The organism is Shimia sp. MMG029 (assembly GCF_027947445.1).
Classification (GTDB): Bacteria; Pseudomonadota; Alphaproteobacteria; order Rhodobacterales; family Rhodobacteraceae; genus Shimia.
In genome coordinates, this window is the sequence record NZ_JAQJIM010000010.1 from 1 (window position 1) to 115,343 (window position 115,343).

94 protein-coding genes and 3 pseudogenes (1 of these 97 running past the window's edge) are annotated in these 115,343 nt (G+C 55.3%); 34 read left to right on the plus strand and 63 right to left on the minus strand.

The genetic code is table 11. The features are described 5' to 3' along the window. Positions 1-222: integrase core domain-containing protein (locus tag PJL69_RS18160; protein ID WP_271310939.1), on the plus strand; the 222-nt coding region annotated here is incomplete at its 5' end. Between the two features lie 177 nt (positions 223-399). Here the strand turns inward: PJL69_RS18160 and PJL69_RS18165 are convergent. From PJL69_RS18165 to PJL69_RS18200, 8 genes are all read right to left on the minus strand, one after another. After that, on the minus strand, positions 400-1,212 hold the full coding sequence (locus PJL69_RS18165; RefSeq protein WP_271310940.1) for an ABC transporter ATP-binding protein: 813 nt from the start codon (positions 1,210-1,212) through the stop codon (positions 400-402). After that, positions 1,205-2,260 (minus strand): FecCD family ABC transporter permease, encoded by a 1,056-nt coding sequence (locus PJL69_RS18170; protein WP_271310941.1) that lies wholly within the window; start codon positions 2,258-2,260, stop codon positions 1,205-1,207. The genes PJL69_RS18165 and PJL69_RS18170 overlap by 8 nt, the downstream gene beginning before the upstream one ends. Next, the gene (locus PJL69_RS18175) at positions 2,257-3,249 is read right to left on the minus strand and encodes a FecCD family ABC transporter permease (RefSeq protein ID WP_333781890.1); all 993 of its coding nucleotides are present in this window, start codon (positions 3,247-3,249) and stop codon (positions 2,257-2,259) included. Before PJL69_RS18175 ends, PJL69_RS18170 begins: the two co-directional genes overlap by 4 nt. Further along, positions 3,246-4,202, minus strand: coding sequence for an ABC transporter substrate-binding protein (locus PJL69_RS18180; protein ID WP_271310942.1), 957 nt, complete (start codon positions 4,200-4,202; stop codon positions 3,246-3,248). The genes PJL69_RS18175 and PJL69_RS18180 overlap by 4 nt, the downstream gene beginning before the upstream one ends. Before the next feature lie 9 nt (positions 4,203-4,211). Further along, positions 4,212-5,963 (minus strand): ABC transporter ATP-binding protein, encoded by a 1,752-nt coding sequence (locus tag PJL69_RS18185; RefSeq protein ID WP_271310943.1) that lies wholly within the window; start codon positions 5,961-5,963, stop codon positions 4,212-4,214. Continuing rightward, positions 5,956-7,653: an ABC transporter ATP-binding protein gene (locus PJL69_RS18190; RefSeq protein WP_271310944.1), complete on the minus strand. Its 1,698-nt coding sequence runs from the start codon at positions 7,651-7,653 to the stop codon at positions 5,956-5,958. Before PJL69_RS18190 ends, PJL69_RS18185 begins: the two co-directional genes overlap by 8 nt. A gap of 112 nt (positions 7,654-7,765) precedes the next feature. Continuing rightward, on the minus strand, positions 7,766-9,994 hold the full coding sequence (locus PJL69_RS18195; protein ID WP_271310945.1) for a TonB-dependent receptor: 2,229 nt from the start codon (positions 9,992-9,994) through the stop codon (positions 7,766-7,768). A gap of 254 nt (positions 9,995-10,248) precedes the next feature. Further along, positions 10,249-11,316, minus strand: a complete 1,068-nt coding sequence (locus PJL69_RS18200) for a helix-turn-helix transcriptional regulator (RefSeq protein WP_271310946.1) — start codon at positions 11,314-11,316, stop codon at positions 10,249-10,251. A gap of 116 nt (positions 11,317-11,432) precedes the next feature. On the opposite strand from PJL69_RS18200, the pseudogene PJL69_RS18205 reads away from it, so the two are divergent. From PJL69_RS18205 to PJL69_RS18220, 4 genes and pseudogenes are all read left to right on the plus strand, one after another. Beyond that, a pseudogene (locus tag PJL69_RS18205) lies at positions 11,433-12,026 on the plus strand (tyrosine-type recombinase/integrase); the annotation flags it as partial. Further along, a pseudogene (locus PJL69_RS18210) lies at positions 11,989-12,315 on the plus strand (DDE-type integrase/transposase/recombinase); the annotation flags it as partial. The pseudogenes PJL69_RS18205 and PJL69_RS18210, both read left to right, overlap by 38 nt. A gap of 269 nt (positions 12,316-12,584) precedes the next feature. Beyond that, a complete protein-coding gene (locus PJL69_RS18215; protein WP_271310947.1) occupies positions 12,585-13,622 on the plus strand; it encodes a helix-turn-helix transcriptional regulator in 1,038 nt (345 codons plus the stop codon). Positions 13,623-13,745: 123 nt separating this feature from the next. After that, positions 13,746-16,916 (plus strand): hypothetical protein, encoded by a 3,171-nt coding sequence (locus PJL69_RS18220; RefSeq protein WP_271310948.1) that lies wholly within the window; start codon positions 13,746-13,748, stop codon positions 16,914-16,916. Between the two features lie 473 nt (positions 16,917-17,389). Here PJL69_RS18220 and PJL69_RS18230 read toward each other — a convergent pair whose 3' ends face one another. Further along, positions 17,390-18,469 carry an L-dopachrome tautomerase-related protein gene (locus PJL69_RS18230; protein ID WP_271310949.1) on the minus strand — a complete coding sequence of 360 codons (1,080 nt, stop codon included), beginning with the start codon at positions 18,467-18,469 and terminating at the stop codon, positions 17,390-17,392. 92 nt (positions 18,470-18,561) lie between these two features. Between PJL69_RS18230 and PJL69_RS18235 the strand changes: the two genes are divergently transcribed. Beyond that, positions 18,562-19,440, plus strand: a complete 879-nt coding sequence (locus PJL69_RS18235) for a LysR family transcriptional regulator (protein WP_271310950.1) — start codon at positions 18,562-18,564, stop codon at positions 19,438-19,440. 108 nt (positions 19,441-19,548) lie between these two features. Here PJL69_RS18235 and PJL69_RS18240 read toward each other — a convergent pair whose 3' ends face one another. From PJL69_RS18240 to PJL69_RS18280, 9 genes are all read right to left on the minus strand, one after another. Then, the gene (locus tag PJL69_RS18240; protein ID WP_271310951.1) at positions 19,549-22,062 is read right to left on the minus strand and encodes a Hint domain-containing protein; all 2,514 of its coding nucleotides are present in this window, start codon (positions 22,060-22,062) and stop codon (positions 19,549-19,551) included. A gap of 1,013 nt (positions 22,063-23,075) precedes the next feature. Then, positions 23,076-23,420, minus strand: a complete 345-nt coding sequence (locus tag PJL69_RS18245) for a RidA family protein (RefSeq protein ID WP_271310952.1) — start codon at positions 23,418-23,420, stop codon at positions 23,076-23,078. Positions 23,421-23,432: 12 nt separating this feature from the next. Beyond that, positions 23,433-24,824: an FAD/NAD(P)-dependent oxidoreductase gene (locus PJL69_RS18250; RefSeq protein ID WP_271310953.1), complete on the minus strand. Its 1,392-nt coding sequence runs from the start codon at positions 24,822-24,824 to the stop codon at positions 23,433-23,435. Further along, positions 24,821-25,123: a (2Fe-2S)-binding protein gene (locus PJL69_RS18255; RefSeq protein WP_271310954.1), complete on the minus strand. Its 303-nt coding sequence runs from the start codon at positions 25,121-25,123 to the stop codon at positions 24,821-24,823. Before PJL69_RS18255 ends, PJL69_RS18250 begins: the two co-directional genes overlap by 4 nt. Then, positions 25,116-26,207 (minus strand): NAD(P)/FAD-dependent oxidoreductase, encoded by a 1,092-nt coding sequence (locus tag PJL69_RS18260; protein WP_271310955.1) that lies wholly within the window; start codon positions 26,205-26,207, stop codon positions 25,116-25,118. The genes PJL69_RS18255 and PJL69_RS18260 overlap by 8 nt, the downstream gene beginning before the upstream one ends. Positions 26,208-26,210: 3 nt before the next feature. Next, positions 26,211-27,005: an ABC transporter permease gene (locus PJL69_RS18265; RefSeq protein WP_271310956.1), complete on the minus strand. Its 795-nt coding sequence runs from the start codon at positions 27,003-27,005 to the stop codon at positions 26,211-26,213. A 12-nt stretch (positions 27,006-27,017) separates the two neighbouring features. After that, complete coding sequence (locus PJL69_RS18270) at positions 27,018-27,878, minus strand: ABC transporter permease (protein WP_209100765.1); 861 nt, start codon at positions 27,876-27,878, stop codon at positions 27,018-27,020. Then, positions 27,878-28,921 carry an ABC transporter ATP-binding protein gene (locus PJL69_RS18275; protein WP_271310957.1) on the minus strand — a complete coding sequence of 348 codons (1,044 nt, stop codon included), beginning with the start codon at positions 28,919-28,921 and terminating at the stop codon, positions 27,878-27,880. Before PJL69_RS18275 ends, PJL69_RS18270 begins: the two co-directional genes overlap by 1 nt. Before the next feature lie 76 nt (positions 28,922-28,997). Beyond that, positions 28,998-30,026, minus strand: coding sequence for an ABC transporter substrate-binding protein (locus PJL69_RS18280; RefSeq protein WP_271310958.1), 1,029 nt, complete (start codon positions 30,024-30,026; stop codon positions 28,998-29,000). 114 nt (positions 30,027-30,140) lie between these two features. On the opposite strand from PJL69_RS18280, the gene PJL69_RS18285 reads away from it, so the two are divergent. Then, entirely contained in the window at positions 30,141-31,052 is a 912-nt protein-coding gene (locus PJL69_RS18285; protein ID WP_271310959.1) for a LysR substrate-binding domain-containing protein, read from the plus strand. Between the two features lie 427 nt (positions 31,053-31,479). On the opposite strand, the gene PJL69_RS18290 is transcribed toward PJL69_RS18285, so the two are convergent. The 13 genes from PJL69_RS18290 to PJL69_RS18350 all read right to left on the minus strand — a co-directional run bounded on the left by PJL69_RS18290 (position 31,480) and on the right by PJL69_RS18350 (position 44,489). After that, on the minus strand, positions 31,480-32,175 hold the full coding sequence (locus PJL69_RS18290) for an RraA family protein (protein WP_271310960.1): 696 nt from the start codon (positions 32,173-32,175) through the stop codon (positions 31,480-31,482). Further along, positions 32,172-32,867: an alpha/beta fold hydrolase gene (locus PJL69_RS18295; RefSeq protein ID WP_271310961.1), complete on the minus strand. Its 696-nt coding sequence runs from the start codon at positions 32,865-32,867 to the stop codon at positions 32,172-32,174. The genes PJL69_RS18290 and PJL69_RS18295 overlap by 4 nt, the downstream gene beginning before the upstream one ends. 162 nt (positions 32,868-33,029) lie before the next feature. Then, positions 33,030-33,989, minus strand: coding sequence for a cupin (locus PJL69_RS18300; protein ID WP_271310962.1), 960 nt, complete (start codon positions 33,987-33,989; stop codon positions 33,030-33,032). A gap of 165 nt (positions 33,990-34,154) precedes the next feature. After that, positions 34,155-35,144, minus strand: coding sequence for a nuclear transport factor 2 family protein (locus PJL69_RS18305; protein ID WP_271310963.1), 990 nt, complete (start codon positions 35,142-35,144; stop codon positions 34,155-34,157). After that, entirely contained in the window at positions 35,144-36,190 is a 1,047-nt protein-coding gene (locus PJL69_RS18310) for a LacI family DNA-binding transcriptional regulator (RefSeq protein WP_271311031.1), read from the minus strand. Before PJL69_RS18310 ends, PJL69_RS18305 begins: the two co-directional genes overlap by 1 nt. After that, complete coding sequence (locus PJL69_RS18315; protein WP_271310964.1) at positions 36,187-36,951, minus strand: SDR family NAD(P)-dependent oxidoreductase; 765 nt, start codon at positions 36,949-36,951, stop codon at positions 36,187-36,189. Before PJL69_RS18315 ends, PJL69_RS18310 begins: the two co-directional genes overlap by 4 nt. Next, positions 36,951-38,000, minus strand: a complete 1,050-nt coding sequence (locus PJL69_RS18320; RefSeq protein WP_271310965.1) for an ester cyclase — start codon at positions 37,998-38,000, stop codon at positions 36,951-36,953. Before PJL69_RS18320 ends, PJL69_RS18315 begins: the two co-directional genes overlap by 1 nt. 63 nt (positions 38,001-38,063) lie before the next feature. Further along, complete coding sequence (gene hisD, locus PJL69_RS18325) at positions 38,064-39,395, minus strand: histidinol dehydrogenase (protein WP_271310966.1); 1,332 nt, start codon at positions 39,393-39,395, stop codon at positions 38,064-38,066. A 78-nt stretch (positions 39,396-39,473) separates the two neighbouring features. After that, positions 39,474-40,007, minus strand: a complete 534-nt coding sequence (locus PJL69_RS18330) for an ester cyclase (protein WP_271310967.1) — start codon at positions 40,005-40,007, stop codon at positions 39,474-39,476. Positions 40,008-40,134: 127 nt separating this feature from the next. Then, entirely contained in the window at positions 40,135-41,019 is an 885-nt protein-coding gene (locus PJL69_RS18335) for a carbohydrate ABC transporter permease (protein WP_271310968.1), read from the minus strand. Further along, positions 41,019-42,047: a carbohydrate ABC transporter permease gene (locus PJL69_RS18340; protein WP_271310969.1), complete on the minus strand. Its 1,029-nt coding sequence runs from the start codon at positions 42,045-42,047 to the stop codon at positions 41,019-41,021. The genes PJL69_RS18335 and PJL69_RS18340 overlap by 1 nt, the downstream gene beginning before the upstream one ends. 78 nt (positions 42,048-42,125) lie before the next feature. Continuing rightward, a complete protein-coding gene (locus PJL69_RS18345) occupies positions 42,126-43,361 on the minus strand; it encodes an ABC transporter substrate-binding protein (protein ID WP_271310970.1) in 1,236 nt (411 codons plus the stop codon). 78 nt (positions 43,362-43,439) lie between these two features. Beyond that, the gene (locus tag PJL69_RS18350) at positions 43,440-44,489 is read right to left on the minus strand and encodes an ABC transporter ATP-binding protein (RefSeq protein ID WP_271310971.1); all 1,050 of its coding nucleotides are present in this window, start codon (positions 44,487-44,489) and stop codon (positions 43,440-43,442) included. A 184-nt stretch (positions 44,490-44,673) separates the two neighbouring features. On the opposite strand from PJL69_RS18350, the gene PJL69_RS18355 reads away from it, so the two are divergent. Further along, entirely contained in the window at positions 44,674-45,696 is a 1,023-nt protein-coding gene (locus PJL69_RS18355; RefSeq protein ID WP_271310972.1) for a nuclear transport factor 2 family protein, read from the plus strand. A 262-nt stretch (positions 45,697-45,958) separates the two neighbouring features. Continuing rightward, on the plus strand, positions 45,959-46,408 hold the full coding sequence (locus tag PJL69_RS18360; protein WP_271310973.1) for a hypothetical protein: 450 nt from the start codon (positions 45,959-45,961) through the stop codon (positions 46,406-46,408). A 62-nt stretch (positions 46,409-46,470) separates the two neighbouring features. Here the strand turns inward: PJL69_RS18360 and PJL69_RS18365 are convergent, their stop codons facing one another. Further along, positions 46,471-46,875: a hypothetical protein gene (locus PJL69_RS18365; RefSeq protein ID WP_271310974.1), complete on the minus strand. Its 405-nt coding sequence runs from the start codon at positions 46,873-46,875 to the stop codon at positions 46,471-46,473. A 139-nt stretch (positions 46,876-47,014) separates the two neighbouring features. On the opposite strand from PJL69_RS18365, the gene PJL69_RS18370 reads away from it, so the two are divergent. Continuing rightward, positions 47,015-47,620 carry a nicotinate-nucleotide adenylyltransferase gene (locus PJL69_RS18370; RefSeq protein WP_271310975.1) on the plus strand — a complete coding sequence of 202 codons (606 nt, stop codon included), beginning with the start codon at positions 47,015-47,017 and terminating at the stop codon, positions 47,618-47,620. Positions 47,621-47,804: 184 nt separating this feature from the next. Next, positions 47,805-49,640, plus strand: coding sequence for a methyl-accepting chemotaxis protein (locus tag PJL69_RS18375; RefSeq protein ID WP_271310976.1), 1,836 nt, complete (start codon positions 47,805-47,807; stop codon positions 49,638-49,640). Positions 49,641-49,708: 68 nt separating this feature from the next. Here the strand turns inward: PJL69_RS18375 and PJL69_RS18380 are convergent, their stop codons facing one another. Both PJL69_RS18380 and PJL69_RS18385 read right to left on the minus strand, forming a co-directional pair. Then, positions 49,709-50,533: a family 16 glycosylhydrolase gene (locus PJL69_RS18380; protein WP_271310977.1), complete on the minus strand. Its 825-nt coding sequence runs from the start codon at positions 50,531-50,533 to the stop codon at positions 49,709-49,711. A gap of 385 nt (positions 50,534-50,918) precedes the next feature. Continuing rightward, complete coding sequence (locus PJL69_RS18385) at positions 50,919-51,443, minus strand: OmpA family protein (RefSeq protein ID WP_271310978.1); 525 nt, start codon at positions 51,441-51,443, stop codon at positions 50,919-50,921. 155 nt (positions 51,444-51,598) lie between these two features. On the opposite strand from PJL69_RS18385, the gene PJL69_RS18390 reads away from it, so the two are divergent. The 5 genes from PJL69_RS18390 to PJL69_RS18410 all read left to right on the plus strand — a co-directional run bounded on the left by PJL69_RS18390 (position 51,599) and on the right by PJL69_RS18410 (position 58,276). Then, entirely contained in the window at positions 51,599-52,738 is a 1,140-nt protein-coding gene (locus tag PJL69_RS18390; RefSeq protein WP_271310979.1) for an acyltransferase, read from the plus strand. A 14-nt stretch (positions 52,739-52,752) separates the two neighbouring features. Then, positions 52,753-54,246, plus strand: a complete 1,494-nt coding sequence (locus tag PJL69_RS18395) for a sugar phosphate nucleotidyltransferase (RefSeq protein WP_271310980.1) — start codon at positions 52,753-52,755, stop codon at positions 54,244-54,246. A gap of 2 nt (positions 54,247-54,248) precedes the next feature. After that, the gene (locus PJL69_RS18400; RefSeq protein WP_271310981.1) at positions 54,249-55,058 is read left to right on the plus strand and encodes a hypothetical protein; all 810 of its coding nucleotides are present in this window, start codon (positions 54,249-54,251) and stop codon (positions 55,056-55,058) included. A 61-nt stretch (positions 55,059-55,119) separates the two neighbouring features. Beyond that, positions 55,120-56,985: a glycosyltransferase family 2 protein gene (locus PJL69_RS18405; RefSeq protein WP_271310982.1), complete on the plus strand. Its 1,866-nt coding sequence runs from the start codon at positions 55,120-55,122 to the stop codon at positions 56,983-56,985. After that, entirely contained in the window at positions 56,960-58,276 is a 1,317-nt protein-coding gene (locus PJL69_RS18410; RefSeq protein WP_271310983.1) for a DUF3131 domain-containing protein, read from the plus strand. Before PJL69_RS18405 ends, PJL69_RS18410 begins: the two co-directional genes overlap by 26 nt. Positions 58,277-58,525: 249 nt before the next feature. Here PJL69_RS18410 and PJL69_RS18415 read toward each other — a convergent pair whose 3' ends face one another. Both PJL69_RS18415 and PJL69_RS18420 read right to left on the minus strand, forming a co-directional pair. Next, positions 58,526-59,401 (minus strand): hypothetical protein, encoded by an 876-nt coding sequence (locus tag PJL69_RS18415; protein WP_271310984.1) that lies wholly within the window; start codon positions 59,399-59,401, stop codon positions 58,526-58,528. 367 nt (positions 59,402-59,768) lie between these two features. Further along, positions 59,769-61,751 (minus strand): ATP-binding cassette domain-containing protein, encoded by a 1,983-nt coding sequence (locus PJL69_RS18420; RefSeq protein ID WP_271310985.1) that lies wholly within the window; start codon positions 61,749-61,751, stop codon positions 59,769-59,771. Between the two features lie 317 nt (positions 61,752-62,068). Between PJL69_RS18420 and PJL69_RS18425 the strand changes: the two genes are divergently transcribed. The 5 genes from PJL69_RS18425 to modC all read left to right on the plus strand — a co-directional run bounded on the left by PJL69_RS18425 (position 62,069) and on the right by modC (position 67,976). Next, positions 62,069-63,616, plus strand: coding sequence for a DUF3131 domain-containing protein (locus tag PJL69_RS18425; RefSeq protein ID WP_271310986.1), 1,548 nt, complete (start codon positions 62,069-62,071; stop codon positions 63,614-63,616). Continuing rightward, complete coding sequence (locus PJL69_RS18430) at positions 63,616-65,238, plus strand: hypothetical protein (protein ID WP_271310987.1); 1,623 nt, start codon at positions 63,616-63,618, stop codon at positions 65,236-65,238. The genes PJL69_RS18425 and PJL69_RS18430 overlap by 1 nt, the downstream gene beginning before the upstream one ends. 271 nt (positions 65,239-65,509) lie before the next feature. Further along, the gene (gene modA, locus PJL69_RS18435; RefSeq protein WP_271310988.1) at positions 65,510-66,202 is read left to right on the plus strand and encodes a molybdate ABC transporter substrate-binding protein; all 693 of its coding nucleotides are present in this window, start codon (positions 65,510-65,512) and stop codon (positions 66,200-66,202) included. Continuing rightward, on the plus strand, positions 66,199-66,894 hold the full coding sequence (gene modB, locus PJL69_RS18440; RefSeq protein WP_271310989.1) for a molybdate ABC transporter permease subunit: 696 nt from the start codon (positions 66,199-66,201) through the stop codon (positions 66,892-66,894). Before modA ends, modB begins: the two co-directional genes overlap by 4 nt. Continuing rightward, a complete protein-coding gene (gene modC, locus PJL69_RS18445; protein ID WP_271310990.1) occupies positions 66,891-67,976 on the plus strand; it encodes a molybdenum ABC transporter ATP-binding protein in 1,086 nt (361 codons plus the stop codon). Before modB ends, modC begins: the two co-directional genes overlap by 4 nt. Positions 67,977-68,291: 315 nt before the next feature. Here modC and PJL69_RS18450 read toward each other — a convergent pair whose 3' ends face one another. From PJL69_RS18450 to PJL69_RS18475, 6 genes are all read right to left on the minus strand, one after another. Further along, on the minus strand, positions 68,292-69,026 hold the full coding sequence (locus PJL69_RS18450) for an SDR family NAD(P)-dependent oxidoreductase (RefSeq protein ID WP_271310991.1): 735 nt from the start codon (positions 69,024-69,026) through the stop codon (positions 68,292-68,294). Then, positions 69,023-69,757 (minus strand): SDR family NAD(P)-dependent oxidoreductase, encoded by a 735-nt coding sequence (locus tag PJL69_RS18455; protein ID WP_271310992.1) that lies wholly within the window; start codon positions 69,755-69,757, stop codon positions 69,023-69,025. The genes PJL69_RS18450 and PJL69_RS18455 overlap by 4 nt, the downstream gene beginning before the upstream one ends. Before the next feature lie 8 nt (positions 69,758-69,765). Continuing rightward, complete coding sequence (locus PJL69_RS18460; protein ID WP_271310993.1) at positions 69,766-70,887, minus strand: mandelate racemase/muconate lactonizing enzyme family protein; 1,122 nt, start codon at positions 70,885-70,887, stop codon at positions 69,766-69,768. Continuing rightward, complete coding sequence (locus PJL69_RS18465) at positions 70,884-71,435, minus strand: TetR/AcrR family transcriptional regulator (protein ID WP_271310994.1); 552 nt, start codon at positions 71,433-71,435, stop codon at positions 70,884-70,886. The genes PJL69_RS18460 and PJL69_RS18465 overlap by 4 nt, the downstream gene beginning before the upstream one ends. Before the next feature lie 205 nt (positions 71,436-71,640). Next, positions 71,641-72,792, minus strand: a complete 1,152-nt coding sequence (locus PJL69_RS18470; protein ID WP_271310995.1) for a lytic murein transglycosylase — start codon at positions 72,790-72,792, stop codon at positions 71,641-71,643. Between the two features lie 144 nt (positions 72,793-72,936). After that, positions 72,937-74,343 carry a multicopper oxidase family protein gene (locus PJL69_RS18475; protein ID WP_271310996.1) on the minus strand — a complete coding sequence of 469 codons (1,407 nt, stop codon included), beginning with the start codon at positions 74,341-74,343 and terminating at the stop codon, positions 72,937-72,939. 714 nt (positions 74,344-75,057) lie between these two features. On the opposite strand from PJL69_RS18475, the gene PJL69_RS18480 reads away from it, so the two are divergent. From PJL69_RS18480 to PJL69_RS18490, 3 genes are all read left to right on the plus strand, one after another. Next, on the plus strand, positions 75,058-75,726 hold the full coding sequence (locus tag PJL69_RS18480; RefSeq protein ID WP_271310997.1) for a peptidylprolyl isomerase: 669 nt from the start codon (positions 75,058-75,060) through the stop codon (positions 75,724-75,726). Positions 75,727-75,881: 155 nt separating this feature from the next. Further along, positions 75,882-76,727 (plus strand): HupE/UreJ family protein, encoded by an 846-nt coding sequence (locus tag PJL69_RS18485; RefSeq protein ID WP_271310998.1) that lies wholly within the window; start codon positions 75,882-75,884, stop codon positions 76,725-76,727. A 117-nt stretch (positions 76,728-76,844) separates the two neighbouring features. After that, positions 76,845-78,401 (plus strand): trimethylamine methyltransferase family protein, encoded by a 1,557-nt coding sequence (locus PJL69_RS18490; RefSeq protein ID WP_271310999.1) that lies wholly within the window; start codon positions 76,845-76,847, stop codon positions 78,399-78,401. A 172-nt stretch (positions 78,402-78,573) separates the two neighbouring features. On the opposite strand, the gene PJL69_RS18495 is transcribed toward PJL69_RS18490, so the two are convergent. The 4 genes from PJL69_RS18495 to PJL69_RS18510 are packed head-to-tail and all read right to left on the minus strand — an operon-like array spanning position 78,574 to position 83,030. After that, complete coding sequence (locus PJL69_RS18495) at positions 78,574-79,914, minus strand: NAD(P)/FAD-dependent oxidoreductase (RefSeq protein WP_271311000.1); 1,341 nt, start codon at positions 79,912-79,914, stop codon at positions 78,574-78,576. Continuing rightward, positions 79,911-81,404 carry an aldehyde dehydrogenase gene (locus tag PJL69_RS18500; protein ID WP_271311001.1) on the minus strand — a complete coding sequence of 498 codons (1,494 nt, stop codon included), beginning with the start codon at positions 81,402-81,404 and terminating at the stop codon, positions 79,911-79,913. The genes PJL69_RS18495 and PJL69_RS18500 overlap by 4 nt, the downstream gene beginning before the upstream one ends. After that, positions 81,401-82,312 (minus strand): dihydrodipicolinate synthase family protein, encoded by a 912-nt coding sequence (locus PJL69_RS18505; RefSeq protein ID WP_271311002.1) that lies wholly within the window; start codon positions 82,310-82,312, stop codon positions 81,401-81,403. Before PJL69_RS18505 ends, PJL69_RS18500 begins: the two co-directional genes overlap by 4 nt. Before the next feature lie 10 nt (positions 82,313-82,322). Further along, positions 82,323-83,030 (minus strand): GntR family transcriptional regulator, encoded by a 708-nt coding sequence (locus tag PJL69_RS18510; RefSeq protein ID WP_271311003.1) that lies wholly within the window; start codon positions 83,028-83,030, stop codon positions 82,323-82,325. A 478-nt stretch (positions 83,031-83,508) separates the two neighbouring features. Here PJL69_RS18510 and PJL69_RS18515 point away from each other — a divergent pair, with 478 nt between their 5' ends. The 5 genes from PJL69_RS18515 (at position 83,509) to PJL69_RS18535 (ending at position 90,036) form a co-directional block, all read left to right on the plus strand. Continuing rightward, positions 83,509-84,159 (plus strand): GlxA family transcriptional regulator, encoded by a 651-nt coding sequence (locus PJL69_RS18515; protein WP_333781891.1) that lies wholly within the window; start codon positions 83,509-83,511, stop codon positions 84,157-84,159. 437 nt (positions 84,160-84,596) lie between these two features. Next, positions 84,597-86,204: an ABC transporter substrate-binding protein gene (locus PJL69_RS18520; RefSeq protein ID WP_271311005.1), complete on the plus strand. Its 1,608-nt coding sequence runs from the start codon at positions 84,597-84,599 to the stop codon at positions 86,202-86,204. A gap of 144 nt (positions 86,205-86,348) precedes the next feature. Then, positions 86,349-87,305: an ABC transporter permease gene (locus tag PJL69_RS18525; RefSeq protein ID WP_271311006.1), complete on the plus strand. Its 957-nt coding sequence runs from the start codon at positions 86,349-86,351 to the stop codon at positions 87,303-87,305. Positions 87,306-87,316: 11 nt separating this feature from the next. Next, positions 87,317-88,378 (plus strand): ABC transporter permease, encoded by a 1,062-nt coding sequence (locus tag PJL69_RS18530; RefSeq protein ID WP_271311007.1) that lies wholly within the window; start codon positions 87,317-87,319, stop codon positions 88,376-88,378. 5 nt (positions 88,379-88,383) lie between these two features. After that, positions 88,384-90,036 (plus strand): ABC transporter ATP-binding protein, encoded by a 1,653-nt coding sequence (locus PJL69_RS18535; protein WP_271311008.1) that lies wholly within the window; start codon positions 88,384-88,386, stop codon positions 90,034-90,036. A gap of 90 nt (positions 90,037-90,126) precedes the next feature. Here PJL69_RS18535 and PJL69_RS18540 read toward each other — a convergent pair whose 3' ends face one another. Then, on the minus strand, positions 90,127-90,249 hold the full coding sequence (locus tag PJL69_RS18540) for a hypothetical protein (protein WP_271311009.1): 123 nt from the start codon (positions 90,247-90,249) through the stop codon (positions 90,127-90,129). Positions 90,250-90,648: 399 nt separating this feature from the next. Here PJL69_RS18540 and dddP point away from each other — a divergent pair, with 399 nt between their 5' ends. Next, positions 90,649-91,983, plus strand: coding sequence for a dimethylsulfonioproprionate lyase DddP (gene dddP, locus PJL69_RS18545; RefSeq protein WP_271311010.1), 1,335 nt, complete (start codon positions 90,649-90,651; stop codon positions 91,981-91,983). 172 nt (positions 91,984-92,155) lie between these two features. On the opposite strand, the gene PJL69_RS18550 is transcribed toward dddP, so the two are convergent. After that, the gene (locus PJL69_RS18550) at positions 92,156-93,148 is read right to left on the minus strand and encodes a sterol desaturase family protein (RefSeq protein ID WP_271311011.1); all 993 of its coding nucleotides are present in this window, start codon (positions 93,146-93,148) and stop codon (positions 92,156-92,158) included. 44 nt (positions 93,149-93,192) lie between these two features. Beyond that, positions 93,193-94,593 (minus strand): DUF4856 domain-containing protein, encoded by a 1,401-nt coding sequence (locus PJL69_RS18555; RefSeq protein ID WP_209099581.1) that lies wholly within the window; start codon positions 94,591-94,593, stop codon positions 93,193-93,195. A 707-nt stretch (positions 94,594-95,300) separates the two neighbouring features. Here PJL69_RS18555 and PJL69_RS18560 point away from each other — a divergent pair. Beyond that, positions 95,301-97,178 carry a TonB-dependent receptor plug domain-containing protein gene (locus PJL69_RS18560; protein ID WP_271311012.1) on the plus strand — a complete coding sequence of 626 codons (1,878 nt, stop codon included), beginning with the start codon at positions 95,301-95,303 and terminating at the stop codon, positions 97,176-97,178. A 49-nt stretch (positions 97,179-97,227) separates the two neighbouring features. Here PJL69_RS18560 and PJL69_RS18565 read toward each other — a convergent pair whose 3' ends face one another. From PJL69_RS18565 to PJL69_RS18600, 8 genes are all read right to left on the minus strand, one after another. Beyond that, the gene (locus tag PJL69_RS18565; protein ID WP_271311013.1) at positions 97,228-97,734 is read right to left on the minus strand and encodes a MarR family winged helix-turn-helix transcriptional regulator; all 507 of its coding nucleotides are present in this window, start codon (positions 97,732-97,734) and stop codon (positions 97,228-97,230) included. Between the two features lie 177 nt (positions 97,735-97,911). Further along, the gene (locus PJL69_RS18570) at positions 97,912-98,913 is read right to left on the minus strand and encodes an energy transducer TonB (protein ID WP_271311014.1); all 1,002 of its coding nucleotides are present in this window, start codon (positions 98,911-98,913) and stop codon (positions 97,912-97,914) included. After that, complete coding sequence (locus tag PJL69_RS18575; protein WP_271311015.1) at positions 98,910-99,296, minus strand: ExbD/TolR family protein; 387 nt, start codon at positions 99,294-99,296, stop codon at positions 98,910-98,912. Before PJL69_RS18575 ends, PJL69_RS18570 begins: the two co-directional genes overlap by 4 nt. A gap of 6 nt (positions 99,297-99,302) precedes the next feature. Next, on the minus strand, positions 99,303-99,680 hold the full coding sequence (locus tag PJL69_RS18580; RefSeq protein ID WP_271311016.1) for an ExbD/TolR family protein: 378 nt from the start codon (positions 99,678-99,680) through the stop codon (positions 99,303-99,305). Between the two features lie 15 nt (positions 99,681-99,695). After that, positions 99,696-100,547: a MotA/TolQ/ExbB proton channel family protein gene (locus tag PJL69_RS18585; RefSeq protein WP_271311017.1), complete on the minus strand. Its 852-nt coding sequence runs from the start codon at positions 100,545-100,547 to the stop codon at positions 99,696-99,698. Between the two features lie 639 nt (positions 100,548-101,186). Continuing rightward, entirely contained in the window at positions 101,187-103,373 is a 2,187-nt protein-coding gene (locus PJL69_RS18590) for a xanthine dehydrogenase family protein molybdopterin-binding subunit (RefSeq protein WP_271311018.1), read from the minus strand. A 4-nt stretch (positions 103,374-103,377) separates the two neighbouring features. Next, complete coding sequence (locus tag PJL69_RS18595) at positions 103,378-103,842, minus strand: (2Fe-2S)-binding protein (RefSeq protein ID WP_271311019.1); 465 nt, start codon at positions 103,840-103,842, stop codon at positions 103,378-103,380. A gap of 29 nt (positions 103,843-103,871) precedes the next feature. Beyond that, positions 103,872-104,717 carry an SDR family NAD(P)-dependent oxidoreductase gene (locus PJL69_RS18600; protein ID WP_271311020.1) on the minus strand — a complete coding sequence of 282 codons (846 nt, stop codon included), beginning with the start codon at positions 104,715-104,717 and terminating at the stop codon, positions 103,872-103,874. Between the two features lie 220 nt (positions 104,718-104,937). Here PJL69_RS18600 and PJL69_RS18605 point away from each other — a divergent pair, with 220 nt between their 5' ends. Then, the gene (locus PJL69_RS18605; RefSeq protein ID WP_271311021.1) at positions 104,938-105,828 is read left to right on the plus strand and encodes an AraC family transcriptional regulator; all 891 of its coding nucleotides are present in this window, start codon (positions 104,938-104,940) and stop codon (positions 105,826-105,828) included. 123 nt (positions 105,829-105,951) lie between these two features. Here PJL69_RS18605 and PJL69_RS18610 read toward each other — a convergent pair whose 3' ends face one another. The 6 genes and pseudogenes from PJL69_RS18610 to PJL69_RS18635 form a co-directional block, all read right to left on the minus strand. After that, complete coding sequence (locus tag PJL69_RS18610) at positions 105,952-108,291, minus strand: ankyrin repeat domain-containing protein (protein WP_271311022.1); 2,340 nt, start codon at positions 108,289-108,291, stop codon at positions 105,952-105,954. A 223-nt stretch (positions 108,292-108,514) separates the two neighbouring features. After that, positions 108,515-109,417 (minus strand): SGNH/GDSL hydrolase family protein, encoded by a 903-nt coding sequence (locus PJL69_RS18615; RefSeq protein ID WP_271311023.1) that lies wholly within the window; start codon positions 109,415-109,417, stop codon positions 108,515-108,517. 6 nt (positions 109,418-109,423) lie between these two features. Then, positions 109,424-110,233: an SGNH/GDSL hydrolase family protein gene (locus PJL69_RS18620; RefSeq protein ID WP_271311024.1), complete on the minus strand. Its 810-nt coding sequence runs from the start codon at positions 110,231-110,233 to the stop codon at positions 109,424-109,426. A 117-nt stretch (positions 110,234-110,350) separates the two neighbouring features. Then, positions 110,351-110,561: pseudogene (locus PJL69_RS18625) on the minus strand (DDE-type integrase/transposase/recombinase); the annotation flags it as partial. A gap of 192 nt (positions 110,562-110,753) precedes the next feature. Then, a complete protein-coding gene (locus PJL69_RS18630) occupies positions 110,754-111,383 on the minus strand; it encodes a glutathione S-transferase family protein (RefSeq protein WP_271311025.1) in 630 nt (209 codons plus the stop codon). Between the two features lie 78 nt (positions 111,384-111,461). Further along, complete coding sequence (locus PJL69_RS18635) at positions 111,462-113,900, minus strand: ATP-dependent helicase (protein ID WP_271311026.1); 2,439 nt, start codon at positions 113,898-113,900, stop codon at positions 111,462-111,464. Between the two features lie 125 nt (positions 113,901-114,025). Between PJL69_RS18635 and PJL69_RS18640 the strand changes: the two genes are divergently transcribed. Both PJL69_RS18640 and PJL69_RS18645 read left to right on the plus strand, forming a co-directional pair. Then, complete coding sequence (locus PJL69_RS18640) at positions 114,026-115,156, plus strand: alpha-hydroxy acid oxidase (protein WP_271311032.1); 1,131 nt, start codon at positions 114,026-114,028, stop codon at positions 115,154-115,156. Positions 115,157-115,332: 176 nt separating this feature from the next. After that, positions 115,333-115,343, plus strand: the 5' portion of a protein-coding gene (locus PJL69_RS18645) for a pyruvate carboxylase (RefSeq protein WP_271311027.1). Its footprint extends 3,430 nt past the window's final position; 11 of the gene's 3,441 nt are visible here — the first part of the coding sequence; the start codon lies at positions 115,333-115,335; the stop codon falls past the right edge of the window.

Sequence of the window (115,343 nt, forward strand, 5' to 3'; positions counted from 1 at the left end):
GCGCTGGGAAAGCCGACACAGAACGCATTCATCGAAAGCTTCAACGGCAAGCTACGCGACGAATGCCTCAACGAAACGCTCTTCGTTTCACCGGCCGAAGTTCGGGAAGTGCTGGAAGCATGGCAGGAGGAGTACAACACCCACAGACCCCACTCGGTGCTCGGAAACCTGACACCGAGGGAATTTGCAGAGAAAATGAACATGGACAAACTGGCCGCGTAACGACATCAAACAAAATCCAAGGACTCTCCCTGAACTGGAGGAAACTCTGGCCTCAGGTCAATACCGATAACCTTACCAATATACGCAATTAGTGGATCAGTTCCACGAAATGCGCTGATGTGTCGAATAAGTTTCAGGATTCTTCGCAGCAGTGGAATTGCAATGGCTTGCGCTGCGTTAAGATGCGGCGCTGCGGGGATTGGAACCTAGGTTTATCCGGCCCTCTGGCACACAATAGGGGCGCATGTCTGTTGGGTCTGACAGCAGTGACACACGTGCACCATAAAGTGCATATACCAGTTCCGGTGTCACCACTTCGGCAGGGTGCCCTTGGGCGATGATCCTGCGATCTTTGAGCGCGACGATGTGATCCGCAAACCAGATGGCGTGATTTATATCGTGCAAAACCATGGCAATGCCCAACCCGCGTTGATCTCTGAGATCGCACAAGAGCGTGAGGATTTCCTGTTGATGCCCCATATCGAGATAGGACGTGGGCTCATCAAGCAATAACAACCGCGGCTGCTGGGCGAGGGCCAGCGCAATCCAGACTCTCTGTCGCTCTCCACCAGAAAGCGCATCAAAACGGCGATCTGCAAAGTTGCTCAATCCGGTCTGTTCCAGAGCATCTTGTACCACCCGGCGATCTTCTGCTGTTTCGGAACCGCCAAACAGTCCTTTGCGTGCGAACAAACCGTGGATGACCAATTGCGCGATGGTCAGCCCCTCCGGTCCTGTTGGGGATTGGGTCATGACTGCAATCTTGCGCGCAATCTCTCGACGGGACAGCTTGTTGATCGGGCTGCCTGACAGGTGAACACTCCCTTTGCTGGGGGTTTCCAGACCAGCAAGTGTGCGGAGCAGGGTTGATTTGCCACACCCATTTGCACCTATCAAAACACAGATTTCACCTTCTTTAAGATGTAGATCGATACCGCTCAAAATATCGCGGCGACCATAGCCGATAGACAATCCACGGGCTTCAAGCATTGTTGTTTCTCCTGTGCAGGTGCCAGATCAGAAGTGCAAGAACAGGGGCGCCTATGAGGCTGGTCATCATCCCTACAGGCACCTCGAGCGGTGGCGCAAGACAGCGTCCCATAACATCTGCGCCGCAGACCAGAATGGCGCCGATTAATCCACATCCCCAAAGTGTTGAGGCAACATCTGCCCCCATGATGCGGCGTGTGATGTGAGGCACGATGAGCCCGACAAATCCGACGGTGCCGGCCACTGCAACAGCATTGGCCGCCAAGCCAGCTGCCACCGCCAAAAGCAATAAAGAAACCTGCGCGGGCGCCACACCGAGAGCCGTGGCGCTGTCTGGATCAAAGCGTAAAATCGACAGATGACGACGCATCACCCAGATAATCATCAGGCCCAAAAGGCCCCATGGTAGCGTGGGCAATATGTTGTCAAAGCTGCGCCCATAAAGAGAGCCGGCCAGCCAAAGAATAGCGAGCTCTGTTTGAGACTCGGAGACGCTTAGAACCAAGGCCATAACAATCGCATTCAATACAGCAGATACAATGACGCCTGTCAGGATCAATCGCACTGGCGAAAAGTTGCGCCACTGCGTGAGCCCGCCACTTAACAACAAAACGAGTGCCGTTGCTGCCAATGCACCAAAAAGCGCAATGATCGGTACGGCCGTCATGGGGATATGAGAGCTATAGCGCGAAACTGTGTTGTCGGGACTAAAGAACAGGGCTGCGGACATGGCACCAACAACTGCCAAACCTGCGCCACCTGAGACACCAAAAAGGGTAGGGTCTGCCAGTGGATTGCGCAGAACCGTTTGGAAGACTAAGCCCGCGCATCCAAGGTAGATACCGATAACGATTGCTGCCATTGTGCGCGGCGCCCGATAGTTCATCAGGATCGCGGCGTCGCTGCTTTTTGTGCCATTCGCCACATCAATCAAAGCCGTCCAGCTTAGATCGATTGCGCCATATCGCAAAGAAGCCAGAGCTATCAAAGCCAGCACTCCAAACAACCCAAGAGCTTTTTCTGTGGGAAAACGAGGCGTGATTGTCATAGGGCGTTCCGTTGTAGGCGTGGAAGAAGCAACAGGAACACGCCACCGCCAACGACAGAAACCACCACGCCGGCTGGCGCGCGCCCATCAAAGAGAAGGCGAGCAATTGTATCTGCCCAGACCACGAGTGTGGCACCGATCAGGAGAGTAAGCCCAAGCCACATCAGTGTCCGGCTGCGATCTGTCAGGCATATGCGTGCCAAATGGGGAGCCACAAAACCAACAAAGCCGATGGGGCCTGCCACAGCGACGGCGCTGGCGGCCAAGATTACTGAGATAAGCCCAGTTATCACGCGCCAGCGCGCTGCTTTTAGTCCCATGGCGGCGGCCATGTCATCTTCAAATAGGAGTAGGCGCAAAACCGGAGCACTTATGAAGGCGCACAGACCTGCCGCGAGTGCCCAAGGCCAGAACATGACGAACTCAGCCCAGCCGCGGTTTATGAAGCCTCCGATCATCCAGAAATAGAGCGTCTGCATTGAAGCGCGTGCCAAAACCATGACAACGCCGGTTGCGGCAATGAAAAAAACGGATACGGCGACACCTGCGAGGATCAGGCGTCCTGGTCCGTCTGCCTGCCCGGGCTTTCCTGAAATAAGCAACGTTAGAGTGGCGGCCAGAAGCCCCCCGGCAATGCCGCTCAGCATGATGGCCTCCGCCGTTGTCGCCAACCAGGTCAGGGCGAGTGCAACGCCAAAGGCCGCACCGGCTGAGACACCGGTCAATCCAGGGTCGCCAAGCGGGTTGCGGGTGACCACTTGAATGATCGCCCCTGAAAGTGCTAGCGCGGCCCCGACTCCCATTGCGCACAAGACACGCGGCAGGCGCAACGCGCGAACCGCAAATGCTGGGTTGGAGCCATCATCCTGCCAGAGGAAGCGCAACGCTTGACTCATGCTTGTATCATGCGCGCCCCACGCCAGGCTTAGCGCTGCACCCAGTCCCAACAGGCCGAGCAACATTGGGATCAGGACAGCGCCCCGTGTCATTTATTGAACACCACAGGAACGGCGCGGGCCGTTTCTGGCAATTCTGGTGCGTCAAACACATCTGGATAGATCAAATGCCCCGCCTCACGCAGAACCATTTCGCGAGCGATGGGACCGGAGGGTTGAGAGTACTGGTATCCGATGCTGTAGAACGTACCGTTTTTGTAAGCTGTCATACGTTCGTAGGCCGGATTGTATTTTGGCTGACCACCATGAGAAATGAACATGAGGATCACATCGGGATCATGGGCGAGCAGATCCTCAGTTTCTAGAATGGTAAACCCGGTGTCAGGGCTGTCACCTTCGGGCAGTTTTCCCAGCGGGTTAGTCGCACCGGTTGCGGCGATGATGTCTGTGGCCGTCAGTCCATTTTGGTATCCAAAAAGCGTATCTTGATACGACCAGATCAACATCACCTCTCGCGCTTCCTCAGGCGCGCGAGAGGCATAGTCTGCCATCAATGCTGTGAAATCAGCGTTCAGTTTTTCCACGTCTTCAGCTGCACCAAGAGCGTTCCCCAGCGATTGGACGGCCTCCATAGCATCGTTAAGTCGGTAAGAATCGTAGGTCAGGAAAGTGCTGACAGGTTCGATCTGATCAGCATAAGGCGCGTTGTAGGACGTCATACCCACCGTGAGGTGAATGTCAGAACTAGCAAGAAGTTCCAGATTTGGAGATGTAATATCTCCCAGGTCCAAGGCTCCTGACACGGTTTCACCGAGATAGACAGGCATTTGGCCTTCATAGGTTGTCACGCCTGCAACGGGTTGTCCCAGTTTCACCAGAAGATCAGCGGCGGGCACCCAAAGTGCAGCCACGCGATTTGGTTTCTCGGTCAGAGTTACCTCTGCACCGCGACCGTCGGTGACTGTCAATGGGTAATTGTCTGCGAAGGACGGTGACGCAAAGCACAAAATTGCTGGAAAGACGGTTAGGGAGAGACGTGAAAGCATAGTGTGTCCTCAGGGTGTGCGCCAATTGGCGGCTTTGGTTTTGCGATCAATCATTTTGGCGTAGAGGCCGCCCTTGGCTATCAGGCGATCATGGTTGCCGCGTTCGGCAATGCTGCCCTGGTCCAACACCAGGATTTGATCTGCCGCACGAATGGTTGTCAGTTTGTGAGCGACAATGATCAGTGTTTTTTCAGAGACGAGTGCGGCTAAGGCACGTTGAATTGCCAGATCGTTGCTAGGGTCTAGCGCGGCGGTCGCCTCATCCAAGAGGATGATCGGGGCGTCTTTGAGAATGGCACGCGCAATCGAAACACGCTGCTGTTCTCCTCCAGAGAGATGTGCGCCACCTTCACCGACTTCTGTGTCATAGCCTTGGGGCAGGTTCGAAATGAAATCATGAGCTTGTGCTTTGCGGGCTGCTGACTCGATCTGAACTTGTGTTGCGCCTTCACGACCTGCGGCGATGTTGTCTCGGATGGTGCCTCCAAACAGATAGACATCCTGAAACACCATGCTGACCAGATCGCGGTGCTTGTCTGATGGGATGTGGCGCACATCTGCGCCACCGATTGACAGAATGCCTTCGGTGACATCCCAAAACCGTGCGACCAAGTTAAGAATGGTCGATTTTCCAGAGCCGGATGGGCCAACAATGGCTGTCATGCTGCGCGGCGGGGCGGTGAAGCTGATCTCTTTCAGAACGGGGGCGTCTGGCGCATAGGCAAACCCCACCTTTTCTAAGGTGATTGCGCTGTCGCTTGGGTCATGTGTGGGCGTCAAGACTGGTAATGGTTTTGCCAAGAGCACGTCTTCTAGTCGATCCAAAGACGCTTCTGCGATGCGAATACGCTCAACAACCGATACAAGTCCGATCAAAGGCCCGTAGACGGAAAACATCAACACCAGGGCAATGGTCAGATCTGCCTCAGGTGTTGCAGACAAGCGTAAGCCTGCAACAGCGACGAGCAGCGGCATGCCGAGCATAATCACAGCAGCAAAGCTGAGCATGGGCACCACCAAAGTCACAACCATTTGGATGGAGACAGCGCGAAACTTGTCCAAGCCAGCGCGGAAACGGCTTTGGCCTTCTGCAACTTGATTATAGCTGCGGATCACGTCGATGCCCTGCATGTACTCGACCATCACACCACCGGCTTCGGCCTGAACAGTTTGTCTTTGTAGACCAAAGTTGCCAAAGCGATGTCGCAGATAAATTGAGACTGGGATGGCGGTGCAGATGCTGGCGAACATGGCCAGCCCAAGAACCCAGTCACGGGCCCCCATGAAGATCAGCGCCATAAAGGGCAAGGACAGGGCTTGAATAACCTTGGCGAGACCATCCGACAAAAAGCCCTCGATCATTGCAATATCGGCTGTCAGTAGGGTCAGGCTGTCACCTTTGTGCCGTGACAAGTGAAACCCCATTGGCAAGCGGGCCAGATGCGCCAAAAGTTCCAACCGCAGATGCTTGCCGATTTGGAACGAGGCATCCCAGGCGCGCGACACCGACAGGAAGGAAAAGATCAGTTGCCCCGCCAAAGAAATTGCCATCAATGCGGAGATCTGAGCGGCCCATTTTGTTGTCATCTCATCGCCTGAGATCAGTCCGGTCACCACCCAAATCGCAGTAGCATAGGCCAGCCCAAGTGCGAAGGACTGCGCGAAGCGGAAACTGATTGCCAGTGCGAGAGGGCGGCGCAAGTCGCCAGCCAGTTTCCAAACTCTCAGCAGGGTGGAAATTTCTGGTGTTTTGTCAGACATCGTGTCCTCCGGCACTCAGACGCATGGCGTTTGCATCCGTATAGTCGCGCCACATCTGCGCATAGAGTCCCTGACGCGCGAGGAGGGTATCGTGCGTGCCCTGCTCAACGATGCGGCCGTGGTTCAGCACAATGATCTGATCGGCATGAACGATTGTATGAAGTCGATGCGCAATGACGATCAACGTTTTGCCGCGGCTTAGCGTGCTTATTGCGGCTTGAATCTCGGTTTCATTGTCAGGGTCAGTAAAGGCGGTGGCTTCGTCCAATATGACAATTGGCGCGTCTTTCAGCATGGCACGAGCGATGGAGAGGCGCTGGCGCTCCCCCCCCGACAGCAACTGTTTTCCCTGACCGATCACTGTGTCGTATCCCTCAGGCAGAGCAGAAATAAATCCGTCAGCTTGGGCCGCTTGGGCTGCGGTACGTACTTGCGCATCACTGGCGAGCGGATTGCCGAACCGAATGTTTGCAGCAATCGTATCTGTGAAAAGAAACGGGTTTTGGAAGACCATTGACGTGTCGCTCATCAAGCGCGACAGAGCAATGTCTTGGGTGTTTTGGTCGCCAATTTCTATGCGGCCACTGTCTATCTCCAGCAAGCGAGGAACGATGCGCGCCAGTGTGCTTTTGCCTGAGCCGGAAGGGCCCACCAGCGCTGTGGTCTGTCCTTCTTTGGCTTCCATTGCGATTTGGTGGAGCACTTTATGTTCGCCGTAGGATGCTTCTACGTTTTCAAATGTGACGCTATGATTTTTCAGAGGGGTGTCATTGCGGCTGTCAAATTGCGGTTCTTGAGCCAGCAAACGCTGGGCGGTCACGGCGGTGATTGAGATTTGGGCGAAGTGGTGGAAGAGATCGAATAACCGCATCAGAGGTGTCGAGTAATTTGCCCCAAGGATCACAAAGAAGAGCAAGGTGGTCAGGTCGATCTGACCTGCCTGCATCAACCAGACGCCAACCGTTAATATTACGGTAATGTTGGCCAGGATTAGCGCGTAGAACGTGCCCCCCATAGGCACATAGGCGCGCCCCATTGCGCTTTGCATATCTGCAAGTTGAACCACTGTGCGGCTTATGCTTGCCTGACTGTCCAACGTGGCGTTGAACATTTTGACCACTGGCAGCCCTGCCATGAATTCCGCCATTGCTGCGTTCATAGCCAAGCTTGTTTTTTGCACGTCTTCGATCGAGCTGTAAGACTGGCGGATCGCAAGCCCCATGCAGACAAATGCAATTGGTGTCAAAATGACGGAAGCCAAAGCCATGCGCCAATCGACATAGAACAGCCATCCGCTCATTATCAGCCAAGTTATAAAGGCGCTGGAGCCTTCTGGAATGGCATGGGCGATCATCAATTCGAGCTTCTCAGGCTCAGTGATGATGGTTTGTTTGGCTTCACCGCTGGTCATGCCGCCAGCTTTTTCCATCGTAAGGCAAGCCAATTGCCGCGCGAGTTTCATCCGCAGCGCATGAATCAGGTTGAAGGCGATGATATGTGACTGTCGCGTTGCGAGGCCGAAACAAAAATAGGCCGTTGATATGGCAAGCGCCATGACCCCAGCCATGAGCAAAAAAGATGTTGTGGTCTGCTGGCCTTCGGCCAGCAGTGAAACTAAGCGAGATACGGCCCAGATTGGTACCATCTCAGCAAGAACAGAGACCGTTGCCAGCGCAATAGATCCCAACATCCTGGTGCGTTCCGGCCCAAGAGAGCCGGAAACGAGGGAGAGACTGTCAAGAAGTCCTGATCTCGGTGCAGATTCGGTTTGATCCGGAGCCCGCTGTGAGGCGTTGCGCATGTTACCAGACACTCTTGAATGTGAGACCGACGCGGCGTCCGGGAGCTCCAACACCATAGTCAGTACCCCCGAACAGGAAGTAGTTGTCCAGATAGTCGTCATCCAGCAGGTTGGTGGCCCATAGGCTTACTTCCCACCAGTCGCCACGCACGCCGATGGAGGCGTCTACCAGATGGGTGTCTGGCTGGCGGTAAGCCCCAACCGGATCAAAGGTATAGCTGCTGCGATAGGTGTAGGCTCCATTTGCTGTCAGGGTCATGCCGTTTGCCAGCGGACGTTCCCAATCTAGAGACAGGCCTGCAGAGTGTTTTGGAGATAGCGGTACGTCGTTTCCGGAATAATCAACAGTTTGCGTGCTGCCGCTTCCGGCAGAAAAGTACGAATAGACAAAATCGTCATAGCTGGCATCCAGGTAGCCATAGCTCGCACCAAAGGACAGATCCTGTGTTAGATCGGTGCGGAAGGTGACTTCGACACCTTGTGACGTGGCTGAGGATGCGTTCGCTGTGACCCTCTGGAAATCTGAGATGAAAACATTGGCATGCTGATCTTCCCAATCGGTGTGGAAGACGTTCAGCTCAAGCCAGCCCAGATCATTGAACACGGGGGTTTTCAGGCCGACTTCATATGTGGTGGAGGTTTCCGGATCAAAGGTGTTGACGCTGCCATCGGCGTTGAAGAACTGTGAAATGCCACCAGACTTAAACCCTGAAGCTATCCGACCATAAAGCAACCCACCATTGCGCAGGCGATAGTCAATGCTCGCCTCCGGGCTGAAGTTGTTAAAGCTGACATCCGCGTTGCCTTGCATTGGCGGCCCAAAGAAGAATGTACCCGACGGGCTGGCGACAGCGACGTTGCCTTTCTTGTTTTCATAGGTGTAGCGCCCACCGACGGTCAGGCTAAGATCAGCGGTGGCCTGATAGGTGAAATTACCGAAGGCTGCGAATGTGTCACCGCTACGGTTTAGCAAGTTGCGGCTGGTCTGGTCTGCGGAGATGCCTGCCAAGTCATAGAATTGATAGCCATCGTAGTCTTCGTGCATGAAGAAGAGACCCGCATTCCAGCTCAACTCTCCGGCGGAAAGATCGCCTTGATTGTTGGAGCTCAGGCGGAATTCCTGTGTGAACTGACTTTGATCCTGAACTTGACCTTGTTGCAGAGGGAACGCGCCAACGCTTGGGTCATACGGGCCTGCAGTGAAATCGCCATCCAGCAGCATATCTTCTTCAAAGCCGCGATAGGCGCTGATGGAGCTGAAGGTGGCGAAATCGAAGTCATGATCGATCCGCAGCATCGCGCCATACCGCTTGTCATCGCGGTGCGCTGGGTTGTCGAGGTCAGATTTGTGTTCGAGTGCCAGCGGCACAGGGGCCCAGCCCCCGCGGCTATCATTGTCAGTTTTCTCTGCGTCGAGCGTGAATTTCAGCTCTGTACGATCCGTCACCTGGCCCAGCAACGTGAAGCGGCCCGAACTCGCTTTCAGGCCAAGATCATCTTCATCGGTGGCTAGGTTTGTGATGCCATCAGGCTGTTGCGTCAGGCTGAGGAACGTCCGGCTCAACCACCGGCCGTCTTCGGTGAGTGGTGCGTCAAACCCTCCACGCAAGCGGAAGTAACCATCTGATCCAATGGAAACTTCTGTTTCTCCGCCAAAGACGTCGCCGGGTTCGCGGCTCACCAGATTGACCGCGCCTCCGATGGTATTACGCCCGTAAAGCGTGCCTTGGCTACCGCGCACCACTTCAACCCGCTCCAGATCGTCAAGGAATTGTGGTGCCGCATCAGGATTGCCAAGGTAGACATCGTCAGCAAACAACCCGACACCCGCCTCTGATCCAATCCCCTGTACAGACTGTGAGCCAACGCCACGAATGACAAATGAGGTGCCGCTGGCTTCGAAGGCTTGAACATTCGGTGCAAGCTTGGCGATGTCTCTGAGGTTATCAATACCACCAGTGCCCAGTTTATCGTCTGTCGCGACGCTAACAGGAACCGGCGCATCCGCTAGTCGCTCTTCGACGCGGCGTGCGGAGATGACGATCTCGCCGATGTAAGTGAAATCACCGTCATCTAGAGTTTCGGTGGCATCGGCTGCAACGACCTGTTGACTTAACGAATCTTGCGCGAATGTAGGCACTGCGGATGCCAAGAGAAGCAGCGCTGTTGTTTGCCACAGGTGGCGATAAAACGCTGAAGTGTTGGAAAGAGATTTAAAGTGAAGTGTCATTGCGGCACCCATCCCATAGTCGTCTGCGCAACGACCTCAACAAGACGCGAGTGGGCATCAGTCAAGGTCACAGCATTGAGGAAAAGAGCAACGTAAACATGTGGCGCTGCCCGAATGGGAGCTGTTTAGCAGCGGGGCTCATACCTCGCGACAGATGCGGGTTTTGCAAAACAGGATTTGGCTTTTGCGATCCCTCCATTTGTTGATTTTCAAATGCCTGAGCCAATATTGGGCCGACGTTTTGCCTAGTGCCGTCAATTTGGCTGGATGAGGCGGTCTTGCACCGGGCTGTTACCAAAGTAGCGTTTGTAAGCGGTGGAGAAGTTTGCCGGGCTGTTATAGCCCACACGATAAGATATTTCTGAAATCGACAAATGCCCATCGCGTACCAAGACGTGCGCTGATTGCATGCGGGTGCGCAGCACGTAATCAAAAATGGTGGTGCCAAACGCCTTTCTGAACTGACGTTGCAACGTGCTTTCATTGCTCCCGAGCTTTTGGGCCAAAGACACGATGGACGTGAAATCCTCTGGGGCATCATCAATCATCGCCTTTGCTTCATAGGCAATCAATTGGCGCTCGCCGGAATGAATTTCGACCGGGTGATCTTGGGGGGGGAACTGCTCTGCCAGGCTGAACAGGGAGGCCATTATCAGGCTTTCCATGTAGATCACGGCCGTGGTGCCGCGATAAGGATTGTTGAGCAGACGCAACAAGTTATCTCGAATACCCTGTGCTTGTGGCAGTACCTGCATTTGCAGGCCGTTTTGAAAGTGCCGATGCAGTCCACCCAAATGGTTGTTTGGATCATCCTGAGCCGCGCGTTCAAAAAAGTGCGCGCCGATCAGGAAAGACGCCATCCTGATGCGATCCTGCGTTGTGGGCTGATCCAGATATTGGGAGCGCTCGGAGTTGACAATAATCCGCGGGGTTCCGTCGGCTGGTAGGCTGACATCAAGGCCATCAATACGAGTGTGCCACGCGCCGCTGAACAACGCACCGACCCACAAAGATGATGGCAGCGTTCCGCGGGTTTGAAACAGGGTGTCGAATACCATGTCACAAGAGAAAAAGTGAATATCTTTCGCCACTTCAAGGGAGGTGTATTGCCCAGTGAGCACGGCATTCGGCGGGCCAGGCAGTGCTTTGCTCTGGCCCTTGATAACACGTGAATTGGGGGCGGCGGCTGCGAGGGCTTCGGCCAATCGGATGACAGTTGGTTTATCCAAACCAATCTGAAAATCTTTGAAGTTCTCGGATATGCCCACGACGTTTCCCCAAGTTTGAAATGGTTTGTGTGCGTGGGCGATTGCCTGCGTCATCAATCTGCTTGACGGTGCGGACCATATCCCAAGCGAAACGTTGCATCAAGGATCTGGCCGGGCGATGTGTGTTGAGGGCTTTGTCAGGTTGGCGAAGCGAAAGGAACGTTGCTCCCATGACACAGGAGAAGATGAGCCCGCCGTGTGCGCGGATGATCGAGGACGTGCGTATTCGCGGGATGGCGGAGACATCGCAGAAGGCGCATATCAGGGCGCTGAGGGAGTTCACGGCGTTTTGGGGCCGTTCATCTGACTCTGCAACGCCGGACGAGCTGCGCGCGTATCAGCTTCACATGCCCGACAGAGAGGTTACGCCGTCAGTCTATAACTCTCGGATCACGGCGCTTCGGTTCCTTTTCGGCATGACCTGTAAGCGCGAGGACATGAAGAAGTTCATGCCGTTCCGCACCGAGCCTCGGAAGCTACCGATTGTGCTGAGCTTCGAAGAGGTCTCGGCCATTTTGTCCGCAGCCCCGGGACCGGATCTCAAGTACCGGGCGGCGCTCGGCATTGGGTACGGCGCGGGGGTGCGGGCGTCTGAGGCAACAAACCTCAAGGTGCGGGATATCGACAGTGATCGAATGCTGATTCATGTCGAGCGCTGCAAGGGCGGCAAAGATTGCGATGTCATGTTGTCGCCATCCTTGCTGGAGCTTTTGCGGGACTACTGGCGCGATCCGAGCGTTGAACATGGCCATAGCTTTCCGGGCGCCGCCCAAAGGCTGCATTCATCATACGGATCGCGGATCGCAATATTGTTCACACGACTATCAGAAGTTTCTGCGCCAGCATTGCTTCAAGGTGTCGATGAGTGGCAAGGGCAATTGCTACGACAATGCTGCCGTTGAAACGTTCTTCAAAACCATCAAGGCCAAGCTGATTTGGCGCAGGTCATGGAAAACGCGGAGACGAGCTGAAGTGGCGATCTTTGAATACATCAATGGCTTCTACAATCCGCGTCGACGGCACTCGGCATTGGGCTGGAAACCCGTCCACTGAAAAAGCTTCTTGGCCTTTGAAGCTCAAGCCGCATAAACGAGCACTTGGGGCAGAATAGAAACGGCATAGGGCCAACACCCATTCGACACACCAGTGGATTTCGTTCCTCTCGCTCCGAAACATCGCTTACACGCTCGCCAAATTTCCGCTTGAAGACTGGCCAAATTCGGACGTTTGATGCAAACAACAGTCAGTATTGGCCACCAGCTGCGCACAATACGCCAGCCTCAAGATGCCTTTTGCGGCCTTATATTGGGAACCAGGTCTTTATGGCAGATATTGATCCAGCCGACGTCATCCCCAATCACTGGGTGCGGTCTATTCTAGACCTGCCGCACTTACAGGACTATCGACAAGATGCTCTGGCCGCGGCAAGGCTGCGCGAAGATCATTTGACCGAAAGCGGCGAACCCATTCCGCGGGGATCAGAAGCCGCAATTCTAAAGATCTTGGCAGAGCGTCTCGGCACCCCTTGGGCGGGCGCTGAATTGGGTATGGCGATTGATCCACGCAACACCTCATTGCTGACCTATATTCTGTTTAATTCAAACACGTTGTTGCAAGCAATCCACCATGTACAGCACTTCACCCCGGTTACGCGCCCCAAAGCGCGTATCGAACTGCGCCAGACGACGGACCATATTGATCTCATCATCGATGGCGTTGGCGCAACGCTTCTGCTCGAAACTCATCTGGTTGAATTTGCGCTGGCTGCGATGCTGGGTGCGTTTCGCGCCGCAACACACAAAGCAGATCTGGTGACAAAGATCGGCTTGGCCAATCCGCGTCGCTCAGGTCAGGCCGAACTGTCGAAAATCTATGCCTGCCCGGTAACTCTTGGCGCAAAAGAAAACTACATACGTTTCCCAAGCTCGGTTTTGGAAACGCCCATTCGCGGCGCGGATGCACAACTGCTCAGGCACCTGACGAGTTATGGCGAGGTATTGCTCAGCCAAAATGTAGAGGCCCCTCCCACGCTCACGGAATTGATAGAACGTCACCTCCTGCACGGCATGGCGGTCGAGCGGCCTAAGCTCTCTGACCTTGCGCGCAAACTGGGAATGTCTGAACGGACCCTCAACCGGCGTCTGCAAACGGAGGGCCAGAGTTTTAGAAATCTGGTGTCAGAGACACAGATCAAACTGGCGCGCGCATTCCTGAGTGATCCGAACCTCTCATTGGCCGAAATCGCACATATGAGCGGGTTCTCAGATCAAAGCAGTTTTACACAATCTTATCGGCGCAGAACAGGTAATACTCCGAAACAAGACAGAGTTTTGCTCATCAAAAGCAAAGACTTGCGATAATCCGCTGATGGCGTAAATCTTAAAAAGATTGGCAGAACAGAAACAATCAATCCGTGTTTCAGTTTGTTTCTTGCGCGACCTTAAATCGTCGCAAATACACTCAGGAACAAGGACACGTAATCTATGTCAAACGGAACCTTCGACGACTTCTTATCTGCGTTACTGGCGTTTGAGTCTGGTTGGGACAGAGATCGATATGAAACCGGCGTCATTCAGGACTGGCAGCTAGACAGCTGGGCCGGAGGTCCAGTCACAGATTTCTTCCCAGACTATACCAGCTGGGGCGATCTAAGCGACGGTGAATGGGAAGCCATGGCCTATCGCTCTACCAACTCTCTCGGCTTTGTCGGGTTTCAGTTCGGCGAAGCTCTGTTGATTGATCTGGGCTATTACGACGATGATCAATTCTACGGAAACGGCGCATCAACCAACACATGGGATGGAGATTGGACCGGCAAGAACGGGGTAACCTCGCTGGAAGACTTCATGACCAAAGACGCGCAAACTGTCGCCATTCAGGAGGCCTTTGGCCTTAACCTGCAAATCATCCAGAATGGGCTGGAAAACGCAGGACAAAGCTTGGACGATTTTATCGGTCAGACGACAACATACACCGATGGAAGCGGCAGCACAGTCACGGTGGAACTAACCCTGACTGGGATCCTGGCAGCGGCACATTTGCGCGGGGCCTACGGCACACTCAATCTGCTGCAAAGCGGTGCTGTGTCCACAGATGAATACGGTACATCTATTCTGCAATACATCGACCAATTCGGTGGATATGACGCGGCATCCGTCGAAGACATGATCGCTTTCTTTGAAGATCGCAAAACAGGTGACGAAGGGCTCGGCTCTCCAGGCGGATCCCCTGGTAATGACACCGGATCAGGCGGCGACGGTGGCGATAGCGCCGCGACCGGCACAGGCACAGCCGGCGTGGACAAAAACAGCGCCGATGTTGTGCTCACCTGGTCTTACGGTGCGGATACGCAGATCTCAGATTTTGATCCTGCGACAGGCACGATCTTTGTGGATTGGATTTCCGCTGCCGATCTAGAGATCACAGAGACGAACGGCTCCGTCGTTTTCTCTGTGCCGTCAAACCTACAGTCGCTCACCCTTGTTGGGGTGACTTTGTCTGAACTGACGCGAGCCAATTTCACCATTCTGGATGCCACAGCGGCCACTGAAATCCTGAGCATGGTGGGGGGCAGCGATGGCAACTCAAATGATGGCTCAACGGACGGAGTAGACGACAACGACAACAGTGGCGGATCAGACAACTCTTCGGGCGATGGGTCTGATGGCTCAAGTGATGGGGCGGGCAATGGCGATGGCGATGGCGATGGCGATGGCGATGGTGGCAGCTCTGGCCAAGAAGGCAATGGTGATGGTCCCCAAACTCCGACGCCCAGCGGATCAGGCGCCGATTTCGACAATCCAGAAATCACCAAATCCAGTGCCGACGTGGTTGTCACATGGGCTTATGGCTCCAACCTGATCGTCAGCGATTTTGATCCTCAAAGCGACACACTCTTCTTCGACTGGATCGGTGCAGATGCGCTGGACGTGACTGAGGAAAGCGGCTCTGTGGTGATCTCTGTTCCGTCAAATAACCAAACACTGACCCTTCAAGGCGTCACGCTCAGCATGCTGAATGCAGCCAACATCCATGCACTTGACGCCACCGCACGCGATGAATTGGCGTCACTCATCGGCGGAGGTGACACTGGGCAAGACGATGCCCACGGTGGCAGCGGCCATGGCGATGGGACAGGTGACAGCGACGGAGGCGACGGTGGTCACAGCGGTCACACACATATGCACGTTACCATCGGCTATGACACTCCGGCGCAGGTTATCGACGGTTTCATGCCGCGTATGGGAGATGTGATCGAGATATCAGCGAATGTCGCGGCGGCAGATTTTGAAATCTTCGAGGAATCCGGTGACGCGTTGGGACAAACCGTGCGCGTGGCCATCACCCAAGGAGGTATCACAACGCAAACCGTGCTGACCGGGTTCGGTCTTGAAGATCTCACCATCGCCAATTTCTCAGCTGACAATCAAACAGTCCTCAATGAAATTGCCAGCGTGCTTGGCACAGATATTTCGACACCGGAGGGCACAGAAGGCTACACGCTGAGTTATGACGCGGATGGCTCAAATCCTGCTGAAGTCACAGGCAGCACTGATGCAGGCGGGCGCGTTTTCCGTGCTGATAGCAACGCCGACGATATCACCGACTTTGCCCCCTCCGTAGATCAACTCGATTTTGGCGGCACTTCGGTACATGGGATGATTGTGACCAAATCTCTTGCTGGCGAAATCGTCATCGACAGCCCATGGTCCGATGCCGCGCAAATTGTGCAAGGCGTGACGTATCAGGACGTGTCCATCGACAGCTTCGGTATCGTTGGCAACGAACACTTCCGTCAGGACATGGGAGGTGTGATCTCTTGGGAGCAAAACGTGGGCCCACGCGAAGCGGACACAATCTACATTCGCAGCCATGAATATGGTCGTGCAGAAACCATCGAAAATTTCGATCCCGCATCCATGAAGATTAGCTTTCTCTACTTTGGCACACGTGAGCGGCTCAGCGTAGAGGACAGCGACGCTGGTTTGGTTATCTCGTCCCTGCCCAGTGGTCAGAGTTTTACCTTTACCGGTGTAAGCAAAGCAGACCTGATTCCGGGGCTGGTAGAGTTTCACTTCGATCAGGTGATGGAAGACAATCTGGAGACACCATTTGGTTTTGATCAGAATGATGTGACGCTGGTCGATCGTACGGTTCTGTTGACCCCAGCAGCGCCAGCCGGTGCCACAACCGATGGCTACCAAACGCGCGATGGCGATATGACCGGGAGCAGCAACAATCAGGGGAGCACGGACACAGATGGATCTGGTGACAACACCACTCCAGACAGCGGTTCCGACACGGGGTCTTCTGGAACATCCACTGGCTCTGACACAGTTCTAGGCTCCGGTGCTGACACCATCGAAATCGATTGGAACTGGGGGACAAGAACCACGATAGAAGGCTTTGACCCTTCCGAAGACATGTTCGATTTTAATTCTCTAAACGACGATCAGATCGCAATTAGAGAGGTAGATGGTGCATTGGAAATCGAAGTTTTAAACAACGGTGGAAACATCACAACGCTCAGTGGATTGCAGGCCGAAGACCTGACACGCGACAATTTTGCGGCGAGTCCAAACAACCCAATATTGGATGACGCAAGCGAGTTGATGGTGCAACTGAGCGCTCTCGGTTTCGATACACTCGCCTAAATCAAAGTTGAAAGGAGCGGGGTCCGCTCCTTTCATCGCTTTGAGGATCCAAGACAATATGACCGGCGGTGTTGCTTGGGTGATTTTCCATAGCTTCTGAAATGCCAGCGCCAACGAAGACATTGTCGATCACGTGCAAGCGCCGCCGGTTTACCTCAGATCATCGTGCTTAGGGTGTGGCTTTGTGTTCGCTTCAATCGGAGTCTGCGAGAAGTTTGAAAGATGCTGTCGCAGCGCGGGATCGATGTTCTAAGCAAACTTGGGCAAGGCAGCACGATCACTGCGCAGCCCGTGCCTTTCAACGTGTTCGCACTGGTTTCTCCGTTTCTACCCACGGCGCACCAAAGCCAGTGTTTCACGCCGCGGATCACCCTAACCACCTCATCCAAGTGCCATTTAACTGTGGGCTGTGAGCGTGTCGCCTTGATGCAATTCGCAATCTGGTCAACAGCCTGGCGATACATGTTGCGTATCTATCTCCCGTTAACCGCTGCGCCTAGAGCAGGAAAACGCACAATGCGATAGGTGCCAATCGAGGCGTCCTCGCCGCCATTCAGCACTGGAGAGCGGTGCAGCTCGTTTATGGTGGCATAAACGTAGCCATCCACTCCCATTGAGAATCCGTCAGGCCAGGGCAGATCTTCGTCGGACTGAAACAGCACTTCATAAGTGCCATCGGGCTTGGTCACGCCAATGGCGTTGTCGGTCATTGCAGTGATGTAAACATTCCCGGCGGCGTCAACGGTTGAGCCATCCGAGATCACCTTGTCGCCATAGCGCTGAACGCGCGCCTCGAGATCAGGATCGCTGAGTGTTTCGTTCAGCAGGTCTGTCGTCCGAATGCGATACATCGCGCTCCCCGTCATGGGGGCGAAATACACCCACGTGTTTGTTGGATCCACAGAGATTGGGTTGATGCCGATCTTGGCGGGATTGCCGCCCAATAGAACTTCTTTGCCGTCGATGATCATCGGTGTGTCTTCGGCTTTGGTAAACTTGCTACCTTCCAGAACACGCCGAGCGCGACCTGTTCTGAGATCAATTACGATGATCGCGGACTCCACATGGTTTGCTGTATCTGAGATGTAGATCGCCTCATGTTCGCGATCCACAGCGAGGTCATTGAGGAAAGAGAACGGACGCGCAGCAGGCTGACCTACATAGTAGATCGCATGCAGTTCTTCTGTATTTGTGTTCCAGCCAACAACCCGGCCGGTTTGACCTTCGCCTTGGCCGTCGAGCATCCACAAAATCCCCTCACGATCGGCGCGCAAGCCCAAGACACCACGCAAACCATCGCCGTCATCGGTGGGCGCGCGCGCCCAGTCCTCAGTGGGGTAAGCTTTGGTTGATCCATCAGGCATCACCTCTACAACACGCAGTTCGGGCCCATAAAATTCGTGAACTGACATGAACATCCGACCATCTGGCCCAATTGCCAAATTGCCCGGAGGGGTGTGTTTGGGAAACTCCAGATAGGTCTCGAGATTTTCTGCGACGACAGGTGTGGCAAGAACTGCCATCATACTGGCTGCGCCCAACAAATGTTTCATGATTTCTCCTCCATTGCCTGGCTATGGAGTAAATCAATCGAGCCTGTTATATGAATGGGGCAAAACGCGAAACCATCATTTAAGAATTTCGAATGTATTCCATCGAAGATCTGAGAACATTCGTGGCTATTGCAGAAGCACAGGGGGTTACAGCCGGTGCAATGCGCGTGGCGGTATCCCCGGCCACCGCAAGCCACAGATTGTCAAAGCTGGAACGTGCGCTCAAGCTGACATTGTTCCATCGCAACAGCCGTACGATGAAGCTGACTGATGAAGGACAGGTTTTCTTTGATCGCACCCGGTCAATATTGGCAGATTTGGCACAAGCTGAGCGCGACGCTGGAAGCCGTTCTGCACAACTGACAGGTCACCTGCGGGTGACGATGTCCCCTTGGATTTTGTCTCGCTTTGTTTTGCCAGCGCTTCCAGGGTTGCAACGCGAGCACCCGAAAGTGACGTTTGAGTTTCTTGCCGTCGATCGCTTTGTTTCATTGTCTGCAGAAGGTATGGACTGTGCCATTCGTGTCGGCCAACTGACTGACAGCGCATTGGTCGCGAAAAAGCTATCGGACAATGATCGCATCATCTGCGCAGCACCATCGTTTCTGACGCGACACAGCACTCCTAAGAACACTTCCGAGATAGTCGATCTGCCGTGGGCATGTTTACCCTGGCAGACCCGGATTGCATTTTCGGATGCAAAGAAGCGCCGTCGGGACGCAACTGTGCGCGCGAGTGTCTTGGTATCAAACTCAGACACGTTAACCGATGCTGTCGTTGGGGGGATCGGATTGGCGGTAAAATCTCGTTTGGCGATAAAAGATGAGTTGGCTGACGGTCGCTTGGTAGAGGTGGCGCCGGGTTCTCTTTGGAGGCCAGATGCGCCGATATGGTTTGTTTATCCACCAGAGGCCAGATCCGCTAAGAAAACCGAGCTATTTGGGGACTTTGTGACAAGTCTATTTCAGTAAGTGCGCCAGTCGAAGCTCGTCTGAGGCCGAAATCGTTCGCCGCTGGGTTTAGAAACGGTGATAGCGCCGGAATTCGAACCATGTCCGAAATGCTCATTGGTATTGTGCTCAGGCTGCATTGACGAGCAAGGTGTCCCGTTTGTGCGGCTCGCGTTTTACTGCTGCGCTTTTGAGGTGCGCAAAGAGGTCTTTTTTGGATATGAGCTGTCGCGCTCTGGGGCCGTAGCTGCGCTCAACAGGGTGGTCGCAGAGCGCTGGGATTGCGCATTGAAGTTCTGCCAAGCTTTGCGCCGACAGCATTGCTCTGGCCAGCGGGCCGGGATAGAAGCTCTCACTTAGCGCACCATTGCTGTAGACCACTTCCTGCTGTGCGAACAGCATGTGGTAGTAGGTCTCTTTGCGGCGCCCTTGGGCGACGCGGGCTGGCCCCTTTGCCAAGGCGAGATGACGCGCACGCACGAACACTTCGCTTGCCTTGCCGTTTGTGCCCTTCATCACCAAGCAGTGTTGCGGTGAAACAAAAAGCGGGCTGTGATTGCCGATATAGCCCGCGGGCAGTCGAATGGGGCGCAGGTTGGGATGGCGCGCCAGTTGCGTGGCATCCAGATGCGTCGAACCAATCCATTTGATAGGCTGCGCGCCATGGTCCCTTGTCATGACCAGATCCCCCACGCGCAGTGTTTCAATTGGCACCTCTCCGCGCAGTGTTCTAATGCGGGTGCCTTTGGCGAAACATGGAATGCCAATAGAGATTTTTTCGGCAACACTATCCACTTGCGAGGGGGCAACGCCGCGCAGGATCACCGTTTCGCCGTTGGCAAATGTGAGCTTGGCATTGCCATTGCCGTCGTCTGTGACTGTAACGCTTTTGGCTTTTATTGGCCCCCCGAGCTGATCTGACATCTGCGAGACGTCAAGTTGATCATTGGTGAGGCCATCGCCGTCGTCATCGACGGTGTCAAAATCAACAATCACATCATGGCCAGAACCATCCTGAAGGACGAAAGTGTCCGATCCTGAGCCACCGCTGAGTGTGTCGTTACCAACGCCTCCCGTCAGCGTGTCGCTCCCAACGCCCCCTGTCAGCTTATCGTTACCGCCGCGTCCGTCGAGCTTGTCATTCCCGTCGCCATTCGCACCGCCCCCGTGCAAGCTATTGTCTGCGCTGTCGCCGGCGATTGTATCATTGCCAAAAGTGCCGCTGACATTCTCGATGCCGTCGAGTGTGCCATGTCCGCCTGTCTTGAGTGTGTAGCTGCCCGCCTGCAGATCAAAATTTGTCGCGGAGCTGGGCCCTAGGTTTTGCAGGCTAAAGGTGTCATTGCCTGTTCCACCATCGATGCTTTCACCGATGCCAAAACCGCCATAGATGACATCATCTCCTGCGCCGGCGTCAACAGTGTCAGCGTTAAAGGCCCGATCTCCTCCGGCTTCAAATCCTGCGTTGCCATCGAAGGTGTTGATGATGTCGTTGCCATCGCCGCCGTTTAGGGTGTCCCGGCCGTCGCCGCCAATGAGGAGGTCTGCACCCCCACCGCCGTCTATGTGATCGTCGCCGGTACCACCATCCAGCGTGTCATTCCCGGGCGCGGCGTCTACAGACACACTCAGATTATCGATTGCCAGATCTACAGCATCAATTATGCCAACCGAAGCGTCATGAAGTGTTATCTTGTAGTCGACGCCGGCGGACACGAAGCTGAAGCTGTGCGCGCCTGTCGATAGCGTCATCTCGTCGATGATCGTGGTGTTCTCGTCAGAAACATTTAGGCGAATAAAAAGGTGACCGAAGTCCGATTCGCCGATGTCGTATTTTTCGAAACTGATTGTGACTGTTTCTCCCGCTGGGATGCCTGAAATGGTTTGAAACACCTTGCCGCCGTTAAAGCTGCCATTGGTGTTAAAGAGAAGCTGACCATCCACGATTTTGACTTGCGACGAGTCAGATTCGCTGACTTGCCAGCTAGCGGGGTTGTCTGCCGCAGTTGTATTGGAGAAGGTGCCATTTTGAATGTATTCGACGGGGCCGTCTCCTACCAGTTTGTCGTTGCCGGCTCCGCCTTCTATCACATCGTGGCCCGCGCTGCCTACAAGTGTATCTGCGCCTGAACCGCCGAGAACGGAGTCATCTCCTGCGCCAGACTGGATAGAGTCGTCGCCGCCATCACCGTAGACAGTGTCTGCGCCATCGCCAGACAAAACAGTGTCTGCGCCTTCTCCTGCCTGGACCACATCTTGATCGTCAAGAAAAGTGCTGGTTGCGCTGTCAGTTTGATCCCCATGGGCGTCGACATATGACGTGTCGATGTGGTCAGAACCTGCTGTCCCATCTATAGCGTGAGGAGGACCATATTGAACCGATGCATGCGTGATTTCATGCACCATGCTGAAGAAGTTGCTCACCGCATAGATGTTTCCGTCGCTGCCGATATGGTAGTCGACCAAAGCTGACTGATTGGTGATCTCGCTATCACCCGCGTTGATGATAAAATTCCAGTTTACGGTGCCGTCGCCGCCGTGAATGATCCCGATGGAGTCAAAGTCGGCCAATGTCGTGGAAACCTGGTTCCCTGTCGCAAGCACACCTTTGTCATTCAGGGAAACGAGTAGGCCTCGTGTCATGCGCGTTACCTCTAAGTCCTTCGTCTAGAGAGTGCGTAAGGAGCATGGGTAAACAATCAATTGGTTCGCCATCAGGTTGTGCGTTTCTTTGGGAAAAATTTTTCTAAAAACGCGCCTATCTCATTTGGTGCGACAGTGGATCTCACCAAGCTGACAAGAAGGATCCGTGAAAGGTGGTTAGCGCGTTGGCTGTGACGTCATTTAGATGACGAAATAGTGCTAAGGGAGGAACCGTTCTCCGCAGCAGCCTTTGACGAAATACTGAAACACTACAAGCTGAAACTCTCGCTTGAAAGGATTGGATGAGCAGCCGCGCTCTGCGTGAGCCTGTTACGAACACAGTGCCAGTCGAAGCCAATGTCAATTTTTACGCCACTCTTGAAACCGCGGACACCACCGCGTACCGAAGTTAAATCAGACGCTGGCAAGTCTTGGAGCGGGAAACTGGTGTGGCTAAGCGACTAAGGTGCTCTGGAAAAATTTGCTCAAGCCAGTGCACTTTTTAGCCCGCTCATAGCGCTAACTCACCTATCTCGAAATCGGCAGTTTGGACATGAGATAAAGTAATGCGCCTTGCGTCTGTCTTACTATGAAGGGTCAAAGCGAGTAAGGTGACAAAGTCATTGATCACCTTCGAGGCGTATCGGGCTTTGGCGTGATACGCCAAACGTAGCGACAAAATCTTGGGCCAAAAAATGCTGCGGGGAGTGGCGGTTCTGCGTGCCGGGGCGCTCAACAATCGTATACCCAGCAGGCCCAAGCTGAACAAAACGATCAGCGTTCCACCAAAAATTTGCAATGCTGGAAAGGCAGATGCGATGGTGGTGACGGAGCCTGAGGCTCGCAACGTGAGCCTCCTGATCGAAATGCTCGATAATGCCACGAGATGAGTGCGGCTGTGCCCAGTCCCATTACCACCACAGCCAATGCTCCGGCGAATTTGAAGTCCATTTGCCAAGCAATCACAAGCAGGAAAATTGCTCTGGCAATCTCTTTCACAGCAGAATGCGCAATCAGTCGTAGGCTGCGGTGACGATTACTTCAACCTTCAGTTCCGGGCGGGCCAGCTTGGCTTCGCCGCAGGCGCGGGTAGGGGCGTGACCCTCTGGCACCCAGGCGTCCCAGACAGCGTTCATCTCGGCAAAATCTGACATGTCTGCAACCCAGACGATGGCTTGTAGAATCTGCGCACGAGAGGATCCCGCTTCTTTCAAAAGCGTATCGACCCGGCGCAGGCATTCGGCGGTTTGCTCCGCCACGCTGTCGTTGGCATTGCCGACCTGACCGCACAGATAGACGGTGCCGTTATGCTTGACGATCTTACTCATCCGTTGGCCGGTATGCAGGCGTTCGATCATGATGTTGTCCTTTTAAGTTTCTTGGCTGTTGGCGTCATACGCTGCCAACTCTCCCAATGTTACGGGTTTGAGGGGCGCGCGAATACGTAACGCGCCAGTGTCATCCTGGCTTTGTCCGGTTTCCTGAGCCAAAAGCTCCGTTACGGTCAAACCACAAAACCGCCCCTGACAAGGACCCATCCCTGCGCGGCCAAAGGCCTTGGCCTGATTTGGCCCTTTGCAGCCCAGCTTGGCAAAGCGGCGGATGTCTCCGGCGGTAACTTCTTCGCAGCGACAAATGAGTGTGCTGTCCGCTGGTGACAGGCTTTGTGCCGCAGGTGGATAGGCGCGGTCCAGAAACGGGCGTGCGTGCAGCTCGTGTTGCCGCTTCCGCTGCAGCGGTGCCACACCTGCCTGTTGCGTTTGCGGTGTGATTAAACCCAACCGGGATGCGGCGCCAAAAGCGGCAATCTCACCGGAGAGCGCCGCCACTTTCGCGCCCCCAATGCCGGCGCCATCTCCGGCGATGCTGATATTTGGCTCTGAAGAGAGACAAAGCCCATCAACCTGCGGCACAAAACAGCGCTGTGATTGGTCGTAGGCATGTTCTAATCTCAGGGCGCGACTGATCTGTGTATTGGGCACCACGCCATGATGTAGCAGGGCGGTTTTAGTCGTGATCTCATGGGGTTTGCCGCGAGACGTAAACCGTACAGACGTCAAGGCATCCGCGCCTTCAAGTGTTATCTCGCGCGCGGCGGTATAGCGGGGGATGCCTGCTGCCATGATTTTCGTCAAAAGGCCTGCGCCCTTTGCCAGATAGCGCCAGCCGCGCAGCGCGCCCGGCAAATCATGGCGGGCGGCCCACATGTCACTGCGGCTTTGGGTTTCGACCATGGCGCGTGGCTTGCGTCCGGCTGCGATCATCTGGGCTGCCAGCAGATAGAGCAGAGGGCCCGAGCCGATCAGCACCGGGTCGCGTGCCACAAGAGCACCGGATTTCAACAAGATTTGTGCGGCGCCGGCGGTCATCACGCCCGGGAGAGTCCAGCCGGGCAGCGGCATAGGGCGTTCGGTTGCGCCTGTAGCCAGTATCAGATGCCTTGCACGGATCTGTGCGGGCTGGCAACCTTTTGAATAGGTCACAAGCCCATCACTGCTCACATCCCAGACAGTCGCGCCAGCGCAGTGGACGGCGCCACTTTTCCGCAAGGCTTGCGTTAGGCTGCGTCCGTGGCTGTAGTCTGGGCCGAGAATACGGTGTTGCGTTGCGCTGGCATGATCTACATTGCGATAGATCTGACCGCCAGGGCTGGGCTGTTCGTCCAACACCACAACCGACGCCCCCAGCTGCGTGGCCCGCGCGGCTGCAGCCATTCCGGCGGGGCCCGCCCCCAGAATGGCAATGTCAAATGCGACCGTCATGCTTTGTCCTCGTTTTCTGTCAGACGGGGTTGCACGCGGCAAACCTGCAAACCCTCCTCAATCGGTGTCATACAGGCCTGAACCGTGACGCCGTTGATCGAGACAAGGCAATCATAGCACGCCCCCATCAGACAAAAGGGTCCCCGCGCCGCGCCAGAAACAGGTGTTTCGCGAAAGGCCGTGATGCCTGCACCCAACAGGGCCGACGCCACAGTGGCACCGCGCGGCGCAGAAAGCCTGCGGTCTTCGAAGTGGAATTGCACTTGATCTGTGCTCTCTGGCTCAAGGGGATCAAACATTGAACCTGCTTTCACTGAACAAAGAAAGATCGGGCGCAGTATTGCGATCCTGAATCCAGTCCGGCAACAGCCCTGCGTGCGCTGCAGCGAGCGTGATGCCACTGTGACAGGTCACAAAATGCGCGCCTGCGTATTTGGCGGAACGTTGGTAGATAGGCAGCCCATCTGGCGACATAACCCTTAAAGCGGCCCAGCTGCGTACCAATTGCACATGCTCCAGCATTGGAAAAACATCTATCGCGTAGCGCGCCAATTCCTGCAGGGTGGGCAGGTCGGTGGTGTCTGCACCGGTCTCTGCCTTTGAGGCCCCGATTTGAACACCTCCCTCGTTCACCTGCCGGATCCGGCCAGACGGGTATTTCAGGAAGAAAGGCAGCTTCTCTGTGATCAGAACCTGCCCTTGTTGTGGGCGTACAGGGGCTTCAAACCCCAAATCTGCGCCATAATCCGCAGAGCCGAGGCCGGCCGCGAGCACCAAAGCGTCCCCTTCAATGCGTTCCCCGGTCTCGAGTGTGACTGTGTAAGCTCGATCAGCTCCCGCGATTTCCGTGACTTTAGCCCCTGTCTGTAGCCGCCCGCCCATTTGTTGCACCGCTGCTGACAAGGCGCGCAGCAGTAGCAAAGGGTTCACATGCCCGTCCATGGGGGAGTGAATGCCGCCGACTACTTTGGGGCCGATTTCTGGCACAAGCTGCTTGAGGCGGCTGTGTTCCAGTACTTCGAAGGGATAGTCGCCCTTGAAGTGGTCGCGCAAACCTTGCAGATCAGCGGCGTCCTGCTGCAACTCATCTGCATTGGTGAAATACTCCACCCCACCGATTTGGCTGAAGGAGATATCAATGCCCGTGACCTCTTTGAGATCCTGCGCAAATCCCTGCCACAGTTTGGCGGAGCTGCGCGACCATGCGGCGTAGTGCGGGGCCTTGGCGCCTTTGCCCTGGATCCAGACCAATCCAAAGTTCCCGCGCGAGGCCCGCGCATCCGTGTCGCTGCCATCAATGACAATGACACGGGCGCCCTGTTTCAGTAGCCCATAGGCAACCGACATTCCAACAACGCCGCCGCCAATCACTAGCGTTGTCATGGTTTATCCTTTGCCCACAAAGATTTTGTCGAGCCCATAGAGGCGATCCAGAACCAGCATCAGCAGGAAGGTCAGCACGATCAGCACGGTGGAGACCGAGGCAATCAGCGGGTCAATCGTCTGCGCGATGTGGTGATACATACGCACCGGCAGGGTTTGCGTCGCGGGAGAGGCTACAAAGACGCTCATGGTGAGTTCGTCAAAACTGGTGATAAAGGACAGGATCCAGCCGCCTGCCACGCCGGGCAGGATCAACGGCAGAGTGATGCGCCGAAACACCGTGAACTTTGACGCACCCAGTGTCATTGCCGCCTGCTCGGCGTCCTGCGGCAAGCCGGTGGCCGAAGCCAGTGCCAGCCGCAGCGCATAGGGCATGACCAGGACCACATGAGCCGCGGTCAGTCCGGCAAAGCTACCGCCCATACCGATCTTTGAGTAAAACTGCAGAAAGGCCACGCCCAGCACCAGATGCGGGATCATCAGCGGTGAAAGTAGAAAGGCCGAAATCGCGTCACGACCCGGAAATTTGCGCCGAGCAATGGCCAGCGCTGCGGGCACGGCCATGGCAACTGCAATGCTGGCTGACAACAGACCCAACCAGACAGAGACCCAAAAGGCCGAAATGAAGTCGGGGTTGTCAAGGATTGCATAGAACCAGCGCAGCGACAGACCGTCAGTGGGCAGGGACAGGTAGCCTTTGTCGGTGAAAGACACGGCAATCACCATCAACAGGGGGGCCATGATGAACGCGACAAACAGCGCGTGAAAGATCAGGGCAATAGGGCCAAGACGTTGCATGTCGTGTGCTCCTCACTCAAAGACCTTGGCGAAACGGCGTTCCACCAATTTGTTATAGCTGACGATGATCACCACATTTGCCACCAGCAACAGTACCGCAATGGTGGCGCCCAAAGGCCAGTTCAAAGTGCTGAGGTATTCGTCATAGGCTGCTGTGGCCACAACTTTCATCCGGCGGCCACCGATGATGGCTGGTGTGGCAAAAGCGCTGGCGGTCAGGGCGAAAACAATGATCGACCCAGACAGAATACCGGGCATGGCCTGCGGCAGGGTGATCCGACGCAGCACGGTCAACTTAGAGGCCCCAAGGGTCCAAGCCGCGTCCTCAGATTGCGGATCAATCTTTTGCAGCGATGCCCAGACAGAAATCACCATGAATGGCACCAGAACATGTACCAGCGCGATGGTCATGCCGGTGAAGGTGAACATCAGGCTGACAGGCTCATCGCTGAAGCCCAGCCCTTGGGCCACCATGGTTAGAATACCATTGCCGCCAAAGAACAGCGCCCAGCCCAGCGTGCGTACAACGACTGAGATCAGCAGTGGTCCCAGCACCACGAGCAGGAATATGGATTTCCATGGATTTTGCAGGCGTGACAGAACATAGGCTTCTGGTGCACCGATCAGAACACAGATCACTGTGACCAGGGCAGCCAATCCAAAGGTGCGCAGGAAGATCTTGTGAAAGTAGCTGTCGCCCAGCACGTCCGCATAATTCGCCAATGTCCAATCCGGTAACACACCTGCGTTGAAATCATAGGCATGCAGGCTCAACAGAAAGGTCATGATCATCGGCGCGCCAAGCAGGGCGGCAAAGAAGATCACGCCGGGAGCCGTCATGGCCCATGCGGCTTTGTTGGCAGAGCTGGCCATTATGAGGCCTCCGCAAACATAGACAACGCGCCATCCGGCCAGGTCAGTCGAGCGGTTTGTCCGCGAGCAAAGCCTGGCGCACCTGTGTTGGGCTGGGTGATAAACAACTCGCCCATGGCGCCGCGTACACGATAAAGCCAGTTGGCACCGTGGAAAATCGCTGCTTCGACCTGCACTTCATCGCCATCACCTTCAGGGCTGAGCGTGAATTTTTCAGGTCGGATTGAGAGCTGCATTGAGGCCCCGGTTACCATGCCGTGGCCGGGCAGCAGCAGGATGTGTTCGGCAACCTTCACGTGATCTGCGTCAATGATTTCAGCATTGAACAGATTGGTTTTGCCCACAAAGTCGGACACAAATGGGCTGACCGGGCGTTCATAGAGATCTAGCGGCGCTGCGATCTGCTCCATCTCGCCTTCTTTCATCACTACGATGCGGTCAGACATCGAAAGTGCCTCTTCCTGATCATGGGTGACCAAAATGGTGGTGACACCAATTTCCTGCTGCAATAGACGCAGTTCCAAGCGCATGTCCTCACGCAGCTTGGCGTCCAGATTGGACAGTGGCTCATCAAGCAACAGCACAGGCGGTTCGATCACCAGCGCACGTGCCAACGCAACCCTCTGGCGTTGACCACCGGACATTTCCTTTGGAAACCGATGCATGAACTGGCCCAGTTTGACCTGCTCAAGCGCCTTGCGGGCGCGATCCTGCCGTTCCGCTTTCCCGACGCCGCGCATTTCCAAACCAAAGGCGACATTGTCCAGCGCTGACATATGCGGGAACAGCGCATAGGACTGAAACACAATGCCGAGCCCGCGTTTGTTGGGGGGCGTATGTGAAATATCGCGGCCATCCAGAAGGATCTGTCCAGATGTGGGTTCCAGCAAACCGGCAATCATCTGCAAGGTTGTAGTTTTGCCACAGCCCGAGGGACCGAGCAGTGACACGAATTCCCCCTTTTCGATGGAAAGTGTCATATCGCGCACGGCGGTGAAATCGCCAAACTGTTTGTTGAGGTTCTTGAGGCTGAGGAAAGACATCCACGCGGTCCCTAGAGGCTAAGAAAGACGCGGGTTTTCAGCCCCGCGTCTTTGCATTTCATGACATGAGAAGCGTTCAACGCTCGATTTGACGGGTCCATTTCTGGGTCCACGCGCCGCGCTGTTCGTTGACCACGGTGTAGTCAATGTTCACCAGCGTGTCGACACGATCCGGGCCCACAGGCAGAGCACCAATCTGCTCCTCTGTCAGCGCGACATTCTTGTTCACCGGACCCCAGCCTTTTTCGGTTGCAAAATACTTCTGCATTTCAGCAGAGGTGATGAACTTCAGGAAGTCCTGAGACAGCTCCGGTACATCGGAATCCACCACAGGGCAGGCTGCGATCAACAGGTTGACGGCGCCTTCTTTCGGGTAGGCAAACGCGCCCGGGAAGCCGGTATCGGCCAACGATTTCAGACGTCCAGAGCCCCAGACAGACATGGCAATCTCACCGTTTTGAAACAGTTCGGACATTTTGCCGGAAGAAGGCTCATAGACCAGTACGTTGTCGTCGATCTTGTCCTGGAACATCTCAAAGCCAGGTTCGATGTCGGTTTCACCACCGCCATTCAGCTTGGCCGCCATGATCAGCGCGTGCAGGCCATAGCCATTGGTAATCGGCGGAATGGCAACTTTGCCTTTATATTTTGGGTCCGCCAGATCTGCCCAAGAGGTTGGAGCCTCCCAGCCATTTTTTTCAAACATCTCTGCGTTATAAGCCAGACCTGTTGCCACGATGCCAACGCCTACCGCTTTGTTGTCGGGCATGCGGGATGCGTCATAGAGATTGCCAAATGTCGCTTCGTCTACGGTGTCGCAGTACCCGAAGTTGATCGCCTGTGTCATTGGGCCATCATCGATGAAAGCGATGTCGATTTCCTGAGCGCTTTCCTGTGCGCGCAGTTTTGCCAGCGTATCGGTGGAGTTGCCGGGTACATAAACCACCTTGGCACCGGACTTTTCCTGCCAAGCGGGAATGATAACTTCCTTGAACAGAGTCTCGGTTGAGCCACCGTAAGCCGCGAGATACAGGGTTTTATCTTCCGCATGTGCCAGCCCAGCCGAAATGGCCAGCGCACTTGCCGCAATGAGTGTGGAACGCATTTGGTCCTCCCTAGGCGTTTTGATTGCGTCCCTTTTAGCGATGATAAATAACATATTTCAAATTCAAATATTCATGCTATTCATGCCGAAATATTATGAACTATGGAAGGCATCGTGAAACTCAATCATCGTCAGCTTGAGGCCTTTCGCGCCATGATGGAAACAAGCAGCGTCACAGAGGCTGCCCGGCGCATTCATGTCACTCAGCCTGCGGCAAGCCGTCTGCTCTCGGATCTGGAGCATCAAATTGGCTACCCGCTTTTTATCCGTCAGAAGAAACGTCTGACTCCAACCTCAGAGGCTGTCGCGCTCTTTGAAGAGGTGGATCGCTCGTTCATTGGCCTGGCGACCATCGCCGAAGCCGCGCGTGAAATCGGCACCTTCCGGCGGGGGGCCTTGCATATTGCTGGTTTGCCTGCTCTGGCGCTTGAGTTCCTGCCTGATGTGATTTCTGAGTTTTGCGTGGATCGCCCGGATATTTCCGTCGCTTTGCAGATCCATAGCTCTCAGAAAGTGCTGCAATGCATTGCCTCTCAGCAATTCGAACTTGGATTTGCGGAACGCAGTGTATCCCATCCGGCGGTGGCGTCCGAAACTTTGTGCGAAGCGCCGATGGTTGCGGTTTTGCCAATTGGTCACCGGCTTGCGGAGCGCGAGGCTCTTGCACCTAGGGACATGGAGGGGGAGTCGTTCATATCACTGGGGTTGAACTATGCCATTCGCCAACAGATCGATGCCATTTTTAAGGCGGCAAATGTCGAACGTAGATTGCAAGCGGAGACGCAGTTGTCTTTTGCTGCAGGGCATTTGGTTGCGAGCGGCTCCGGAATTTCCATCATTGATCCGATCACGGCGCATTATCTCACGCGCTTGAACCTTGTTGTCGCACGCCCGTTTGAACCATCGGTCAGCTACGCTTACCAGATGTTGTTTCCACGCCATCGTCCGCAATCTCAGATTTGCGAGGCGTTTGCGAAGATCACCAAAGAACGGCTCTATCAGCGTCTCGTGGAAACGACGAGATAGGTAGTTTTTGCGAGCCCTTTGAGTTTGCGGTAAATGGCATTGCCCAGCTATATGCCCAGAACGAGAAAGTGCGTGAGGCTGCGTAATCTGACCGATGGTTTAGAAGCAGAGTTTTGCTAGGTGTTGGCACCTTAATGGTCATTGGGTCGTCACTTTCAAACCGCTGATTACTCGAAGCTTTCGACGGCGAGGTCTCGCATCTCAGGCAGTTTTGCCATGGTGTTGACGAAGGATTACCATGCTCTAATGGAGCAAAGTGGCTTTTTATGGTCCCCAAGGTTCCATTCGGTCAAATTGGCGAGGCAGGGTACCAGAAAGTCGCGAAACTTGCAGTATAGTTGCGCTCGATGAGTGTTTTTTCACAACCAGTGAAAAACCTGCGACGCTACCGCAAGCATTCTGCATCGGCTTTCTAGATCTGTTGTGGCTAGGTGCGGGCCGCTTCAAAGGCCTGCCAGGCCGCCTCAAACTGTTCAAAATCAAAGCCTTCCTTGCGGGCGGGCACCAGAACCAGTTTTTCGGTTTCAAGCAGCTTGACGATGGCGGCTTCCAGCATGGGGACGACATCTTCGGGAATGACCAGTGCGCCGTGGCGGTCGGCGTGGATCAGATCGCCGTCCTGCACCATCATGCCAAAGACCTCAACCGGGGTGCCCACCTCGCGCACGTGCACAAAGGCGTGGCTGGGGCCGATGGACCCTGCCACCACCGGGAAGCCCTCAGGCAGATCTCCAAGGTCGCGCATGACCCCGTTGGTGAGCGCGCCGCAAACACCTAAGCCCTTGTGAACAGTGGTGTTTATCTCTCCCCAAAATGCACCAACGGCGTTGGGGTAGTCGAGATCTTCGACCACGGTGACACGGGGAGAGGGGCCTTCTGACATGTGTTTGTAATAGGCCATGCGGCGGGCGCGGATCACGTCGGGGGCCTCTTGTGAGGGCTCCTGCGCGGCGATTTTGGCGGTGCGTGCATAACCGACCATGGCGCCGTCTTCTGGCGCGGAGCAAAGCATCGTGCCGCGGGTAAATTGGGCAAAGCCCCGTTTGCCTTGCGCAACCTCAATGGCGTTACAGACGGTCGGTGTGTCGACAGATTGCAGAAGTTTGAGCAGGGAAGGGGTCATAGGGTTTCCAACCATGTTGTGAGCGCTGCTGTGGTGGCTTGGGGCTGCTCCAATGTGGGGAGATGGCCCGCATCTGGCAGCACCGTAAGTGTGCTGTTGGGCAGCAGATCGTGCATAAGCTCATGGCGCGCCACAGGGCAGAGGCGATCTTGCTCGCCACATAGTACCAGAGAAGGCGCGCTGTAGGATTTCAGGGTTTCAGTTTGATCCGGGCGATCACGTAAGGCGATGGATTGTTTGATAAAAACGTCACTTCCAAGCGCTTCGGCCATGTCTTCACACAGAGGCTCCAGCGTTGCCGCATCTGATCCTTCGGCCAGATAATTCGGGATCATCTGCTCACGCATCACAGCGCGCATCTGGCCGTTTTGCGCCATCTCCATCTGGGGGCCGCGTTTGGCTTTTACATCGTCCAATTCGGCGAGCGGATTGGTGTCCATCAGAGCCAGACCGGTGATGCGTTCCGGCGCTAAACGGGCCACTTCCATGGCGAGAATGCCGCCCATGCTGAGGCCTGCAAGCGCGAAGCGGGGTGGCGCATTTTGCAACACGTCCTGTGCCAGTTCGGTCATGGCGGCGAAGCCGCCAATGGGCGCAACCGACACCATATGGCGCGCCGAGAGCGCGGCAATTTGTGGGGCAAAAAGCCGGGCGTCACACATCATGCCGGGCAGGAAAACGATGGGTGTCATTGTTGACGGTCCTTCTGAAGCGCGCGGTGAGGGCGGCGCGTTAACCACTTGCGCATCGTGCCAAACCCGCCTGTCTGTATTGCGGAGGTGTCATTTTCGGCATCTCGCGGTTAACTTTTGCGGCTGTTGCGCGGCGACCGTTGCGCCGCGCAGGGACTCTTATTAACCTTTCCACGTCGCCCCGGCGGGATCGTTGGTGGCGGTGATGCGGTAGAGACCCGCCTGGCCGGTCATGGACGGCGCGGCGCTGTAGCTTTCGCCAGGCATGGCCACGGCGGTGTCCCCGGCTGACAGGGTGACCTCCACGTCATCAATCTTGATGCGCCAGTGGCCGCTGGCGGGCATCAGCACCACGGGCTGATCGGTTTTGACCTGCTCAGTTACAGCAGAGCCCCGGGTGAGGAAATCCACCTCAAAGCCGGGCTTGTCTTTGATCATGGCGTCCTCGCCAATCACCTTGGCGGGTTTCTTTGATCCCAGCGCCATCAGATCCCAATAACGGGCGACGTATTTGCCAACCACATCTTCAACCGGCACTTCGGGGTAGGCTTTCAGCTCTTCTTCGGTGAGCAAGGGCATTGCGCGCACATTGTGGGGCAGCTCCTGACCTTTCTTGCTGTCATAGAGCACGCCATTGTCACCCAGCATCAGACCGTGGGCCTGCGCGTCCTCGATCACCTGCGGGGCCCATGTGACGCCGCCGCCCGCATCGTCGCCACCAAGGATCGACATGATCATGCCGTAGTCCTGACCGACGTTTTCAAAGCCGCGGAAGATGCCGGTGGGAATGTTGAAGATGTCGCCTTCTTCGGCGATGAATTCACCGGCGGTGCCATAGCGGCCCCAGAAGAAGCGCCAGCGGCCTTTGGCCACAAAGAAGACTTCGGCGGTGGTGTGGCTGTGCAGGGAGTTGCGGCATTTGGGCGGCTGGCCTGCAGCGCCGATGTTGAAGCCGATCTTGTCGGTGATGTGGACATGCTGATCGGGGGATTCCGACACGCCGCCACCGACGATGGTGAAGTTCTCTTTCTGATCAGAGCCTGGTGTGTGGGCGTCGATGAAAGCGGTTTTGCAGGGTTGCAGCTCGCCGTAGCGGACGATGCGGGATTGGATGGTGCTCATGATGTGTCTCCTTTGGATTGGTTGAAATGTGAGGGGGTTCACATTTCCTGTCCGGGAGGACGGTTGTTCAAACGCCGGGCACGCAAAGAGGCGCGGTGTGCATGAAAGCGCCGCGCCGCTTGTGAGGCGTTGAGATATGAGTTTTGGGCCTGCACCAAACGCGCCTTACAGCTCGCCGGTGTGCAGCAGGATCTGTTTCCAGACGGCGGTTTCGTCAAACAGGGTCCATTCGCGGCGCAGGCGGATGTCGCCGCCAATCAGCTCGCCCCATTCCGCATGGCTGATGCCGAGCACATAGAGATCGGCCCCTGTGGGTGCGCCAAGCGCGCCCCAGCCGTCGTGTTTGCCATGCAGGCTCCAGCGGATCGCGGAGCGGGGCGGCATGTTGGGATCGTCGCGGCCGATCTGGTGGTGAATGGTGAATGTGGCGGACGGCATGGAGGCGCGCAGCGACATCCAGAAACGCTCGACCGGATCAAAGCTGTGGCCAGTGGCGCCACCCGGATACTCCGTTTGCACGGCGCGATCATAATTGCGTTTGATCGCCGCCATGTCGGCATCCATCATGGCGGTCAGCAGGTCGGTGTGGCGCTGGCCCCATTCATTTTCGTTGCCGGTGCCTTTGTAGGGGCCGTCAATGTCATTGGCAGGCGTCAGCGGTTTGACACAGGCCTCTGGCCCGCCTTCACGCGCGATCAGATCGCGGGCAAAGTCTTTAGGGTCCCAGCCCAGCTGGCGCACCACAGCACCGTTGTCGCGCACCAGCCATTCATCGTCGATGGCGTTGTTCTTGGCATGGCAATCGGCCAGAATTCGATAGGTGAGCTTACTGCCGGTGGCCTTGCCAAACATGCCATCGCCCAGATGGGTCGCGGTCGACGTAATGCGGTGGCTGGAGAGCATGCCCTCCTCTGGGGTGCCGGACCAGATCACATCTTCGCCCAGCAGGGTGCGGTCAGGAAATTCTGCGAGCGTTGCCATGGTGGCGCCAATCACGCCTTCATTGCCGCGCGCCACGAAACCGGGCATGCGCACGGCCACATCCGGCGCATAGTATTCATGCAGCGTTGAGAGACCGCGATCTTCCCAAATCTCTTTGGTGATGCCGATGATGTAGTGCGGAAAGTCTGTGAACTTATTGGAAAAGCCGTGCATTATCCTTGTCCTTCTTCTTGGGGCCATTTGACAGGCAGGCGGGCAGAGCTGCGCACGATCAATGGGGCCGTGATGGCGATCTGGCGAGGCGCTGCGGTGGTGGGGTTTTCGATGTGAGCGAGCAAAGCATCTACGGTTTCAGCGACCATCAGATTGGCGCGCTGGCGCATGGTGGTGAGATCATAGGCCCGCCACGCGGCAGGGGGCACATCGTCAAATCCCACTACCGAGACATCCTCTGGGATCTTGAGGTCAAGGCTGTAGCGCAGCTCGTCCATCACAGCGAAAGCCATATGGTCATTGGCGACAAACACCGCGTCGGGGCGGTCTTTGGCGGGCACGTTGAACATGGCATTGGCGGCGGCGCGGGCGTGGTCGGTGTCAAAATCGCCACAGCCGCGGGCAAAGAGGCTTTGGCCTAACTCTTCCAGGCCGGCGCGGAAGCCCGCCTCTCGGTCGGCTTGTGTAGAGGCGCCTTCCCAACCGGCGATATAAGCGATTTTCTGGTGCCCACCAGCAACGAGAAACTGCGCGAGTTCACGCCCGCCAGCGAAATTGTCTGAGGTTACGGAGCTGACACCCTGAGATTTTTCAAACCGGTTGAAATGGACCACTGGCACATTGGCCTGAATGCACTTCTGTGACAGTTTCGAGGACATGGCGACAGAGGCGGTGACAATGCCATCCACTTGATAGTCAAGAATTTCCTGTACCACATCATCAATGGGGCCTGCGGTGTGCGAGGCCATGAAAACCAGCACATGGTAGCCTTTTTCCTGCAGCGCGTTGGACAGGATTTCCAACGTTTCGGGGTAAAAGTAATTGTCCAGATAGGCCACAACGAGGCCAATGATGCGGCTTTTGCCGGAGACCATGGCGCGGGCGAGCACATTTGGGCGGTAGCCTAGCTCCTCAGCCGCCTTGCGTACTTTGTCCACGGTTTTCTGACTCACCGAAGCGCCGGGGGTGAAGACGCGGCTGACTGCGGATTGGCTGACACCAGCACGCTCCGCCACTTGCAGGGATGTGACTTTCTCCGCCATCAGTCTGCCGTCCAGCCGCCGTCAATCAGCATGGACGTGCCCGTCACAAGTGCAGATGCGTCGGTGGCGAGGTAGAGGACAGCGCCCATAATGTCCTCCACTTCACCAATGCGCCCAAGTTTGATTTTCTCTTTGATCCAGGCGGCGCGGTCCGGGTTGTCAAAGGTCGATTGCGTGAGTGGTGTGCGGATGAAGGTTGGGCAGACGGTGTTGATGCGTATTTTGGCCTGCCCCCATTCGATGGCCATGGCTTTGACCATGCCCTCGAGCCCATGTTTGGAGGCGCAATAGACCGCGCGGTCAACACCGCCCACGTGGCCCATTTGACTTGAAATGTGAATGATGGAGCCGGGTTTGCCTGCCGCGATCATCGCTTGGGCAGCATAGGCTGACAGGAAGTATGCAGAGCGCAGGTTGAGGCCCATTGCAGCGTCATAGTCTTCTGGAGTGGTTTCCAGTGCTGGCCCGTGACGTGCGAGACCGGCGGAATTGACCACCACATCAAAGCTGCGCGTGGCCATGATCGGCTCAAGTGCGGACAGATCGCCTTGATCCAGCGACAGGGCCTCTGCGTGCATGCCGGCGTCTTTCATGGCCTCCACAGTGGCTTGCAGTTTCTCGACCCCGCGTGCGGCGCACACCACACGCGCGCCTGCCTCAGCCAACGCCACTGCGCAGCCCTGACCGATGCCGGATGAGGCTCCGGTGACAAGCGCGGTCTTGCCAGCAAGGGAAAAGGACGGGGTGCGGGGCAGTTGGGTCATCAGGTTCTTCCATCAGGTAGTGTCAGGCGCGCAAGGCTGCGCGCTTTGTTGAATTCCCGCAAGCGGGCAAAGACATCAACACCCAACTGTCGGTAGATGTCGAGCAGATCGACAAGCACCCAGTTCTCGCGAATCTTGCCGCCTTCCACGCGCCAGAAATCGAGGCTGCGCAGGCTGATCTTTTTGCCGGAGGGGGCAATCCCCATCCAGCCGTCTGCGCTGAGGCTTTGCATCATATTGGGCCAGCCGGTGACGGCTGCATATTGGCCGTCGCCAAAGAAATGATGGGTGATTTCCTCCTCATGCTGGCCGCGATCGGGCATGGCTTTGAGGAAAGGTATCTGGTGCCAGTTGCGAAAGCCCGCAGTGCCGCGGGCGGTGCCGATGCCCGCCGGGCCATACCAGCTCATGCGGGGATGCCAGAAGCGGTCGAGCTCCATCACACGCGGGTCAGGGTCTTTGGGGTGTTTCACCAAAGCTTCCAGCATGTCGAGGATCAGCTGGCAGCTTTGCGCGCTTTTGTCTGCATCATAGGGTCCCGGCACAATGCCATCACATGTGGCGGGGCCAGGCACACGCCATTCGCGCCCCAGAGAGGGGGCCATGGGCCACACACCGGCCTGCATCATCACCTCGGGGATGTCCCAGATCGCCTGTATCTCCACCACTTTGCCGTCTTCAAACCGGAAAAACTCGTGGTAGCGCATGGCGATCTGATGGCCGGTGGGCGGGATATCAAGCCATGGGGCGGCAAACACCCCAGTGTAGTGACCGCCGCAGCCAACCCAGTCATGTCCGAAAGCATCTGCGCCCGCCATGACAACAAAATCACGCCGTTCCAGATCGGGCACCGCCGCAAAGAGCGGCGCATAGGCGCTTTCATAAAGCGCCTGCGGCCCGATCAGATCCCCAAACGGATGGCAGAGGTGGACCTCCACATCCGGCGCGCAGAGCTGAGCTAGGGCGCCCTGCACCGCAGCCGCCTCAAAATCATAGGTCGCCTCACGAAACGACTTGATCGCTGCCTTATGCTGGGTGTGTCTGTCCATTTTCCTCTTGCTCAAAATATCCCGGGGAGTCTGAGGGGCTGGCCCCTCAGTCCCGACATCACCTCACTCGGCAGCGTCGCGATAAGGCGCGCCAGTGCCATAAGGCACGTTGATGCCGCCATAGCGGCGCACGCGCACGTTGCATTGCTCTGCATGGCCGACAAAGCCTTCGAGCATACAGAGGCGCGAGCCATATTCGCCAATCAGCGTGGCCGCCTCATCTGTGGTGACCTTCTGATAGCTGTGGGTTTTCAAATATTTACCCACCCATAGACCACCGGTATACCGCCCCGCCTTCTTGGTGGGCAGCGTGTGGTTGGTGCCGATCACCTTGTCACCGTTGGAGACATTGGTACGTGCGCCAAGGAACAGCGCGCCATAGCAGGTCATGTTCTCAAGGAACCAATCGTCGCGGTCGGTCATCACCTGTACGTGCTCTGAGGCGATGTCATCCGCCACCTGCAGCATTTCTTCATAGGTGTCACAGACAATCACCTCGCCGTATTCATCCCAGCTCACGCGCGCGGTGTCTGCGGTGGGCAGGATTTGTAGAATACGGTCGATTTCCACAAGGGTCTCTTCGGCCAGCTTCTTGCTGTTGGTCAGCAACACACAAGGACTGTTGTAGCCGTGCTCTGCCTGACCCAGCAGGTCGGTGGCGCAGAGTTCTGCGTCTGCTGCGGTTTCATCTGCAATCACCATGGTTTCGGTTGGACCGGCAAAGAGGTCGATGCCGACGCGGCCAAAGAGCTGGCGTTTGGCTTCGGCCACAAAGGCGTTGCCGGGGCCAACCAGCATATGCACCGGATCAATGGTCTCGGTGCCAATCGCCATGGCGCCAATCGCCTGAATGCCGCCCATCACATAGATCTCATGGGCGCCGCCCAGATGCATGGCAGCGATCACGGCGGCGTTTGGTTTGCCCTGAAACGGCGGGGTGCAGGCGATGATGCGCGGCACACCGGCCACAGAGGCGGTGGCAACAGACATATGCGCCGAGGCCACCATGGGGAATTTGCCGCCGGGCACATAGCAGCCCACGGATTGCACCGGGATGTTTTTATGGCCGAGGATCACGCCCGGCATGGTTTCCACTTCTATGTCCAGCATCGAGTCCCGCTGCGCCTGGGCAAAGTTGCGCACCTGCTCCTGGGCAAATTTGATGTCGGCCAGCTCGCGCTCGGTCAGCGAGGCGATCAGAGCGTCGATTTCCTCCTGACTCAGGCGGAAAGAGGCCGGGGAGTAGTTGTCAAATTTTTCAGACAGCTCCCGCACGGCGGTATCACCACGGGTTTCAATGTCTTTGAGCGTGGCTTCGACCACGGCGCGGGTTTTGGCATCATCTTCGGCGCGTTCCGCTTGGTCTTTGCCGCGTTTCAGATACTCGATGGTCATCTCATTGTCTCCCGCCCCGCAGGTTTAGCGGGGCCTCATTCATAGAGTGGGGCCCCGGACTTGCGCCCGGGACATGGTTTATTGTGCGTCTGGACGGGGGGCTTCTTTTTCGCCGCGGTCATAGGCTTCCCAGCCTTCGCCGTTGAAGATGTCGACCCCCAGCTGTGCGGCCACATGGGCGAAGTCCACATTCACCCAGTTGTCGACAATCTTGCCGTCCACAACTTTCCAGAAATCCATGTAGCGGATTTCGACACGTTTGCCGGTGGGGGCAATACCGAGGAATTCACCGGAGTGTGTGGCTTCCTGACGGCCAAAGGCCGCGGCCCATTCGCCCATGTAAAGGCGCGCCTCATCAATGCAGGTCTTGTCGGAAAACGCCGCCTGGAAGGGGCGCTGCCAGTTGTCCTGAAATTCTTTGAGGCCGGTTTTGGTGCCGCAGCCTTGGTTGCCCATCCAGCGGAAGCCTTGGGTGAAGAATTCGCCGATGTCGTCGATGCGGTGGTCGTTGAGACCATCCACCATGGTTTCGATCACGCGGCGGGTGTCTTCGGTTTTGCTCATATCCGTGTCACGGGTCAGAACGGCTTGTTCGGGGCGGGAGCCTTTCATGGGGCATCTCCTTTAGAAAGATGGGAAGGGGAGGATTGGGGGCGGTGCGCCCCCAGGGAGAGGAAATCCCGTGGCATCCTGTTCAGCGCGGGATGGCGCGTCATGGCGTTGTGGCGGGCGGTGGCGCTCATCCCTTGACCGCCCCTGCGGTCAGGCCGGAGACGATTTGGCGCTGGAAGAACATTACCAGCACAAAGAGCGGCGCGGTGGCGGAGACCACGGAGGCGACCGCAAACATCACGTTGCCCTCTTCCTGTGTGGAGCCAAGGAAGCCATAGATCGCGGGCACCATGGTGCGGTTTTCTTCGCTGAGCAGCATCGAGGTGACGGAGAAGTCATTGTAGGCCAGCAGGAAAGAGAACAGGCCGGTGGTGATCACGCCGGGCCACATCACCGGGATGATTACATGGCGGAAGGCCTGAAATTGGTTGCAGCCATCCACTTTAGCACTTTCATCTAAGTCTTTGGGAATGTTCAGAAAGAAGGAGTGTAGCATCCAGAGCGTAAAGGGCTGGTTGATGGCGACAAGCACGATGATCGCGGTGGGGATATGGCCCCAGAGGTTCCATTCAAAGAACGGCAGCAGATAGCCGGACACCAGCGTGATATGTGGCATGGCGCGAAACACCAGCGCGATCATCAAAAGCCAGAAGGAATAGTTGTGACCCGAGCGCGCCAGCGCATAGCCGCCCAATGTGCCAAAGGTCAGCGAGATGATGACGGTGAAGAACACAATGATGAATGTGTTGATCGCCGCGCGCCAGAATTCTTCCTGCACCCAGGCGCCTTCATAGCCTTTGCCGGTGAAGGTGCCCCCGGTTTCAATTAGCGTGCGCGTGCCGGTGAGGGCCTGGGTCCAGTCCGCTTTGGAGAAGAAATCCCCCTGCACTTTGAAGGAGCCCCAGAGGGTCCAGAGGAAGGGGAAGGAGGCGACAATCACCCAGAGCAGCACAAAGGCTGAGGAGATCACAATCAGGCTGCGGGAGGAGCGGTTTGCAATGGTGGAGGACATCAGACAGCCTTTCCTTTGAAGTCGCGCCATGTGCGCACCAAGACGGGAGCGAGCAGGATTGTGACCCCGATCACGGTCAGCACAGAGGTGGCGGCAGCGGAGTTGAAGCGGGTGATGTCGCTGCGCATATCCGCAAAGATGATGTAGGAGAGCGAGGGGGCATTGGCTTGAGCCGAAAAGCCCACGACCGGTTCAAACACCCTGAAATTGTCCATCAGCTGCATGAGCGAGATAAACACCGCCAGCGGCATCAGATGGGGGATCACCACATAGCGGATCTGTTGCCATTTGGTGGCTCCGTCTATCATGGCGGCCTCAAGGGAGTCGCTGTTCACGGTCTGAAGCCCTGCGTAGAAGACCACAAAGGCAAAAGGCGCGCCGCTCCAGATGCCGTAGACGATGAGAGTGATCCATGTGAGTGGTGGGGAGGCTTTCAGCGAGAGTTCCGGATCATCAAAGATCCATTGCAGGGATTTGCCGATCACGCCTTGGGCGTCGATCATCCAGAACAGGATCAGCGAGCCGATCAGCGGCGTGATGATCATCGGCAGCAGGGAGACAAAAATTGTCGGGCCTTTGAGGGCGGGTGTGAGGCGGTTCACACCCAGCGCGATCAGCAGGCCCAGCACAATCACCATCGGCGTGACCACAAAAGTGTAGGTCAGGGTGAAGGCCAGCGCCTTGTAAAACGGCAGGTTATAAAGCTCTGAGAAGAAATCCCCGAGGCTTTCGTGATTGGCCCAGGCCTCGGCAACTTCCGAGCTGGCAAGGTGGCCGCGGTCAAAATAGGTGGCAAGGCCGGCAAACCGCCCCAGCGGCTGTTCGTCGCGCAGCTGCGCTGTGGCCTCGGTATCCACAGAGCTTTCCTGTGTACAGCCAAAGGGGCCGCAGTTTTCGGTCACAACTAGGACCTGCTCATGTTCGATATACATGGACTGGACAACCACTGACACCAGCGGGAGCGCAATGAAGAGGATCATCGCCGCAAGGCTGGGCAGAATGAACCAGAGGAAGGTTTTATGGCGCATGTCAGATCGTCCCGTTCACGAGGGGGCAGGGGCGGCAGAACCGGGGGGAGTGGGCCGGTTCTGCCAAGGGAAGGCTTCTTACTGAAGGAAGCCTTTTTCTTTGGCGGCAGAGACATAGGCGGCCTCCACATCGGCCAGAGCCTGCTCAGCAGATTCAGAACCTTGCAGGAACTCGGAGAGTTCCGCGCCAAGTGCGGAGTGCATCAGGCCCATGAATGGGATCATCGGATAAGGCTTGGTGCCACCGGTGGCGGTTGCCAGAACACCCGCGGAGGCCGCTGAGGGCTGATAGCCTTCGACAAGCCATACGGCTGCGTCGTTGTTGGCTTTCACGTTTTCCTGGCTGATGCCGTTGAGCATGGCAACAAAGCTGGCTTCGGCGTCTGCATCACTCACGTTGGCGGCGATGGCAAAGCCGTCCCACCACAGGGAAGAGGCGGGCGTGCTGCCGCCGCCAACGGTCGGGGAGGAGACCAGTACGGTGTTGTTGACGATCTCGTCGGTGGAGCCTTCGGCATCAAGAATGCCGGTGCCGCGTGAGCCCCAGAGGTGTGCAATGGCCAGATCGCCCGCTTCCCATGACGCCTGAACCGCGTTGGAATCAAAGGTCAGGAAATCGGGGTTGGACTGTTCGGTCAGCGCTTTGAGCATGTTGAGTGTGGCAACACCGGTTTCGTTGTTCACATTCGGCTCTGCGGTGCCGGGTTTGAAGAACTCGCCGCCAAAGCCCAGGTACATGTTCACAAACTCTTCGCCGAGGTTCCAGCCGGTCTGGCTGGTGGTGGCAAAAGGATGCTCCATCAGGCCAGCGGCTTTGATCGCTGCGCTTGCGGCCACAACCTCTTCATAGGTGGTGGGCACGTCGACGCCGGCTTTCTCAAGAATGTCGGTGCGCACAAACAGATGCTGAGCATTGGCCATAAACGCCACTGCCATCACCTTGCCGTCTACGGTGATCAGCTGGTTCTTGGAGATGTTCTGGCCGTGTTTGGCAATCAGATCATCCAGCGGGCGGATCAGGCCTTCGCCAATCAGCGGCACGATGGCGGCGTTGGTGGTGACCACGGTGGAATATTGCGCCGGATTTGCGGTCAGCGCGGCGATTTGAAGATCGCGGTAGTCCTTGTTGAGGTTGCTCTCAACGGTGACGCCGTCACCGGCGCATTGCTTTGCGCCTTCGGCCACTGCCTGAATGGCGGCAAAATCATTGCCCAGAATGCTGACGTTGCCGTAGGTCACGCCGCAGCCCGCATAAGCGGTGGTTCCCATAAACACGGCCGCTGCGCCGAGCATTGAAAGTTTCATAACAGACATTTGTGTCTCCCTGATTGTCAATTGGGGCGCTTTCACCCCGTATGGCCTTGGCCGCTTATGCGAAGGCAGAACGCTGGGTTAAGATCCCAGTCTTGCGCCATCTTCTGCATTGAAGAGGTGGCAGATTTCAGTCGGGATGCTGAGAGAGACCAGATCGCCGATTTCGGCGCGGTAGGTCTTGTCAGCTTTCACGGAAACCAGTGCATCCCCGACGCGCACGGAGATCATCGTGGCATCGCCAAGAAGCTCCAGCGTGTAGATTGGGGCGGTGATCTGGCCTTTGCCTTCGGCAACAGCTGCATCCTCTGCGCGGAAGCCGAGGGTCAGCGGGCCATCAGGGGCATTAATGCCCCGAATTTCGACATTGGGCGCGCGGAACACGCCGCCGGTAATCTCGCCATCCATCAGGTTCATCGCCGGGGAGCCAATGAAGCTCGCGACAAAAGTATTGGCGGGGCTGTCGTAGATCTCAGTTGGGGAGCCAACCTGCTGCACCACGCCTTTTTTCATCACCACAACGCGGTCTGCCAGCGTCATCGCTTCGATCTGGTCATGGGTCACATAGATGGTGGTGGCCTGAAGATCGTGGCTCAGGTTTTTGATCTGGGCGCGGGTGGAGACGCGCAGTTTGGCATCAAGGTTTGAAAGTGGTTCGTCCATCAGGAACACTTTTGGTGTGCGCACAATCGCCCGGGCCAGAGCGACACGCTGTCGTTGACCGCCAGACAATTCCGCTGGCTTACGGTGTAGAAATTCCCCTAGTTCGACGCGTTCGGCGGCCTGCATGACGCGGTCATGATGGGTCGATGGATCTATGCCGCGCACCTTCAGTGGAAAGCGGATGTTTTCGTAAACGTTCATGTTTGGGTAAAGCGCGTAGCTTTGAAACACCATGGCGACATCGCGGTCTTTGGGCTCAAGCTCGTTGACCACAGTGTCGTCGATGCGGATCTCCCCTTCGCTGACATCCTCGAGCCCGGCAATCATCCGCATTGTCGTGGTTTTGCCGCAGCCCGAAGGGCCGAGAAGCACAAGGAACTCTTTGTCGGCGATGGTGAGGTCGAAGTTGTGAACACCCACAAAAGTGCCCCAGCGCTTGCCCACATTGCGAAGCTGAATTTCGGCCATTTTGGTCCCCCGAGCCGCATCCGGTTGATCCGGGTGCGTTTTGCATACGTTTGCAAAAAGGTAGTGACGCTGCGTCGATTTTGGCAAGACATTTTTGCATACGTATGCAAAAAATACTTGAAACGACTCCGGAAGCCGCGTTGTTAAATGCGCAGCAAATACATGTTTAATATGGGAAAATCACATGAATGATGTTCAAGAGGCCAAGCGCATTATTCGGGCATTTTATGCCGATCTGGATGCTGCACGCGCCGAAGATGCGGGGGAGGTGATGGCCAAATACTGTGATTCTGAGTTGTTGTGGCGCGGATTCCACCCCTTTGATGAAATCCGTGGCGCGCGCGCCGTGGGCGCCAAATTCTGGACCCCGCTGCGCCAGAGCCTGCGCCGGATGCAGCGCCGGGTGGACATCTTCTTTGCCGCGCATAACCGGTTTGACGATCAGGGGGGCGTTTGGGTGAGCTCAATGGGACATCTGATGGGGCTGTTTGATCAGCTGTGGCTGGGCATTCCTCCCACCGGCAAGATGGCCTTTCTGCGCTATTGCGCGTTTCATCGGGTGCTGGATGGCAAGATTGTTGAGACCACGATGTATTTTGACATCCCGCATCTGATGATGCAGGCGGGTTTGCAGCCCTTCCCGGAACAGACCGGGGCGCAGCTGGTGCAGCCCGGGCCGATGACCCACGATGGGCTGCTGTATGAGGCCCAGCCAGAAGAAGAAGGCGCTAAGACGCTGGCGGCGATTGAGGCGATGATTGGTGATCTCGGGCAATGGGACAATCCGCTGCCACTTGAGGAAGAACTGGCCCTGACGTGGCACGACGACATGATTTGGTGGGGGCCAACTGGGATTGGCGCGACCTACACCATCGCGCGCTATGCCAAGCAGCATTCCGGCCCTTTCCGGGCGGGTTTCACCGAGCGTTCCAAGACCAATCACATCTGCCGCATGGCGGAAGGGCACTATGGTGGCTTTTTTGGTTGGCCCAATTTCACCGCTGTTCCCAGCGGCGGGTTTATGGGCATGCCTGCAACCGGAAAGGCCGGAGAGTTTCGCGTGATCGACATCTATCGCCGCGACGGCGACAAGCTGGCAGAGAACTGGATTTTCATCGATCTGCTGCATTTCTGGAAACAGCAGGGTGTGGATATTCTGAAGCGGACAACCGGGATAAGCGGGGCGAGGGTTTGTGGCTGGGAGTAATCCTGACGTCGCTCAGTTTGGCATCCGCCTGACGGCGGCGGCCAATGGCCACAAAGCTGGAGGACGTCACGGACTCGGCCTTGAGGTAGACGCTTGCGGCTCCGCATAGATTTGCGCTCACGTAACAATCTCTGAGGCGTGTAATCCGCAACTAGGCTTGTGGTGTGATCGATCTACAGTAATTTCCACGAAACAAATCAGCTGTTTATGCCATGCGTCTAGCGGAAGCCCTACGGGCGCTACATGAGATTTAGGACGCAGGATGATGCCTGATCTGCGCTTTCGTATTCCTGTCAGTGCCTGCGAACGCAAGCTCGACCTATTGCAGGCGCAGGAGGTCGACATATTCCTCGGTGACCTGACCTACATACCCGAAGCGGACGATGTTGAGATCATGGTGAAGGAAAAGCAACCCATCCGGTTCGTTGCTCATCGAGATCATGAAATTCACCAGCGCTGCCCGCAAACCATGGCAGGTATCTTTGATTTTCCCTTCGCGTCGCCGCATCTCCACAAACACTGGAAAGCCACTATAACGAAAGCTCTTGGGGGCGGTGCGGAAGCTGCCGAAAGCGTCAATGGGCAGCCGCATGTAGAATGTGACGACTGCAACCTGCTGCTGGGACTGTTGGCGGAACCTGAATTCATCTTTGGAGTGATACAGGATACATTCGCAGGCTACGGGCACCTTTGCTTTTCGATCCGCAGTTAGTGGTCAAAGTGGTTGGGGTTCATCTGCCCGTGAGAATTCAAAAGCCTGACAGCGCTGCGCGGTTACTCAAACTCAACGAGCCGTTTGCTCTCGCCCCCGTTCACATAGAAATATTCGGTCAGTGTGCGGCCGTCTGGCAGGAGTTCATGTTCTACGGTCAGGCTTTGAGTGCCGTTAAAACGTGAGGCGGGGCCGGCGGGGCAGGTGGTTTTGAAGTTCTTTAGCTCAAAGCCGCCTTTTCGGTGGGTTTTGGTCGCCAGCGCGAAGGGGCCGATTTTGCCCCCTTTGCAGCTTTTCTGCACAAAGGCGATCACCTGTTTCACGTTGTAGCCCTCATGAAGCATCACACCTGTGACATCTGGTGACCCGGTGGTGATCGTGTAACCGGCAAATTTATTGGGTTGCGCCTGAGCGGGGGGAGCGATGGCAAGAAGGGCGCATGCCAGAAGCGCGAATTTAGGTGTCATGTTGGCTGTCATGGGGGCCTCAACTTTTTGTCTGAAGGTAAAGGCTGCGATTGTGCAGCGCAATACTGGCAACGCCATGTTGGAGACAGTACACGGCTTTGTGGTTGACAGTTTGGGTGCGAAAAGGTCAGGAGGCGGGGTGCCTTACGGATTGCCATATGTCGCGCGGGGTCAGCGGATTGGCCTGCTTGGAGGATCGTTTGATCCGCCACATGTGGGCCATGTGCACATCACACTAGAGGCCATGAAACGTTTTGAGCTGGATCAGGTCTGGTGGCTGGTCAGTCCCAGAAATCCACTGAAATCAGAGGGTCCAGTGCGCCTAGGCCGACGGATGGCCGCGGCGCGCGCGCTGATGCGGCATCCACGGGTCTTCGTGAGCGATTTTGAGCGTCTGGCGGGTACGCGCTACACGGCGCAGACGATTGCAAAGCTTCAGCATGTGGTGCCTCAGGCGCAGTTTGTCTGGCTGATGGGGGCTGACAATCTGAAACAGTTTCACCGCTGGAAAGATTGGAAAGGCATTATGGAGCGGGTACCGGTTGGGGTGCTGGCGCGCCCCGGAGAGCGGATTGAAGCCCGCACCGCCAAGGCCGCGCAGGTGTATCGCGCCGCACGGCTGCACCCGCGCGCACTGCGCTTGCTGAGTCGCAGGCCCCCGCCTGTTTGGGGCTTTGCCGATGTTCCCATGCGCGCCATCAGTTCGACTGAGCTGAGGCAAAGTGGGGTTTGGCTTAAAGATTAGGCAGGGGTTTCGTTGGGTTAATCGTGGTGCGCCTGGCGTAAGCACCTGTTAACGCAAAGGACCTAGTTTGGCCCAAACAGGATTGGCTTGTCTGCCGTTCGCACCGCGCAGGATTCGCGCGCAAATGTCATGTATGTTTGGGGGCACAGCCCGCTGCGATTTGCCGACAGTGTCCTTTTTATGAATGGCAACGCACCGCTCTGTCGGTGCCAAACTGGGGGCCGCTCTGCGGGTCGAGGCGATGGCCTATATTGTGAACTTTCTGACGCGTCTTTTGGACCGTTTCCTAGGTTTTTCGATTATGGGGCGGCTTTTGCTGCCGATTGTCGGATGTATTGTGGTTTTTTTCACCAGTTCCACTTTGTGGTGGATGAACCTGCAGACCTCTACGCTGAAGCACGCGTTTGAAAACGAGGTGGTCATGGCGCAGACTTTCGTGGCGCCACCTGTTGCAGCTGCGGTTTGGGACTTCAACGCAGATGGCGCCAATGGTGCGATCGCCGGTATCGTGGAAATCGAAGACGCGCTGTTTGCAAAGGTGTTTGTGGATGGTGAGGTTTTTGCGGAGATGGCCCTAGAAGGTACCGATCCGGCTGGTTGGGACTCAGGTGTATCTGAAGTTCTGGCAATGGAGGGCGAAACGGCGCGCCTGTCCATCGAAGAGGTGGAGTACATCAAGTTCCCCGTGCGCCATAGCGATGGTTCTGTTGTCGGGGAAATGGTCATTGGGTTTGACCATTCAAAGGTAGTTGCGGTTGTGAACCAGCTCTACATGCAATCGCTGATCGTAGGTGTTGCGATGGTGCTGGTTATGGCTTTCATCGTTTACATCATTGCCGCCAGTGTGACGCGCCCTTTGAGTGGCATTATTGAGCGTATCGACGGGCTGCGCCAAGGCGACACTGAAGGGGATGTGCCCAGCGACACCCGGAAAGATGAACTTGGACGTCTGGCACGTGCGGTTGTTGAGTTTGTTCAGACCATCAAGGCCAACAAAGAGTTGGAAGAGCAATCCAAAACAGCGGCGCGAGAGCAGTCTGAAGTGGTTGGCGAGCTGGCGGACGGTCTGAACAATCTGGCGCAGGGGCTGTTGAGCCACCGGATCACGGCCGAGGTGGGCGAAGACTATGAAATGCTGCTCACTGATTTCAATAAAACAGCTGAAGCGCTGGATGATGTGATCGGTCGCGTGTTGGCAACAATCTCGCAGATTGAGGACGAAACCGGCTCTATGGCGGAAGGCACTCACAACCTTTCCAAACGCACGGAGAGCCAGGCGGCGACCCTGGAGGAGACCGCAGCGGCGATCAGCCAGATCACCGAAAGCGTTCAGAATGCCACAGATCAGACCAAGTCTGTCGAAGCGACGGTTGATGCAACCAAGGCTGAGGCGATGCGGGGTGGCGACATCGTGAAGCGCGCGGTTGGTGCAATGCAGGATATCGAAGAGTCCGCTGGAAAAATTTCTGAAATCAACCGTGTGATTGAAGACATTTCTTTCCAGACCAATTTGCTTGCCTTGAACGCAGGTGTGGAAGCCGCGCGTGCCGGTGACAGCGGCCGTGGTTTTGCCGTAGTGGCTTCTGAAGTGCGCTCTCTCGCGCTGCGGTCTGCAACCAGCGCCAATGAAATCAAAGAGTTGATCGACAACTCCACTGACAAGGTTCAGGTTGGCGTAGAGCTTGTGGATGCGGCAGGCAAAGCCATCGAAGAGATCATCACCAAGATCGAAGCGGTGAGCAAACTGGCGGTACAGATTGCGGAAGGGTCGCGAGACCAGGCAACAGCGATCACTGAAATCAACGCAGGCGTGATGGATCTGGATCGGGTGACGCAGCAAAATGCGAGTCTGGTGGATCGGTCAAGCGCGCAGGGGCGTGCCTTGCAAGAGGCCGCGAGTGAGCTTGCTGAGTTGGTTGCGAGCTTTAGGCCCTCATCTGTCGATCAACGCGCGGCGCGAGAGGCTGAGCATGAGGCAGATGCCGAGCATGCTGAGCTGAGCTTCCGCCATTCGGCTTAAGCAAAGAACACAAGAGAAGGCCGGGCTGCGCATCGCATCCCGGCCTTTTTGCATTGATATGGGGGTGTTTAGTGCGCTGGAGTAAACGCGATTTCGCGCACAATGGCTTGTGCCTTTGCGGTGTCAACAGCACGGCCCGCCCAAGGCTCCAGAGCGCCGCTCACCGCCCAGACATTGGCGAATAAAAATCCCGGCTCTTTGGGCAACAGTGTGTCTGTTTCTGTGACCTCAAAGATCAGCTCATCTGCGACAAACCAGCGAAGCCTGTCGGGGAGCCATTCAAAACTATATCTGCGAAAGCTGTCGGCCGCGTCAAACCCCAAAGGAATAACATGGTTTTGTAAGACGCCGTCCACAAACCAAGCCACATGCATTTTGGTTGTGTCCTTACCGAGAAACTCGATATCGATTTCGTCGTGACGGGCGCCATAATAGGGGCCGGTGTAGGTGAAGAAACCGGTGACAATACCGTCTCCACGGGCAGGGCGCATGACCACAGAGTAGCGGCCATAGTGGCTGGTTTCTGCGCGGCGCAGAGATGCGCCAGCGAAGCGGTTTTTACGATCATATTGAGGGCTGAGCGACAGATTCAGCCCGGCTTTGTATGTGACGTTGTTACGTGACCAATCGGTATCAAAGAAAGGGTGCGAAAACATGTAGTGCGCCGCGTGCCAAACTTCCGGGGATGGGTGGGCAAAGTGCTCAATGAAGCCTTGTTTGGGGGCAATTGGGGACTCTCCGGCATGCCCAGGAAACGCGCTCAACGTCGCGATCAGGGCGGCCATGTAACAGACTGTGTTGGGCCATATTTTTGCGCGGGATGGTGACTGTGGATCGGGTGCATAATGTGGGGCACAGTCAATTTGATCGTCAATCGGGAGGTCATCGATCATCCTTAACACCCCTAATTAAGGTTAACATTTATTAACCTTAATTAGGGGTGTTTGAGAAAGCGGGATGCAATAGAAACGTGGTGGATTGGTTAATTTAAGAATTTAGGAAAATTTTATGAACTGGATTGGCAGTCTCTATAACTCGCCTGGCACCTATGCTGCGTCGGTCTTGGAGGGGGGCTTCCTCGCGAGGCGCAAAGCAGGTGTTTCTGCGGCGACCATTTTGGTTGTGATTGGGGCAGGGCAGGCAAAGAGCGCGCGATGGCATTTGTTCGCGACATGCTGGCGGTGGGGCAAAACGGTCTCTTACTAGTCGTTACCATGCATGTCTACGCGCCTGAGCGGGCCAACACCTTAGCGCCTTAGAATCTGCGAGACCTGTGGATCAACGACATGATCGGGCGCGAATTTCGACACGCCTATTGAGTGGGTTGGAGCCATTGATCTGCGGCAGCGGTTGCGTTTCACCAGAGGAGACAACGCTCACGATCCGCTCTGCGTCTTGCAGGCCGTCACGCAAAACCGCAGCGATCGTCTCGGCCCGGCTAAGCGCCAATGCGCGATTGGCACTCCTATCGCCACTGGTGTCGGAATGGCCAATCAGTTGAATGCATGCAGATTTCATCACCGAGGTGTCCAGCACTGCAATCAGTTTTGCAATCTTGAGTTGTGCTACATCGTCGAGCCGCGTGCCCCCAGCTTTGAAAAATATGTGGCTCTCTTGTATTTCCGGATCCAATGGCGATGCGGTCTGTGGCTGTGTTGGAGGTGCGCGCCGCTCCACGCAATCACGTACGTCAAAGCCGAATTCCTGCATCATGCGCTGACATATTTCAGCCTCCGTCAGGGCGGACCCACGATTGGCCGGTACCAAGGAAAGAACAAGCAAAACCCACAAAACCAAACGCATAACAAACACTCCTTGCAACGAGTCTGCGCAAAGAGGGTTTCAAAAACATGAAGGCCAGTTTTTTGGTCTGCTGTGGTGAAGGCAGGATGTTTACGGTTTGTTCACGTGCTTGGCACAGTATTGTCTGTGTTTTGGTAGCGTAAATGGTGAACTGCATGGTTGCAGAAGGGTCTGAGCCACATAGGCATACGTGGATTGACGCAATGCGTCTGTTTGCAGGTTTGTCCATGGTTGGTCTGCATGTGACCGCCGATGCGCAGGGGCAGCCTTTCCCGGATGTGAGCGCCGCCGAACGGACAGTTCCGATGCTGATCCGTGCGGTTCTGTACACAGCCCGTACAGAGCTTTTCCTGATGATTTCTATTCTGCTTTTGGTGATGGCGCTGCACCGCGCACCGCGCAGTTACGCCTGTGTCATCAGACAGCAAGCTCGCCGTCTTTTGGTGCCTTTCGCATTCTGGACAGTGTTTTTTGCTTGTTACGGCCTGCTTAAGGCACACGCTCTTGGCTATGGCGCCGATGAGTGGGCGCGGCTGATGACCTGGCAGGGATGGTTGGGCTTTTTCCTGTTGGGAGATGTGAAATATCACATGCATTTTATCCCAACGTTGTTCGGACTGTTGTTGATCTACCCGCTGTATCGCGCAGCGCAAAGAGCCCCAATTTTCGGGCTGTTGGTTGTGGTTTTCCTGCTTATGAAACAACAGCTTGATCGCGAAATTTTCGCACTTTTTTGGGGCAGTGAGTGGTTGCCTTATATTGTGCGTTTGGTGAAAATCGCGACCTACAGTGGCTACGGTTTCGTGGCTTTCGCCATCTACGGCCTTTGGCAGCGCAGCGATCGTGAAACGCTTGAGAGTTGGTTGGGCCCAGTTTCGCTCTTGGCGACCGGGCTTTTTGTTTTCAAACTCTTAGCGACAAGAGATGTTATTGAAACGGGGCGTTGGGATTTTGTGAATCCGACGGCTTATTGGGCAGACTATCTGATGCCGGTTGCGCTGCTGGTCGGATGTCTCTGTCTCAGTCATCGACGTTGGCCCGTCTGGATTTCTCGTGCATCAAAATATGCCTTTGGCATTTATTTGTGCCACCCTATTTTTCTGGACGTTGCAGAGATTGCCCTGCATGGCAGCGCTTTCTCCCCAACCATGCTCATCACTTTGGAGTTCATCTGGACTTTGCCAGCGACGGTCTTGTTTGTCTGGGGACTTGAGCGCACAGCCTGTTTGGCCTGGACAGTTGGCCTTGGCCCGTTGCCTCGACTAGCGCGCGTTTCGCCCCGTCAGCCCATTTGATTTAGGAGAGGTTTATGCTCACCAGCGTGCAAGATATTGGTATGATTTCAGTGATCAAAGTGGCTAGCAGCTGTTTGACCTCTGCGGATTATGCGGTTTTGAAAGCTGCACAGGAGCGTGCCCAGCAGGGAGGTCGCAGTGCGCTTTTGGTGGATTTGCAGGCCGTGCGGAGGATCACGCAGTCTGGTCTGGCCGCATTGCTTGAGTTCCAGAGCGAAACGCCGAGGACCGGCGCAGTGGGGTTCTTTGGGGCGCGTCGCCCCGTCCGTGAGGCGATTGCAAAACGCGGGCTGTCCCCGCTTCTGCCTTTGTTTGAATCTCAAGAAGATGCGCTGGAGTCGCCGGAGTTTCGCATAAAACGTCTTGCGGGCGTAAAGTCTGTGATCCTGGTGGCTGGTGCTGGCAGTCGAATGGCGCCTCTGACCCAAGAGATGCCAAAGCCGATGCTTGATATGCTTGGACACCCCATTATCGCACATTTGATGCGGCATATGCAGCGTTTTGGTCTTCGAGATTTTATTCTGAACCCGGGGCATCTGGGGTCTGAGTTTCACGCCTTTTTTCAAAGCTCAGCAGATCGAAGTGTCCAATTTGTGAATGAAGGTCATTATCAGGGCAAGTCTTGGATAAAGGCGCCCGTCGGATCAGCGGGCACGCTGCATGCTATCCAGCGCAAAACTTCAGCGTTTGATGGTAATTTCTTTGTTCTATGTGGGGATGCGCTGACCGATATCAATCTCGCCGATATGATGGAGCAGCATCGCGTGCGCGATGCGGATGTTACCATTGCGGTACAGCAGGTCCCGGTGGAAGACGTCCACAAGTACGGGATTGTGGATGCAAACGCGGTTGGGAGAATTATGGGTTTTGTTGAAAAGCCCGAACCAGAAAATGCGCCCTCAAACTTGGCCAGTGTCGGCATTTATATTTTCAATCCCAGGGTTCTGAAATCTGCGCCACTGTCTGCTGCGCATGGCGGAGATATTGGCAAAGACCTTTTGCCTGCGCTCTTGCTATCTGGCGGTCGTCTGGACATCTACGAGGACAGTTTTTCATGGATCGATATCGGTTGTGTTCGTGACTATTACAGGGCGAATTCTCTTGGTTTGCGTGGTCTCTTGCCTGACGTTCAGCCCGAGGGCACTGAAATCCGTCGCAAAGTGTGGTGCGCCCCCGGAGCTGACGTGGACCCCCGCGCGATCATTGTAGGCCCATGTCACATCGGTCCTGGGGCCGTTGTAGAAGCCGGCGCAAAAATCGAAGGGCCGAGTGTCATCTCAGCGGGTGCGCGGGTGTGTGTGCGGGCGCTTGTGCGGCGTTCCATCGTTATGCCAGACAGCTGCGTGACACCAGGAACCTGGGTGGACGATATGATCGTCTGTGGGGATTGGGCGATAGACCACCGCTTCGCGGACGGCACTGCGCAAATCTGCCCACCACTGGAAGGTGTGGTGCGAGTGGCCGCGGCATGCGAATACCCGCAAACAGCTGGCGGGCAGGGGCGATGAGCATGTTCCTTCTCCAGACGCGGCACATGTGGGCAAAGCTGGATATTTTTGCCATAGCGCTTGCTGTACTTCTCCTTCTCTGCCCGGATGAGGGTGCGGCCAATGGCACTGTTGTTTCAAAATCTGCCGATCGTTTCTGGATTTTGTGGGAACGGGTTAGATATGCGGGCGAGCACTGCCCCTTTGGGCAAGACTGCAATGAAATGCGCAGTTTTTCGGCGCGTCCGCTGACCACAAATAACACAGGGTTCATCTTTCGTCTTTTTGGTTTGCAAGCGCCTTTGGCGGGGTCGCAACCCCTGCCCAATACGCATCCTGATGCGCCCTCTTTTTGTGAGAAGTCATCCAGTAGTCCAGGTGTTGAACCTCTTGCGATGCCAAAATCAGAGAAGGGGGAGGTTTTGCGCGGCGTGAAGGCGCTCCATCTCGACCTTTCTAACTTAAAGGCCCCGCCAGGATTTCGACAGGATTTTGGCGCGAAATTGCAAAAGCAATTTTCGGACATATTGAGGGGCGCAGGCATTCAGGTTGTGTCCAAAGAGGCGCTGGCGCAGCTCCCGGGTCAACCTGTCCTGAACGTCTATTTTTCTTTTTCTGATCCGGAAGAGCTTTGTGATTATACTTATTCGGTTTTTGCAAGCCTGTCCCAAGATGTGCTGCTTGCGCGGGATTTGCGCATCAAGGTCGCAGCGGGTGTCTGGTCGTTTTCGACCGGATCCTCAGCGCGGGACCATAAGGGCAATGAAGCGGATGCGATCTTAGCGGTTGCCACGGCATTTGTGCGCGATCACCAGCGTGTCAACAGCCACTGACCATTTCACAAAGCATAGGGCTTTCGATCAACAGAACCTAAGATTGAGGTGCGATCTATAAATGGATCTTTCTGCGTCTGCCAAACCTGCAACACCGCAGGATGAACCATATTTCAGAACACAGGAGGCGCGCGTTCCGCCCCTATACGCACCGCTGTCTGCCCGGCGACGGTTGGCTTGGCATTTTCTTGCGGGTGCCAGCGTGGCGTCCGGTACCTCCTACCTGATTTGGAGATGGACCGTTTCCCTTAATCCTGACGCTTTGGGGTTTTCTGTTTTGGTGGCCGGGGCTGAGACGCTTTTCTTCTTAGGTACGTTGTTGTTTTACTTTGATATCTGGGACGAGGGAGATACGGCAAACTTTCCCCCGCCCGTGCAGAGAGCTGAGATCGGGGGAGGGGAAGGGCCCAGCAACATCACTGTGGATGTGTTCATAACCACATTTGATGAACTGCCAGCAGTCGTGGCCCCGTCAATTGTAGACGCATTGGCGCTCGAGCCCCCAGAAGACTTGCGCGTTTTGGTATGGCTCTTGGATGATGGAGATCGGCCGGAAATGGCTGCTTTGGCGCGTAAATTTGGCATCGGCTATTGTGCAAGGCAAGACAACATAGGTTTCAAAGCAGGGAACCTGCGCAACGGTTTGTTGCACACGTCCGGAGATTTTGTCGTGATTTGTGATGCGGATACACGTTTGTTTCCAACATTTTTGCAAAACACACTTGGCTATTTTCGCGATCCAGACATGGCCTGGGTGCAGACGCCACATTGGTTTTATGACATTCCTGAAGGACAGAGCTGGGAAGCCTGGCTTAAACAAAGCCGGTTGTGTACTGGGCGTTCTGATTGGAGGGGGAGAGGGGCGCAGGTATTGGCATGGCTCACCGGACGCACATGCATCGGCAAAGATCCATTTCTGGCAGACCCCACAATATTTTTTGATGTGATCCAGCGTCGTCGCAATCGCAATGGCGCGTCGTTTTGCTGTGGTGCCGCATCGATACACCGGCGAGAGGCGATCTTCGCCGCCGCAATTCGCCGCAAAACGCAACAGGTTTTGCGGCCCGCGCATGGAATTTCATTGCCCGCTCAACAGTCATTGGCGGCCCATCCCATTGAGCCTTATCGATTTCATGTGTCAGAGGATCTTTACACCTCTATTTTGCTGCATGAGGATCAAGAGAAAAATTGGCGTAGCGTGTATCACCCACAGGTGGAGGCGCGCATGCTGTCACCTGTCAGTCTGGAAGCTTGGGCGGCCCAACGTTTGAAATATGCCGGGGGTACTTTTGATATTGCGTTGCGCGACAATCCGTTGTTTCGCCGCGGGCTCAGCTGGCGTCACAGGCTGCATTACGGCGCGACATTCTGGTCCTACATGAGTGCGCTTTGGGCGCCGGTGTTGCTACTGGCACCTGCGTTTTCTCTGGTTACGGGCATTACGCCTGTCACGGCTTATTCTCTTGAGTTTTTTGCCTATTTCCTTCCCGCTGTTGTGTTGGGGGAACTGGCCATGCTGGCTGCCTGCAAGGGTCACAGCATCGGTGCCGGGCGTACCCTTTCCGTCGCGGGCTTGCCAATTGTGTGGCACGCGCTTTTTTGTGTGTTGCGCGGTCACAAGCCGAAATTTGCCCCGACGCCAAAGTTGCCTGTTTTGGCCAAAGGTTTGCGTTTTGTGGTGCCGCATATTTTTTTGCTTGTGGGGATGATGCTGTGTGGCGCGATTGGAATTTGGCGCACGCTACAAGGAGACGCGGGATTCAGCCCATCGCTTCTCTGGGTCAACCTATTTTGGCTTGGCGTCAACATGGTGATGATGGCGGGGCCGCTTCGTACAGTTTTTTGGCAAATGCCTAAGCCGAAATCGGCCCACACCAACCCCGATCCTTTGGAGCAAACCAATGCAGCAAACTCGTCATTTGCCTAAAAAAAATCGCCAGAAAAATCGTGGAAGCGTTGCCTTTATTTTGGGGCTGTTGGTCACGGCTGGGATCGCAATTGGCGCAGACGATTGGGGACGCACCATGCATGGCAGCGCGATCGCGCCGCTGCCTGTGCATATTGCGCACCAACCGTTGCCTGCGCGCGGCCTGAATGCGCAAGACTGGCGAAATGCAGCCGTCGCATGGACTTATTTTGAAGACCATTTCCAGCCACAGACCGGTTTTGTGAACTCAATAGAGGGTTATCCAAGTGCCACGCTGTGGGATCAGGGCTCATACCTGCTTGCGCTGATGGCGGCGCAGGGATTGGGGTTGATTGATCGAGAGCGGTTTCTGGCGCGCAGTGAAGCCTTTCTGTCTGGTCTGGAGCGGCTTCCTCTGTTTGAAGGGTGCCTGCCCAACAAAGCTTATGATACGCGAAGCCTGCAGATGGTTGACTATACAAACAAACCGGTGGCCGATGGGATCGGCTGGTCCGCTCTGGATGTGGCTCGCATGCTCATGGCACTCCGGGTTTTTGAAATAAATGAGCCTGCCTATGGGCCGCGTGTGCGTGTCCTATTGGAGAAATGGGATCTGGCAGCCATGACAGAAGCTGGCCGACTTTGGGGCGCGACGCGTCGGAATGGTGTGACGGAGTATCACCAAGAAGGGCGCATCGGCTATGAGCAATATGGCGCCCGGGCGGCAGCCTTGTGGGGACTAGATGTCTTGGAGGCGAGCACGGCCCGCCCGATCCTGCAATGGGAAAATGTGTCGGGCGTTGATGTGGCAGTCGATCGGCGCCGCTCGGCCAGTTTTGGGGCCATCACGCCTGTGCTCAGCGAACCTTATTTGCTGCAGGCGTTTGAGATTGGACTGAACACCGAAGGTCAGTTGCTGGCGAGCCAGCTTTATGCGGCACAAGAGGCACGGCATCGCGCTACGGGCGAGATCACGATGGTTTCTGAAGATCACATCGATCAGGCTCCGCATTTTCTTTATAGTGCGGTCTTTTCAAATGGGCGTCCCTGGTCGGTGGTTGACGAAGATGGGGAGGTGCATGATGCGCTGCGCACCGTGAGTTTGAAGGCGAGTTTCGGCTGGGATGCGCTGTATGATACGGAGTACACAAATCAAACGCTGCAAACGCTTCAGAATCTTGCCTCTGAGTCTGGCTGGATGGCGGGGCGATACGAATTGGATGACCGGCCCAACACCGCGCTGACATTGAATACAAATGCGGTGGTTCTAGAAGCACTGCACTACAAGCATAAAGGGCCATTGCTGCAATGACCTGGCCTTATGGTTGGCATGCCATGCTGCCGAGAAAATCGACTCAAAGCTGGACGTGACATCCTTGCCTTTGCTTGGCAATCTCTCTCTGCCACATAGGCGTCAGACTCCCGCGTGAGGCTGGGGCAGCGTTATTGACGCACTATATGGGTGCAATCCGGCTCAAAAGCTTGGCGCGCTTTGATTGAAGCGCGTGGTTGATGACGGGCGCAGAGGTGGCTTTGAGCGATGCCTTTTCCTAGGCAGAGTCTACAAAGATGATAGTAGACCGGTGGCTGTAAATGTCGAGGTGGCGGCTTGTCTGAGAACCTCAGCGAGGGAGCGCTGCCCGAGTGTAACATGTAGCGTTGACCGGGTGCCTTTGGCCGTCTCTAAAAGCGTTGCAGAAAATGTATCCTCAAAACGTTCGGGAGGCAGGGCGACAAAGACGCGCGCCGTAGAGCCTGTGACGTCGCCATTGTAGAGCGTTCTGATGATTTGACCTTCGGTTTGGCGATCGTACAGAGAAAACCCGGCAATGGACACCAAAACGGGCATCCCACTGGGAAGCAGCTTCGCTTGAGCGGCAGGCATATCGAAGTATGCGACGTGGTCATTCGTATCGCCTTGCTGGATACGAGCAAGAATCTGATCTTCGGGACTGGAAGACCCCGCCCTCAATGATCTGAGATGGGTCAGTTTTCCAGCTGCGGGTGCGTGCAGCCAGGGGGCAGACAGTAGTGTTTTCACATAAGCTTGGCGCGTTTTGAGATGTGTGATTTCCGCATCCAAAAGCGCAAGCGCATCCTGTCGTTTAGACCGGGTCGACTGTTTGAGCTGCGCAATGTCGAACTCGATTTCACGGATCGCAGATTGCAGCGTCTCACGCTCCAGAGCGGCGCGGATCTTGAGTACCTTTTGGACCGCTGGTGACGTGGTTTCTGCACGCGCCACCAGCTCTTCAACGGCCAGCAGACTCTGGCGTTTTAAACTGTCGCGCTTTTGTAGGAGCCGTTGCTGCGCAATGAGATCGCTGCGCTTTTTGCCTTCGCAACGATCAACCACGCGATCCTTGAGTTTGGCGGGGTTATGGTATTCATCTGAAAGGTGCGAGTGGCCCGGTGTTGCTGCTTGGCTAACTGCCATAGGTCGCTGCAACTGGCTGTAAAGAGCGGTTTGAAGGCAGCTGCGTTCAACTTCTTTTAGCGAAAGTGCCGCGCTTGCCTCCTGATATAGTTGGCGAAGCGAAGCCTGATCAAGTCGCGCCAGCTTCTGGCCGGCAGTGACATGATCTCCTTCTGCAACAAGCATGGTTTGCAGCGGCACATGAGCTGGCAAAACCAAAGGCACCTGGGTGCGCTGGCTTTCTAGGACGCCTGAAAAGGTTTGTGTTTGTTTGGCAACAACCTGACGCGCCATTTCAATGGCCACGAACACAGAAAGGGAAAGCCATGCCAGCGCGCACAAGAACCAAACTGGCCGCCTTAAGACACGCGCGCGCGGCGGGCTGAGGCTAAGCTTTGGTGGCTGCATTTTGGTCTGCCTTGCGTTGTGTCAGGAGCCGTGGATCATATGTTTTGATGCTCACATGTAAAAAGCTGGTGCCGTTGGTTTGACTGGTCTCTACGGACAGCGAGTCACGCATGATTTTTGCCAGAGGCGAGAGCCTTTCGCCTTCGACAGAGGTTGCGGCAGCTTTCTCTGCCTTTTTGAGTGCACCGGACGACAGGCTCAGCTGGGAGTCTATCAATCGAATTTCGCATTTACCGGTGAAGTGTTTGAACTCAAAGGTGAGTTCGTCAGCTGCTTCTGTGGTGTCACCAGAGGTTTGACAGGCCAGGCTGAGCATTTCGTTGGCAACCATGCAAACGGCTCTGCGGTTGGCCTCATCGCCATCCCTGCGGAAATGACTGCAAATCCAACCGTCGAGCGCGTCTTCGCTTTCGAGCTCGCGGGGGGCCGTGAAACGACTGACGCCGGAAGATTGCCGCGCCCGGATGTCGGCTGTGGCCGCCAGTTCTATCACCCTGCCGTTTTGCATCATAAGAAGTTGGTCGCATTGATCCAGAAGCGCGCGGTTTTCGGTTGCGATCAGCACGATATGTCCGTGGCGCGCATCTGTGCGCAGCCTTTCTCCAAGGGCACGTATCATGGCGTCGCTTGCGCCATCTTCGGGTCGGTCAATGAGGTAGAGCGGGGGGCGCAGAGCCAATACGCGGGCGATCGAGAGCGCTTTCTGTTCGCTGGTCGACAGCGTGGAAATGTCCTTTGTTGTTAGAATGCGCTCAATGGTGTCGGCGGTGAATACCAAGCTCTGTAAAGCGCGGCGTGCGCGCGCCAGATGATCAGGCCCGCCAAAGCAGGTGATGTTTTGGGCGCCGCTGCCTGGCGCGACAATCGGTTGAGGCGGTAACAAGACTGATTGCAGCGGGCTGTTGTGCGCGGTGCGTCCCCACATCGCTGTGCCGCGTAGACCAACATAGCCACGTACAAACAGATCTTGGAGATCATGAGGGGCCTGTAAGGCTCTAAGCAGCAGGGACTTGCCTGCGAAACTATCGCCACACAGGCCTATGATTGTACCGGGTTCGGCGCGAAACGAGATGTTTGACAGCAGCGGGGCACTGCGCGCGGTGTGCACTGAGAGATCATGCACCACAAAAGCCGCCTCGTCGGACGCAGGGTCATCAGAAAACGGCGGATGGGTCAGCGCCACGCTCTTGGCGCGTTTGAGATACTCAGGATCGGCGCGAGAGATCTGTTGAAAGAAGGTGCCAAACGCATCTGCGGACCAATAGGTCACAAAGGCAATTGTGAGAACCGCAGCGACGTTGAGTCGCCCAACAGCAACCAGCCATGATGCGATCGCGATGCTGGCGACCAAAGCCGCCAGAGCGAAAACCTTGAGCAGTGCCACGAGAAAGGGGCTTTCACCGTTCTCGGCTTGAATAAGTTCTACGGCTCTTTGATCGCGCCCGGTTAACAGGGATACGGCTTCTTGTGTGTCAAAGGCCCAAAGTGGCTCTGTCTTAAGGAGACGCGTTGCGTAGCGACACACTAGCCAGCTGAGCAGCGCGCTGCACAGGAAAGGTATGGCAAGCAGAGGGTCCAGCAATGCAAAAACACCACTTGCGACAGCACCGACAAGAGCGCGCCCCACCGCATCATTGCGCATGCGAATATAGCGTAAGCCGGACAGAGCGCGTGCGTGGCAAACATCAAAAATGAGCACGCCAAGGATTGGCACAAGCGCGCAGGCAGCCAAGAGACCGGCCAAGAGTTTTTGGCCGTTCATGGCCACTTCGTCATACAGAAAGATGAAGAACACAGCTGTTGCCAACAGGCAGAGTCCGCCACCCATAGAGAACAGCGCCGACACTGCCACAGACCATATGGGAGTGGCTCTGTCGCGCAGTGTGATTTGAGTGCCCTCTGCCGCAGCGAGGCTGGCATTTGCTGGTGGCATCGGAGTTTTAGCTGGAAATAAACCGGACATACGAAAACCTCATTACACCGAAGTGTTATACGGGATGAGGGTTAAGAAAGTTTCTGTTTTTAGGGTATTTTTAATTTTAAGTTCTTTTTTTGTTCTGTTGCGATTTTAGTCCAAAAAGTTGGGGAATTTTAATGGATATATCGTTTCATTGATGCATTCCGTTTGGAGTGTGTTGTATGAAAAGTGCTTTTGGGTACACATATCAATCGTTTGGGTTTGGGGTGTTGCTGTTTTCAGTCGCCGTTGTTGTTTTGGGTGGGGCAACCTATTCGGTTGGCGTGACTGCCAGAAAGTACTTTTTGGCACAGGAAGAAGAGGTGATCCCGATCATTGCAGGAGGGGATCTGGATGAGATTCCAGCACTGATGCGTGGCAACTTGCCAAGCGTGACAAACAGCATGGTGGACGACCGTCAACCCCGTCAAAAGCCTCCTCGCATGTGCGAGATGCCTGGCGACTATTTCGATCATTTAGACCGAGGGTTGGAGGTGCCGCATGGGTATGACAAACATAACGCCTATGTGCGAAAATACCGCAGCAGGCGGGGGGTTCTCAATGAGCGCGAGCTGCGTGCAGCCAAGGTTGCATGGCACTATTTTGAGAGGTTCACACAAGAGAGCACAGGTCTTGCCAATTCGGTCGGAAATTACCCGTCGACCACGCTTTGGGATACGGCATCCTATATGGCTGGCCTCGTGTCTGCCTATGAGCTGTGCCTGATTGAAAAGTCAGAATTTGACCGACGTATTACACAACTTTTGACAACCATAAAGGGATTGGATTTATTCCGTAAAGAGCTGCCAAATAAAGTCTATCATACAAAGACTGGGGCCAAGGTTGATTATACAAATAAGCCAGGTGAAATTGGTTTTTCGGCCCTGGATATCGGGCGGTTTCTGGTTTGGCTGCGTATTTGCAAAAATCGATATCCGTATCTGGCCAATACCATCGACTCCATATTGCTGAAGTGGGATTTTCGCAATGTGATAGACGATGAGGGGCTGTTGTTTGGTGCATACGTCGACAAGGAAACGGACGAAACAGTTTATGCACAGGAGGGGCGACTTGGCTATGAGGAATACGCAGCAAAAGGATTTGCGCTTTGGGGATTTCGTCCCAAGCTGGCGCATCGCGCCGAACCATTTCTGACGGCCTCTATCTATGGGATCCAAGTGCCTTATGATGGACGAGATCCCAGAATTTTTCATTCTCAGAATTATGTTGTCACGGAATCTTATCTCCAAGATGGACTGGAGCTGGGTTTTGACATGCCCCATGATGACAGCAGCTCTGAGTGGGTCCATACTGATGGCTGGCGCGCAGAATTTGCTGACCGTATCTATCAGGTGCAAGAGAACCGATGGCGGCAAACCGGTTTTATGACCGCGCGGTCAGAGCATAATGTGAAGGGGCCGCCGTATTTCACATATGACACGATTTTCTCCGATGGATATCCATGGAATACGGTGACACCCCGCGGCGATTACGTGCCGGATCATTCTGCTGTGGCCGCCAAGGCGGCGCTGGGGCTCTGGGTCTTGTGGGAGACGGAGTATACCGACGTTCTCTATGAGGCCATAATCGAGCTCTATGATCCGGAAAACGGCATGTATGAAGGGCTTTATGAGCGCGGGCAGGGCCGGGTTGCTATTTTCACAGCTAATAACAATGGGATCATACTGACCTCTCTTTTGCACAAGGTGCAGGGCCCAATACTGACGCCGTATACGGGCGATACCGAGGTTTGGTACACCGCGTTTCGCGATCAGGATATCCGCTTGAAGCGGAATTATCCCGACCCTCCACAGCAGGATGACTGGCTTCCGGCCTTGCGTCATTCCGTTCAAGAGAAGGCTGATTTCTGATGAAATATTTTTTGAAAAGTGTAGTGGCAGCATTGGTCGTTTCTGCGAGTGCCAGCGGCAGTTTGCGCGCGCAGATGGGGGCATCAATAGCCGACGGGCCGACGGCATTTGCATCTGAAAATGCGATTTTGGATACATCCATCCCCTTTGCCATTGGGGCGCGCGAAGCCCGGCAAGCGCTTCGGGGGGCCTTTGGCTGGCCCAGTTTTCAGGAGGGGTTGGTCGAAGGGGTGTATTTCCGTTTTGATCCAGACGGCTATGCTCGATTTGCCCCAACTCCGAGACTGGACGTGGATGTATTTGAAGTGATCTGTCGGCCGCGTACTTATGCCTGTGCGGCGCGCAAGGAGGGGTTGGAGGCGTTTCTGACGGAACGTGGGCAGCTCCAGATTAAGTTGGAGGAGGCGCTGGCGGGAGATTTGTTTTTTGTGTCTGAGGGCGTTTCCGAAATTCAAGTGCCAGAGCGGATCCTGCAGCCTTTGGATGTGCAACTTGAATTGTTGTTGGGCACAGGGGGAGAGTTGCTCATTCGGCGCGGCGGAACAGAGGTGTCCCGGATTTCACTTAAAGGGTTTTCGGCAGTGGTGGCTTATTTGCGTTGGATCGCTGCGCGTCAGGATTATGCGGTTTTGCCAAGAGGATGGCCCATCCCCAATGCGCAGGGACAACAAGATGGCTCAGGCGTGACAGCGGGCGCGACATGGAATTCGCCTATGCCGCAGCCGCAGGTGCTAGCGCCCGGCTATGCAGCTTCGGTGGCGGCAGGCATAGCACCGGCCACATCGGCAGCGCCCGTGACGCTGGCGGTTCCTCAATCGGTTCCTGTGGTGCCGCAGATGGCTGAAAGCGCGCCTCAAGACACGCTGTCAAGTCAGGAGCTGCGCACGGAGCTTGAAACCCTCAAACAAATCATCTTGCAGGCGCAGATGGGGCAGGCTGTTGGAGCAACAGCACCCATAGGGAGTACCTCTTTGCGCGATACGACAGCAAGTTTTGGCCTCGATGTGGCGCAGATGACCAATCGGGATATGTCAGAACAGCCTGCTTTGGGCGAGCTTTTGAGCGCATTGGAGAGGTTGGAGCGGCATGTTGTCGATCTTCAAATGGGCGGCTCCGCAATGCCGAAACAGATTGCGGAGGCGCCTATCCCAAGCGGGGATGCTGTTGCCGTGCCCATGCCCATGCCGACTGTTGTACCGGATCGCTCAGGCTTGCACAGTGAGGCGCAGAAACTTGACTTTCTCGTCACACAGCTTGGGCTTGATACACAGACTGCGCTTTCAGTTTTGCAGCTCTCCGCACAGCCCAGCAGTGCGCAGCCTGTGACACCTACCAGAGTGGGCCAAGCGGACAGTGCCGGATTTGCGGACGTTTCCGATGAGAGAGCGCAAGTGCCGCAGGACGCAGCGTCGTCAAAGCCGGTCCTTTATCAGAACCAGCTGGTGGATCAAATCTTGGCGGAACTTGAGGCAGAAATTGCCTTAACCGATGCAGAAAGCCCTGCGTCGGTCCGGGTTACAGATGTTTCAGTGAATGACTACGTACTTCTGTCGCGCTACTTCAAGTCTGCTGCTTTGCCCGCGTTGCAGGATATGGCTGCGCGCATTTCCGACAACCCCTGAGGATGGTCGCGATAGTCGCACGGACGCTGAGCAGTGCGTGTTTCAGATACGTGTGTGGGGCGTTGGGATCATAATGATGACCTAGGCAACCGCTTTTGAAAGGTCAAAAGGCTTGCACTGAGGTGAGAGCATTCGCTATCCCAATGATAATGGGGTGAATTGTTCTGGAAACCAAATGCTGCGCTTACCCTTTTTACGCTGGGCGGCCATTCTCCTAACTGCAATGGGACTAAGCGTTGCGCCTGCCCGGCTTGTTGCGGGGGAGGTGTCTGTGTTTGCGGCCGCTAGTCTTGCGGAGGCGTTGACAGTGGTTGCAAAGGCGTTTGAAGCCCAGAGTGGGCACCGGGTGACTTTGACCTTTGCTGGCTCATCGGCTTTGGCACGCCAGATCGAATACGGTGCGCCTGCTGATGTTTTTGTGTCTGCCAACACAGGCTGGGTGGCCCATCTCAATGACCGCGGTGTGTTGGACCTGAGCCTGCAACAGACGCTTTACGGCAATGATTTGGCTTTGATCGTTCCTGTGGGGTCTGAGGGCGCGGCTTCTGATTGGACGGAGGTCGATCTGCTCTCGTTGGTGGCAGAGGGGCGATTGGCTATGGCGCTTGTTGATGCCGTGCCTGCAGGTATCTATGGGCGTCAAACTCTTGAAAAATCGGGTGTTTGGCAGGCGCTTGCACCGCAAGTTGCGCAGGTGGACAATGTGCGAGTTGCGCTATCGCTGGTGGCGCTTGGTGAAGCGGCTGCGGGCCTCGTTTATGCAACGGATGCGCGCGCCGAGGATCGGGTGCGGATTGGGGCAATGGTTCCGCGCGCCCTGCATGACCCGATTGTTTATCCCGCCGCCGTTGTCGCTGGTCAGGACCGGCCAGAGGTTCGTGCGTTTATGAAGTTTTGGGGAAGCGGGCCGGCACGCACGGCCTTTGACACGCTGGGATTTCGTGTGCTGGAGGACGCGGAGTGAGCGGCTGGCTTGGAGCGGCAGAATGGGCAGCGGTGTTGTTGTCGCTGAAGGTGGCGGTATGGGCCACTCTCGGCGCGCTCATCCCCGGTGTTTTTGTCGCTTACGCCCTCGCGCGCTGGCAGTTTTTTGGCAAGTCTTTGCTGAATGTGCTCGTGCATATGCCGCTGGTTCTGCCACCTGTGGCCACGGGCTATCTGCTGCTGCTCAGTTTTGGCACGCAGGCGCCGCTCGGGGCTGCGTTAAAGGAGCTGGGTATTGTCTTTGCCTTTCGGTGGACGGGCGCGGCCCTGGCTGCTGCGGTGATGGCTTTCCCTTTGCTTGTGCGCGCCATACGCCTGTCTATTGAGGCGGTCGATCCGGCATTGGAACAGGCTGCGGCGACCCTTGGGGCAAACCGGATCTGGGTCTTTGCGACGGTGACGCTGCCGCTGATTTTGCCTGGTATCTTGGCAGGAATGGTGCTCGCTTTCGCCAAGGCCATGGGAGAGTTCGGTGCCACGATCACCTTTGTTTCCAACATTCCCGGTCAAACTCGAACAGTTCCATCAGCGATTTATGCATTTTTGCAGGTTCCAGGCGGCGAAGCGGGTGCCATCCGCCTTTTGATCCTATCGGTTGGTGTGGCGATGGGCGCTTTGATCTTGTCAGAAATTTTTGCGCGCAAGATCGCGCGGAGAGTGGGGCAGGGTTGAGCATTTCCGTTGAGGTTCGGCAGCAGTATCCAGGATTTGAACTGGATGCCAAATTTGACGCCCCTGCCGGGCTTACCGTGCTGTTTGGCAGCTCGGGATCAGGCAAGACAACGGTGATCAATGCCGTTGCAGGGCTGAGCCGACCAAACCATGCGCGCATCGTGGTGAATGGGCGATCCCTTGCGGACAGTTCCGCAGGTGTTTGGGTGGGAGCCAACCGCCGCGAGCTTGGCTATGTTTTTCAAGAGGGGCGTTTGTTTCCCCATATGTCTGTACGCAGAAATTTGCTCTACGGGCAGAGATTTGCCAAAGGACGCCCCGAGGTCGCACCGTTTGATCAGGTGATTGAGATCTTGGGTATTGGGGCCCTGCTTGAGCGTCGGCCTGCGGAGTTGTCTGGCGGGGAAAAGCAGCGGGTCGCGATCGGGCGGGCGCTCTTGGCACGTCCAAGGCTGATCCTGGCGGACGAACCACTCGCTGCGCTGGATGAGCCACGTAAGGCTGAAATTTTACCGTATTTTGAGCGGCTCAGAGATACGTTTTCGCTGCCAATATTATATGTGACCCATTCGATTGCTGAGGTTGCCCGTCTTGCGACAACGGTTGTCGCGCTGGAGAATGGGCGTGTCGCGCGTATTGGACCTGCCGATGAGGTCCTCGCGGACCCCAGTTTTACCCCGCTGGGCGTGCGCGCAGTGGGTGCTGTATTACGTGCGCGCATTGCAAAGCATCACGACGATGGCCTGACGGAGCTGAACGCAAACGGTGTACCATTGCTCTTGCCCCGGTTGCCTCAGCCAACAGACGATTTGGTACGCGTTCGTATCGCAGCGCATGATGTGATTTTGGCGCGCCAAGCCCCGCACGCACTGTCTGCTTTGAATATTTTGCGCGGCGCTGTTCATTCTGTGCGGGCTGGGGTGGGGCCTGGCGCAATCGTTGCTGTTGATACCCAGGCGGGCCGGGTTTTGGCGCGGATCACACAGCGATCCGCGGAAACGCTTGGGCTTGCGCCCGGCGTTGAGTGCTATGCTGTCATCAAGTCTGTTTCAGTTGCACCGCAAGATATCGGCGCGCGCTAGGCGGAGCCGCTTCAAGCCCAAAGCGGTTTGGTTTGAAGGAGCCTTTCGCACGTTTCTATGGCCTCTTTCTATGGCTGCGCCACTTGATCAGTTCATGACAAGAGCTGCGAGGGCGATTACTGATAGGCACACCTAGGGACAGCTCTGCTAGCTCGTCGCCGTCCGCCGCAAATCCTTTCGCCTTCTGATCATGAATTCGATCCAATTGCGGCGTTTGCAGCGTTGCTTGACACAATTTAGGTTTTCTTGCGCCAATCTCATTTTCGGTCGGCTTTCTGTGTTTTATCTCAGTTTGCGGCAAAGGCGGCAGGCTTGTCACGGCAGGCTGAGTTTTGCTGTCCTCCCGCCGTCTACGGTGTAGATTTGCCCTGTGATGAAGCTGGCCTCTTCGGAGGCCAGGAATGCAACCAAAGAGGCCACCTCTTCAGGGCCGCCCGTGCGTCCGATAGGATGGATTTTCCCAATTTCACTGCGAAAACTCTGAGGATCTGGCATGGCGTTGATGAAATCGAGATTGAGCTGTGTATCAATCCATCCGGGTGCGACGGCGTTGCAGCGAATGCCCTCTGCGCCATGATCGATGGCCACGGCACGGGTGAGGCCATGCAGCCCTGCCTTGGTCGCGCAATAGGCAGCATGTTTGGGATTGGCTCCAAGGCCCTCAATTGATCCGATATTGACCACATTCCCGCGTGTTGCACGAAGGTGGGGCAGGGCGGCTTTGATCAGCAAAAATGGCGCTGTCAGGTTCACGGCAAGTGTGTGATGCCAGTCCTCAATGCGCATGTCTTCGATTGAGGCCTCTGTCATCATGCCCGCGTTGTTGACCAGCACGTCCAGTCGCTTGGCGTCTGTTATGATGCGCTCTATCGTGTGGGCAGGAGCTGCTGGGTCGGCGAAGTCGGTCACGACACTTTCGAAGTTTTCATCTCGTTGACGTTGTGCAGTGAAGACGCGTGCGCCGTCGTCTTGCAGCTTCCTGGCTATCGCGCGACCGATCCCGGATCGCCCACCCGTGACCAAGGCGACTTTTCCCTCAAATCGCCTCATGACACTGGTTTCCCGCCGTTAACTTCGATCAGGGCACCACACATATAGCGCGCCGCATCTGACGCCAGGAACAGGACCACATCGGCGATGTCCTCTGGCTCGGCGATCCTACCGAGAGGAACTGTTGTGCCAAGTTCGGCAACTGCAGTGTCAGGATCGAAACCACGTTTTGCAAAGCCGCTGCGCAACATTGGGGTGTTGACTTCATTTGGGCAAACCGCGTTCACGCGGATTCCTTGATGTGCGTGATCCATGCCCATGCATTGTGTTAAGGAGGCAATGGCCGCTTTTGTCATGCAATAGAGTGCATGGTTTGGCCCGGGTGCCTTGCCTCCCCAGCAAGAGGCTGTGTTGACGATGGCACCGCCCCCGTTTTTGGCCATGATGGGTATTGCAGCGCGGCAAATCCGAAACGGGGCGTGGACATTCACGCCAAGAGAAAGATCCCAATCTGCGTCGGTGGTTTCCGTGACTGACCCGCGCGTTATAACGCCAGCGTTGTTGATAACAATGTCGAGCCCGCCCAAAGCGGCTGCCGCTTCTTGGGGGAGGGTGTCGGAATAGGCCGCTTCGCGTAGATCCCCAGGCAGATATGCGTCTGCTGCAAGTTCAGAGACGTTTTGGTCGGCCACAGCGACCCGTGCCCCTTGGGCACGCAATTCGGAGACGATGGCACGGCCGATGCCGCCTGCTGCGCCAGTGACGAGTGCGCGTTTCCCTTGGAATGTCATGAGTGAATTTATCCTCCGAAGCTGGCTATGGGGGCGCCAAAGAGTGAGATATCAGGGGTGATCCCGAGGCCAGGCCCTGTCGGAAGGGCAATGTGGCCATTTTCAATTCTGATGCCGTTTTGGGGGTCGCAATGCCCGTCGATGTAGGGCGCGGCCAACCACGCACCTTCGCACAGGTCAGGTCGGACTGTTGCTGCGATGTGCGTGCAGGCCGCTGCGATGATATCTCCGCCCCAAGCATCGTCGCAGGTGTGAGGCAGATTGCGCGCTTCGCAGATGTCACGGAAGCTGCGCATATTGGTGAGCCCCCCGATACGGGTGACTTTCATGCCAAACCCATCCACGAGCCCTGTGCCTGCGGCACTGATCACGGTGTTCAGATCAAGGCTGTTTTCATCCATGTATATTCCATGGGAAACTTGAGGGCGAATTTTCTGAAGGTCTTGGATGGTGTTGCAGGGCTGTTCCATGATGAAGGGAATGTCCGGGCATTCTCGACTGACCCGCAACGCATCCCGTGTGGTCCAGCCGCGGTTGCCGTCGACGGCAAAACGCATCCCGGATCCTTTGATTTGTTCCCAGACTTTGCGGATCGTTTCGATGTCTATTTCGACGGGGCGTCCGCCAACTTTGACCTGGATACGCGGGTAGCCTTCATCGCGTTTGCTGGCCACGAGTTTGGCGATGTCATCGGGTGCTCCAACTCCGGTTGCGAAGTAGGATGGTACCCTTTCGGTGACTGCGCCGCCAAGGAGCTCGGCCACGCGAAGGCCCATGCGTTTTCCGAGGGCATCATAAGCTGCGATGTCCACTGCGGCCTTTGCGTAGTTGTGGCCATTCAGAAGGTTGTTCATTTTGCGTTGCAAGAGGTTTGGCCATAGCGGCGCGCCGATCAAATCCGGTGCCATATGCATGAGCGCGGCTCTGGCTCCTCCGGCGTGTGCCTCTGCATATGTGGGGCCGACGGGGCAGGTCTCTCCCCAGCCTTCTGTGCCATTTTCTGTGACAACACGAATGAGCGTTGTATCCAGCGCCCAAACACTTGCATTGGCCATTTTATATGGGCCATTTTTCACAGGCAGATCATACTGATAAATATGTATCTCTTTGATACTTGGGGCGGGGGTCATGTGATGTTTTCCTGTGAAAGAAGTTTACGCGCGGCATGTAGGGCAGCGGCGGTTGCGGTTGTTGGAGTTTGCAGGCGCGCCACTTCCGTGAGGCCCTCGTGCAAAAGGAACAGCGTTTCAGCCAATGGTTGCGTGTCTTGATTTGGAGCGACGCGACAGAGCCTGATTTGAAATTCGTTTGCCAACTTGGCTTTGTGCGCTTTCACGACGTTCGCAATTGCCGCGCTGTCAGGGTGCTCTGCCATGGCATTCAAGAAAAGACACCCTGTATTGGCCACGGTGTGTAGCCAATCCCCGAGCCTGACCAGAGGGTGCAGCACGTGGTCGGTGCCGTCGGCTGGACCGCCTTCTAGCCAGTTAAAATAGGCGACATCACGATGTTCCAATGCGCCTATGACCATCGCCTCGCGGCTTGGAAAGTGTTTGTAAAGCGTTCGGATGGAGACGTTTGCTCCGGCGCGCAGCGCCTCGACTCCGGGGCTCGCAAAGCCCAATTCCGAGAACAGTCTGTGAAGGTCGCGTGCAATGCGTTGTTTTGTTTCGATCATGTGCAGAGAGTACAGCGATCGCTCTACTTCGTTCTGCAGAAAGCGTCATTTTCGTGTTTCGCGCCGACAGGTTCGCAAAAAGGAGATAGATCACCCTGCCCTCAAGAGAGCGGGTGTTTCACATGTCTGTTGTCGCTCAGAATGCGGTGTTTGCAGTCGCTTTGCCCCCTGCAGTAGGGGCGTCGCCATAGTTTTTGAATGGCTTTCAGCTAAGAGAGGCCAGCAATTGCTGAGAGGGTTCCCCGGTGGGGGCAAGCCCAATGCTGCTCTGATAGTCCGAAATGGCTTTGCGCGACTTTGGCCCCAACACCCCGTCAGCACCTCCTGTGTCAAATCCACGCGCTGTCAGGCGCGTTTGAAGCGCAATGCGGTCGTCTTTGGTGAGGCCATTTTTGTCTGGCGGGAAAGGCGTTCTGAGGGGCCCAGCGCCAGCGATGCGGTCCGCCAGATGGCCGACACCGATCGCATAGCTGTCTGAGTTGTTGTAGCGCTTGATGACATCAAAATTGCGGGTGATCGCAAATCGTGGTCCGCCAGGCTGAGGTTGCAGTTCGCGTGAGGCTGTCTCATTTGGGCGCAGTTCGCGCCCCCAACTCATGCCTGCCGTCCAGCCATTTTTTTGTAGGTAGGCCGCCGTAGAAGCAAGGGCATCTGAGGGATCATCCGACCAGATGTCGCGACGCCCATCGCCGGTGAAATCAACCGCAAACGCCAGATAGCTCGTGGGAATAAACTGTGTATGTCCCATGGCGCCGGCCCAACTGCCGGTCATCTGGCTCACTGGGATGTCGCCATTTTGTAAAATCTTGAGCGCAGCGATCAGCTGTTTTTCATAAAAGCTTCCGCGCCGACCATCGAAAGCCAGAGTGGATGTTGCAGAGATGACTGGAATGTCGCCTTTTCGCTCACCGTAGAAACTTTCCAGCCCCCAGATGGCGCAAATGATTGCAGCGTCAACGCCGTAACTGCGCTCCAGACGATTGAGTGTGCTGGCGTACTGATTATAGGCGGCGCGTCCTTTGGCGATGCGCGTGTCGGAGGCAGCTATTGAGAGGTAGTCTTCGAGAGTGCGGGTGAACTCTGTCTGATTGCGATCTCGGGTTATGACACCGGGAAGATAGCCCGTTTGTCGGAAGGCCGAGTTGAGCGTCGTCTCTGTTATTCCCTGAGAGAGTGCGCGTTGACGAAAGTTAGCAATCCAAAGGTTGTAGTCCGGATTGGGTTGCGGGCGCAGATCTGCCGACAACCCGGTCTGAGCGGACGTCGGCGTGCCTGGTCTGATACTGGTTGCATTCTGGCAAGCTGTGAGCGTTAGACTTGAAAGCCCAAGGACAAAATTGCGACGTGAAACACTCATTACAAACCTGCTTCTAAATTCTTTGCATTCAGTTTGGCAGAGAAAAACCTGCCGTGCGAGCGGAGATTGGCCTGCGGGCTGCGCAGCTGTGTCGCAGCCCTTCTCAAGTTGCCAAGTGTGAGAGACTGCGGTTGGGGTGGGGCATCACACCACACTGATATAGCCCGATAGCCCCGATTTTTGATGCTCGATCACATGACAGTGGAAAGCCCAGTTCCCTGGATTGTCGGCTCGCATAGCGACTTCGACTGTCTCATCTTTCAGCAACAAAATCGTATCGGTCCAATTGCTTGGCAAACTACGCTGGTTTGAGCGCAATGGTCGAAAGATCAACCCATGAAGGTGAATCGGGTGAAGGTTGGGTGATTTGTTGGTCAGGCGCAAAATATAGCTTTTGCCGTGGGACAGCTCGACCACAGGGCCTGTGTTTTCGATGGCGTCTCCGGGCCAAGGGCTGCGGTTGATTGACCAGAAAGTATACCCAAAATCCCCGCATAGGCCGTTGTTGCTGCCGGTGCCTTCGGGGGACCAGCCAAATAAGATATCTTTGACCTCGGCGGTTTTGAGGTCTGGTTCGTCGACTTCCAGCGCGGGCAATGGCTTCAGTTCGGCGAGGTCGCGTTTTATGGGCGTACCGGCTGTGCGCATGTAAAATAGCGGCTCGGGCCGCTTGGCGATGAGCGTCTGGACCACAACTGACTGATCCTCTGATTGTGGTGCGCGCATTGCGATGTCGACCCGCTCACCGGGCGCAAGCCAGAGGGGCGCTGATTGTGTGGGCCAGTCAATTGCGTTGCGCACAGGGTTGCCATTCCAGGCAATGATCTTGCCTTCGGTTTCTGGCAGAAAGATTTTGTAAACTCGTGTCAGGTCTGTGTTCACGATGCGCAGGCGCACCAATCCTCCGGTTGGGATCTGGTATTCTGGCGTGGTTTCCCAGTTGACAGTGCGTGCATTGCCTTCGGTGCCGCCACGTGCTGCGCCGCGTGCGGTGAAGTAGGGAAGAAGTGTTCCGTCGTCTTGCAGCCGGAAATCCTTTAGGTTGATAGGCAGTTCTGCGTCAAACCCTGGGTCGGTGTCCTCTTCGACGATCAGCATTCCGGTCAGGCCATGCGCCATCTGTTCCATGGTGTTGCAATGGGGATGATACCAAAAGGTGCCTGCATCCGGCGGCGTAAACTCATAAGAAAAGGTTTCGTCCTGCGCGATCGGAAACTGGGTGAGATAGGGAACGCCGTCCATTTCATTTGCGATCCGCAGGCCGTGCCAATGAATACTTGTGTACTCTTCCAGACCGTTTGTCACATCAATCCGTGCTCTCTGATTACGTTTGAAGCGCAGCACTGGTGGTGGCCCATTTTCCGTAAAACTGACCAAGCCCTTTGTCGCAGGCCTGCCCCCGATTGAAAATGCTGTGTTGCGTGTTTGAACCGCGAGCGGCTGCGCCGTGTTTGCCCGGAGCTGGGGTAGTCCGATCAGCCCTCCGAACCCGAGAGCGCTGGCGCCCATGACAAAGTTTCGTCGGTTCATTTTTGGTTTTTCAAACGTCATGATGAAGTTCCGTTTACGGCTACTACTTAGGGAGAGACTGTGTTCCTGAGGTGGCAGCCATTGATCAGAATGGGCTCTCAAAGCCGCCAAATCTAGACTGCGCCTTTGAGATTGGTGCATAGGGTCGCGCGATACTGAACAATGAGCGCGCGCCAGTGTCCGCGTCTGTGTGTCAGTCCAAACTACATTCGCGGTAAACCTAGGAGTGCGGCTGGGATGACCTAGCGGCGTTTGGATATCACAACGTGCTGGTTTGTCTATAGAATGAGCTCCTTCTAACCGAAGGCGTGCTGCGTTTACGGCTATCGCCATGATGAAGGCGCACTCGCGGCTCTGTTTCAGAAAAGGTGCTACTGACGTTTGGCGGATTTCTCACTGACTGACTGGCTGTGCTCCGCGCTAAGGGGGGCGTTGCGAGGGAAAGCGGCGGATGGCAGCTTTTAAAGCTAGTGCGGTGTGGGTGTTTTATGCAGAGTGGTATCGAAGAATTTCGAAGCCCTCTGTTTTCATACAAATAATTTTGCTCTTAGAAGATGACTGATGCCTCTATTAAAAGAACCCGTTCTGCATTTTTTTCTGATTGGTTGTGCGGTTTTCGCCTGGTTTTCGTTTTTAAACCCGGGTGAGCAAAGGATCGCAAGCCAAGATCAGATTGTCATTGATGCCAAGGATATTGACCGACTGGTGAAGCAGTTTTCAGGTGCTTGGCAACGCATGCCCACTGCACAAGAGCTGAGCGGCATGCAAGACAGTTTGTTGCGCGAAGAAATCCTTGTGAGGGAAGCTCGCGCGCTTGGGCTGGATCAAAACGACCTGATTGTGCGCAATCGTTTGGTCCAGAAAATGGAGTTTCTAACGACATCTTTGTCGCAAGCTCTAGAGCCTGAAGAGGCTGTATTGCGCGCGCATCTGGCGCAGAACTCAGACCGTTTTGCGCTCCAGGCCGAGGTTGCGTTTGAACAAGTTTATTTGGGGCAAGACGCAACGCACGACGACGTTAATGCCGCTCTTGATGCGCTCAATACTGGCGCATCTTCTGAGCGCTACAACACCAGTACCTTGCTGCCGACAATGCAGCCTCTGGCGCCACGCCGGCAAGTGGATGGACGTTTTGGGCAGGGGTTCTTTGTCGCCTTGAAGGATTTGCCTTTGCGCGCGTGGGGTGGTCCCGTTCAATCCGGGTATGGGATCCATCTTGTTTACCTTTTGGAGCGCAATGCGCCACAGCTGCCACCGTTTGAGAGCATAAAGGAAGACGTGCTGTTTGACTGGCGACGCGGCCTGACAAGCGAGTTAACGGAAGCACAGTTTCAAACGCTGAAGGCAAAATATGACATTGAAACACTGGGCCCCGCTCAGTTGGCTGACAGGCTGTCGCAATGATCCGGAGGGTTTTGGTTTACGTTTCAGTGCTGTTTGCCTTTTCAGCGGGCCACGCCTTTGGGCATGCTTTGGAGCCTGGCTTTTTAGACGTGCGGCAACTCACGGCCCATTCCTGGCAAGTTTTCTGGCGCCAGCCAGATGTTGCAGGAGCGCCCATGGCGATTGGTCCGTCTTTGCCAGAAAGTTGCGCCCCCATAGCCCGCCCCGAGCCTAATTTTGATGGGGCGGCTTGGATCTCCTCTTGGGTCGTTGATTGCCCAACGGGGATTGCTGGTGAAACTGTGACAATTGATGGGTTGGCTGCGCAGCGCACCGACGTTTTGCTACGTATTGAGCCTCTTGAGCGGTCCCCGTTAACCATACGCCTGACCCCAGAAAACCCAACCCACGCTATTGTGGAGGATGCTTCCAAGTTGGCTGTTTTTGGCGGTTATGCCTCCCTTGGTTTTGACCATATTTTGGAAGGCTGGGATCACCTCCTTTTTGTTTTTGCGCTGGTGTTACTGATCCATGATGTTCGGCGCTTGATAGCCGCGATCACGGCATTTACCGTGGCGCATTCGGTCACGCTGGCATTGGCCTCATTGGGATACATAAATGTGCCAGGTCCACCGGTCGAAGCGGTTATTGCACTTTCTATCGTCTTTATGGCTGCCGAGATCCTCAAAAGCGATCGTCGGCGGCTTTCAGCGCGCGCGCCTTGGTTGATTTCATTTTCGTTTGGCTTGTTGCACGGTCTTGGGTTTGCTGGAGCGCTGAGTGATATTGGATTGCCGGACCAAGATATCGTCATCGCCTTATTGGCCTTTAATCTGGGTGTGGAAGCTGGGCAGCTTGCCTTTGTCGCTGTGATCTTATTGCTGATGGCGATTGGGCGCAGGCTGGTGGCCAGTGTTCCGGGGCAGGGGGCAACTGTGACCGGGTTGGCACATCAGACGGTCAGCTATGCCGTTGGGGGCATCGCAACCTTCTGGGTTGTGGAGCGGGTTATGGCGTTCTGAGCTCTGGAGCGCGTTCTGATTGGGCCGGGTCGTTTCCTGCAAAAAGATTTCGCATTCCTATAGGCGGGTCGGCTGACACCTGGGTCAGTGTTCTTTCAGACAATGAGAGGAACACCGATGAGCGAAACAGCTACAAAAAACCGAGCTCGCAGCGGTGGCCGGAGCGCGCGTCGCAGCCTTCGCACCGCCCGAGATTTTACCATGCTGCCGGGGCTGACCCGCAATATCCCGCTTTGCGAGGTGATGGATGGCGCCCAGGTAGAACGCATTGATGCGGCCTCGATGGACATTCTGGAGAACGTGGGCGTTCAGTTTCGCGATGATATCGCGCTGGAAGACTGGAAAAAAGCTGGCGCCAAGGTTGAAGGCGAGATGGTCTATTTGGATCGTGGGCTTGTGCGCGATTTGATCGCGACGATCCCGTCTGATTTCACCTACCACGCTCGAAATCCCGCTAACAACGTTCGGCTTGGTGGACCGCATTCGGTTTTTGTGCCCATGACCGGAGCGCCGTTTCTGCGCGACTTAGAAGATGTCCGACGCAATCCGACGCTTGATGATCTTGCGATGTTTCACAAACTGAGCCACATGAGCCCTGCGCTGCATTCGACGGCGCACCACATTGTGGAGCCCTATGACCACCCGATCAGTCAACGTCATTTGCGGATCACTTATTCGTCGATGAAGCATTCTGACAAGATGTTCATGGGTATGACCACCAGTCCGAAGAACGCGGAAGACGTGCTGGACATGTGTGCAATCCTGTTTGGGGAAGACTTTATAGACAGCCATCCTGTTACCACCGGGAACTGCAATGGCAATTCACCGCTGGTTTGGGATGAAACCATGTTGGGCGCGATGCGTGCATTCTGTAGGCGCAATCAGCCCGTGCTCTGTTCGCCGTTTGTGTTGGGCGGGGCCAATACGCCGGCCAGTGTGGCGGCGACTGTTGCGCAGCTCAATGCTGAGGCTCTGAGTGCCTTGGCCTATACACAAGTGATCCGGCGTGGCGCGCCTGCGATTTATGGGCACTACCTGTCCACCGTGTCGATGAAGTCCGGGGCGCCTATGGCTGGGACGCCTGAAATCAGCCTAATGAACTTCATGATTGGGCAAATGGCACGCCACTACGGTGTGCCTTGGCGCACGTCCAATACGTTGGGAGGTGCCAAGACTTTTGATGCGCAGGCAGGCTATGAGAGCGCGACCACTTTGTCGTCAGTGATCCATGCCGGTGCGAACTATATTTGGCACTCTGCCGGTTGGAATGAAGCAGGTATGCATTGCTCTGTGGCAAAGTTCATTGTCGATGCGGAGCAATGCGCCATGGCCTACCGGATGGCGGAAGGCCCCAAATGGGATGACTTCGACCAAGCGTTGTCTGCTGTGCCGGATGTAGGGCCTGGTGGGCATTACTTGGGGCACCCGCACACACAGGAGAATTTCCAAACAGCCTTCTTTATGCCTGAACTCTTTGACAACAACTCTATTGAGCAGTGGATCGCAGAAGGGTCAAAGGAGGTCACGCAGCGGGCACTAGAACACGCCAAGAGTCTGTTGGCCGACTATCAGGAGCCTGTGTTGGACATCGCCAAAGACGAGGAGTTGCGAGACTATATTGCACGGCGGGAACGCGAAATCCCTGCGGCGGATGCTTTGAACCAAGACCACTGATCACCGCATCCAATTCCGAGGCAAAAAGGGCAGAGGCATATCTTCAACGCTCCTAAAGCGCTTGAGATATGCCTTGTTCTTTTGAGGTTTTGTGCGCGATCTTGGACCGATTTGGGGCCGGCTGGGGAGCGGACCCTGCTGCGCTGCGTCTGCTAGTAGGACTTGGCTGTGATCAGTCGTTGCTGGCGCGCCATTCTTTGTACTTGATCAGAGCGTTTGCACCGATCCTTTGTAATGGGCCTGGTGGCAATCTTTTGGGGGCGGCTTCCGCGCCAAAGTGCTCTGTGATGTTGCTTTGGACGCCGCATGCCAGCTCGGCGGCACCTATTCCGGTCAGCGTGCCGCGCGCCGTTCCCAAGCCATTTTGTACGCAACCTGAGTAGAGGCCAGTGTCAAGTTTGCGCATGACAGACACGCCATTAAGGGACAGGCAAAGATGCCCTGCCCACGCATGGGCCATTTTTATCCCGGCCAACTGTGGAAAGCGCGCATCAAATTTGCGTTGCATCATCTTTCCGGCGCGCGCGACTTGAGAGGCGCAGATACGCGCGTTGGGTGCCACAACCGCGCAGGTGCGCGTTATGATGCGGTTGCCACCCTGACCCGTGTCTATGCGGCGCATCGTCGTGCCCATAGGGTCGGAAGGCGTGATGCCCCAGCGCGATTTTCCGCCGAGACGGGCGCAAGTCTCTGTATCCAGCTCGGGTGTCATGACGGCGAACAGAAACAGTTGCATCAAACGGCCGCTTTCAAAACCAAAACTTTCAAGATGGCCATTCACCGTCAAGATTGCGCGTTCCGCGCTGACGCTGCCGTTTGGGGTCTTGGCGGTCCAAGATGCCCCTTCGCGGCTTAACTGGGTGACGGGTGCGTTTTCAAAAACAGCCACGCCTTGGTTGCGCAAGCCATGTGCAAGGCCACGAATATACCCTGCTGGCTGCAACATGACTGTACCGGCGGTGTAGAGCCCTGATTGATAATGCTTTGATCCTGTTAGATCGTGCATCTCTTGGTGATCCAGCATCTCGCTCGTTTCACCGAGTGTTGCGAGATGGCGGGCGTAGGTTTCGTTATGCGCATGCGCAGCTGCGCTTACGGCGCCATTCACCTTGCCGACCTGATCAAAGTAGTTCGGGTCGATGTTATATTCTTCGACGGCGGTGCGGCCAAACGCCTGAGCCTGCCGGTTCAAGGCGATCATCGCGCGGTCGTCGCCTGCGCCTGCATAGTCATCTGAGGTCAATTCATGCGGCAGGTCGATCATAAAGCCAGAATTTCGCCCCGCCGAGCCATCGGCGATACGCGTCGCTTCGAGCACCACGACTTTGGCATTTGGTTCCAGCTGCTTGAGACGACGCGCCGCTGAGAGACCGGCAAATCCCCCGCCAATCACCATGACATCTGCCTTATGTGGGCCTGACAATGGCTCAGAGGGAGGCTGCGGCGGAAGAATGGCGTTCCACGCCGCAGGCCCTGGTAATTTGGGAAGCGTTTTGACCGACCGAATGGTCACACAACCACCTCTTCATCGTCATCAGTAAGATCAACCCAGATGGTTTTCAGCTGGGTGTATTGGTCATGTGCGTGGATGCCATTGTCACGCCCGCCAAAGCCCGACTGTTTAAAGCCGCCAAAGGGGGTGCTGATGTCTCCTTCGCCAAAACTGTTGACGCTTACCGTGCCCGCACGCAAGGCCCGCGCGCCGCGTAAAGCGCGTTTGATGTTGGCTGTGAAGATGGATGCGGCCAGACCGTACTCTGTATCGTTTGCAAGAGCGATGGCTTCTTCAAAGCTGCCAACAGTGAGAACTGAAAGGACTGGTCCGAAAATCTCTTCCTGTGCTTGTTTTCTGTGCGGGGTCACTTCCAGAATTGTGGGTTCCACAAAGCCGTCTTGCGCTTTGCCCCCCATTACCACCAAGCCCTCGTCAAGATAGCTGGCCACTTTGTCAAAATGCGTTTTGCTAACCAAAGCGCCGACGCGGTTCTGCGGGTCGAGGGGGTCACCCATTGGCCATTCGCGGGCGTGGGCTTTAATGCGTTCGAGCAATGCATCCTTGATGTCTTTGTGCACGATCAGGCGGGAGGAGGCGGAGCAATTTTCCCCCATATTCCAGAATGCGCCATTTACAATATGCGCAGCCACGCGATCCAGATTTTCTGCATCGTTCAAGACAATGGCGGGGTTTTTCCCCCCCATTTCAAGCGTGACTTCTTTGAGATTGGATGCCCCGGCATAATCCAGAAAGCGCCTGCCAGTGGCGGTGGACCCGGTGAACGACACCATGTCCACGTCCATATGGCGCCCGAGCGGTTCCCCAACCTCTGCGCCGCTGCCGGTTACGACGTTGAAGACACCCGCCGGGACGCCAGCTTCCATAGCGAGTTCGGCGACGCGCAATGCGGTGAGTGAGGTCTCTTCTGCGGGTTTCACAACGACTGAGCATCCAGCGGCCAGAGCCGGCCCGATTTTCCAAGCCAGCATCAGCAGTGGGAAATTCCAGGGCAACACCAATCCGACAACACCCACGGGTTCACGCACCACCATTGCAATGTGATCGTCTGAAGCAGGAGATACCTGATCGTAGATTTTGTCGATCAGCTCGGCATGCCAGGTTAGGCAGTGCAGCGTTTCGGGAATATCTACGGTTTCGCAGTCATAGACGGTTTTGCCGCTGTCGAGGCTTTCCATCACGGCCAATTCGCGTGCGTTGCGCTTCATCAGTTTGACCAAGCGGATCAACACTTCTTTGCGTTCGCTCGGATGTAGACGTGACCAGCGGCCATCCTCAAACGCATCACGAGCCTTTTCTACGGCGAAGTCAACGTCGTCGGCATTGCAGGCGGAAATCTGCGTGAGAGTTTCCCCAGTGGCTGGATTGAGGGTTTCAAATATATTGCCAGACTTTGCGGGTCGAAAGCTGCCATCTACAAACGCCTGATTTGGCAGCATGAGGTCAGCCGCGATTGCCTTGTACTCTTCGGTTGTCAGAAGATCACTCATTTGCCTGTCTCACTTTCGATGTCCGCAATCGTACGTTTCACCACGCGCACCACCTGCTCCAATTGGCGCTTGTCGTCTTTGTTAAGTCCTTTGAGCGGGCGTCGAGGTGGCCCAGCGTCGTTGCCCATGATTTCACAACCGTATTTGACGCATTGAATGAACTTGCCGCCCTGCTCAAGAACACGCATGAGCGGCATCATGGCAGACATGATCCTGCGCCCTTTCTCGAAATTCCCCTCGACGGCACAGGCGCGCCAGAGGGCGATGTGCTCCTGTGGTAGGAAGTTAGATCCCGCGCAGACCCAGCTGTGGGCACCCCATGCAAAAAATTCCAGCGCTTGGTCATCCATACCGCAGCTCATCTGGATGTGCGGATAATCCCGTGCGAGAAGATGGACACGGTTGATATCGCCAGAGCTTTCTTTGATCGCGCATATGTTTTTGCTGCGCCCAACGCGATCAAGAAACTCTTCTCCCATACTCACGCCCATGCGACCGGGATAGTTGTACAGCATGATTGGGAGGTCTGCGGCCCGGTCAATGGCCAGAGTATTGAGGGCATTTTCGCGTTCAGTGGGCACCGAATAGGGAGGCGTGCCGACCAGCAACGTATCAGCACCGATTTTTGCCGCAAATTCAGCCATCTCGATGGACTCGTCAAAGCGAACGGAAATTGTGCCGACGATCAAGGGAACGCGATCTGCGATTACGTCTTTGGTAAAGGCGGCGACCTTTTGGCGTTCTTCCATTGACTGCGCATAGTATTCCCCAGTGGAGCCGCCATTAATGATGCCATGGACGCCTGCGTCGATAAGGTATTCGATCTGTCGTGCAAGGGCATCATAGTCGATGCTGCCGTCTGCGCCGTGAGGCGTTATGGCCGGGGTATAGATACCATTAAATTTCATGGCGTTCCTTTCAGCGAGCCTTGGCCGGGGCTTCGCCCAGCGGATACTGCATGCCTTGCGGGGTCACGAAGGCTTCGATTTCTGCACGGGAGAGCTCCCAATGCGCGATGGCGAGGTCTGCCGCGCGCTCTGCGTCGCCGGCTTCGATGAGTTCAATGATTGTATCGTGCTGATCTGCAGCCACGTCCCGTTGTGCTGCCAGGGCGACGTGGCGAGGGTTGTAGAAGGTCATGCCGATGCGTGTGTGGTCGATCAACAGCCGGCGCAGGCTCGGCAGCAGGTATTCGTTGTCCGCCATTTCGCCGATGATGGCATGAAAGCGCTGGTTCATGAGTGCGCGCTCCGCCGCGTCGCCTTCTCTTATTGACGCGCGGAACAATAGCTGCGCGTCCTTCAAGCGCATGATTTGGTTTGGGGTCGCGTGTTCTGCGGCGAGGCGTGATACCGCAGCATAGATCATTGGTGCTGCGACAAAGAAATTGCGCAGGGTCTTGTGTGTCATCGGGGCGACCTGAGCACCGCGATTTTTGTGCAAGATTACGTAGTCTTCGCCAGCCAATTGGTTGAGGACCTCACGCAGGGGCGGGCGCGACATCTCATAGCGTTCGGCGAGTTGTGCTTCGTCTAGGTAGATCCCTGGTTCCAAATCTTGCGTGAGGATTCGTCTGCGCAAATCATCAAGACACATTGATTTCTTTGTGCTTTTTGCGGTGCTCATCGCGACCTCTACTAAAATACTAAGGGCTCGTTAGCCGGTTTCAATCGGCTTTGGGGGGATGTTTGCTCGAAAAATACAAATTGTCTACAATAAAAAAATATGTTTGTATAAAGCTTAGGATCAGAAGCCCCCACTAAGGTGGGGTACTGTAAGGGCAGGGAGGCATGTCATGAAGGAAACCGTTCCGAAGCAGTTTGTCTTTGCTCTTGTTGAAGATTTTACCCACTTGGCATTGTCCTGCGCCGTAGACCCTTTGCGCATTGCAAACCTTGTGAGTGGGCAGGAATTGTACCGGTGGTCGTATTCTTCGGTTGATGGTGTGCAAGAGCGTGCATCTGATGGCACGGTGCTTCATGCGCATTCCAGTTTTGCCACTATCCCGGATTGCACACGTCTGCTTGTTGTTTCTGGGCTCGACATGCAGAACAAAAGTATCAGCGAACTGCTGAATGCTTTGCGGCGGATTGATCGCACGCGTATGACAGGTATTGGCGCACTGGATTCAGGCGCATACCTGTTGGCGCGTGGTGGATTTTTGAATGGCATGCAAGCGGCCATCCACTGGCAGTATCATGATGTCATGATGGAAGAATTTCCTGAGGTGAACACCGTCAGGAATGTATTTGTTTCCTCAGAAAAGCACATCACTGCCTCTGGGGGAACGGCAACGGCGGATTTGATGTTGCACCTGATAGAGCAAGATCATGGTGCTGAGCTGTCTGCAGATGTTGCCGACCAGATGGTGTATAATGCGGCGCGCGAAGCAACAGCGGCACAGAAAGTTTCTTTGCAGTCACGCAACGGTATGCGCAATGCGCATCTGACACGGGCCATTGAAATCATGAAGGACAGTCTTGAAGAGCCTGTTTCGCCCGCTGTGATCGCGGCGCAGTTGAATATTTCAACGCGTCAGCTGGAGCGACTGTTTGGGAAGTACCTCAATGCGTCGCCAAAAAAATATTTTATGGAATTAAGGCTAGAGAAGGCTCAGCAACTACTGGTGCAGACGGAGTTGTCTGTCATCGAAGTCGCGTTGGCCTGCGGTTTTCAAAGTGCTGGTCATTTTGCGCGCGTCTATCGAACGGCCTTTGGCGTGACTCCGATGATGCAGCGCGGACGCCTTGGATGATCCTGATCTTGCCCATTTGACGGGCAGTTTTCTCTCCAATCTTAAGCTTATGAAAAAAATAGACAATTCTTGCTCACCCGCTGGGAGGTGAGCGGGCAGGAGATCGCGATTTGAACGGTGTTGATATCCGGTTCAAATGATCTTGCTGAGTTCGTCAGATTGATGAGGTTTGCGTGAGGCAGTGACGCCAACACTAGATTGTTATGGGTCGGTTTCTGCAAGTCTTTGTCGCAAATAGCGACGTCGGAAAATGTGCTGACTGGGAGGTTTAAGACGCGGTAAGCAAATCGTTTTCGAATGATCACTAGCGATGTTGTCGGTTTTGTGCTTGGCTTGTGATGTCGTTTTTGAACAGTTTGAACGAAAATAGTTAAAGAGACTACAGCCCTTTAGTGTGGGTGAGGTGGTCCAAAATTGACCAAGGTCAGGGAGGTACTATGACCAAAAAAGACCAGCAACTCATTGATCGTTTGGCCGCGGCGGCCCGCTCAGGTGGGATTTCGCGACGCAGCTTTATGCATTATTCTCTTGCGGCTGGCATGACCGCGACAGGAGCGACGGGGTTATGGACCACAAAGGCTGCAGCGGCGCCTCAGAAGGGCGGTACATTCCGCTGGGGTATTCATGACGGCAATACGGGCGACACGCATGATCCAGGTACATATTTGACCCGGACGATGATCTTTCTTGCCCATACGCACCGATCCTATCTGACCATGATCAACGGTGACGGTTCTTTGGGAGGCGATTTGGCAACCAGCTGGGAAGGCAGTGCCGAAGCGTCTCAATGGACCTTCACACTCAAGGAAAACGCCAGCTTCCACAGCGGCAAAAAGCTGACCGCAACCGATGTGATTGCGTCGTTGAACCACCATCGGGGGGATGACTCCACCTCTGCCGCCAAGGCACTGCTGGCAGATGTTACCGATATCACCGCAGATGGAGACTACACAGTTGTTGTGAAGCTGTCCGGGGGCAACGCAGATTTCCCTTGGCTGATGACGGACTATCACTTGGCGATCTGCCCGGCGAATGATGATGGCAGCATCGACTGGAAGTCCGGTGATGGCTCTGGGCCCTACAAAATTGACTCTGGGGAGTTTGGTGTCCAGTTCAGCCTGAGCCGCCATGACGGGTGGCACGGTGAAGGTGCTTATTTTGATGCGGTTGAAATCATCACCCTGAATGATCCCAACGCCCGGCAGACGGCTCTTGTGACTGGGGATGTTGACGCGGTTTCATTGATTGAACTTAAAACCATGGCGTTGATGAACCGTGATCCGAATGTCACTGTGCACAACATACCATCAGCTGGTGCGATCACTTTGCCAATGCTCACGGATGTTGCTCCATTTGACAACGTGGATGTGCGTAACGCGTTGAAACTGGCCATCGACCGTGACGAAATTATTGAAAAGATCGCCTTTGGCGCGGCGACTAAGGGCAATGACTTCCACCACTCGCCGGCGCAGCCTTATTGGCCGGAGGATATTCCGCAGCGTGAGTATGATCCGGATCAGGCCAAATCTCTTCTGAAGAAGGCTGGTCATGAAGGTTTGGAGATCAGTATCAGCGTGGCAGACAGCGTGTATGCTGGTGCTGTGGACATGTGTGTTCTTTATGCGGAGCAAGCCAAGAAGGCTGGAATCAACATGAAGGTCGTCCGGGAGCCAAACGATGGGTACTATTCCGACGTTTGGCTGAAGAAACCTTTCTGTGCCGTGTCTTGGGGCGCGCGTCCAACACCGGATGTGATGTACACGTTGGCCTATAAAGACGACGCAGCCTGGAACGAAAGCCGCTGGCAGAATGCGGACTTTAACAAGCTGTTGCTTCAGGCGAAGGCTGAATTGGATGATACGCGTCGCGGGGAAATGTACCGTGACATGGCGATGTTGGCCCGCAACGATGGCGGCACCGTGATCCCATTCTTCAATAACTTTGTTTATGCAAATCGTTCCAATGTTGGCACGCCAGAAAACCTGGCCGCGAGCTGGGAGTGTGATGGCGCCCGTGCGGCAAGCCGCTGGTGGTTCACCGGCTAATCCAGCCTTCATTGAGATAGTGGAGCCCGAATGATCGGGCTTCACGCCCCAAGAGTCGTCACTGAAAAACAATAAGACGGCCAAAGGCCCAAGCGGCCATCTTCGGCACATCGGACCCGCCGGAACATCAACAGGAGGGAGTCCATGGGGGACATTTCCAAACTCATCGCCAAGCGTCTCGGACTTGGCCTGATCACACTTGTTGTGATCTCAGCCATCATCTTTTTCATGGTGTTGCTGCTGCCAGGTGACCCAGCACAGGCGGTGCTTGGGCAAGGCGCGACTGAGGAGAACCTGGCTGCGCTGCGCGAACAGATGGGGCTGAACACGCACCCTGTTCTACGCTATTTTGGCTGGCTTGGTGGCGCAATGACCGGGAACTTTGGAAATTCAATCGTGTCGGGGGATCCCGTGATCGATCTGATTGCGGATCGATTTGTGAATACAATGTTTCTGGCGGCCTATGCCGCTGTGATTGCGGTGCCGTTTGCCATTACTTTGGGCATCATCGTAGCCTTGCTGCGCAACACGCTGTTTGATCGTGTGGCAAATGTCTTGACCCTGACTTCGATTTCCAGCCCTGAGTTTTTCCTTGGCTATATCCTGATCCTGTATTTTTCGGTCAAGACCAACATGTTCCCTGCAATCGCAAGCCTCAATGACGGCATGACGTTTGGGGAGTTGCTGCATCGGACGTTTCTGCCAGCTTTGACATTGGTGCTGGTCGTTACGGCGCATATGATGCGCATGACCCGCGCAGCCATTATCAGCTTGCTGGCCTCCCCCTACATTGAAATGGCCCGGCTGAAAGGCGCCCCTCCGTGGAAGGTCATTGTGCGTCACGCGCTGCCAAATGCGTGGGCGCCGATCATCAACGTGGTGGCCCTAAACCTCGCCTATCTGATCACTGGTGTGGTGCTGGTTGAGGTGGTCTTTGTCTATCCGGGGATTGGCCAAGCTTTGGTTGATGCTGTTTCCAAGCGCGACTTCCCTGTGGTTCAGGCCATTTGTCTGATTTTTGCGGCCACCTTCATATTGCTCAATCTGGCAGCCGATGTGGGCGCCATTCTGACCAACCCGCGGCTGCGGCATCCGAAGTAAGGACTGGAACCATGAATGTTTTTGTAATCTCTTACTTCGCCATTCTGATCGTTGCGTCATGTCTTGCGGCGTACTTCGGAAAACGCAGTATCTTTCTGACGCTCTTCTCTCTGACACTTGTCAGTTTTGTGGTCGGGATTGTGGGGGGCACGGGTGCCCTGAGGACCATATCCATCGGTGCCATCCTGTTGGCGTTCGCAGCAGGCGTGTCTTACTGCTTCAGGGAGTTTCTTGTGATAATCTCTCCGGCCAACCTGTCAAAAGAGCTGAAGACCGCGCCGCTGACGGCAGCGTTTGGCATGTTCATCATCTTCACCTACGCAATTGCAGGTATTTTTGCGCCTTGGATCGCGCCTTACGGGGAATCCGAGGTGATCTCCTCTGCATTTGCGCCAGCGGATGAAAACATGCTGCTTGGGGCTGATCAGCTAGGCCGGGATATGTTCAGCCGGATTATTTTTGGTGCGCGAAACACCGTTGGCCTGGCGCTTCTCGCAACGGCGGCGGCATTTTTCATGGGCGCATTTGCGGGCCTTTTGGCGGCGACGCGCGGCGGGTGGATGGATCAGTTCCTGGGCCGGTTTGCGGATGTGATCATGGCGATACCCTCGCTGATCTTTGCACTTCTGATGCTGTCAATTTTTGGCCCTCATATCTTTGTTATTATCGTCGCGGTTGCCATCATCTATGCGCCGAGGGTCTTCAGATTGACCCGTGCTGTTGCAGGCAATGTGGTTGTCATGGACTACATCGAGGCTGCCAATCTGCGCGGAGAGAAAAACAGCTATCTGATCCGCAAAGAGATTTTGCCGAATGTGACGGCACCTCTTGTTGCGGAATTCGGGTTGGAATTCTGTTTCGTGTTTCTGCTGGTGGCTGGTCTTAGTTTCCTTGGCTTGGGTATTCAGCCGCCGACGGCCGATTGGGGGTCTATGGTGCGTGAGAATGCAACGCTGATTTCGTTTGGAGACATCACACCGCTGATCCCGGCGGGTGCTATTGCCCTGCTGACCGTTGCGGTGAACTTCGTAGTTGACTGGATGCTGTTCCGGTCCTCCGGCCTTAAGGAGTGAGAGACATGACCATGGATAAAAAACAGGTCCTGTTGGACATCAAAGATCTGAAGATCGAAGGCTATACTGGCGAAACATGGGTGCCGATCATCAAAGGTGTGGATCTAAAGCTTCACCGCGGCGAAGTGATGGGTTTGATTGGAGAGTCCGGCGCTGGCAAATCGACGATCGGTGCAGCGGCCATGGGGTTCTCTCGTGATGGCACGCGTATTTCCGGAGGCTCGATTGAGTTTGACGGCATGGAGCTGACAACGGCAACGGAATCTGAAAAGCGTGCCCTGCGTGGCGCAAGGATCGCCTATGTTGCGCAGTCGGCTGCGGCGAGTTTCAATCCGGCGCATAAAATTATCGATCAACACACCGAAGCGCCACTGCACTACCGCATCCAAAAGCGGTTGGAAGCACAGGAAGATGCTGCCGAGCTGTATCGGCGTCTGCGTCTGCCCAATCCAGAAGAGATCGGGTTCCGCTATCCGCATCAAGTGTCCGGTGGACAATTGCAGCGCGCTATGACGGCGATGGCAATGGCCTGTCGCCCGGATCTGATTATATTTGACGAACCGACAACCGCATTGGATGTGACAACGCAGATCGAGGTGCTGGCGGCAATCCGCGATATTGTGGATCAGTTCAATACAGCGGCAATCTACATCACGCACGATCTGGCAGTGGTTGCGCAGATGGCAGACACAATCAAAGTCTTGCTTAAGGGGGAAGAGGTCGAAGAGGCGTCAACCGAAGCGATGCTGGAAAATCCGCAGGAGGACTACACCAAATCCTTGTGGGCTGTCCGCAGTTTCCAGCGTCCTCAGAAAAAACGCCCAGACGACGCCACACCGGTGGTGTCGGTGCGGGGTGTGGATGCGGCCTATTCCGGTGGTCCAAAAATCCTCGACGATGTCTCTTTTGACATACACAAGGGGATGACGGTCGCTGTTGTTGGGGAGTCTGGTTCGGGTAAATCGACCACTGCGCGTGTGATCACAGGGCTCTTGCAGCCATCAAAAGGGGAGGTATTGTTCAACGGCGAAATGCTTCCTCCAAACTTTAGAAACCGCAGTAAAGATCAGCTGCGCCAAGCGCAGATGATCTATCAGATGGCGGATACAGCGTTGAACCCTAAGGTGCGGATCAGTGAGATCATTGGCCGGCCAGCCCAGTTTTACTCTGGGCTTTCTGGGGCAGCGCTAAAATCGCGTGTCGATGAATTGCTGGATCTGATCGAGCTTGAACCTTCGAAATACTACAACCGCTATCCGCCAGAGCTGTCTGGGGGGCAAAAGCAACGGATTGGAATCGCGCGAGCGCTTGCAGCGGAGCCCAGCTTCATCATTTGCGACGAGGTAACCTCCGCGCTGGATCAGCTTGTCGCGGAAGGCATTCTGCGACTGCTGGACCGACTGCAGAAAGAGCTGGATCTGGCTTATATGTTCATCACACATGACCTTGCCACCGTGCGCTCTATCGCTGACGAGGTGGTCGTGATGCAGAAGGGACAAGTGGTTGAGCAGGGGCCGAAAGATGCCATGTTTACGCCGCCGCATCACCCTTACACGGATCTTTTGCTCAGCTCTGTACCCGAAATGGATCCCAACTGGCTGTCCACCTTGCTTGAAGAGCGTGGTGTCGACAATGTGGGCGAGTCTGCAAACTTATAACGCTGCTGTCTGCATTTGCGCCGCCCGCGTTCAGTGGGCGGTTTTTCTAAGTAGTTTTCGACTTTGCAGCGTCGGAAGGGGGCTGTTTCGTTAAAGAACGGCCATGCCTGTCAAAACCAAAGTGCCCACAAGAATCCCGTAGATAAAAAGAACAGAAAAGAAAGAGCCTCCGCGCGTGCGCTGGTCGCGGATCAGTTCGTCGCGTGTCAACATGGGCCACTCCTGTCTGGAGATAAGGGAAACGGTGTAAGGGGGTCGTCAGCACTTTATGCGGCGCATTTAGGCAACTTCAGTCATGTAAACAAGTGTTTTGCGCATAAAATTGAAGGCTTCAGCGCATTTCAGGCTTGCTCTGAGTGCATTGCTTTTGGCCTGAAGGCGGCTTGGAAAGGTGAACATCTGAAAAATCAAAAGGTTGAGCGCGATGCCCGCCCAGGCTTTGCTCTTTGCGAATGGTGAACCAGCCGGCCTCGCGACATTGGATTGCGCGTTTGCGGCGACAAAGCTGTCGTTTCTACGCTCGCCGAAGCGTTCGAGAATAAGAATGCTGTCTTTATGAAGAGTGAGCGCGAACGCTTGCCTCACTCAATAGCTAACACAGTGGTAGGTTCTATGAATTCGCATTACAGCTCATTTCGTAAGATCGACCCGAGCCAAGGACAACGCCTCGGGGATGGGACACTCAACGTCGGAGATCGGGTGGAAATTGGCCCAACGGCGCTCGCATTTGAAGAGTGGCGACACGCAGGGTTGGAGTTGCCCGATCTGAAAACAATGAGAGAGGCGCGTCATCGCAGGCTCACTGATGCGATTGTTGCGCGTGGTTATGCCGGTCTCTTGATGTTTGATCCTTTGAACATTCGCTATGCGACCGATACCACGAACATGCAACTTTGGAACGCGCATAACCCATTCCGGGCGGTTTTGCTTTGTGCGGATGGGCATATGGTGCTGTGGGACTATAAGAACGCGCCATTTCTTGCAGAGTACAATCCTCTGGTGCGAGAGTGCCGTTCTGGGGCGGATATGTTCTATTTTGCGCGAGGCGATCGGATTGGGCCTGGTGCAGACGCTTTCGCAGCAGAAATTGCGGATCTTTTGGCGCGTCATGCACCGGGTGAAAAGCGTCTGGCCATCGATAAAATTCAACCCGCTGGTTTGGATGCACTCCGACGACAGGGGCTTTCTTATCAGGATGGTGAGGAAGTCACGGAGCGCACACGTGCAATAAAGACTGAGCATGAATTGCGTGCCATGCGATGCGCGATTCATGCTTGTGAGCAGTCCATGAAAGTGATGGAAGATTTTGCACGCACCGAAATTCCAAAGGGTGGTGTTACGGAAGACGATGTGTGGGCCGTGTTGCATGCCGAGAACATCAAACGTGGCGGTGAGTGGATTGAGACAAGGTTGCTCGCTTCTGGTCCTCGGACAAATCCCTGGTTTCAGGAGTGTGGTCCACGGGAGATTGCAGAAAACGAAATTCTTGCCTTTGATACCGATCTGATTGGACCCTATGGAATTTGTGCGGATCTCAGTCGGACCTGGTGGATTGGGGACGACAAAGCACCCGCGCATATGCGGGAAAGCTATGGCGAGGCGATGGAGCACATCCGCTACAACACAGAGCTGTTACGACCAGGCGTGAACATGGAGGAGCTATCGCGATCCATTCACCCGCTTCAAGCCAAGTATCAACCGCTGAAGTATTCTTGTGCACTTCATGGTGTTGGCTTGTGTGATGAATGGCCTTTGGTGGCCTATCCCGATCACATGATTGAGGGCGCTTTTGATCACCAGTTGGAGCCGGGATTGACGCTATGCGTGGAGGCTCTTGTTGGCGAAGTGGGCGGCGATCACATGGTCAAGTTGGAAGATCAAGGCGTTGTCACCAATGATGGCTTTGACACCATGTCGCGCTATCCGCTGGACGAGCGTTTCCTTTGATCCAGTCAGCATGCCGGTAAGGCTGCACGTAAAAGTGTGATGTTGGCGGCATGGGTTGCCCTCTGCCGCCAATAGAAAACGTGTTTGTTTGCTGCCACTATCTGGAAAATGTTTTATCGAAAAAAACAGGGGCAGGCGCATCTTGCGCGCCCGGTAACGATCGCGTTCAGAGTTAATCAGACCCTGGGGATGCCTGTTTCTGGTGCGCGCGTCTAAAGCGGTGATAGCGGCGGAGACAATAGCGCCATGTATCCCGGAAGGGGCGGAGATAGATATCTGCCAAGTTCGTAGCGCTTGCTTCTTCTTGTGGCAGCCCGAAAGTGAGATCTTCGTCTTTATCAGACAGGTGAAGAGACCCAAAAAGCCAGTCCCAGAGTGCGAGTGCTGCGCCAAAATTCTTGTCAAAGTGCTTTTCGGCTGTGGAATGGTGGAGCTGGTGTTGTGCGGGCGAAATCAAAATACGTTCGAGCCAGGGCCAATAGCTTATGTTGATATGGGAATGCCGTAGGTTTGAGCCGGTGACGTGGAACAGGAAAACCAGCACGTTCACCCCGACAACAGTATAAAGGTCCACGGTTTTGCCAAAAGCAAAAATGAAGATTGGCAGGACTAGACCTTGTGCAAATGCACTGCGCAGCGCGTATAGAACCCCTTCGAGCGGGTGTACGCGATAAACGGTGATCGGTGTCAGAGTCTCTGCAGAGTGATGTACCTTGTGGATAGCCCAAAGCGGGGGCCATTTGTGCATCCAGCGATGCAGGAAATATTTCGTCAGGTCATCTGCCAGAAAAAGGGTGAGGGAGAACCCTGCAACCACCAGGGGTTTGCTTGCATCTTCAAAAAAGCCCGGGCTTATGAAGCTTTGCTTGTGCAAGGTAAAATAGATCGAAGTTGCGATCGCAACCTGTGTGATCAGGAGCGGTGATACAAACAGAGTAAATACGCGATTGATCAGGAATATTTGGTAGTCCGCCATCGACGATTTCGAGAAGAAAACCCGCCGATCAAACACACGCGAGAATGCATTCTGAAGAGACTGTCGTTTTACAAAGACGAGCCATAGGAACGCGATCAGAACCGACAACCCAAGATAACCGACAAAGATCCGTTTCTTCGGGTCGGCGAAATCAGAAACAAAGGGCGTGAGGGACTGTATCAGATCCATGAAGAAAGGGTGGGCGGCACCCTATGGATGCCGCCGCGCGTGTCTTAGTCTGTTTCTGCGCTGTCTGCAGAGTTCAGCTTGCCAGCCAGCGTTTCCAGATCCGCCAATGCGTCATTGGCGCGGGACTTCAGGCCGAAGGTGTCAGCCAGAAGCTTCTGGGTTTCCAGCATTTGCAGTTGGTAATCTGCCCAGGTTTTACGACGCTCACGCAGGAAGTTTCCGTCTGCATCAATGCCTGTCACATAGGTGTTGTCCAGTGTCACAGGGCCGTAGCCGATCAGGTTGTTGAGCTCGGTCGCGGTTGCGCCCAGGTTGTTTTTGCCGGTCTGCAGCGCCATGGCGAAGCCTTTCAGCTCACCCCAGTGCTTCACATAGTTGCGATATGCTTTGGCCAGCTCTTCGCCTTCCAGCTCGCCCATTTTGGCGATGTCTTTGTAGACAGAACCCGCATATTTGAAGGTCGCCTCAGCAAGCACTTTTTCCCAGTTGCTTTCGATGACTTCCGCATAGCCTTTCAGCTGAGCGCGTTGTTCATCTGTCAGGGCTTCGCCGTTGGCGTCTGCGATGAGCTGACGGCCATCGATGAAGGCGCGCATGATGGTGTGCATGTAGTCGGTGGACTTGGTGCCGCCTTTGTCTGCGCCCGCAGCGTAGTAGGCAGGGCCAAACACGTGCTCTGACTTAAGGTCTACCATGCCGTCGCCGTTGGCATCGGCCGCAGCCAGATCCTTTTGCTTGGCGATGCTGTATGCCTGTTCCGGGCTCAGGCTGAGGGTGTGCGCAGGGCCGCCCCAATATCCAAATGCCTCATCCCAGGAATGCTCTTTCCCGGTGTAGTAGGCGCCTTCTTTGTAAGGCTTGTCGTTTGGTTTGTTGTCGGCGTCCAGCTTTTCGTCCAGATAGTTGTCGACAGCTTGGTTATACATCATGGCGCCCATGGTGTACTTGGAGATCACCTGACCCCAGTCATAGCCATTCTCTGCGTCAAACCCGCTATCGGACTGTGCCGCGTGTTTGATCATGTGCAACACGGCTTCTTTCCCGCTGACATTGCCCGGCCACGCAGGCATCGCGCCGTCATAGAATTTTCCAGAGATGTTCTTGCCAGATGAAATCGCGTTTACCGTTGACTGCTTCACAGGGTAGCCGTCTTTGGAAGCAGGCGCCACAATTGCAAGATCATCGTCAGAGCCATTGAAGTATGCGAGCAGCATGGCTTCAATTTCTGCTGCGTTTGCACCACCATTGCCTTTGGCTGCGGCTTTCTTCAGGCTGTCGTGCAGAGCATGACGAGCGATTTGGCCGGAGTAGGAAACAGAATTGGTTTTGTCCCCTTCATAGCCTTTCACGGTGACAGGGAACGGGCCGTAGGTGTCTGCTGTTGCGGCAGATGCTGCAAGAAAGACTGCAAGAGCGGTGGAAAGTTTCAGGGTGGATTTGATCATGCGCGTTTCCTCCAAAAAAAGCCGATGATTTTCATCAGATAAATCCCGATTGATCTAATCAAGTACTGAGGATTGTATGTCAAGGACTTGCCAGCTTGGTGAGTGGCTCATTTTTCGAAGAATGACTGGCCGTAAGTAAAACGGAATCCGCGATTTGTATTCGGAGAACGGATTGGTCGGAAGTTGGCGCAATATCCAAGTTGAACTTCACCTGGTCCAAAATCAGGATATTCGTTGCGATACGAAGACCTTGGTTGACTTGTTCGGGTCTGAAACGACCATAGCTCAGCGCTTTGTTTCTAGAGTGTTTCACAGTAATAAATTTACTTTAAAAGAGACCATTTATCCTTTTAAAACAATTTATTGAAGGCCTAAATTAACTTTAATTGTGTTGGTTTCCCCCTTTTGGTTTCTTGGTGGCGGCTGTTTTCTTGATGCAAAAAAGACGCAGAATGCGCTCAGTTCAAAACATGCAATTGCATGTGAAGAACACGACACCTATAGACTGCGTGATCTTAGCCAGACTTTCGGACTCGATCTGAAACAGCCAGAGCAAACTCAAAATGGAGATTGTGAAGCTGATGATGATTTCACAAAAAAATGTTCGCGGATTTCTATTGGGTACATGTGCAGCACTGGCGTTTCCCGCAGGAAGTGCATTTGCCCAAGATCTAGAGGGTGATTATTTTACTCTAGATACTATCACAGTGGAGTCGCAAGACGATCAGCAGGGTGCCGCTGACCGCGGTGCGTCTGTTTATGTTGCTGATGCTGAGATGGAGCGCGCGCGGCTTGGCGACATGAAGGATGTCTTTGCGGGCGTCGCGAACGTTTCCGTTGGCGGGGCGATCCCAGTTGCACAGAAGATTTTTGTGAATGGCATCGACATGCTCAACCTTGTCGTTTCCATGGATGGTGTACTGCAGAACAATCGCGTTTTCCACCACGCGAGCGCCAATGTATTTGACCCTGGGTTGCTAAAGTTTGTACGCGTTGATCCTGGTGTGGCAGCTGCAGATACCGGACCCAATGCGGTTGCGGGTGCGGTAGTTATGGAGACCAAAGATGCCACTGATGTTGTCTCTGAGGGGCAGACTTTTGGTGGCGATGTGCGCCTTGGATATGCAGACAACGGCGAGACCTTTAATCGATCTCTCACGGTTGGTGCGGTGCGCAACGGTTGGGAGTTTTTGCTCTATGGCAGGTCTGCGACTGGGGAAAACTATGAGGATGGCTCAGGGCGCGAGGTCACGGGGACCAAAGCCGACATGCAGACCGGCCTTCTTAAGGCAGCCTATGAAAGTGAAGCGGGCCACCGCATAGAGGCCAGCGCGCAAGTTTTGCGAGATGACGCGCTGCGCAATGATCGTGCCAACTTCGGGTCAACTGGGCGGCTTGTGCGTTATGACACAGAACGCAAGAACTACTCCTTCTCATATTCTCAAACCAACGCCACCGGCTTGTGGGATCCCGAAGTGACCCTCGGTTATTCTGAAAGCTTTATCAGTGCGCCGATCTTCCTTGTGAGCGAAACTGAGACCGAGACTTTCTCGGGGAAAATTCAGAACACTTTCCACCTGTCAGAGACAAACACCATTGTGGCCGGTCTGGATTTCTATGATCGCACAGGGGATTACAGATCTCCGATCTTGGCAAACTTTGGACGTACGTCGCTGACAGAGTCCGCGCGAAACATCGGTCTTTTTGCGCAGGCACGTCTGGAGCCCACTGACCGTTGGACCATCTCAACAGGTGCTCGGGCCGATTTCCAAAGCTTCGATGGGGAGAACAACTTTAGCGAAGATTACAGTGGGCTGAGCGGGAACTTCTCTGCAATTTACAAAGTAAACGATCAGCTGTCATTGCGGGGTGGATACTCCAATGTGTTTGGCGGTTTGCAAATCGAAGACGGTTATTTGTATTCTCAGGCTCCAACCATTCCATCGCCGCCGCTTCCAAGGCCGCAAGCGGGTTGGGACTATGCAGGTCTGGATACGGCACGCGCACAAAACATCAACATTGGCGCCGATTGGGCATCTGGAAACTTTGGCCTGGGGGGGGAGATCTTCTATACCGAAGTTAAAAACGCGCGCGATGCGGGAGACAACTTTGATTTCTCGAGTCAGGGTCTGAACCTTTACTCCACATATAAATGGGACTTGGGCGGCTTGCGGTTCAGCTATGCTTTCTCTGAAGCAGAGCGTGATGGTGAACTTGTCCCGACAGCGGGACTCGTGGATTTCGCCACTCCAATGGGGTCCGTGCTTGCGCTGGAAATTCAGCACCGTTTGCCAGCTGTGAACTTGCTTGTTGGGGGAAGCCTTGACGTCGCGCTTGATTATGATCCGGACTATGCAAACGCCTCGCAAACAAAGAAGCTTGACGGCTACGAGGTGGTCAACCTCTTTGCCGAGTATTCCCCCCCGGCGCTGCCAAACTTCACGTTCCGTGGTGAAATCCTGAACCTGTTTGACGAAGATTACGCAGATCGCGCAACCTATGGCGGCGATACCTCCGTAGCAGGTTTTAATACACTGAAAGAACCTGGGCGTACTTTCGTGATACAGGCCATCGCCAAGTTTTAAGTGATAAAACCTTTGAAACCTATTAGGTCCCGTCTAGGCGGGGCCTTTCTTATTTGTTTGGCAGAAGGCGCAACAAAAAACGGGCGAGATCATAGGCTTCGTCTGTATTGAGCAATGGCCCCATTTCTGCCTTCAGGGTTTCCAGATAGATAGGCCAGACTTCTTCTTGTCGTTGGGCGCCCAGTTCTGTCAGAAACAACAATTGTTTGCGCCGGCCATCTGCGATGAATTCACGATAGATAAGACCTGCCTGCTCCATGCGCCCAACTTGGCGGGAAATTGTGTACTGGGGTATCATGAGTTTGTGTTCAATTTCCCCCATGAGTTTGCCTTTGTCGCCTGTTTGAGCGATTTCAAACAGAATCTCATACCACATGGGGTCGCCGAGGCCTTCCTTTTTCAGTGCTTGAGCAAACTGCGCGTAGAACTTTCGCTGACTTTTTAGAATGTAAAGCCAAACTCTGCTGTAAGCGATGTCAGGGTCTTCGTTGCCAAAAAACTCCTGATTGCTGAGTTCGGACGGATGTTTATCAGAAGAGAGGGTCATTTGGCTCATGTTGCTAAGGGCTGATCAAATAAACGCACTAAAAAAGAGCTTCACCGGAATGTACACCCTTTGTGATTGGATTGTGTTAGCACCGGTAGGTTCCGGTTGCGAGAAACACCGTTTCCCTACTGCGTGGCGCAATTGGCGGACACAAAACGCGATGTGTTACAACGCAGCAAACCGGCACTAGCGGATGTTGAACCGCATCTTGAAAATAAATCCATGATTGGTTTGTGGGAGCTTTTTGGGCGCTTTTGCAAAACGTTTCGCACGTTTGACGGCCTGCAATGCGGCCGTGTCAAACGCTGCGATGCCTGATGATTTTGCCACTGACACGGCGACCAGCCGCCCATCCGCAGCAACGGACATGCGGATTTGGACGACAGCAGATCCTTTTTCACCTCGAGGGGCGCGTTTGTTGCGCTCAATGCGCGCTTGAATTTTGCTTCCCCAGATAGCTTTCAGCTTTGCGGATTGGCCTTTCCCCAGTGCGTTGACCTTGCCTGATGTGCCTGCTTCTGATCCGCCACCGCTGCCTGCGGCCTTCTGCGCCGTGGAGCCTGCCGAGGCTTTCTGAGCCTTATCTGCGCGTTGGGCATCTTTCTTAGGCTTGGCGGTTTTTTTCTGAACCTTCTTCTTAGGTGCGGGCGTAGGATCCGGTGGCGGCGGCGAGGTTGGAGCAACCAGAGCTGCCTCTATGACGGGCGTCTTCGGCCTCGGTTGTGATTGCGGCGCTGGTCTTGCGTCTTGCTTGCTGGCCGGTTTGTCAGGTTGACTGTCTGGCGTTGTCGGTTGCATTTGCAAAGCTGGCAATGTCATCGCTGGCGGTGGCGTTATCGGGCTTTGAAGTGCGCTTACGTCTGGCGCTTTCGGGGGAGCAGATGGGGCGAGCGCAGCGATTGTGAGCGCCGCACGTGGCGCATGGTCCATTTCGAGCACCGCCACAGGAGCTGCTTCCGGGGTATCAAAACTGGGTTGTTCGAGGTCTAGCACGTCTTGTACCGCTGGGGGACGTGTCCATTCTTCGAGAACGGTTTCGATCTGCGCGGAAGCGCCGGCCAGCGTGATATAGGCTTCGCCACCGGCCCCACCCGTGGCGCCACCTGAGTCTGGCCCCTTCATGGCAAGCATGATGTGCATACCCGCAGCCAAGGCGACAAAAATGCAAAACTCGAAAAGTCGTTTCATTTTACTTCAACCACGACTTCTATATTGCGAAACCCCGACGTCGCGAGTCGTGCCATGACACGTGCCAGAACGTCTCCATCGAGTGCTGCGTCGATGCGTACCTGTAAAGTCGGATGTGTTTTGCTGATCAGAGCAAGGCTTTCGAAAACGGCTTCGCCTTTGGTGTCCCGAAACTGTAGCTGGTCGTCTTTCCCAACGTAAAGCGCGGTATCATCTTGCGGAGGTGCGCCCTGTGCCACGACGGGTGGGGTGACTTCGAAGGGATCAGGTTGGGAGAGCTTTGCCGTCATCAGAAAGAAGATTAGGAGCAAGAACACGACATTGATCATGGGGACAATAGACTCGGCGCGTTGGCGGCGCGGCTCTGGTGCAAAATCCATCATCTTTGATCACTCCACTAGTACAATTGCCTTGAAGCCTGCCGTACGCAGCAACTCAGATGTCGCGATGACACGTTGAACTGTGGCTCCGTCAGAGCTGCGTAGGATGATTGCATCGCTTTTTTCGTCCATGAGCTCTGCTAAACCTGAGCCGAGATCGACTTCGGAAATTGCGATGCCATTCAATCTCAGCCCGTCGGGCAAGACGTCCACCAACCTCGGTTTTCCGGTGAAGTCTCCGCCCCCTGATGCCAGAGGCATGGGCAGCACTTGATCGATGCCAAAGCGAGAGGCCAGCATGAAGAAAACCAGGAGCAAAAACACCACATCAATCATGGGCGTTAAGCTTGGCTTTCGTCGCCGTGTTCTGGAGTCTGCGAATACCATCGTGGTTGTCCCAGATCATTCCGCCGCGAGTTGTTGCGCAGTCTCTATGCGATCGCGCTGATAGACAAAAATTCTTGCAGCGGCATCCTCCACATCGCGACGCATGCGATCCAAAACAGCTTCAAACCAGGTGAGAGCTGCGGAGGCAGGGATGGCCACGGCCATGCCGGCAGCAGTGGTGAGAAGCGCTTCCCAAATGCCGCCTGCGAGTTGTGAAGGGTCTGCTTGGCTGCCGCTTTCTTGCAGAGCCTGGAACGCTGCAATCATGCCCAATACTGTGCCAAGCAACCCGAGAAGTGGTGCAATTGTTGCGATCAGTTCAAGCGCGCGCAGGCCAGATGAAGCTTCTCCGAGGTTGCGTTTTGCGACGCGAACGGTTTCTTCCCGTGCGGCGTCTTCTGGTAGAGAAAGCCGCGCTTCAATGGCCGCCGCGACCACACGTGAGCGCAACCCGCGTCGCGCACGCACAAACGTTAGTGCGCTCTGGGCATCACCTTGTTCAAATGCATCAAGCGCGCGCCGGGCCTTGCCTTTTGACCAGGCGCCGATCAAGGCCAAGCGCCAGATTTTCCAAAGTATCAAAGCGACAGTCGCGACAGAGAGTCCTGCAATCGCCCAGATGGAGGGGCCACCATCAGCGAGAAACTTGAATGCGCGTTGTGTCGCGTTCGTAATCGGATCCGACTCTACGGTTTCTGCCAATATTGGCGGTGTTTCCTCAGGCGTGGCGCTTGAAATGTCTGCGTTCTCAAGCTGATCAGGCAGGGCGGATTCGGACAAAGGGGTTTCTGCTGCGCCATTCTCGTTTGTGGTGATCGCCTGTTGTTGTACGTCTGCCAGCGCTTCAGGTCGCTCAGCGGTACTCACGGAGCTCTCAGGTATCTGCACCTCAATTGCGGGTGGAGAAAGCGGTTCTGGGGCGCTTTGGGCTTGCAGTGGTTGTCCGAAACAGCTCATGCAAATGGTCGTAACGGCCATACTGAACAAAGTGACTGGAAGTTTGTGTGAAGTCATTGCATTGCTTTCGGAGGCGAGGTTGTTCAATCCGTAGGCACTGGCTGTTTTACCGGCTCGCCAGCTATTGGTTAACGTATCAAGGCAGTCCCTCTTAAGAATGCTTATTTTTTTTGTCAAGAAATATTGATTGATGGGAAGCCACTGATTGAGCGCCCTTGAAGGCGCCACGGATACCGGTTTGAGGCATCAGAAATATCTGAAAAATTGTATAAATGAGCCCACGATATTGGACGGCATAAACTGTTTCGTATCAGCGAATTTGGGCAGTAGCATTTAATAATGCTAATTCTTTTTATCGGATTTGCAATTTGATTGTTGAGGTCGTGTATCAGGCTCTTGCTTGAAGCCGTGCGACAGATCTGTCCAGCTTAACCACGACAATCAAAAGCTGAGCGAAGCGGCCCAGCGTTGGCGTCAGATACGACTACGTGAAAAACCCGCACCGAAGGAGGTCTCCGGCGCGGGTTTATTTTTTGTTTCAGAGCCTTATCAGGCGAAGTAGACGCCGGATTCCGCCATAGGCAGCTCTGCGATCAGCTGACTGTCATCGGTCAGAGCCGCAATCGCATTGGCCAGTGCTGGTGCGGAGGGCGGGGTGCCCGGCTCACCAATGCCGGTGGGCGCTTCGGCCGAGGCGATAATGTGGGTTTCAATCGCCTTGATGTCGGAGATCCGCAGGGGCTCGTAATCCGGGAAGTTAGATTGCTCCACCGCGCCGCCATCCAGAGTGATCTGGTCGCGCATGGCGTGGCCGATGCCGTAGCCGATGCCGCCTTCGATCTGCGCGCGCACGGTGTCCGGGTTGACGGCGATGCCGCAATCCACGGCGGCGGTGACTTTCTCAATCACGATGCCGTCGTCGTTGTTGCCGGAAATTTCCACCACTTCTGCCACGTAGGACCCGAAGGATTTGTGCACGGCGATGCCTTGGGTGCGACCCGCGGGTGCGTTGCCCCAGCCCGCTTTTTCTGCAGCCAGTTTCAGCACAGCGGCTTTGCGGTCTGCCTCGCCACCGCCGGTCAGATAGGACAGGCGGAAGTCGACCGGATCCTGCCCGGCAGCTTTCGCGGCCAGATCCATCATCACTTCCATCACATAAGCCGTGTGGGTGTGGCCCACGGAGCGCCACCAAAGAACGCTTGTTGCCTTCTTAGTGTCGGTAAGGCCAAGAGATTGGCCTGGGATGGCGTAGGGGCTGTCGGCAATGCCCTCGACTGTGGAGTGGTCGATTCCGTCATGTACGGCCATCGCCTCAAAGGCGGTGCCTTTCATGATCGACTGTCCTGCAACCTGATGATCCCAGCCGACGATGGTGCCGCTTTCATCCAAACCTACGCGCACTTTGTGACCGACAGCCGGACGATAGTAGCCGCTGCGGATGTCATCTTCGCGGTCCCAGACCAGTTTCACAGGGCGGGAGCGATCTGTCATGATGAAGGCAAGGCCAGCTTCGACCTGGTAGTCAGCATCTGGCGTTGCGCGACGACCAAAGGAGCCACCAGCAAGCATGCTGTTGATCTCGATTTTGTCGGCGGGAAGTTCAAATATCTGCTGATAGGCCATATGCGGACCGGTTGGCATCTGTGCGCCATCGTGCAGCACGATTTTGCCCTCGGCAGTTTGCTCAATGGTGCAGTTCAGCGGCTCCATTGGAGCATGGGCCAGGAGCGGGAAGTAAAACGTTTTTTCCAGCACTGTTGCGGCACCATCGACCGTCGCCTTCACAGCCGCACGATCTGCCTTGTTGACGTTGTAGGTAGGCTCTGTCGCCAGAGCGGCCATGATCTCATCTCTGATCTCGCTGGAAGAGCGGGTCTCCGCCGCAGACATGTCCCATTCAACCTCAAGCGCTTCACGCGCCTGCATCGCCGCCCATGTGTTTTCGGCATAGACCGCAACACCGGCTTTGGTTGGCATGGCTTGCGCCATGATGAAGCCTTTGACGTCTTTGGCTGCGCTGTCATCAAAGCTTGCCACAACGCCGCTTTTTTGCGGGGTGCGTTTGATCATCACAACCATCTGGTTGTCCAGATGCACGTCCATGGCGAATTGGGCCTGACCGTTGACCTTGATAGGGCTGTCCAGACGGCGGGTCGCGTCATTGCCGATGAGCTTCCACTCGGAGGCGTCGCGCAGGCGTGGCTCTGCGGGCACGTCCATTTCGGCAGCAGCGGCTACAAAATCGCCCATGGAGGCGGAGTTGCCACCACCGGTCACCATGCCATCCACGATGTCCAGAGAGGCGGCATCCACCCCCCATTCTTTGGCGGCGGCGGAGATCAGCATCTCGCGCGCAGCCGCACCGGCGGTGCGGTACTGCATCCAGGAGTTGGCCATGGCGGTTGAGCCACCTGTGCCCTGGAAGGGCCCAAAGAACAGGTTGTTATAGACCTGTGGATCAGAGGGTGCGAACTCATAGGTGATCTGATCCATGGTCACGCCAAGCTCTTCGGCGATCAGTGTGGTCAGACCGGTGGCCGGGCCTTGACCAAATTCGACGTGTTTGATGAGCGCGATTGCGCGGCCATCAGCGCCGACTTTCACAAACGGGTTGAGCGCTGCGTCCGCAAAGCTGGAAGCGGCCATAGCGCCTTTGGCATTAGCGCCAATGTAAAGCGCTGCACCGGCGGCCGCGGCAGATTTCAGAAAGCCGCGACGAGAAAGATTAACTGTCATTATCTTATGCCTCCAGAATTTCGGCTGCACGCTGCACACCAGCGCGGATGCGCTGGTAGGTGGCACAGCGGCAGGCGTTGCCATACATGTAGTCGTCGATCTCATCAGCCGTGGGCTTAGAGTTTTCGCGCAGAAGGCCCACGGCGTTCATGATCTGGCCCGACTGGCAGTAGCCGCATTGCACAACGTCAAGCTCCAGCCATGCCTGCTGCACGGCCGCGCCGACTTTGTCTTCTTCCATCTTCTCGATAGTGGTGATTTCGGCGTCTTCTACATCTTCGATGTAGGTCTGACAGGAGCGCACAGGCTCGCCGTTCATGTGCACGGTGCAGGCGCCGCAGGAGGCCACGCCGCAGCCAAACTTGGTGCCGGTCAGTTTCAGCTCATCGCGGATCACCCACAGCAGCGGAGTGCCCGGTTCGGCCTCGACCTCATGGGTCTTGCCGTTCAATTTCAGTGAGATTGCCATAGCTATCAGGTCTCCCTCTGGCTCAGTTATCAGTCTGTAGTTTTTTCAAACTCTGCAAATTGTTCTGCATAGTCGGGGTGCCACCGCGACAGGGCGGGGCGGTTTTCAAGGATGTCCCCCAAGGCCCAGATCACGCTGCGCATGTCGCGTGCTTGGGATACGTCGTTGTCCGGGCAGAGGATGTAAAAATCCCCAGCCGTCATGCGCGTTATCAGATGATCTACGGTTTGCTGGGATGTCCAAGCGCCGGCCGGCTTTTCAGGGACATGGCGCGAAATCATGCCGGTGTAGGTGAAACCGGGCACAAAAAGATGGGCGGAAATCGGAGCACTGACTTCGCGCAGCTCATGTGCGAGACTTTCGGTGGCGACTTTCACGCCCGCCTTGGACACGTTGTAAGCAGGGTTGCCCGGTGGTGTGGTGATCCCCTGTTTGGAGCCTGTGTTGATCACAACGGCGGGGCGGTTTGCAGCCACCATGCGGGGCAGAAAGGCATGCATGCCGTTGATCACCCCAAAGAGGTTAACCTCCAGCGTTTTGCGCCAGGCCTCGGCGTGATCCCAGCTGCTGCTTGGCAGGCCGATGCCCGCGTTGTTCATCAAGACCGCCACGTCGCCGAGCGCAAAGGCCGCGTCTGCAAGGGCTTGCACGGCGGCTGCATCGCTCACGTCTGTGGCCACGGTGGTGACCTCGGCCCCTTCGACGAGCAGATCGCCGATGGCCTCCGCCGCCTCAGAGAGCGCGTCGCCGGGCAGGTCCGCCAATAACACGCTCAGGCCATCCTGCGCAAAGCGCTCCGCAGCTGCAAAGCCGACGCCGCTTGCACCGCCGGTGACAACGGCCCAGCCGCCTGCCTGAAGTGCGTCTTGATACATGGTGTCTCTCGTTCCTGCGTCAGAGCTGCGATGAAAGGCGCTGATGTCGCATAGGTTTTGTGAGCGGGAAAAGTGATGTTCGCATTCACAAGATAGCACAGGGTAAGGCAAAGAGGTTGCCTGTTCCTCCAAATGATCTGCCTAATCCTCCAAGGCGGCGGCTTTTGTGTATTTTTCTGCGGCGTGACGGCCCTATATTTGTGGGGCAAAGGAGGCCCCGATGATCACAAAAGATTTTGTGCAGGACGTTTTTGACCATGTGGCGGAACAGAGCGCATTGGGCGTTGGCTGTGTCACCGGGGTGGACGGGTTGTTTGCCTTTGCGGATCCGAATGTGAGTGACTGCACGCCAGGATTTTATGAGCCGATCATGTGTCTTGTGTTGCAAGGCACAAAGGAAGCGCAAATTGGCGGGCGGATAATCCGCTACACCGCGGGGGACACGCTGGTGGTCAGTCATGCGGTGCATGTGGAGTCTGCGGTGATACAGGCCAGTGTTGAGGCACCCTATGTTGCGCTGGCACTGAAGCTGGATTTGGCGTTGGCGCGCAGTCTTTATGATGAAATTGGAGGGATCGGGGAGCCGACCAAAGAGCTGCATTCGATGAATGTGGACAAGGGCGATGCGGCGCTGGTGGATGCGGTGGTCCGGCTTTATCAGCTGTCACGCGATCCGATCGAGGCGCGGGCATTGGCGCCACTGGTGCTGAAAGAAATTCACTTTCGCCTGCTGCGGGCCCGGCATGGGGCGATGCTGCGTCAGCTTTTGCGCCATGAAAGCGCGGCGAGCCGGATTTCCAAGGCCATTGCTAACATTCGTGCGAACTTCAAAACCCAGATCCCGGTGGCGGATCTGGCGGCGGAATCCGGAATGAGCGCGTCAGCGTTTCATGAACACTTTAAAGCGGTGACCTCCACTACACCATTGCAGTACCAAAAAGAACTGCGCCTGATGGAGGCGCGGCGTCTGCTAACGCTCGGCAGTCTGACGGTTGCCGCGACAGCTTATGATGTGGGCTATGAGAGCCCGACACAGTTCAGTCGTGAGTTTTCCCGAAAGTTTGGAGTGTCTCCAAGTGACTTGCGCGGAACAGCGTTGACTGGTGCCTAAAAAGAGATTCCATTGGTGGCAAACTACTCAAAGCTGTCTTGCCCAATATGACGCTCATCAAGCGCAAGAAACTCCCCCCTTTTGAGGAGGGAGGGTCCTTTGTGAGGTCTTCGATCCTACTGGTTAGGATGCATTCCGGCCGCGTTTTTTGCGCAGTTGCGCGATTTTTTTGCGCTCCCACTCCTCACCATGGCTTTCAACATGTTCCTGAGCAATTTGGAGCGCGCCCAACCCTTTGCGATTGCGGAAAAAGAAATCCACACCGAGCTCGGCGAGCTCTTCCATATGTCGGATTAGAATAACGGGTTTCAGATCGTTGTCCTCTGCAATCAAATGCGCGACGGTTTCGCCAAGACCCGTTCGCCAGTTGATGTCGCATCCTTTTTGCACGAGCAATGTGATCAGCGCCATCCGACGCGTGTTTCCCATTGCCGCAACATGTAGAGCGTTGTGGTTGTCTGCATTCCGGGCGTCCAACGCCGCGCCGAGGTCACACAACTCCGCCAAGGCTTCTTTCTTTTCTGCTTTGGCTGCGAGGTGCAGCGGTGTGTTGTCTTTTGGGTCTACGACATTCACCCGCGCCCCGAGTTTAACCAACGCGCGAATGTTTGATGCGTGGCCAGACGCGGCTGCATAGTGGAGCGGCGTAAGCCCATTGCTGTCAATCTCATTGACTTCCGCTCCCATGCCAACAAGTGCTTTGATGGCTTGAGTGCCTTCAGAACGACTTGACGCGGCTGCAAGGTGTAACGGTGTCACGCCTTGCCGGTCTTTCGCAACGGGGCTTAGCCCCATATCGTAGAGTGCGTTGATCCCAGGCATGTTTTTTGCTTCGGCGGCGGAGTGCATTGCCGTACGCCCTCGATCGTCCTCAGCTTCGATTTCTGCGCCAAGCAAGCTGAGAATATCGAGTTTCTTTTTGGCAATCGGAGACCGAGCAGCATAGTGGAATGCGCCCTCGCCGATTTCTGAAGTTGCGTTTACATCGACGCCTTCTTCGATAACCTTCTCAAAGATCTCAAGATCGGAACACCGCGCAGAAGAGTGGATCAATCCCTCACCAAACCTGTTCAAAGTTCTGGTGTTCGCGCCGAGCTGAGAAAGCGTTGCAAATGATTTGCGTCCCAGTGCCTCCATCGTGGAGTTGATCGGCGTTTCCCCTTGTTTGTTCTCTATTTCAAGGTTCGCACCAAATTCATGGAGCATCTTTATTGCTTCGATATGGCCAAATTTTGCAGCAAAATGGAGCGGTGTCTCTTCAAATTCATTGACACAGTTCACATTCCCACCGTTTTCCAGCAGGGTTTTCAAGATCTCCATTCTGCCCCAGCGGGCCGCGTCATGCAAAAGGCTGGTGCCATAGCTGCGGTGCTTGGAAAGATCCGCGCCAAGTTTGTCTAAGGCACGGAATGCCGCAGGGTTTTCCGCATTGATGGTCAGAAAGATTGGCGTTTCCTGCCGTCCGTTTCTGGCTTCAAGATCTGCTCCGAGGCTCTGTAGCTTGCGCATGGCAACCAATTGGCTCGCACCAGAGGCAGTGTGCAGAGCTGTATTGCCCTTGTTGTCGCGATCTTCCAGGCCGACGCCAAGGTGAATGAGGCGATCAAACAGGCGCACATCGCCAAGTGCTGCGACTTTGTGCAAGATGGTGCCGCCGTCAAAGCGGCGCGCGTCGATTTTTGCCCCGAGTTTGATGAGGGCATCAAACATTTGCCCACCATCTCGTGAAGAGACATAAAACAGAGGTGTTTCACCGCGATTGTCAGTGCATTCAAGATCGGCACCTGCCGCAATCATCGCTTCCACAGCATGTAGCTGACCAGCAACCACAGCCATATGCATTGGTGTCACGCCGTTTTCACCTGCACTTGCGAGATCCAGCCCAAATGCCGAAAGTTTCCTTATGGCTTCGATGTTGCCTGCGCTTGCAGCGACATGCATAGGCGTAAGTTTTTTGGGGCTCGGCAGAATAAAGTTGAAACCAAATCCGACCAGGCGTTCCAATTTCGGGGCAGCATCGTCAGAACGCACGAGACCCTCTAGGGCCTGAAAGAAGATCATATGGCTGCGATCTTCGAACGCGAGTGCTGCGCGGATCACGTATGCCATGGTGTCGACGCTACCAAAGCGCGCAGCCCAGGTGACTGCGGAGGCCTCTGGTGCAAGTGCGAGATCCAATCGAGCGCCACTGTCAAGTAAGAACGCGAAAACATCAGGGTGCTTTAGGGTTGCCGCAAAGAGTAGGGGGCTTGTGCCATAGGCGCCTTGAAAATTGACGCCACTGCCGACGCGGGCATTCTCGCGTACAGTCGCGAAGTCGTCGGTCGCAACCGAAATCATGAGTTCCGATATATCTCCATCCGACAGAAGCGCCGCAACCGGCCCGCTTTGGTCGTGTGCAGGGATCGTTTTGATAAGGGCAAAGATGTCTTCGGCTGTCTCAGCCTGTACGCGTTGATCCAATTTTTGGCTCCCATCGGTTGATGGTTCATTGGAGTAGATGCAAGAAGTTGACGGACTCTGAAAATCTGACGTGGGATCATTAAAATGCGCACCGTTTCTGCGTGCGATACACGTGTATTTTTAGATCGCTTGGATTGTGAGCCGCTGACCTACAGAAGATCCGCAATGGCTGTTGCGATGCGCGCGTTCTGTTTATTTGAGAGCGGCCGTTGTCGCTTTAATATTAGCTCTGTTTGTTCGTCGGCTCGAGCTGTTCAAAGATCGCGTCACATATCCGGTTCATTTCTAACGCAAAGAAGTTTTTGGCCGCTGCTTCGTTGGGATGATAGGGATCTTTTACCATACCGTTTTTATTGAGGCGGAAGTAATGTTTGTTTCCTTGATTGGCGGCGACTGTCTCCGGTGTTGCACCAGGGACAAAAGTGCATTGAAGGCCTGTTTTCTTAAACGCAGCCATCAGATTTTGCTGCGCTCGTAAGCGCAGATCGACGATTTCCTTTTTGTAGGCGGGCGCCGTCGTCATGAAGATACACGGCATGTTGCGAGGCAACTGGGATTTTAGACGTTTGACATCTTTGATGGCCGCTTCGGGAGAGTTTGCCCAGCGCTTGGCTGAATTGCCGAGAAATGACATGAGGATCAGTTTGGGATCATAGTATCCATCGCGCAGCATTTCTTCCAAAGGCGAACTGCCAGGCGCGCAAAACTGGTATTCTTTACCTTTGCCGATTTGGACGTATTTGTTGCCAGTCTGGTTCACAAATCCATAGGTGCCAGCGTTGACATTCCATTTAGGATCCACTTTGCAGATCGTGTCCTTGGCTCGTCCGGATCTGGCTGTCCAGGAATCTATGGAGCTCGATCGCACCCCGATCACGCCGACGCGCATTTCACCCAGGTGTTTGAGGTTTTGTTTTTGTCGTGCGTTTGGATGGCAATGGCTTTTGATATCGCTGAAAAATTCCAGAAAAGCCGGGCCGGATCCAAAGGAAATTTGACTGTCGCCGATAATCAAAATTTCTGGCGATGTGAACTCTTGGGCTTGTGCAGATGTTGCGACAACCGCCGAAACACATAGGCTCACGGCCAGTTTTCTAAGCACCTTCATTTGTTTATCCATCCCCATTTTGCGCTATCGTAAGGACTTAAAAATGGCACTGCATATTTGTGCGGAATTGATTTCTAGAAATCGGCGGATCGCGGCAGGCTTTGGGTGATGTGGGTCTGTTACGCGACCTGAGTCATTGCGACGGAAATAGACAGCTTGGCCTTCGATTGCGGCGCGTGTTTTCTGATTGAAACCTTCGACGACCGCACATTGGTTGCCCGCTTTCTTAATAGCGCGCGCGATTTCTGTTTGGGCGCGCATGCGGGTGTCGTTGGTCTTCTTTAGGTAAACTGGAACACTTGAAATAAACACACACGGCACATCCCTAGGCACTTGTGCGAGAGTGGCACGTGCGTCTTTGGCTGCGAGTTCGGGCGAATGAGCCCAGCGGTCAGCTGAATTCCCTAAGAAGGTAAGCACCAGCAAGCTTGGTTTGTAGTAGCCCTGTTCAAACATCGCTTCAAAGGCTGTCTGGTTTGGCTTGCAGAACTGATAGGCATCGCCCTTGCCAATTTGAACGAAAACTCGCTTGGGATTGTCATCGATGCCGTAAGCGCCTGCATTCACACCAAACTTTTTGTCGACATCGCAGATGGCGCCCTTGGCAGCACCACGAGGTGTGGTCCAGGATTGCAAAGATGTTGAACGCACACCAATTGCCGCTGTTTTTGTTTCTCCCAGCTTGCGCAGTGCTTTTTGTCGCTGTGGAGTGATGTTGCATCGTTCTGTCAATTGTTCAAAGAAGCTGAGGTATTCTTTGCCTGCGCCAAACGAAATTTGGCTATCGCCCAGAATAAGGATGTCAGGTTGGGACAACGAAGGCTTGGCGTACATTAAACAAGCGCTCACCAAGCAGAGCCTGAATAAGTTTCTTCCATATGAAGTCACGCAGCCGTCCCCTTAGGTTTCATTACACTTGCCCGAAGCTTCACCGTTTTAGCCACTTGTAAGCCGTCTGAAAATCAACATCTCAGTGATCGTTTCGGTCAGCGCATTTTTACAACTGTCGCCGTCATTACCGACGGATGGCTCCAGCTTGGCATCTGCCAATCTCTCAGTGTACTTGGTCGAGACATACTGGCTGCCGCGATCAGAGTGATGAGTCAGCCTTCCGGCAGGCCTTCGCTGATGGATGGTATTGCTCCAATGCGTCCAAGACAAAACTAGGGTGTGCCCCATCGGGAGGTTCGGTTTGATTATTAATGCATCGTCGATCTGTGGTCCGTTGGAAAGATGCTTTCGGGCGCGGGTGGATGATAATCCAACGAGTTGAGCGGCTTGACCGTGACATAGTAAACCCGCCATTTTCAATCAGGATCTGGGCCTCCTTCAGGGGGCTACCCTAGGTAAATCGCTACAATGCTGCGCTCGGGCGCGCACGTGTCTTTGCAAACCAATCCTGTGTCGCTTTGTTTTTCTGGGGCGGTGGCATCTTCACGATGCGCGCGAAATCGCAAAAAACAAAGGCAGTGATATCTGCCATTGTGAAGTCGCCCGAAGCAAGCCAAGGGTTTTCTTGCAAACGCGTTTCAAGCGTTTCGTAGAACACGCCCAGTCGTTTGGCGCCACGTTCTGCCAATGCGGGAATTTGTGTGTAGTTCACTGGCCCAGGTAGCGCGCGTTCCTTCAGAGCGGGAGAGGAATTGCGCAAGACTTCAGCGATGGCCCATCCAGCGTGAAATTCACATATCGCGTTCCACATTGCCACAGATCCTTTTTCTTCGGGGGTTTGCCCCATCAGCGGCGGTTCGGGAAAGGCTGCTTCAAGATAGGTCGCAATTGCGATGTTTTCTGAGATCTGTTGGCCGCTTTCAGTGACAAGTACCGGAACAGTCCCCCAAGGGTTTATAGACAGAAACTCCGGGCTGCGATGCGCATCATTGCGCAGATCCACTTCGCGGGTCTCTACGCTCAGTCCTTTTTCAGCAATGAACATTCTTGCCCGACGCGGGCTTGGCGCAGTGCTGCAGTCATAGAAAATCATCGGCATCCTCCTGTGTGAGGCCCAGTGAAATCCGCATCCAGTGCTCTGTCAACGACAGCACGGTTTAGCGACGCTCGGTCAGAAAGGGATATCGTTGGGCGCGCTGACAAACCGGGCGACCACCTTCTTTTGCCCCGCTTTTTCAAAATCTACGGTCAATTTGTCCCCCTCTATGTCGGTGACATCGCCATAGCCGAATTTCTGGTGGAAGACGCGGTCCCCAACCATAAAACTCGACACTGCCTGCATATCGATGGCGGAGGTCTTGCTCTCTTTAGGCTGACTTGTGCCGTATTGGCCTGCGCGCGATTGCATCCGCTTCCATCCAGGAGAATTATAGGCATCTGCACGCATAGCGGACTGTTCCAGTCCAGATGTGCCGAAGCCGCCAGAGTCACGGGTGTTGCCGCTGTGTCCATAAAGACCGGGGGGTGTCAAAACCTCCACATTTTCGTCAGAAAGTTCATCAATGAAACGAGATGGCATCTGGTTTTGCCACTGGCCAAACACCCGACGGTTACCTGCAAAAGAAATGGTGCATATTTCTTCTGCACGCGTGATGCCTACGTAGGCAAGGCGGCGTTCTTCCTCCAGACCTTTGAGGCCGTTTTCATCCATCGATCGCTGTGACGGAAACAATCCATCTTCCCAGCCGGGAAGGAAAACTGCAGGAAATTCGAGCCCCTTGGCCGCATGCAAAGTCATGATGGAAATTTTCTGTTCTGCGTCTTCACTCTCATTGTCCATGATCAGGCTGACGTGCTCCAGAAAACCCTGAAGATTGTCAAAACTCTCAAGTGCCTTCACGAGCTCTTTGAGATTTTCGAGCCGCCCGGGCGCCTCGGGCGTTTTGTCGTTCTGCCACATCGCGGTGTAGCCGGCCTCGTCCAAAATGACCTGGGCCAGCTCAACATGACTGAGTTCCGCGTGACCATCCTGCAGGCGCATCGCGGTTTGCGTCAGGCCGTCGTCAATTACAGAGTCATCGTCAAGCGGCACTTCAACCTGTGGCACAGTTCCTTGACGGCGCCATCGCTCCAAACCTTCCAGCAGCGCGCCGAGTTCCTTCGCGCCTTTGCCGCCGATACCCTTTTCCTCCAGAAGAATGCGGGCGCCTTCGACAAGGCTCACGCCGTTGGATCGTGCACAGGTCTGTATCTTTTGCTGCGCGACATTGCCAAGGCCACGCTTCGGCGTGTTCACAATGCGTTCAAAGGCCAGATCATCCTCTGGGCTGACGACGAGCCGGAAATAAGCCATCGCGTCACGAATTTCGAGGCGCTCGTAAAAGCGTGGGCCACCGATCACGCGATACGGCAGACCGATGGTGAGAAAACGATCTTCAAATGCACGCATTTGGTGAGAAGCGCGCACGAGAATGGCCATGTCTTCTAACGACTTTGGATCCTTTCCGCGTGTACCGCGCTGCATGGCTTCGACTTCTTCACCGACCCAACGCGCTTCTTCATCGCCGTCCCAATGACCGATCAGGCGAACTTTTTCTCCCATATCCGCTTCGGTCCAAAGCTCTTTGCCAAGCCGGTTCTCGTTGCCCCGAATTACATTAGACGCGGCTGCCAAAATATTGCCGGTCGAGCGATAATTCTGCTCCAGCCGCACGACATGCGCGCCGGGAAAATCCTTTTCAAACCGAAGGATGTTGCCCACCTCAGCACCGCGCCAACCATAGATCGACTGGTCGTCGTCGCCGACACAACAGATGTTTTTGTGACCGCTCGCAAGCAGCCGAAGCCAGAGATACTGCGCGACGTTGGTGTCCTGATATTCGTCTACAAGAATATAACGGAACCAACGCTGGTAATTGGCGAGCACATCTGCATTGTCCTGAAAAATCGTGACCATGTGCAAAAGCAGATCACCAAAATCCACAGCGTTCAGTTCTTTGAGGCGCGTCTGGTACTGGGCATAAAGTTCCCCCCCTCGGTGATTGTAGGCGCCAGCATCTGCTGCTGGCAGCCTTTCAGGGGTTAGAGCTCTGTTTTTCCAGCCATCAATCAATGATGAAAGTTGCCGCGCAGGCCAGCGTTTGTCATCGATGTTTGCCGCTGCCACCAATTGCTTGAGCAAGCGCAGTTGGTCGTCGGTATCCAATATTGTGAAATTGGATTTGAGGCCCACCAGTTCGGCGTGACGGCGTAGCAGTTTAACGCAGATAGCGTGAAAGGTGCCGAGCCAAGGCACACCTTCGATTTGGTGTCCAAGCATATTGCCCACGCGGTTTTTCATTTCGCGTGCCGCTTTGTTGGTAAAAGTGACGGCCAGAATTTCGTTTGGACGCGCCCTGTTGGTGTTTAGCAGATGCACTATACGAGCAGTCAGAGCCTTGGTTTTTCCCGTGCCTGCGCCCGCCAACATCAAGACCGGGCCATCGAGTTGTTCGACAGCCTCCCGCTGTGCCGGGTTAAGTTCATCTAGATACGGGCTCGGGCGCGCCATCATTGCGCGTGCTGAAAGCGACGCGCCTTCGAAGGCGTCAAATTCGTCAAAACTGCTCATGAGGGCAACTTATCGCAAAGCGAAAGGATGCAAAAGGGTTGTTCTTCTTATGTTCCGGCCGGAATTGACTGTTTCTCATACAGGTTGCGCTGGACATTTTCTTGGAGACGTTGGACACAAATATGATGGACTTGCACAGCAAATATCCCGCTTTGGCTGATCTGAAAAAACGCGCCAAGAAACGCCTACCCAAATTTGTTTGGGAGTACTTGGACAGCGCAACCGGTGAGGAGCGCACCAAACATCGAAATCGGTCTCAACTCGATGCCATCCAGCTAATGCCCTCCATATTGCATGGAGACATTTCACCCTCTCTGAAAACGACACTTTTGGGGCACGACTATGCGCTTCCATTTGGTGTGGCACCTGTCGGCATGTCTGGTCTTATGTGGCCGAATGCCGAGCAACTGCTTGCACAAGCTGCAACCAAAGCAAACATACCCTATTGCTTGTCGACGGTGGCAACGCAAACACCTGAAGACGTTGTGCCACATCTCAGTGGAAACGGTTGGTTTCAACTCTACCCTCCTCGAGATGAGGAGATCCGCAAAGATATTCTTAAGAGGGTAGGTGATGCAGGATACACAACACTGGTGCTCACTGTAGATGTACCTGTCGCCAGCCGTCGCGAACGACAGGTGCGCTCCGGCCTCACAACGCCACCAAAGCTGACGCCTCGCTTGCTTGCACAAGTTGCCATGCGACCTGCCTGGGCGATGGGTATGGCGCAGCGTGGGATGCCACGCATGAAGTTGATTGATGAATATGCTGGAAATATCACAGGTCTGAGTTCGACTGCGCATGCAGGCTATTTGCTGCGCACCTCACCTGATTGGGACTATGTACATTGGTTAAGGGCGCACTGGCCTCACAAACTTGTGGTGAAAGGCGTGATGCGCAGTGAGGATGCAGCGCCTCTGGAGGCGGCTGGAGTGGATGCTATCTGGATCTCCAATCATGCGGGGCGTCAATTCGATGCTGCACCTGCAACAATTGATGTGTTGCCGCAGATTCGCGCCGCTTGCACGCTGCCCCTGATTGTCGACAGTGGGATTGAAACCGGTCTTGATATTTTGCGTGCCATCGCGCTGGGAGCCGATTTTGCCTTTATGGGCAGTGGCTTTCACCATGCTTTGGGTGCGCTTGGTAAACGAGGGCCAACTCATCTTGTAGAGATTCTCTCCAAAGATCTCGAAGCAAATATGGGTCAACTCGGTGCGGTTCGATTGGCCGATGTGGCGGAGAATCTTCTCTAAACGACCCATTTATGTCGCAGGTGCAGAAAAATCTGCCGGTTTTCGGGGCGTTTTCGTGAACACATCCTTTCACAAATCTTACATGTTTACGCAGTCCTTGGTATTGCGCGGCCCCTGCTGCGTGTCCTAAGGCCATACATACACTAGGACAGACACCAGCGAGGGGGAGCCTGCCCATGACCGAATT

Excerpts from the sequence above, each read along its gene's own strand:
- PJL69_RS18165 (WP_271310940.1), bottom strand. The coding sequence starts at position 1,212 with ATGCTTGAAGCCCGTGGATTGTCTATCGGCTATGGTCGCCGCGATATT.
- PJL69_RS18170 (WP_271310941.1), bottom strand. The coding sequence starts at position 2,260 with ATGACAATCACGCCTCGTTTTCCCACAGAAAAAGCTCTTGGGTTGTTT.
- PJL69_RS18175 (WP_333781890.1), bottom strand. The coding sequence starts at position 3,249 with ATGACACGGGGCGCTGTCCTGATCCCAATGTTGCTCGGCCTGTTGGGA.
- PJL69_RS18180 (WP_271310942.1), bottom strand. The coding sequence starts at position 4,202 with ATGCTTTCACGTCTCTCCCTAACCGTCTTTCCAGCAATTTTGTGCTTT.
- PJL69_RS18185 (WP_271310943.1), bottom strand. The coding sequence starts at position 5,963 with ATGTCTGACAAAACACCAGAAATTTCCACCCTGCTGAGAGTTTGGAAA.
- PJL69_RS18190 (WP_271310944.1), bottom strand. The coding sequence starts at position 7,653 with ATGTTGGGATCTATTGCGCTGGCAACGGTCTCTGTTCTTGCTGAGATG.
- PJL69_RS18195 (WP_271310945.1), bottom strand. The coding sequence starts at position 9,994 with ATGACACTTCACTTTAAATCTCTTTCCAACACTTCAGCGTTTTATCGC.
- PJL69_RS18200 (WP_271310946.1), bottom strand. The coding sequence starts at position 11,316 with ATGACGCAGGCAATCGCCCACGCACACAAACCATTTCAAACTTGGGGA.
- PJL69_RS18215 (WP_271310947.1), top strand. The coding sequence starts at position 12,585 with ATGGCAGATATTGATCCAGCCGACGTCATCCCCAATCACTGGGTGCGG.
- PJL69_RS18220 (WP_271310948.1), top strand. The coding sequence starts at position 13,746 with ATGTCAAACGGAACCTTCGACGACTTCTTATCTGCGTTACTGGCGTTT.
- PJL69_RS18230 (WP_271310949.1), bottom strand. The coding sequence starts at position 18,469 with ATGAAACATTTGTTGGGCGCAGCCAGTATGATGGCAGTTCTTGCCACA.
- PJL69_RS18235 (WP_271310950.1), top strand. The coding sequence starts at position 18,562 with ATGTATTCCATCGAAGATCTGAGAACATTCGTGGCTATTGCAGAAGCA.
- PJL69_RS18240 (WP_271310951.1), bottom strand. The coding sequence starts at position 22,062 with ATGACACGAGGCCTACTCGTTTCCCTGAATGACAAAGGTGTGCTTGCG.
- PJL69_RS18245 (WP_271310952.1), bottom strand. The coding sequence starts at position 23,420 with ATGATCGAACGCCTGCATACCGGCCAACGGATGAGTAAGATCGTCAAG.
- PJL69_RS18250 (WP_271310953.1), bottom strand. The coding sequence starts at position 24,824 with ATGACGGTCGCATTTGACATTGCCATTCTGGGGGCGGGCCCCGCCGGA.
- PJL69_RS18255 (WP_271310954.1), bottom strand. The coding sequence starts at position 25,123 with ATGTTTGATCCCCTTGAGCCAGAGAGCACAGATCAAGTGCAATTCCAC.
- PJL69_RS18260 (WP_271310955.1), bottom strand. The coding sequence starts at position 26,207 with ATGACAACGCTAGTGATTGGCGGCGGCGTTGTTGGAATGTCGGTTGCC.
- PJL69_RS18265 (WP_271310956.1), bottom strand. The coding sequence starts at position 27,005 with ATGCAACGTCTTGGCCCTATTGCCCTGATCTTTCACGCGCTGTTTGTC.
- PJL69_RS18270 (WP_209100765.1), bottom strand. The coding sequence starts at position 27,878 with ATGGCCAGCTCTGCCAACAAAGCCGCATGGGCCATGACGGCTCCCGGC.
- PJL69_RS18275 (WP_271310957.1), bottom strand. The coding sequence starts at position 28,921 with ATGTCTTTCCTCAGCCTCAAGAACCTCAACAAACAGTTTGGCGATTTC.
- PJL69_RS18280 (WP_271310958.1), bottom strand. The coding sequence starts at position 30,026 with ATGCGTTCCACACTCATTGCGGCAAGTGCGCTGGCCATTTCGGCTGGG.
- PJL69_RS18290 (WP_271310960.1), bottom strand. The coding sequence starts at position 32,175 with ATGACCCCTTCCCTGCTCAAACTTCTGCAATCTGTCGACACACCGACC.
- PJL69_RS18295 (WP_271310961.1), bottom strand. The coding sequence starts at position 32,867 with ATGACACCCATCGTTTTCCTGCCCGGCATGATGTGTGACGCCCGGCTT.
- PJL69_RS18300 (WP_271310962.1), bottom strand. The coding sequence starts at position 33,989 with ATGAGCACCATCCAATCCCGCATCGTCCGCTACGGCGAGCTGCAACCC.
- PJL69_RS18305 (WP_271310963.1), bottom strand. The coding sequence starts at position 35,144 with ATGCACGGCTTTTCCAATAAGTTCACAGACTTTCCGCACTACATCATC.
- PJL69_RS18315 (WP_271310964.1), bottom strand. The coding sequence starts at position 36,951 with ATGACCCAACTGCCCCGCACCCCGTCCTTTTCCCTTGCTGGCAAGACC.
- PJL69_RS18320 (WP_271310965.1), bottom strand. The coding sequence starts at position 38,000 with ATGGACAGACACACCCAGCATAAGGCAGCGATCAAGTCGTTTCGTGAG.
- hisD (WP_271310966.1), bottom strand. The coding sequence starts at position 39,395 with ATGACCATCGAGTATCTGAAACGCGGCAAAGACCAAGCGGAACGCGCC.
- PJL69_RS18330 (WP_271310967.1), bottom strand. The coding sequence starts at position 40,007 with ATGAAAGGCTCCCGCCCCGAACAAGCCGTTCTGACCCGTGACACGGAT.
- PJL69_RS18335 (WP_271310968.1), bottom strand. The coding sequence starts at position 41,019 with ATGTCCTCCACCATTGCAAACCGCTCCTCCCGCAGCCTGATTGTGATC.
- PJL69_RS18340 (WP_271310969.1), bottom strand. The coding sequence starts at position 42,047 with ATGCGCCATAAAACCTTCCTCTGGTTCATTCTGCCCAGCCTTGCGGCG.
- PJL69_RS18345 (WP_271310970.1), bottom strand. The coding sequence starts at position 43,361 with ATGTCTGTTATGAAACTTTCAATGCTCGGCGCAGCGGCCGTGTTTATG.
- PJL69_RS18350 (WP_271310971.1), bottom strand. The coding sequence starts at position 44,489 with ATGGCCGAAATTCAGCTTCGCAATGTGGGCAAGCGCTGGGGCACTTTT.
- PJL69_RS18355 (WP_271310972.1), top strand. The coding sequence starts at position 44,674 with ATGAATGATGTTCAAGAGGCCAAGCGCATTATTCGGGCATTTTATGCC.
- PJL69_RS18360 (WP_271310973.1), top strand. The coding sequence starts at position 45,959 with ATGATGCCTGATCTGCGCTTTCGTATTCCTGTCAGTGCCTGCGAACGC.
- PJL69_RS18365 (WP_271310974.1), bottom strand. The coding sequence starts at position 46,875 with ATGACACCTAAATTCGCGCTTCTGGCATGCGCCCTTCTTGCCATCGCT.
- PJL69_RS18375 (WP_271310976.1), top strand. The coding sequence starts at position 47,805 with ATGGCAACGCACCGCTCTGTCGGTGCCAAACTGGGGGCCGCTCTGCGG.
- PJL69_RS18380 (WP_271310977.1), bottom strand. The coding sequence starts at position 50,533 with ATGATCGATGACCTCCCGATTGACGATCAAATTGACTGTGCCCCACAT.
- PJL69_RS18385 (WP_271310978.1), bottom strand. The coding sequence starts at position 51,443 with ATGCGTTTGGTTTTGTGGGTTTTGCTTGTTCTTTCCTTGGTACCGGCC.
- PJL69_RS18390 (WP_271310979.1), top strand. The coding sequence starts at position 51,599 with ATGGTTGCAGAAGGGTCTGAGCCACATAGGCATACGTGGATTGACGCA.
- PJL69_RS18395 (WP_271310980.1), top strand. The coding sequence starts at position 52,753 with ATGCTCACCAGCGTGCAAGATATTGGTATGATTTCAGTGATCAAAGTG.
- PJL69_RS18400 (WP_271310981.1), top strand. The coding sequence starts at position 54,249 with ATGTTCCTTCTCCAGACGCGGCACATGTGGGCAAAGCTGGATATTTTT.
- PJL69_RS18405 (WP_271310982.1), top strand. The coding sequence starts at position 55,120 with ATGGATCTTTCTGCGTCTGCCAAACCTGCAACACCGCAGGATGAACCA.
- PJL69_RS18410 (WP_271310983.1), top strand. The coding sequence starts at position 56,960 with ATGCAGCAAACTCGTCATTTGCCTAAAAAAAATCGCCAGAAAAATCGT.
- PJL69_RS18415 (WP_271310984.1), bottom strand. The coding sequence starts at position 59,401 with ATGGCAGTTAGCCAAGCAGCAACACCGGGCCACTCGCACCTTTCAGAT.
- PJL69_RS18420 (WP_271310985.1), bottom strand. The coding sequence starts at position 61,751 with ATGTCCGGTTTATTTCCAGCTAAAACTCCGATGCCACCAGCAAATGCC.
- PJL69_RS18430 (WP_271310987.1), top strand. The coding sequence starts at position 63,616 with ATGAAATATTTTTTGAAAAGTGTAGTGGCAGCATTGGTCGTTTCTGCG.
- PJL69_RS18450 (WP_271310991.1), bottom strand. The coding sequence starts at position 69,026 with ATGAGGCGATTTGAGGGAAAAGTCGCCTTGGTCACGGGTGGGCGATCC.
- PJL69_RS18455 (WP_271310992.1), bottom strand. The coding sequence starts at position 69,757 with ATGACATTCCAAGGGAAACGCGCACTCGTCACTGGCGCAGCAGGCGGC.
- PJL69_RS18460 (WP_271310993.1), bottom strand. The coding sequence starts at position 70,887 with ATGACCCCCGCCCCAAGTATCAAAGAGATACATATTTATCAGTATGAT.
- PJL69_RS18465 (WP_271310994.1), bottom strand. The coding sequence starts at position 71,435 with ATGATCGAAACAAAACAACGCATTGCACGCGACCTTCACAGACTGTTC.
- PJL69_RS18470 (WP_271310995.1), bottom strand. The coding sequence starts at position 72,792 with ATGAGTGTTTCACGTCGCAATTTTGTCCTTGGGCTTTCAAGTCTAACG.
- PJL69_RS18475 (WP_271310996.1), bottom strand. The coding sequence starts at position 74,343 with ATGACGTTTGAAAAACCAAAAATGAACCGACGAAACTTTGTCATGGGC.
- PJL69_RS18480 (WP_271310997.1), top strand. The coding sequence starts at position 75,058 with ATGCCCACTGCACAAGAGCTGAGCGGCATGCAAGACAGTTTGTTGCGC.
- PJL69_RS18485 (WP_271310998.1), top strand. The coding sequence starts at position 75,882 with ATGGCGATTGGTCCGTCTTTGCCAGAAAGTTGCGCCCCCATAGCCCGC.
- PJL69_RS18490 (WP_271310999.1), top strand. The coding sequence starts at position 76,845 with ATGAGCGAAACAGCTACAAAAAACCGAGCTCGCAGCGGTGGCCGGAGC.
- PJL69_RS18500 (WP_271311001.1), bottom strand. The coding sequence starts at position 81,404 with ATGAGTGATCTTCTGACAACCGAAGAGTACAAGGCAATCGCGGCTGAC.
- PJL69_RS18505 (WP_271311002.1), bottom strand. The coding sequence starts at position 82,312 with ATGAAATTTAATGGTATCTATACCCCGGCCATAACGCCTCACGGCGCA.
- PJL69_RS18510 (WP_271311003.1), bottom strand. The coding sequence starts at position 83,030 with ATGAGCACCGCAAAAAGCACAAAGAAATCAATGTGTCTTGATGATTTG.
- PJL69_RS18515 (WP_333781891.1), top strand. The coding sequence starts at position 83,509 with ATGACAGGTATTGGCGCACTGGATTCAGGCGCATACCTGTTGGCGCGT.
- PJL69_RS18520 (WP_271311005.1), top strand. The coding sequence starts at position 84,597 with ATGACCAAAAAAGACCAGCAACTCATTGATCGTTTGGCCGCGGCGGCC.
- PJL69_RS18525 (WP_271311006.1), top strand. The coding sequence starts at position 86,349 with ATGGGGGACATTTCCAAACTCATCGCCAAGCGTCTCGGACTTGGCCTG.
- PJL69_RS18530 (WP_271311007.1), top strand. The coding sequence starts at position 87,317 with ATGAATGTTTTTGTAATCTCTTACTTCGCCATTCTGATCGTTGCGTCA.
- PJL69_RS18535 (WP_271311008.1), top strand. The coding sequence starts at position 88,384 with ATGACCATGGATAAAAAACAGGTCCTGTTGGACATCAAAGATCTGAAG.
- PJL69_RS18540 (WP_271311009.1), bottom strand. The coding sequence starts at position 90,249 with ATGTTGACACGCGACGAACTGATCCGCGACCAGCGCACGCGCGGAGGC.
- dddP (WP_271311010.1), top strand. The coding sequence starts at position 90,649 with ATGAATTCGCATTACAGCTCATTTCGTAAGATCGACCCGAGCCAAGGA.
- PJL69_RS18550 (WP_271311011.1), bottom strand. The coding sequence starts at position 93,148 with ATGGATCTGATACAGTCCCTCACGCCCTTTGTTTCTGATTTCGCCGAC.
- PJL69_RS18555 (WP_209099581.1), bottom strand. The coding sequence starts at position 94,593 with ATGATCAAATCCACCCTGAAACTTTCCACCGCTCTTGCAGTCTTTCTT.
- PJL69_RS18565 (WP_271311013.1), bottom strand. The coding sequence starts at position 97,734 with ATGAGCCAAATGACCCTCTCTTCTGATAAACATCCGTCCGAACTCAGC.
- PJL69_RS18570 (WP_271311014.1), bottom strand. The coding sequence starts at position 98,913 with ATGAAACGACTTTTCGAGTTTTGCATTTTTGTCGCCTTGGCTGCGGGT.
- PJL69_RS18575 (WP_271311015.1), bottom strand. The coding sequence starts at position 99,296 with ATGATGGATTTTGCACCAGAGCCGCGCCGCCAACGCGCCGAGTCTATT.
- PJL69_RS18580 (WP_271311016.1), bottom strand. The coding sequence starts at position 99,680 with ATGGTATTCGCAGACTCCAGAACACGGCGACGAAAGCCAAGCTTAACG.
- PJL69_RS18590 (WP_271311018.1), bottom strand. The coding sequence starts at position 103,373 with ATGACAGTTAATCTTTCTCGTCGCGGCTTTCTGAAATCTGCCGCGGCC.
- PJL69_RS18595 (WP_271311019.1), bottom strand. The coding sequence starts at position 103,842 with ATGGCAATCTCACTGAAATTGAACGGCAAGACCCATGAGGTCGAGGCC.
- PJL69_RS18600 (WP_271311020.1), bottom strand. The coding sequence starts at position 104,717 with ATGTATCAAGACGCACTTCAGGCAGGCGGCTGGGCCGTTGTCACCGGC.
- PJL69_RS18605 (WP_271311021.1), top strand. The coding sequence starts at position 104,938 with ATGATCACAAAAGATTTTGTGCAGGACGTTTTTGACCATGTGGCGGAA.
- PJL69_RS18615 (WP_271311023.1), bottom strand. The coding sequence starts at position 109,417 with ATGGGGATGGATAAACAAATGAAGGTGCTTAGAAAACTGGCCGTGAGC.
- PJL69_RS18620 (WP_271311024.1), bottom strand. The coding sequence starts at position 110,233 with ATGTACGCCAAGCCTTCGTTGTCCCAACCTGACATCCTTATTCTGGGC.
- PJL69_RS18630 (WP_271311025.1), bottom strand. The coding sequence starts at position 111,383 with ATGATTTTCTATGACTGCAGCACTGCGCCAAGCCCGCGTCGGGCAAGA.
- PJL69_RS18635 (WP_271311026.1), bottom strand. The coding sequence starts at position 113,900 with ATGAGCAGTTTTGACGAATTTGACGCCTTCGAAGGCGCGTCGCTTTCA.
- PJL69_RS18640 (WP_271311032.1), top strand. The coding sequence starts at position 114,026 with ATGGACTTGCACAGCAAATATCCCGCTTTGGCTGATCTGAAAAAACGC.